A 113,801-nucleotide genomic window follows, 5' to 3' on the forward strand; every position below is an offset into this window, starting at 1 on the left:
AGATTGTCGATGCCGACGACCTCTTCACCGCGCTCGAGCAGGAATTTCGCTGTTGCCGATCCGATGAACCCCGCGGCGCCGGTTACTAATATCGTCATGGCGCCCGCCTTTAGCGGCGCGCCGGTCGGGAGGCCAGCCCCTAGCGCGGGCGGAACCGCGAGGGGGCGCGGGGCTTTCAAGGGCCATGCTTCTTACCGCCTCCGCAACGATCGCGCGCGTCGACGCCGACATTTCCGAAAGCATGGACACCATCAATTCGCTGGCAGACGGCTTCTTCGCCTCGCTGCCCAAGATGGCCATCGCTTTCGTGGTCTTCCTCATATTCTGGGTGATCGCCAGCATCGTCCGCAAGGTCATCCAGCGCGCCCGCTTCGGCGACAGCGGCTCGACGCTGTCGACGGTGTTCGGACGGATCGCCTATTGGATCCTGATGATCGTCGGGCTGTTCGTGGCATTGACCGTGGTGCTGCCCTCGCTCACCCCCGGCCAGCTCGTCTCGGGGCTCGGCATCGGCGGCCTCGCCATCGGTTTCGCCTTCCAGGACATCTTCCAGAATTTGCTGGCGGGCATCCTCATTCTCATCCGCCAGCCGTTCCGCATCGGCGACGAAATCGAGAGCGGCGACTATAAGGGCCGCGTCGAGGCGATCGAGACGCGCGCGACCTTCATCCGCACCTTCGACGGGCGGCGGGTGATCATCCCCAACAAGCAGATCTATTCGGATCCGCTGAAGGTGGTGAGCGCCTATGACCATCGCCGCAGCCAATATGACATCGGCATCGGCTATGGCGACGATATCCGCGAGGCCAAGAAGATCATTCTCGAGACGATGGAGAAGACCGAAGGCGTGCTCGCCGATCCGGGGCCGGATGTCTTGGTCGAGGATCTGGCGGCCAGCTGGATCACGCTGCGTGCACGCTGGTGGCATGACAGCGTGCGCTCGGACGAGGTGAAGACGAAGAGCCGCGTGATCGAGAATGTCGCTTATGCGCTGACCGAGGCGGGGATCGACCTGCCGTTCGAGACCAATGTGCTGCTCTTCCACGACCAGACCGAGGAAAGCGACGGCGACCGTGGCAAGCAGCGCGAAGGCTGGCCGTCGGGCAATGACAATCCGCGCCCGCGCTACAAGCTCGACCGTCCGGGCGATGGCGATGCCAACAAGGGCCGCGCGGGGACCGTCGAGGAAATCTGATACGAAAAAGGGCAGGGCGGTTTCCCGCGCCTGCCCCTTTGACGTGCCGTTGGCGATTAGCCGACGAGTTTGGCCAGCACCTCCTTGAGCGCCGCCTTGCGGGCCTCGTCCGCGCCGCCGTCGAGCACCGGCAGCAGCCGCTTCACGAGGTCCATGTCGCCATCTCGAATGGCAGCGCGGAACTGCGCGATGCGGCCGGCGTCGAGGGACTTGTTGCGCTCGAGCTGGTCGAGATAGGCCAGCGCGACCACGGGGTCGGTCTTCCACATGAGCTCGGTCTGCTGCTGCGGATTGAACGGACCGTCCTGGATGGCGAGGTTCGCCGCGGCGATCTCGTTGGCGCTGAGATAGGCCGAGGGCTCGAGCGCGAAGACGTCGAGGCCGCGGGTGATCTCGGTGCCGTAGAGACGACCATCATAATAGTATGTCGACCAGTAGCCGCCGAAGCTCATGCGCTCGTCGAACACGGGGCCGCGGTCGAAATAGGCAATCTCGACCGGGTTCTCGCTGTCGGTGAAGTCCATGATCGACAGCCCGCCCTGGTACCAGGCCTGCGCGAACAGGTCGCGCCCGGGCACGGGGATGGCCGAGCCGTTGTGCGCGACGCAATTTTCCTCGTCCGACTGGGCGGCGGGGAGCTTGTAATAGCTCTTGAAGACGAGCTTGCCGTCGACAACGTCGTAGATCGCGTTGGCGCCCCAGTTCTTGGGGTCCGAGGCGCGGCAGCGCGGGCGACCGCCGCCACCCCATTCGTCGGTGAAGACGACCTTCGAGCCATCATTACTGAAGGTCGCCGAGTGCCAATAGGCAAAGCCGTTATCGGTCACCGCGTCGATGCGCACCGGCTTCATCGGATCGGAGATGTCGAGGAGGATACCGTTGCCCGAACAGGCACCCGCCGCGATACCCCGCTCGGGGAAGGCGGTGATGTCGTGGCACTGGTTGGTGATGTAGCTGTCCTGCGTGCCTTCACCATGGTCGCCGCCGCGCCACAGGCCGGCGATGTTGCCTTCCTCGTCGGCGAAGATGCGGGGGCTGTCGACGATGCGCGCGGCGGCCGGATTGGCGACGGGGATCTCGACCACGTCGATCGAGAAGAGCGCGGTGTTGGTGTCGCCCGGCACCCAGCCGACACAGCCTTCGAGTTCCTCGCCGTCGCGCACGCCGGCGGTGCCCGAGACATAGACGATCACGCGCTCGTCATCGGCATCGACGATCGAGTGGGTGTGGCTGCCGCGGCAGGTCTGCACGAGACCGACCTGGCGGGGCATGGCGATATCGGAAATGTCGAAGATGCGGATACCGCGGAAGCGTTCCTCGCTGATGTCCTCGCTGACACCCTGCAGGCCGCAGTCGATGCGCCCGCGGGTCTGCTCGACGCTCATGATGAGAAGGTCGCCGACGACCGAGACGTCGCCCTGCCCGCCGGGGCAGACGACCGAGGAGAGGAGGGCGGGGACGCCGTCCTCGCCCAGCTGGTAGATGTTGAAGCCGTGATAGTTGCCGACGAACAGCTTGTCCCCGTCGAAGGCCATGTCGGTCTGCGCGAAGGAGAGAAGCGGCGAGCGCGCGTCCCAGACATAATCGGGCTCCCCGTCACCATCGGCATCCTCGTCGGACAGCGGCGGCATGCCGCTCGGGTTGGCGGGGTCGAAGAAACCGGTCGGCTTCTGGAGGGTCGCCACCTTGCGCAGGTTCCAGATCGCTTCCCCGGCGTCGTAGAGGCCGGGCTTCAGGCCGACGCGCGGGTCGCTCGACAGGCCGGCCAGCAACAGGTTCATCTTGGCGATCTCGGCCTGCTGGTCCGAACGCACGTCATTGGCGAACTCTGCAAGCAGCGGGTCGCGCGCAGTGCCGGGCAGGTTGAACAGGTCGCCTACCATCTCGAGCGCCCCTTCGTGGTGCGCGATCATGAGGGTGAGGAACTGGCGGTCGAAGTCGACGCCCTCGGCGGCGGCGAGCGCGGCCATTTCGGCGGGCGTGGCCATGCCGGCCATGGTCATCATGGCGTCGTGGCTCATGCCGTGATTGCCATGGTCCATCGCGCCTTCGGCCATTGCCGAATGCGAGGCCGGATCGGGCGCATATTCACCGCGCTGTCCGAGCCAGGTGCGCATGAACTCCACTTCATCGGCCTGGCTCGCGGTGATGCGGCCGGCGGCCTCGACGATGTCGCTGTTGCCGGTCCGACCCTCGACGAGGTCGGCCATCAGCGTGGCCTGGTGATGGTGATGGATCATCGCCTGCATGAAGGCGACGTCGGCTTCGATGTAGCTGGTGTCCGAGATCTTGCCGGCTTCCTCGGCGGAAATCACGCGGGAAGCTTCACCGGGGGCGCCGGGCAGCACGATCTGCTGGGCGGCGGCGGGCGCGGCGAGAGCGACAAGGCTGGCGCAGCAGGCCAGGCGAGACAGGCAGTTCACGACATGATGCTCCTCAAAATTCGTTTCGAGGCGCATCATGTCGTGAAACCGCGGAAAAGCAACGAGGCTTTTGACGGCCGGTCGATAGCGACCGACGGACGGCCTGATCGCGTCGCTTACAGGGCTGTTCGAAAGACGTTCGGACTTCGTTTCCGGCTGTTGGCCGCAATTGAAAGCTGTTCCTGTACACTTGTGGCTTGGACGACGCGCTTGGCCGGACAGGCGAAAATCTTCACCCCAAATTAACGATGTTTGTCCAAATTCGAAGAGGTTGGCTCAGCGGTTAACGGGGACGTTCCTTCCCTAGAGGAAAGCCAGTTTTCGGCTAGTCCACACGAAAAAGATCAGAAATGATGGGCGAGGCATTTGACGAGCATGAATGAGCAAGTCGGCAAAAAGCAGCCCTGGCAGGCCCCGAGACTTTCCAAGATAAGCGCGAAGGCGGCGCGCATGCCGGGCACGGGTGTTGGCGGAGAAGGCTGTTCTGGAAAAGTCGGGAAGGCATACCCTCTCTGCTCCAGCTAGGCTCAAAAGCCCTGCGCCTTTTATCTTTGCAAGGCATTAAGGACGTTTGTTATTTGCAAAGAAGGCGGTCGCCTCATATCAGCGGCATAGGATTTGAATTCTTGGTCGCAGTTGCGGGCTTGGCGTAATTGCCCGAGACCTCAGAGCCCGGCCTATTTGATGCAGAGAGGTGTTTGACGAGGGTGAGTGACCAGATCAACAGAAGGCAGCCGTGGCAGGCTCCAAAGCTAACTCAATTGAATGCAAAAGCGGCGCGCATGCCGGGTGCCGGCTCTAGCGGTGAAGGATGCTCTGGCAAGATTGGAAAGGCCAACCCGCTCTGTAGCAGTTAGCGAGACACTAATCCGACATAAGGTTTTCAAAAATTTCGCATGCCGCTGCTGTTCTAGGCTCAACTTTCGTTCCAACTTCCGTCGAGCGCTGCCTCAGCAAGCGATTGAAATGCGATGCATAACCGCGTGCTTTCGACAAGAATCCTTTGGGGACCCCATATTGTGACGTGAGTCTGCTTGGGGATGGCACGACCTGGCCAAGAAGCTCACCCCAACTGTACTGGGTGAATCGCTCTCGATCGCGAAGGGCACGCAACTCCCTATTGCTCGAAAACATCATCGTCCAAGCGGCATTTATCTCTGCATCATTGGCCTTTGACTCAACTCGCGAGAGCAAACCAAACGCGAGCATGGCCTCTTTTTCGAGAGCATAGTGCTCCACCAGCTCTTGATAGCGTTCGAGTTGAAAATCTTCGTGGCCGAACAAAATCGAAAGATCGGTGACGACAAGCGGTCCGTTGTTGAGTTTGTGGTCGCGGAACGAATGGGCCAGAATATGTACGGCCGTCCATTCTAATCCAGGGAAGACGACTTCCTGACCAATTACCTTGTGTTTGAAGGCCGACGCCCAGAAGCGGTCCTCATCGCTCATGTCAGGTCCGTTGCCATGAAAGACGCGATGATGAACTTCGACTAGCACACTCTCGGACGGATCAACCAGAGCGGGCAACTGGTGAGAATTTTCCAGCCACCAGTCATGTTTCTGAAACGGCTTCAACGTCCGATAGCCATTGGACCTCAGGTGATCGAAGACAAGAACGGCATTCTCTTTTCCACGCACCAAGAGGTCGAGGTCTCTCATCGGCCGCAGCCCAGGTTCGGCATAGCCGCATATTGAGAGCCATGCCCCCTTCAGTGCGAGGGCATCAACCCCCAATTTATCGAATGCGGCGTAGCAATCGGCCAGCACTTGTTGCTGCCGTAGATGCTGGAGAGTGTACGTGATGTGAGCGTCTTTCCAGCGCTCGAGAAGTGCAGGCGGCATGGCTGACCGTTGCTCGTCACTCAGCAATGAGAGAGCAATTGGAATGCCTCGATGTTCCTCGAGGCTGCGTGATAGGCGGACCCAGTCGTCAGGCCTGTAATTATCAACGCCACCGGCATGAGGAAGCTGTTTCCTGCCCAGAATGGCTGCCCCCAGTTGCTCCCATCGCTCAAGGTGATGCATCAAGTCGCTCCTGACGCGTGAGGTTCTTGTGTGGGCGGGGCATTTGCAGCCGGACCAATTCCCCCGTCATCGAGTCTCAACATCGCTGGCCAACACGAATTGGGGCGTGAGCAAGCCCTCTCGGTCTAAGCGGCCTTGCGAGGGCTGCCATAATCGTAAGAGCTGTATCCATTCCGCTTGCCATATCCATACGTGTCACGTCGTTCGTCAAACTTTGTCAGTAGCGCCCCCACAATTCGAGCGTGGACCGAATCCAGACGGTCCAGGGCGGCGTTTGCCGTGGCAGCAGGCGTCCGATTGGATTCAACCACGAAGAGTGTCCCTTCTGCGTGATGAGCAAAGAGAAGCGCGTCCGCGAGCCCGAGCACTGGAGGTCCATCAATAATGACGTGATCAAAATGAACCAGCGCTTCGTCGATGAATGCCGGAAGACTGCCCCCCGACAAAAGTTGGGCGGGCTGGGAAGGGCAGGTCCCCGCAAAGATTGCAGAGAGGTTTTCGGTGTCGGTCTCGTGGACGATATCAGCGAAACCGACCTTCCCCATCAGGTGATCGCTTAGCCCCCGATCAAGTGGCAGGGAGAGCAAGGCGTGTATCGACGGCGAGCGCAAATCACCATCCACTAACAGGACGCTTGCGCCCGTAGAGGCGAGATCGCGAGCCAAGGAGAGCGTAGTAGTAGACTTTCCTTCTTTCTCACGGCTGGACGTTACGAAGAGCGAGCGCGGAAATCCTTTCTCCGACAAATATTTGATCGTCGTGAGAGCCGAGTAGTAGGATTCTGTCAGTGCCAACTGTTCGACGTGGGACTTTCTCTTGCCTTCCTTGTTCAGCAGCTTGGGCGTCTGGCCCAGAAGGGGCACACCGAGCTTGCTTGCTAGGTCGTCAGGCGTGAGGCGCGCGCGCCTTAGTTGTTCATAGCCGAGAATGGCAGCAAATGATGCGGCTGCACCAAGCAACAGTGAGAGGGCAATGTTTCGCAGCGCGTTCGGGCTGGAAGGCGCGGCAGGCACCACGGCTTCGTCGACGACGCTGATCCGATTGGCGGTTGTTGTACCCGCCACGCCGATTTCCTTGTAGCGTTGAAGCAGGCCCTCATACAGCTGCCGATTGGTATCGATGTCACGCTGAATGATCTTCAGCCCGATCCCGCTCTGCTGTTCATCAAGAACTGCGACCTTTGCCTGTTCAACTTGTGCCCTAAGCGCCCTTTCTGCTGCGAGCGCCTGGAGATACTCACCCTCAAGGCCAGCGCCGATGGAGTTGTCCACGCGTGTCTGCTCGGCTGAGATCTGGCGATCAAGCTCGCCAATCTGTTCTTTAAGCGCGACGACCTTTGGGTATTCGGGGCCGAAATCGCTCTGGAGCTTGCTCAATTCGCCACGTTTTTCAGCGCGTTCATAGCGTAGCCGTGAAATCGTATCATTGCTTAGGGCCTCTGAAGCCGCCTTGCCGCCGTTGTTAGAGCGAAACTGCGATTCAGCGCGAACGCGCTCGGCCGTTGCCTGCGTCAGTTCCGCATTGAGGCGGGCGAGGGTTGCGCCGTCGATGGTCGTCGTGCTGGCATCGCTCGACACGCCCTGCTCGCCGATCAGTCCTGTCCTGCGGGCATAATCTGCCGCCTGCCGCTCGCTGTCTTCGAGGCGGCCGCGGACTTCCTCGAGCCGTCCAGCCAAGAAGTCGCGAGCCATGCGAGTGGCTTCGAAGCGCTGCTCGAGATCCATCTCCATATATTGCTGCGCGACGGCATTGGCGACGCGCGCAGCGCGTTGCGGATCGCGCGCCGTGAAATCGACGGTAACGATATTGGAGTTGCTGACGGGCTTCACATTGATCCCACCCATCACCCGGCCCACGGCAGCCTTGCGCCGTTCGTCGACCGAAAGTTCTTGTAGGAGTTCTTCACCGGCCTCTGGTCCGCCGATAAATTGATAGTCTTCTTCGAGACCCAGATCATCGACAACCATTTCCGCGAGGCGGCGGCTCTTCAACAACTCGTACTGGGTCTCGAAAAATTCCCAATCGGTCGTCCGGTCGACTTCAAGTCCTTCGACTTCCAATGCCTGCGCAGGCGCCCGCTCGATCTGGACCGTCGTGCTGCTGGTGTAATAGCGTTGAGCCGAGGCCGTGATGAGAAGCCCGAGAACAAGGCTAGCGCTCATTAGGGCGAGGATCAGGTATCGGTGCCCCCATGCCAACAGGAAAAGATCGAGGAGCGGTGACCCCGCAGGATGCTGTTCCTGCATTGGATCAAGATGGAACTTGGCGGTCGGCGGGCCACCGGGGCCGGGTTCGATCGTCGTCGGGAGATTGTTCATGATCTGGCTTATCTGGCTCAGAGGATCGGGATGAAGCGCGAGAGGAGGGGGACACCATTGGCTTCGCTCAGGAAACGACGAACGCCACTTTCGCCAACGACGACGATGTCATTGCCAAAGATTTGAGGATCGTCGACGCGGCCAGAACGGATCTCGTTGAGGTCGAACATAGCCGCCATTTTCTGTCCATCCACACGGCGAAAGATGATGACCTTGTCGGTATCAGCGACCTTGCTCAGCCCCTCCGCCGTCGCGATCGCGCGCTGTAGCGTCATCGGTCCCGAGATCGGATAGATGCCGGGCTTTTCGACCGCGCCATCGACCGTCACGGTGTGCGCGCGAGCCTTGAGGACGTTCACGGAGACTTGGGGGTCGCGAATATAACGGCCTCGCAGCTGGTCAGCGATTTGGTCAGCCAGTTCGATAGGGGTCATGCCGCCCGCAGCGACCGAACCAATCAAGGGCAGAAGGATGTTGCCTGCCGCGTCGATCTGGCCTTTGCGCTCGAGCTCTGGGGCGTTGAAGACAGCGATCTCGATTTCGTCGCTTGGACCGAGGCGATATTCGCTCAACCCTGCCGTGACCTCGTTGGCATCCGGCGCAGGCAACGTTTCTGCTACGGCAACAACCTGCGAGTTCCGATCAAGCCCGGGCGTCGAACTGCAGGCCGCGAGGCCGCTTATCGCCACCAGGCTCATGACCAAGCGAACAAACATTCAAACCCCTCCCCGAAGATCCATCCGCCTGCCAAAAAGCTTTGGCCGGTTCTTTTCAAGCCCTTCTGAATCATTAACCCTAAAAAAGGCTTAAATTATAGGGGGTAAAAGTCAAACCGCGGCTCGAGTAACCGAATGTCGAAACGACCGCCCGGGTTCATCACCCGCCAGGAGAAAATCGGGGCGGCGCAGCCCTTTGGAACGTCCACTGAGATCGAAATTCGGCCGTCGTTTGAGAGGGCCGTCTCGACGTCGAGCTCTCGGCTGTCATCACAGACGAGCCGCGGCGTGACTGATGCCGTCCCTCGGCGGCCATCAACCTTGTAGCTCATCTGCAGTTGACCGCTTCCGATGGGTAGATGCCGCGCGGCAACGTCTCGCCTTGTCGCAAGCCTGCCGCTGATTCTTAAGCCATCCTTCATGTCCGCACGGCTCACCCGGACGCCCTGTCTTTCAGAGAGAGCCGGATCAAATGGCGTGCGCTCGGCGACCGAAAGCCCCTGCCAATAGGGGTGAACCGACAGTGCGAAACGGCCTGGATATAAAGTGCGGAATAGCGCCACTGCTTCTTCGTCACGATCTGCTGCGAGCAGCGCTGTGAAGGTCGCACTGGCAAATGCCGGACGGACCGGCCCCCGTTCACCAAGCAACGTGAGGAGATGCACCTGTCCCTCGAGTTCATTCTCGAACGGGGCCGTGATGACACTGGCGAGGAGACTAGCGTCATCGAGCGTCCCGTGCTCGTCCAGCGCCGCGACAAAGGCCGGGCGTTTGAGAACGGGGCGCACGACATTGGCGAGCACGGGGGGCAATTTTCGTCGTTTGGCGAGCGCCGTAAGTTGCTTCGCGGCTTCCTCATCTTCTCCAGCCTCCACAGCGGCGAGAAAGAGAAATGTCTGCATGGGACTGCTTCGCCAACCCAGTTGATTTAGCAGTTGTCGATCTGCCGTACTGTACTGTTCTGGGTCCAGGAGAAGCAGGGCGGCCGCGTCGGGACTGAGGGGCGCGCGGTCAAATGCAGCGCGAGCGTCGCGGACTGCAGCCGTGGGATCGCGGCTCGCATCACTCAGCGCCTGCAACGTCAGCGCCTGTGCATTGTCAGGGTCAAAGCGCAATGCGCTAATCGGTCGATCCGCCTCGAGATGAAGCTGGGCAATCAAGGGCGGCGCGACGAAATATGTCGCGATAAAGCCGCCGACAGTAACGCCTGCGGCCATCCCCCAGCCTCGCCTTCGAGGAAGAACGGCTAGCGTCATCAAACGCGGATTGAACGGAATGAGCAGGAAGGTCAACGCGATGACCGCGATCGCTTCGGTGCGCAGCGCATAATCAATGAGGCTGTGGGCGCCAATGAGAGCAAGACCGATCAGTGAAAGTAATCGTACTTGTCCTGACTGCCCCGACGTTCGCTTGTAAGTCCGAATGTATGCGCCCGTCGCGACCACGATGAAAAGGAGGCCCGGAACTCCGGCCTCTACCATGAACTCGATCGGTTCGTTGTGGGCGTGATTGACGTAAGCGGGAAAGAGCTGAGAAAGCGGCTCGACAGTGCGATACATAGACGCATAGGTGCCAAGCCCGCTGCCCCATGGGGCAACGTCGACCATGAGCGGCGCACTGTTTTTCCAAAATTGTAATCGGGTCGTAGCGCTAACAACACTATCGCTTTCGAACCAATTGCTGGTCCCCGGGACCAGCGCGCCAAGCGCGAAGCCGAGCATCAAGGCAGAGCCGGTCCCAGCTGTAAGTATACCTAGACGCGCGGCGAAGACTTTGCGTACCAACACCAATGCTGCGATCCCGACGAACAGGACGCCTGCCTGCGAGCCACCGACAAAGGCTGCGAGCAGCGCGCTGACGATCAGCGCGGCCACAAGGAGTTTGATTCTCGACTGGTTGCGGGCCGTCGCTTTCGGCAGAACGATGGCCGCGGCGACGAGCGACAGTGCCTGGAAAAGCCCCTGGTGATTGACATTGGCAAAGAACCCACCGGCGCTTCGACTTTCCAGACCGAGGAACACCGGCCAATTGAACGCTGCACCGACGGCGAGTTGTAGGAGGGCGATTAAGCTACTGGCGACCGCTAGCGAGACGAGGGCGCAGAGCGTTATTCGGCGTTCGGTTTCGTCGGCGCCAAGCAATGCTAGCGCTGCACAGAGAGGGAAGAGCGACGCGTAGATGAAGCGTAGTGTAGCTCCGGGGTCGAGGCTCAAGGTCCTTTGCGGTTCCAGACCCGCCCATTCGCGTATTGTATCGACCAGCGGGCGTTCGGCTAGGCCCCCCAAAGGCAAGAGCTGGAGAATCCCTAGACCGGCAAAACCCAGGAACAGGACGAGCACAAAGACCAGACCGTCGCCAAAGCGCCGGGTACGGGTGAAATGGAGCGCGATCAGCAGCGGCAGGATGAAGCAGGCAGCGATCGCGAGGATTGCCGTTCCTAGAGCCCCGTACATGCTTCCACCGCCCGCCAGCACGGCTAGAACAAGCAGGGCAGGAGAGAGAAAGCGTAGGCGACCCATAATTATGGCGTAGGGAAAACTATCTAGGGTGTGAAGCGCGCTCTGCGCGCGAACGGCGCGGCCTCATGAGACTGCAAAAAAGGCGACCCTCTTTCGAGGATCGCCCATTCTGTTGTAGTTTCTAACGAGGCCTACGGACTGACAGGCGAAGGATCGCTGTCGCCACCCGAGCTGGCAACTGCAATTGCCGCGCCCGTAGCGCCCGCTACCGCGACACCAACGAGCGGCGAGATCTTGCCGGCACCAGCACCAAAGGCCTGCGGACAAACCTCGCGCGAACCAGGCAGCGGGTTAACACCCATGACGGTGCCACCGCCGCGGGGCTTGCCCGAGCAGGGCGGGAGATTTTCGAGCGACACGGTGCGGATGGGTGATTTCCCGGCCGACGCGCGCTTCTCGCACTCAAGGTAGAACGGGTCGTTAGGCTTGTAGTTGATCACGGTGACAGCCGTCGGCTGGCCGACGGCGAACACACTATATTCGCAGATTGTGACCCCGCCGCCGACCCCGTGGAGTAGGCGGAACTGGTCCTGGACCTGAACAGCGCGCCGTGACGCGTCTGCCGTTTGGCTGCTGATTGCGAGGCTCGGGGAGGCAGTGGTCGTGAAAACCGAGGCAGCTGCCACGAGGAAAAACGTCTTTTTCACTTGATACCCTTTTTACATGACGAGGTTCGGATAAGTGCCACTATTGGCCTTGGCAACCCGTTGTATATTTTTGAACCAACAACAAATGATCAATGCGTTATTTTCACTCCCCTGAGAGTCGCTTTGAAGGGAACCGAGCTATCCCATGCCGCTCCTTGAAGCCTCAGCCAAGCGTACCCACACTTTGGGTTATCGATCACCCAAATGGCCTTTTCCGCAAAGGGTTGTGATGCTCGTTCTCCGCCATCGGGCCCGGCACATTGCAGCTCCATCCTTAACTCCCCCTGCCCGCTAATCGATCTGAGCTCGCCTTCTACACGGAGTTGGCCGGATCTTAGCGGGACAAGCCGTTCGGCTAGCAAGCCTGCGGTGCCATCGTTGATATAGAGCGTCCAATGATCCGGCACGGTCATCCTTGCGTTAGCATCACGACCCTTCATCAATTGCCAATCTAAAGGAGGGTAGGTGTAGGCGAGAGATGTCTCGTCGCCGCGAGACTGCTCCTTGATCAGTTCATGGAGATCAAAGGCATCATCGTAGCGTCCTGCACTAACTAGCTTTTGCACAAGGCGGAGGTCACTATTTTGGTCATCGACCTTCGTCTGTCGTAGGCGCAGCATCAGAAAATTGTCTAGCGCAGGCCCGTTCTTTGGAGGGCTCCGCCAGAACGACATGGCCCAGCCCGGTTCATTTGCGAGTTCGCCCGCGAGCCATTCGAACGTTGACGGGTCATTAAGTCCAAGAAGAAGCGCCTTGGCGTATTGCTCGCTCGCTTCTGGTCGCAATCGGCTTATCTGATCGAGAAGCGGCCCCATCGCTTCGAGATCAAACCGCTGTGTATGTTTTTCGAGCAGCGCTAGCGCGATGCGGATATTTCGCTTTTCGAGATTTTGCGATTGGATTTGGATTGCATGGCCGTCAAACTTCCCGCTTTCGGCGATGACAAAGAGGGCGTCGGTTGCAAAAGGTTCTCTAGCGTAGGCTGTCCGCGCATCCTCAATCAGAGCAGGAGCTAAATCTGGGTCACCGATAGGCTCAAGCAACGTCGGTGCCGCACGTTCAAGGACTTTTTCTCCAATTCGGAATCCGTTGAGGCTCTCCACCCAATCCGGTGCAGCCCCTTGAATATTACTCGTGGCCACGAGCGCCATGGGAGCCGCGAGGGCGATGGCGAGCAAGGCGCAGAAGTAGCGCATCGCGATCAGGCTAGCGCATGAACGTCGTCATGCTTGGGCGAGGCGTGTTCAACGCCATAGCCATAGCCATAGCCATAGCCATAACCATATCCATATCCATAAGCCTCATTGCGCGCGTCGAGCTTGGTCACGACTGCACCAAAGACCTCGCCGCCGCCCCTCTCGAGACGATCAAGCGACTGCGCGGTCATCCGTACCTTGCCGCGATTGGCTTCAACAACCATCACCACGCCGTCGACCACAGAGGCGATGAGCGGGGCGTCGGCAAGACCAAGAACAGGCGGCGCATCGACGATGATATGGTCGTAGCTCGCCCTCAAGGTCTTGAGGAGCGTTCCGAAACGGTCGCCAGTAAGGAGGCCTGCAGGGTTGGGCGGCTCGCGGCCCGCGGGCATGGCGTCAAAGGCGAAGGGATCGGCGGACTGGATGCAATCGGCAAGACATTCCTCACCTCGCAGGAGATTGCTGAGGCCCTTACCTGGCTTCAGGTCAAGATACTTGGCAAGGCCCGAATTGCGCATGTCGCTATCGACAACCAGGACCTTCTTCCCCTGCTGCGTCAGGATGTTGGCCATAGCGACGCTCGAGAAGCTCTTACCTTCGCCGGGCTGCGTGCTGCAGAACATGAGGCACTTGGGAAAGCCCTCATGGGTCAGGAAGCCAAGATTCGTGAAAAGGCTGAAATAAGGCTCATACAAGCGGAAGAAATAACTTTCGAAGCCGATGTCAGCCGCCTGCTTTTCGGCCCGCGGGATCGAGCCCAGGAGCGGGATGCCGAACAGCTCAGGCACAGCCGAGGGGTCGCGGAGGCTCTGGTTGAGCTTCTCCCGCAGAAGGATGACACTGCCCGACGCCGCGCCGCCGATTAGCATTGCAAGCACGAGATTGCGTAGCATGCTTGGTTCACTCGGCGACGAGGGGGTGTTGGCCGGATCGACGATCGCGATATTATTCTCGCCGACACCGGCGACGCCGATCTCGCGATAACGCTGAAGAAGCGCGTTATAGAGCGAGCGATTGGTATCCACCTCGCGCTGGAGGATATTGTACTGAACGCTGCTGAAGCGCTGACCGACAAACTCTTCGCGAAGATCGTTAACCCGGGCGCGGAGCATTCGCTCGGTTTCAGCGGCCTGCGCGTATCGCGCTTCTGCGCCCTGCGCTGAACGCGCTTCGGCGGTCGCGATCTCCTGATCCAGCTCTGCAATCTGGTCGGTCAGCGCCCTGACGGTGGGATAGGCGTCGCCCGCGGTGGTGCGGAGGCGAGCACGTTCGCTTGAAAGTTCCGCGCGGCGCTGGCGTAGCGGACGAATATTGGCTTCGTCTTCCGCGGACAATGCGGATCCAGATGCCTGCAACGCACTCTGCGCAACAATCCGTTCGGCCGTTGCCTTGGCCAACTCCGCGTTGAGTGCCTGCAAGTCGGTCGCGACCAGCGTCTGCGAGGCCGTCGCATTGCTGTTGCCCTCGACGGGTGTTTCGACGGTGAAGAGGTTTGTTGTCGCAGCATAGTTGATGAGTTCGCGTTCAGCACTCTCGAGCCGCTTGCGGAGCTGCTCCAGCCGGTCTTCGAGAAAGTCCCGCGCCTCGTTCGTTGCGCCAAACCGGCGGTCGAGATTGCTGGCGATATACTCCTCAGCCCAGAGGTTCGCGATCCGTGCCGACAGCGCCGCATTGGGACTCGTAAACCGGATGTCCACGAGGTTCGAGACCCCAACCGGGTCAATGTGGATGTTGTCTAGGAGGATTTTGATGATTGCTTTGTCGCGCGTTGCTGCAGGCTCTTCCACCTCGAACGCTTCGAGAAATTGCGCATCGGCGGCGAGGTCCGCCTCGCGCATCACTTGCTCGGCCAGAGAGCGCGCACGCAACAACTCGTACTGCGTTTCATAATATTGCGCATCGAGCACGCGGTCCTGCGTCTCGACCCCCTCGACGGTCGTGACGTTCTTTTCGGCCCTGCTGATCTCGATCCGCGCGGTTGCTTCATATTTCGGCGTCATCAAGAGCGTGATCAGGATGCCGGCGACCAGCGAGGCGACGACAATGGCACTGATGAGCCACCGGTTATTCCACGCGATCTGCCAGAGCCGCTCGATTGCAGGGACGTCGAAGTCTCCCGGGCGCTCAGCGTGGCCATCACCGCGCAGGCCAGGGCGATGTATGTCGTTGTGAGAACTGATGTTCATGTCAATCTACCGCAGCAGTCGTTCGGCGAGGATGAGCGGGGTCGTGATCAGCGGCGAAATCGTTGCGATCCGCTTGATTCGACGGAGCGCAGGTGAATCCCCGACTTGAATGATGTCGCCCACATAGATCTGTGGATCGTCATAATTGCCCCGTTGGATCGCGCCGAGATTGTACGCACCGACATAGCGCTGCCCGTTGACCGTTCGCAGGATCACGACGTCCTTGAGGTTCGCCGTTTCTGTCGTGCCTCCGCCGATCGCAACGGCGTCAAGCAGGGTCATTCTGCCCACGAGGTCATAACGACCAGGGGATTCGACCTGGCCACCGACGGTGAAGAGGCGGTCGCTATGCTCGATGATATCGACCGTGACGACAGGGTCGACGACATAATCGCCCACCAACTGGGCCTCGAGAAATTGGGCGATTTCAAAGGGGTCTCGGCCATTTGCCTGCACCCGCCCAACGAGCGGGAATTGGAATTCACCAGTTGGTCCGACCCACAATTCGCGGCTGAGGTCATCAAAGCCAAGGACCGAGATGCGGACCTTGTCGCCCGGGCGGACGAGTGCGGCATCATTCACGGCGGGCGTCGGCAGTTCGTTGAGATTGGCGAGCTGAATGTCGGCGGCCGTCCCTACAGGCGGGGGAGAGGAGGCGCAGCCGGAAAGCGCAAAGCTAACGAGACCAAGCAGGAGAAGACGCGGTACATGCATGATAGGATTTGTCGGAAAACCGAGAAATACTTCTCGGCTTTGCGCGGCAACCTCTTGTTTAAGCTGAAGAAGTAATGACCTTAAAGCCGGTGGCGCTTTACGAGAGGCTGGGCAAACAAGGCAAGCGCTAAAATTGCCACAGTCATCATCGCGGGCGTGCGAAGCGGATAATCGACCAGACTCGCGGTGGCCAGGATGAGCATGAGCCCGAACCCGAGCCATGCCTCCGCGTTCTCGGTGGCATTCGAGTGGCCTCCCCGGGTAAGCTTAACGAGACGCTGCAAGGCAAGTGCGCTCCCGAAGAGAAGGAGGGCCAGCGCGACAGCTCCGCCCTCGATGATGAATTGCAGCCAGTCGTTATGCGCTTCGTTGACATATGACGGCATGAGAAGTGCCGTGGGTTCGCGCATCCGATACGCATATTCGAAGGCGCCGAGCCCGGTGCCGAACGGTTGGAAGTCGGCGGCTATGTCTACAAGGATGGGCGTGATTTCATGTCGCAACTCGCGCGAAGGATCGGTGTCGAGAAGGCGCATCCAGGCGGGGCTACGGCCGGTCAACACGAACAGGGCGAAGATCGCGGTACCGATCCCTGTGACAAGGGCAGCCATCGTAAGCCTGCGGAGATGGGCTGAAGTTGCTCCCGCATTTGGCTTGTTCGCGTAAACGAAATGCAGCGCCCATATCAGGCAGGCAAGAAAGAGGCTGACAAGGCCGGCTCGTGATCCACTCGCTAGGATCGCGAAACTCAAGATTGCGGCGCCCGAGAGCAGAAATGGCCGTGAGCGTTTTTGGTCAGATCGGGATACCCGAAAAGTGAGAAAGAGGCTGATCAACAGGCAGCAGGCGAGAAAAACGGCGTGGTGATTTCGGTTGGCGAAAAAACCGACCGCACTGCCGCGGTTCGAAACCTCGTAGAAAAAGAGCCAGCTGTCGCTTGGCAGGCGTTGCTGGACGATCCCGAGAATTGATGCACCAACTCCAAGGGCGACGAGCGAGAACAGCGCAAGAGTAGGTCGGCCGATTGTCGCGAAACCAAGCAGCGCGGCTAGCGGGATAACCGTACTGAAAAGGCTATTTAATGTTGCCATCGGTGAAAGCGTGACCGGGCGCCAGACTTCGAGGGCCATCAGCCGGTCGAGCGCCGCGATAGGCGCGCGTTCGGGCAGCGACTGCCACCATTCCGGGGGGAGGGGGATCAGCTGGACAATCGCGATACTGCCAATGCAGGCAAGCGCGCTGAGCGGCACACGAACGGCCCGCAGCGCCTCGCGATCTACGGAAAGGATGAAAACCGCGCACGCGATTGCCGCCAGTGCGAGCAACACCGGGAAGCTGCCCGCGTCATTGTGCGAACTGCCACCGAGTCCAATGATCGAGACGAGAAGAAAAAGGTAGCTAGAGCTCTGCCAGTCAACCCATTGGGCACTCATTGTCCTGCCAGCGTGGTTGATCGGCTTGTTTATGCTCATGATGAGGGTTTCTTGGTTGTCTCGTCGGGCTTCGAAGTGTGGGCCGGATAGAGCCTTCTGGAGCAGGAGGTAAGGGCTTTTCGGAAAGGTAAGGTATTTGTTCGAGATCGTTGCTACAGCCACGCAGGCTGAACCCTCGCGATCACCAACTATTGTCCTATTCGGGTTGAGCTAGCGTCGCTCTGGCGCATAAATCGGTGGCCATATCTTTATCAGGTTAGTGCCCACAAACAGACAGGAACTGATGTGATTTTTGGTGCCCAGGCTAGAGCAGGAAAAGGCTTACTAGGATGGCCCTCTCAGCGACTGGCTGAGTGTGCCGGTGTTGAATGGTCTATTATCAAGCAGGGCGAAAAGGCCGCAGGTGTTACACTCAGCCAAAGAGGGACCAACGAGCGCGTGAAGCGGCCTTTGGAAAAAGCTGGGGCAGGACTCCGTGGCGACCCCAAATCCTTGCAGAGCGCTAGTCCTCACTCACCTAATGACGTCGCATTGGCGCGCAAGGACTGAACCGCATGCATCGATTTCTCGCCACCCTCTTTTGGTGTGCACTGATTGCGGCGTTGCTGATCGCAAGCCTGCCTGACCCCACAACACTGACCGGTAATACCAATGACAAGCTCCTGCACGTCATTGCCTTTGCGCTCCTTTCGGTTCTTGCTCGTCTCGCTTTTCCTTCAGTCAGTCTCTGGAAGCTGCTCACGCTGCTTAGTGCCTTCGGCGCGCTCATCGAACTCGTCCAGGCAATTCCCGTGCTCGGGCGCGATTCTGAACTCGCCGATTGGATCGCCGATACGCTCGCTGCCGCGCTCGTTTTCGGGATTATCTCCCTCGTCGAACGTAACCGAAATGTGGGGAGAAAAAGAACCGAGGAGGGAGACAGTGGCTCCTCCTAATTGAGCTCGCGCGGCAGCTTACAGAATGCCTTGCGTCCGCCATCACCTCGCATCTGCGCGTGTGGTTGTCGGTCCTCTTGAGCACACCCCCGTGACTGCTCACAATAACGCCAACGCTTCGGCGATTTCGAGATGCAGGCGGGCCTCGCCAACAGTCTCGTCACGGGCTTCCTCATCAGCACCGTGTCACAGCGCGACCGTTCGCTGCCGACCTATGGCGGCGGGCTGATCTTCAATCTGTCGGGCCGTGTGAAAGCGCGCGTAAATCACGACCTCGAGATTGGCGACTTCGACCGGATCGAGGCGTTCAAGGTGAAGACCGCCGTCAAGTTTTGAGGGCCGTCCTCAGCAAATGCGAAGACCCGGTCGACAACGGCGGGGCATACCAAAGACGCCGTAAGCGAGGTGGTAATCCCCTAGCGAGGCTGCTTCACCGGCACATCGCCGCCGCCAGTCCCGCCGCCCGAACCACCGCTGCCGCCGTCGCCGCCGCCGTAACCGCCGCCCGCGCCGCCGCTGGAGCCGCTATTATCGCCGCCGCCATAGCCGCCGCCGGCACCGCCGCTACTGGTGCTTCCATCGCCGCCGCCATAGCCGCCGCCCGCGCCGCCGCTGCTGGTACCGTCGCCACCGCCATAGCCGCTACCGGCACCGCCGTTGCTGGTGCCTTCACCGCCACCATTGCTGCTGCCGTCGCTCCCGTCCGTCGTCTCGCCGCCACCGGAGGTGGTGGCGCCGCTGTCCGAACCATCGGGTTCGCCGACGAGCGAGGTCTCGACGTCATTGGCCGGTGCGAGGTCGTCGGCGGTGTCGCTTTCCGATGCGCAGGCGGCGATCGCGAGCGCCGTCATCGGCGTGAGGAATTTGAGGCTCTTCCACATGGGCATTCTCCCGTGTCCGTCCCCCGGGCGAAGGCGTTGTAGCATGGAACGGGCGAAACCATGCCGCGCGGAGCGACGTGCCGCCCCTTATCGGGGACAGGTCGGGCTCAGCGGCGCTTGCGCGGCGCGCCCGTCCGCAGGTGCCAGAATTTTTCCATGTAAAGATAGGTCATCGAGGCGGTCCAGCCGACCATGACGAGGCCGTTCAGCGCTTCGACCCCGCTGATGATCCGCATCGAGCCCATCGGGTAGAGGTCGCCGATGCCGAGCGTCGTGTAGCTGGTGATCGAGAAATAGAAGAAGTCGCCGAACGTGTGCTGGTCGACGCCTCCGTCGATCGAGCCGAAGCCGCCGATCTCCTCGAGCAGCATGAAGGCGACGGCATAGATGAAGGTCTGCACGAGGTGGCTGATGAGCGCGACGCTGAGCATCACGGTGATCCGCAGGCGCGGCTGCAGGCGCAGGTGCGTCAGACGCGCCGAGGTGAAGCGCAGCGCCTCATAATGGATCCCGATGGTGGAAGCGAGGAGCAGGAGCGTGACGAGGGCGGTCCACAAAGGTCTAGAAATCCACTTCCAGTGACAGCTTGGCCTCGCGGCCGCGGGCGTAGGCGCCCTCGAACACCTGAAAGGCATCGGACAGGACACCCGAGACGAGATAGTGGGTATCGAAGACATTGTGAACCGAGCCGATCAGCGCGAGCCCGCGCTTGTCGTCGCGCCACGCGACATTGGCGTCGAGCAGGGCGTAATCGTCCTGCGCGATCGCCTCGGTGTTGAAGGCGTCGGTGTAATAGCCGCTGCGATAGGATAGATCGACGCGCGGGGTCAGCGACTGGTCCGGTGACAGGTCGAAGCGGTGCTGCGCGCCCGCCGCCACGGTCCAGCGCGAGATGAGCGCGAGGTCGTTGTCGGGATCGACGAAGGTGACCGCCTCGTCGATCTCCTCATAGCCCGCGTCGGTATAACCGAGGCTGGCCTCGGCGAAGAAGCCGCCACCGGGATCGAGCTGCATCTCGGCCTCGAAGCCCTTGATGCTGGCGCTGGCGGCATTCTGGAAGACGGGGGCGACGCTGGTGAAGACCTGGATCTGGAGGTCCTTGTAGTCGCTCGAGAAGGCCGCGACATTGAGGCGGAGGAGGCCGCCCGGACTATTGTACTTGGCGCCTACCTCGTAGGTGCTGACCGTCTCGGGCGCGATCGAGGGGATGGCCTCGGCGGGGTCGAGGATCGGCGTGGTGATGCCCGGGATGATCGGCGGGAAGACGCGCTGGGTGAAGCCGCCCGACTTGAAGCCCTCCGACCAGCTTGCATAGAGCAGGAGCGGCTCGCTCGGGCGGAAAGCGATGTTGAGGTGGGGGGTGAAGGCGTCGTAGCGGCGGGTCGCCTCGACATTGGGCAGGATGCGCGTGCCGGGCGCGAAGATGGGCGCGTCGAAGGGCGGCAGGAAGGGCAGCTTGTTCTCGAGGATGACCTGGTCGGGCGTGAAGCTCTTGGTCTCCTCGGTGTAGCGGATGCCCGCGGTAAGGCTGAGGCTGTCGGTGACATCGAAGGTGCCCTGCGCGAAGCCGGCGATGCTGCTGCCCTCGAAGGCGCCCCCCGAGCGGAAGCGCGAGACGACGAAGTCGAGGATGTTGGGGTTGGTGCCCGTCTCACGGAAGAAATAGCCGCCGATGATCCAGTCGAGCCGCCGGTCGAAGGAGCGACCGAGCAGCTGCAGCTCCTGGCTGTACTGATACTGGCTGAGCTCGTCGGCGAAATGGTTGACGGTGAAGGGCGAGACGTCGCCATCGCGCGCGAAGGCGCTGTCGATGGTGCGATAGGCGCTGATGGACTTCAGCGTGAGATCATCGGCCACGTCCCATTCGCCGATCAGCGAGAAGCCGAAGATGTCGCTGTCCGAAAAGGTCGGGCCGGTGCCGAGGTTGGTAAATCGCCCCGCGACATAGCGATCATCGAGGCAGCCATCGACGTCGGGATTATAGGGCATGGCGGCCGTTGCGCAGGGCATCGGCCCGCCGCCCGCCATCAGGTTGGCAAGGACATTGTGGATGTCGACGAAGGGCGGGGCGGCAAGGGTCGTGCCATAGTTGATGCCGACGAGGCTGTAGGGCGCGCCATTCTCGCGCAGGTGCGTATAGTCGAGGGCGAGGTCGAGCGTGACCGTGTCGCTGGGGTAAGCGCGCAGCGCGGCGCGGCCGACGAAGCGGTTCGAATTGCCCAGCCAGCGGTCGTCGAAGGGGCGGTAGACATAGCCGTCCTGCCCGAAATAGCCGCCCGCGAGGCGCATCGCGACATCCTCGCCCAGCGGGATGTTGTAGCTCGCCTTGGCCTCGACGAGATCGTCGGTGCCATAAGCGAAGCTGGCATGGCCTTCCTCGCGCGAGGGATTGGGTGCGCTGGTGGTGATCGAGATCGCCCCGCCGATGGTGTTGCGGCCGAACAAGGTCCCCTGCGGGCCGCGCAGCACCTCGACGCGCTCGATGTCGACGAGGTCGAGCACCGAGCCGACCGAGCGGGCGAGATAGACGCCGTCGACATAAACGCCGACGCCGGGGTCGATGGTCGGGACGAAGTCCGACTGGCCGATTCCGCGAATGAAAATGGCGGCATTGTTGGTGAGCCCGCCAAAGGCCGGATTGTTGCGGAAGGTAAGGTTGGGGGTGATGTTGGCGAGCGCATCGGAGGTGTCGACCCCGCGCGCGGCGAGTGCCTCGGCAGTAAAGGCGGAGACGGCAATGGGCGTGTCCTGCAGCAGTTCCTCGCGGCGGCGCGCGGTGATGATGATGGGGCCGCCCAGCGCGGCATCCAGTTCCTCGGCGCTCAGCGGGCGGCTGGGCGACCGACCGTCATCGGCGGCTGCGTCCTGTGTAGTCGCAGGGGTGGCGAGCAGCGCGCTCGCCACTGCCAAGGTCGTCATCATGTCAGCTCACCCCTTTTTGCAGCTCCGGAAACTCCTGCTTCACCCGGTCTGCCCAGAGGCAGGCCCCCTCATGCCGACAGGCGCCAACGGCGCGGCGGGCGATATTGAGCGACAATGCCTCGTCGCCGCGTTTGGCGGCGAGCATGGCGCGGGCAAGGAGAAGCGGCGCGCGTGCCTGCTCCTCGCCCGATAGAAGGATGGCGCTGTCCGCCTCGGCGATCACCGCCTCGGCCTCGTCGAGCCGGTCGGTGTCGACCAGCGCGCGGGCAAGGATCGCCGAGAAAATCGGCTGCCATGTCTTGAAGCCGGTCTTGTCCCAGTGCGCGAGCCCCCCCTGCATCATCTCGATGCCCCTGTCGCTGTCGCCTTGCCGGCTGTAGCTCCAGCCCTTGGCGAAGGTCGCCATGGCGACGAATTCGGGGAACCCTTGCGCGGTGGAGAAGTCGTGCGCGACCGCCGCCTGCTCTGCGCAGGCCTCCACGTCGTCGCGCAGCATCGAGCCGACGAACCTGGCCAGCTGGGAGAAGCCCGTGGCATGGGGGAATTTCAATTCGCGCGCGAAGGTGGCGGCATCTTCGGCGAGCGCCTTGGCCTCGGCTTCCTTGCCCAGCACGCTCTTGGCGAGCGAGAGGTAGAAGCGCCCGAAAATGCCGAATTCCATGAGATATCGGGCGTAGAGCGGCTTGTGGACCGCGGGGTCGTAGCGCCGCGCAGTCTCGTCCAGCAGGGTTTCGGTCTCGCGCGTGCGCCCGGCGTGCCAGCCGATGAGGCCGCGCATGGTGAGGCGCGCGAAATCGAGCCCCTGGTCGGCCTCGGCGCGTTGCTCGGCCATCTCGTCGAGAAGGTCGACGCGTTCGAGCGCCTCGTCGAAGTCGCCGCGCGCCCAATTGTGCAGCGCGGTGTGAAAGATGACTTGCTCGCGCATGTCGTCGATGCCGAGCTTCTCGAGCAGGGCGCGGGCGCGTTCCTGCGCCTCGCCGAAGGCGGGATTGCCCGGGCCGCGCATGACCATGAGCACCGGCCCCTGGACGGCGCGGATCGACAGTTCGAGCCGGTCGCGCTCCTCGCCCTCGGGGAGACGCTCGACCTGTTCGAGCGCATTGTCGAGATTGGTCGCCGCCTCGGGGACCGCACCGAGGCTGGCGTTCTGCCGGGCAGCGCGCAGGTACCAGTCGGCCGCGGCGCGCGCGTCGCCGCCGCTGGCATAATGGCCCGCGACGACCGAGGCGGGAATTTCGCGCCCGCCCTGTTCGCTGAGGAGGTGGGCCGCGCGCAGGTGCAACGCGCGGCGGCGGTCGGCATCGAGCGTGTCGTAGATGCCGTCGCGGATGAGCGCATGGCTGAAGGAGCATTGGTCGGCGGCGTCGATCTCGAGGATCTGCTGGTGCGACAATTCGTCCTGCACCTGTTCGGCATGGGCAGGGGCGACGTTGCACATCATCGCCGCGGTCATGGCGAGGAAGGTGCGGCCTAGGACCGAGCCCGCCTTGGCGAAATTGCGCTGTTCCTCGTCGAGCCGGTCGAGCTTGGACAGCACGATACCCGACAGGCTCAGCGGGACGCGATGCTGGAGGCCGCTGTCGCGATGCTTGGAAGTGAGCTTGGCATATTCCTCGAGGAAGAGGGGCACACCCTCGGCCATCTCGACGACCTCGTCGATGCGCTCGGGGCTGAGCCCGTGGGCGGCGGCAACGGCGCGGGCCAGTTCCCCGGCATGCTCGGCACTCAGGGGCTCGAGCCGGAGTTCCTGCTTGAAGCCGCACTGCTCGATCGCCGGCTCACCTTCGGGGCGGGTGGTGGCGACGAGGAGGATGGGGAATTCGTCGACGCGGGCCGCGACGCGGGCCATGAATTCCAGCGTCGTCGGGTCGATCCAGTGCACGTCCTCGAAGACGAGGGTAAAGGCCTTGTCGCTGCCGACCGAGCCGAACATGCGGTCGATGAGGATATCGAAGCTGCGCTGGCGCTTCAGCGTGGCGCTGTCGTCGCCCTCGGGCGGCCCTTCGGGCGCGGTGGGGGCAACAAGGTCGAGGAGCGCGGTGGTCTCCTTCTCGTCGGCATTCCACACCGCCTGGAACAGGCGGGTGAGCTTGCGGCGGCGCACCTCGTCGCTGTCGCTCGGGCGCACGCCGGTGACCCAGTCGAGATAGGCGGTGACGGGATGCAGCGCGACCGAACTATATTCGGGGGCGCATTGCAGGACGAAGCTGGGCACGCCCGCCACATCCTCATGGTCGCCCAACGCCTGGAAGATGCGCGACTTGCCGATGCCGGGCGGGCCGCACAGGCTGATCGAGCTGCCATGGCCGGCACGCGCGTCGCGAATGCCTTCGAGCAGGGTCTCGAGCGTTTGCTGCCGCCCGATCAACGGCCCGTCGAAGCGGTCGCGGCGGGCATGGAAGCGGGTGACGTCGGCACTGGCCGCACGGTTGACCTCGTAGACCGGCTTGGGCTCGGCAAAGCCCTTCACCTTGCGCGCGCCGAGGGCCCGCGTCTTGAAGCTGCCGCCGACGAGGTCGAGCGTGTCCTCGCAGATCACGACACTCCCGGTCTCGGCGAGGTCCTGCAGGCGCGAGGCGAGGTTGACGCAGGCGCCGACGGTCTCGCCGCCGAACTGGTCGCTGCCGCGCGCGATGATGGCGGTGCCGCTGGCGATGCCGATGCGTGTGGCGAGCGGGTGGTCGCCGCCCTCGTTGGACGCATCGAGCGAGGCGAGGATCTCGAGCGCGGCGGACACCGCGCGGCTGGCATCATCCTCCTCGGCGGTGGGATAGCCGAAGAAGCACATCACCCCGTCGCCCTGATATTGCGCCACCGTGCCGCCGCGCGAGCGCACGGCGGTGGTGCAGAGCGAATGGAAGCCTCGCAGCGTGGCGGCATAGTCGTCCGCGCCGAGCGCTTCCATGAGGTCGGTCGAGCCGACGAGGTCGGCGAACAGCACGCTGATCCGGCGCCGCTCGAAGTCGGCGCCGGACCCGGGGAGAGAGGGCATGCTGCTGGCCATCATCTACCTCAGTGCGCGTCGAAGTCGTCGAAGGAATAGGCCTCGTTGCCGACCGCCGCGGCCTGCGCGCCGAGCGCAAACATGATCGCATAGTCATAGTCCAGACCGCGCGGGAAGTTCTTGTAGGACACCCCGTATTTGCCCGGATAATTCTGGAACCAGCGGTTCCACTCCGGCGACCCCTGGTCATAGAGCACGAAGGGCGCACCGTCGGGCGGGAAGGACCGGTTGGGCGCGGGATAGATGTTCTCGGTCCAGGGATATTCGGCGGCAAGGTGGCAACTCATGCACGAGGAGGCGCCGACATCCATCGGGTCGATCGCCGTGTTGTTGCCGCCCATGAAGAGGACATTCTGCCGCCCGGCGACATCATTGGGACCGGCCAGCCGACCGCCCCAGCCGCGCGTCCCGTGGACGTAGAGCGGGGCGTTGGTGTTGAACCAGGTTTCGGTGAGGTTGGCGGGGTCGCCGTTGTTGCCGCCCGGCGTCGTGGCCAGCTGGGGATCGTTGCCCCACATGGCGCCGAGCGGGACGAAGCGGTCCCACGGCGTGTCGCCCGCGGCATTGGCGTCATAGACGAGGGCCGCGAACACCCAGCCCGTAGTGGGCGAGGCGCCCTTGTCCTTGACCGCGATGCTGATCTGGATGGGATAGGCGTTGATTACCTGTGCCGCGCCGCTGGCGGGCGGGTTGGTGGGGTCGTAGCCCGCGGGGATCGGCGGGCGATAGACCTGCCAGACCGAGGCATTGGTGGTCACCGCCCATTCCTCGGGCGGGGTGGTGACCGCCTCGATCTTCAGCGCCACCGAGCCGTCGGGAAAGTCGATGGCGTCGATATTGGGCGCATAGGGGTTGGCCCACACCTCGCCGAGCATGACGGCGGCCGTCTCGTTGTAATAGATGGAAGCATGGTTCTGAACCGGTCCCGACGGCACCGGCCCGACATGGCCGGGGTCGAACCGGTTGGTGGCGTAGACGGCCGCCGGCTCGATCTGCCCCGTGTAGGTGTTCATGATCGGCTCGCGCCCGGAGCTGGGATCGATCGAGCCGTCGGCGAGGCGGTCGCCCTGGCCGATCCACACCATGTCGTACCAGCCGTTTTCGGCCGGGTCCCAGTGCGACTGGGCATTGACCAGTTCGCCGATGGTCGGCGCGAGATATGCCTTGAGGAGGCCGAGATAGATCGGCGCGTAGGTCAAGCTGATCGCCTGGTCGGCGACGAAGCCCTCGCGCGTCGCGCTATCGGCGGTCGGATAGTCGTGGTTGGCGACCGTGAAGGGGCCGGTATATTCGGCGCGGGTCGGATAGTTGCCGTTGTTGACGGCATAGGGATCGTTGGGCGCGCCCTGCGCCTGCGCGGCATGATAGATGCTGCCCGACAGCGTGATGATCCCGGCGCCGAGCACGAGCGCGCCCTTCTTTCCCATGCGTTTGCGTTCCGTCATACCGCTCCCCCTTGATCAGATCCGAAAGCATGCCGGTCGCGCTGGCGGCCTGACATGTTACGCACAGGGGTGAACGGAAAGCCGCGACCCCCGGGGTCGCCGCCGATCTTCCATAACGGTTACGACACGATAGCCGATACCACCCGAATTTCCCTATTCTCCACGGTTTGACGTTTAATCTGCTTTAACATCATTGCCAAGCGATATTATTTCATCACGATGACACGGCACCGTCAGATGGGGCGCTCGAAACGGTAGAGCGCCGCGCCTTCGCGCGTGTCGCAGAACATGGTCGCCAGCTTGCCGTCGACCAGATGGTGGAGGGCAAAGCCGGGGCGTCCCTCGACGATCAGCGGCCGCCCGTCGGGGCGTTCCTTGTCGAGCGGGGACAGGTCGGGCCAGGCGCGCGCCGCGGTCGAGGGGCAGATGGCGACGGGCCGCCCCTCGAAACGCGTGGTCGCAGCGACATGGACATGGCCGCAGGCGATGCCGAGGAGATGGTCGTGGGGCGCGATCGCGGCCCGCAAGTGCCTGATCCAGTCGGCGCCGGGATCGGGGTCGAGCCAGTCGAGGCCGATGCGGACCGGCGGATGGTGCAGCGCGAGCAGCGTGGGTTGCGGTGCGCAGGAGGCGAGGGCGGCATCGAGCCTTGCCGCGCGCTCCTCGTCGAACCAGCCGCCATGCTGCGGCGCGGCGCTGGTGTCGGCGAGGACGACGGCCAGCGCGTCGAACCGGGCGACGGGGCCGCCGATGCGGTTGCGGTCGGGGAGGCCCTCGATCGCTTCGGCATAGGCCTCGGGCCGGTCATGGTTGCCCAGCGTCGCCAGCCAGGGGGTGTCGAGCGCGGCCATCCGTTCGAGAAAGCGCGCATAGGAGCCGACATCGCCATGCTCGCAAATGTCGCCGGTGACGAGATAGAGGTCGGGACGGCGCCCGAGACTGTCGATCGCGGCGAGCGCCTCGTCGAAGCGGGCAAGGTTGGTGCCGGCGACCGGATCATGGTCCGGCGCGAGGTGGAGGTCCGAGAGCTGCGCGATCAGCATGGCGCGCTCCTAGTGGTGGACCCGCCGCCGCAGCACGCCGCCCATCGCCTCGCGCGCGCTCGTGGTGACGATGAAGGCCTTGGGGTCGATGGCGTGCACGGCATTGCGCAGCGCGGGCACCTCGAGGCGCGTCACCACGGTGGAGATGATGTCGACCGGCTGGCTCTGGTCGAAGGCGCCGGGGAGAAAGCCGCGCTCGCCCTTGTAAACGGTGATGCCGCGCTTCAATTCGAGCGCGATGACCTGCTTGATTTCCTCGCTCTTGCCCGAGACGATCGTCATGCTCGTATATTCCTCGACCCCGTCGACGACGAAGTCGGCCATGCGCGAGGCCGAATAATATGTGAGGGTAGAATAGAGCGCGGTCTCGAAGCCGAGCCCGAGGGCGGCGACCGCGAAGATGAGGATGTTGAGCCCGAGGATGATCTCGCTCGTCGTGAAGGCGAGATGGCGGCCCGTGTAGAGCGCGAGCACCTCGATGCCGTCGAGCGCCGCCCCGCCGCGCATCGCCAGGCCGAAGCCGACGCCGAGGAAGACACCCCCGAACACCGCCACCAGCAAGCGGTCGGAGGTGATGGTGGGAAAGGGGATGACGAGGAGGACGATCCCGAAGGCGATGCAGGTGACCAGCATGCGGATCGCGAAGGCCTTGCTCACCAGCTTCCACGCCGCGAATACGAAGGGCAGGTTGAAGGCCACGATCAGGTAGGCGATGTTGATGTGGTAGAATTCGTGCACCAGCAGGCTGATGCCGGTCACCCCGCCGTCGAAGAAATGGTTGGGGATGAGGAAGCCGCGCAGCGCGAAGCCCGAAATGAGGATACCCAGCCAGATATAGGCGACGTCGCGCCAGTCGAGCTTGGTTTCCGACGTCGCTGCCATGACTGATCCCCCTCGCGGCCCGATAATCCGGCACCGGCACAATAGGGCAGCTTAACCTGGCTTGTGCAAGTCGATTATTGACGCGAGCCTGAGCGCAGCCGCCCGGTCAAGCGGCCGACGACAGAGGTGCGCGCGAGAAGTCACTGGTATCAGGCGTAAAATGGCGGGCGGACGGGGGCTCGAACGGACAGACGTCCTTTTATCGGGCGATGGTCGCCGGCAACGGCCCCGACGCGCTTGCTCGCGGCGGCGTGCCTGCCCTAGCAGCGCACGCCCATGACATTGGATTGGCGCGGCGAGCCGTTGCAATCGCTGTCGATGGTCACGGCTTCGCGTATCTCGGCCTTGATCGTTTCCATCAGGCTGTCGTCGCGGCGAGGCGTGTCGCGAACGGCCTTGTTCCCGAAGGCATAGAGGACGCCCGTATCGCGCGTGATCTCGCGGCCGATACCGGCACCGCGATTGTCGGCCATGGCCAAAGCGGCAGTGCTCGCCGCCCCCTCGCTCTCGAGACCCGCCGAAAAGAAAAAATGCGCTTTCCGGCGCCAACTCCATCCGTATTGAACCGAATCTTAACGGCTGCCGCCTTAGTCGGTCTATCCCACCTATCTCTTTCCAAGGTATTACTGTGCGTAAATTTGCGGGTTGCTCGGCCCTCACGCTCTCCTTCATGCTGGTCGAACCGGCAGCGGCTCAGACCGTCACGCTCAACGCCGAATTCCAAGGCGGCGCGATCGCCGAATATACGAATGGCGCGAACGGGGCGCAGAACGGCGCGCTGTTCAGCGCCTTGTCGATATCGTCGATTGCGATCAGTCAGGATTCCGCAACCGGTGAATGGGGCGGCACGCAAGGTAATGACGTCGATGTCACCGTTACCATTACCTACAATGATGGCACGCCGACCTTGGTGTTTCCCGGCGCGATCAACTGGGTGAAGAATGCGGGGCAGGGTAATTTCGACTGGATCGGCATTACCACCCTGACCAACCAGAATGACGGCTACACGCCGCCGACCGCGGGCGCGTCGAAGACCTACATTCTCCAGTTCCCGCAAAGCTCGGCCGATCTCGCCGCGCTGGTAGCGGCCAACAATATCGGCGGCAGCGCGAATTCGGGCGGCGCGCTCAACGCACTCAACAAATATTTTCCCGGCCCCGGATCGAGCGACTTCACCTTCAGTTCGGGCAGCAGCTTCACCTATCTCGAAAATCGTGGCGACGCCGACACCATCGCTTCCGTTAGGGCCACCAATGCCGGCGGGACGGTGACCTATGCCATCACTGGCGGCAACGCCGATGGCTGGTATGAAATCGATCCGTCGACGGGCGATATCAGCCTGACGCCCGCAGGCGTGGCTGCTGCTGAACCCAATGATTTCGAAATCGCGCCCAACAGCCGTGTAATTCAGGTCGAGGCGACAGACACGCGCCAGTCGGGCAGCGATGTCATCGTGCAGACGGTTACGCTCACGGAGAGCGATGTGAACGAGGTGGCGGCGATCGCCTTCTCGAGCGGCAACGCCTTTACCTATGCCGAGAACAGCGCGGCCGATACGGTGATCACGACCGTGGCGGCGAGCGGCGGCTCGGGCGCGCTGACCTACAGCATCAGCGCGGGCAATGACGATGGCTGGTTCGCGATCGACGGTACCTCTGGCGAAGTGACGCTGACCGCGGCAGGTGCGGCGGCGGCGGCCAACGACTTCGAGACACTGGCCAATGCGCATGTCCTGACCATTGCGGCGAGCGATGGCAGCAGCACCACCAGCATGGACGTCACGCTTTCCGAAACCGACGTCGACGAGGGACCGGCCTTTACCGGCACCAATGCCACTGACGGCGGGGGTAGTCCGTCCTATGCGTTCACCTATGCCGAGAACCAGGCCGCCGATGCGGTGCTCGGCCAAGTCTTTGCGAGCGACCCCGATGCGGGTGCCTCGCTGACCTACAGCATCAGCGCGGGCAATGACGATGGCTGGTTCGCGATCGATGGTTCGAGCGGCGAGATCAGCCTGACCGCAGCGGGTGCGGCGGCAGCGGCAAACGACTTCGAGACCACGCCCAATGCGCATGTGCTCACGGTTGCTGTCAGCGACGGCACCAACAGCAGCACCATCGAAGCTGCGCTCACGGAGAGCGATGTGAACGAGGTGGCGGCGATCGCCTTCTCGAGCGGCAACGCCTTTACCTATGCCGAGAACAGCGCGGCCGATACGGTGATCACGACCGTGGCGGCGAGCGGCGGCTCGGGCGCGCTGACCTACAGCATCAGCGCGGGCAATGACGATGGCTGGTTCGCGATCGACGGTACCTCTGGCGAAGTGACGCTGACCGCGGCAGGTGCGGCGGCGGCGGCCAACGACTTCGAGACACTGGCCAATGCGCATGTCCTGACCATTGCGGCGAGCGATGGCAGCAGCACCACCAGCATGGACGTCACGCTTTCCGAAACCGACCTCGACGACAGCGCGCCGGTCATCGGCGGCGCGGGCGGCAACCCCGGCGATGCGACCGCGAGCGTGAGCGTGCCCGAGGGCAGCACCGCGGTGGCGAGCCTCACCGCCGATGAAGGCGTGACCTGGTCGATCACCGGGGGCGACGACAATGGCGCCTTCGCGATCGATGCGGGCGGCAACATCACCTTCAACGCCGCGCCCGATTTCGAGGCACCGACCGACAATGACGGCGGCAACGACTATGTGCTCGAGGTCACCGCGACCGACGGCAACGGCAATGCCTCGGTGCAGACCATCACGGTCAATGTCACCGACCTCGACGACAGCGCGCCGGTCATCAGCACGCCGGGCGGCAACCCGGGCGATGCGACCGCGAGCGTGAGCGTGCCCGAGGGCAGCACCGCGGTGGCGAGCCTCACCGCCGATGAAGGCGTGACCTGGTCGATCACCGGGGGCGACGACAATGGCGCCTTCGCGATCGATGCGGGCGGCAACATCACCTTCAACGCCGCGCCCGATTTCGAGGCACCGACCGACAATGACGGCGGCAACGACTATGTGCTCGAGGTCACCGCGACCGACGGCAACGGCAATGCCTCGGTGCAGACCATCACGGTCAATGTCACCGACCTCGACGACAGCGCGCCGGTCATCGCTGTTGACGGCGTCGTGCAACATGGCGGTGTCGCATCGCTCGACATTGTCGAGGATACCGTCTTCGTCACGGCGCTAACGGCAAACGAGGATGTCAGCTGGAACATTGTTTCGGGTGACGACCAGGGGCACTTCACGATCGATGGCACGCAGGGACTGGTTCTCAACGCCGCGCCCGACTTCGAGGCACCTACCGATAGCAATGGCGACAACGTCTACCTCTTGGTGGTCGAGGCAACCGACCAAGCGGGCAATGTCACGCGTCTCGCAATCGATGTCACCGTGCTCGACCATGTCGAATTGCAGCAGAGGGTCGATGAGATCGCGGGCGCCCTTCAAAACGGGCTTACCAGCCACGCCCTGCTCGGGCTAGGCGACTTGCTCGGCTATCATGAGGAACTGATGCTCGATGATCGCAATTGCGATCAGGCGCGGCAGAAGGGCGACTTGTCAGGTTCGATCCAAGCAAATGAGAAGCGGCAGAATGCCGACATCCGCTTCCAGGAAGCCCTGTCATCCTGTGGTCGTAGTCTTCAAATGATGCTCGATGCAGGCGCGACCTTCAGCAACTATGCAGGCGACAGCCGTGTTCGTGGCTTCGCTGCACTGCGGATCGAAAAGACATTCGATGAGGATATCGCTCTTGGCGTGTCGGCGATCGGAACGACGTCGTCGAGCAGCCTTATCGGCTTCGATGACGGCCGGATCTCCGATACGGGCGGAAATTTGCAGGCCTATGGCCGTGTCCGCCTCGATGACAATCTGGTTGGCGGTGCCTTCGTGGGCCTCGGCCGCAGCTGGTACGAATTTGATCTTCAAGACGATGGCTTGCTGCTCGACGGTCAATTTGATGGCGACCGCGTGCTCGCGGGTGCGATGCTGCGCGGAGATTTCGAACTGGGCGGACGGCCCGGCCATGTCGATTTTGTTATCTCGCATGGCAGCGAGCAACTCGGCGATGTGCGCTTCGATGCCGCATTCGAAGACGAAACGGCCAGCGATCTAGTGCTGCGGCTCGGCCGAGTGGATCTGACGCGGATCAGCCTACCCCTGACCTATTCGCCCTTAGCCCCCAATGCGGGCGAGGCAGGCACGGGTCTTGACCTTGCCAGTGGTCTGCTTTGCCAGACCGGCATACTCGATCGCACTCTCGATTGTGGGTTCCAGGGGGGCGGTCGTCTGTGGCACCGCGCGGACAACGGAGACGTGCTGTTCCTTGATGCCGACTACGAACGCGTCGGTGCGGTCGAGCGGTTGCGGCTGCACGGCGGCTACAGCTTCGACATCGGGTTGGGTGAGAAGGTCAGACTGGAGGCCGACGCCGGCTCGACCATCGATGAAGCCAAGCGCCCCGATCTCGGCGGCGAGGTTCGACTGAATATCAGATATTGAGGTGATCGTGGCGGGGAAACCCGCCACTTCGCCGCCAAGCGGGACGCTCGGCCGGCCATGAATGCTTCTCGCATTCTGGCCGCGCCGAGTTTTCCTGCGTGAACAGAGATCGAGCCCCCCTCTTGAGGGTGCGGGGCCAGTCCGCATACAGCTGAGCGCGAGGGCTGCCATGCCACCGTTCGTGGAGCGACCCATGCTTCGAAATGTAAGGAAAAAATGGTGGACGCACTAGGGCTCGAACCTAGGACCCGCTGATTAAGAGTCAGCTGCTCTACCAACTGAGCTATGCGTCCACACTTTTTCGAAAAGCATCGAGAAGCCGAGGCTTCGTCGTGCGGTGAAGGGGCCTCTAATGGGGGTATGCGCGCTTTGCAACCGAAAAAATGCACCGCCCCCAAAATTCCCCCCGCAGGGGGCGTCGAGGCCTAGCCGCCGAAGGCGCTCTGGCGCCGCCGGTCGGCCTGTTTCGACTGCCGGTCGAAGGCGATGAGGATGCCGATCATCAGCATGGTCGTCATCACCACCGAGCCGCCGTTCGACACGAGCGGGAGCGGGATACCGACGACGGGCGCCATACCCATCACCATCATGAGGTTGATGGCGCAGTAGAAGAAGAGGGTGACCGTCAGCCCCGCCGCGCCGAGTTGGGAGAAGCGGGTGCGGCCGCGGCGCGCCACGCGCATGCCCCAAAGGATGACGCCCGCGAAGGCGAGGATCAGGACCACGCCGCCGGCAAGGCCCCATTCCTCGACGATGGCCGAGAAAGCGAAGTCGGTATGGCCTTCGGGGAGATATTCGAGGTGGCTCTGCGAGCCCTGCATATAGCCCTTGCCCCACAAGCCGCCCGACCCGATCGCGATCTTCGACTGGGTGAGGTTGTAGCCCGCGCCCAGCGGATCGGCATCGGGGTTGAGGAAGATGAGGATGCGGCGCTGCTGATATTCCTCGAGGAAGCCAATGGCCACGGGCAGCGCAGCGGCGATGGCGGCTAGCCCTCCCGCGAACAGCCACCAGGGCAGACCGGCGAGGAACATGACGACGATGCCGCCGAAACCGAGCGCGAGCGCGGTGCCGAGGTCGGGCTGGATGAGGGTGAGGGCGGCGGGCATGCCGATGAGGATCGCCGCCGGCCAGATCGCCCGCCAGCGCCGCACGTCGCCCGCGGGCAGGAGTTCGTAGAAACGCGCGAGCATGAGTACCAGCACGGGCTTCATGAATTCCGACGGCTGCAGCTTCATGAAGCCGAGGTCGATCCAGCGCTGTGCGCCCATGCCGACGAAGCCGAAGAATTCCACCGCCAGCAGCATGGCGAGGATGACGATATAGGCGACCGGCGTCAGCCCCTTGATCCAGCTTTCGGGGACGTAGCTGACGCCCAGCGCGACACCGAACATGAAGATGAAGATGATGCCCTGCCGCAGCGCCCACGGCTGGAGCGAGCCGCCGGCCGAGGAATAGAGGTGGGCGATGCCGAAGCCGCCGATCAGGAACACGAGGGTGATGAGGCCCCACGGTAGCCGCGCGAGCGGCTGGGGGATGATCGAGGAGAGCATCATGCGGTGTCGTCCCCGATGCTGCGACCGGCGGCATTGCCCTCGGCGATGGCGAGGACGCGGCGCTGGAAGGCGGCCTCGCGCTCGGCGAGCGAGCCGCCCCATTGTTCTTCATAGGAGGCGAGCTGTTCCATCGCCTTGGCCTTGTCGAAGAGGAAGGTCATGACATCGCGTGCGATCGGAGTCGCGGTGCCGGAGGTGCCGCCATGCTCGACCGTGACGCACATGGCATAGCGCGGATTGTCGTACGGCGCGTAGCAGACGAAGTGGCCGTGATCCTTATACTTCCACGGCACGTTCTTGCCGTCGCCATATTGCAAGCCGCGCACCTGGCTGGTGCCGGTCTTGCCCGCGACTTCGACACCTTCGATAGGGACGCGCGCGGTGCCCGCCGTGCCGGCGCTGTTGACCACCTGCCACATGCCCTCGCGGGTGACGGCGAGATGCTCTTCGGGAATGTCGAGCGGGGCGGCGGCATCATGATGCGCGCCGAGGAGGCGCGGCAGCACCTGGCGGCCGCTGGCGATGCGCGCGGTGTGGACCGCCAGTTGCAGCGGGTTGAGGATGACATAGCCCTGGCCGATGGCGGCGTTCAACGAGTCCGCGGAGGTCCACTGCTGGTCGTATTTGCGCAGCTTCCATGCGCTGTCGGGAATGGTGCCGTAGCTCTGGCTGACCAGCGGCAGGTCGTATTTCATGCCAAGCGTGAGCTTGCGCGCCATTTCCGCGACCGCATCATAGCCGACGCGGTGGCTCATGGCGTAGAAATAGGTGTTGCAGCTCTTCATGATCGCGTCGCGCATGTTCATCGCGCCATGACGCTTGAGGCAGCGGAAGAAACGGCTGCCGAGCTGGTAGCCGCCGCCGCAGAATACGCGCTCCTCCGGGTCGACGCCTTCGGCCTGGAAGGCGAGCGCGTTCATGGGCTTGAGGCACGAGCCCGGCGGGTAGAGCGAATTGACGGTCTTGTTGACGAGCGGGCGGCGCTCGTTTTCCGAGAGCAGCTTCCATTCGGTCTGGCCGATCCCGTCGGAGAAGCTGTTGGGGTCGTAGGCGGGCATCGAGGCCATGCACAGGATGTCGCCCGACATCACGTCGACGACGACCACCGCGCCGCTCTCAAGGCCGAGGCGGCGGGCGGCATATTCCTGCAGGTCGACGTCGATCGACAGCTTGACCGTATTGCCCGAGCGGTCGGGCTTGGGTTCGAGTTCGCGAACGAGCTTGCCGCGTGCGGTGAGTTCGACGCGCTGGCCGCCGGGCTGGCCGCGCAGGCGCTGTTCAAGCACTTCCTCGAGGCCTTCCTTGCCGATCTTGAAGCCCGGCGTGACGAGCAGCGGGTTCTTGTCCTCGGCGACATATTCCTCGCGGTTGGCGATGCCGACATAGCCGATGAGGTGGCCGACCGCGCTGCCCGCCGGATAGTAGCGCGAGAAGCCGCGCTGGGGCAGCACGCCCTCGAGGTCGGGCAGGCGCACCGAGACGGCGGCATAATTGTCGTAGGGCACGTTCTCGGCGAGCTGGACCGGCTGGTAGCCCGACTTGGTCTCGACCTCGCGGCCGATGCGGTCGACCTGTTCGGGGTCGAGGTCGAGCAGCGCGGCGGCCTCGCGGATGGTGACGTCGAGACGGCCTTCGGGAACCTGGTCCGCGATGAGGTCGACGCGGAAGTCCGAGCGGTTGATGGCGATCGGCTTGCCGTTGCGGTCGACGATCCAGCCGCGGCGCGGGGGGACGATGATGAGCTGGACGCGATTGTCCTCCGCCATCGTCTGATATTTCTGGTTCTGGCTGACCGACAGATAGCCGAGGCGCGCGATCAGCGCGCCGGCGAACAGCGTCTGGATCCCGCCCACGACCAGCGTGCGGCGGTCGAACGCCTCCTTGCGCTGCGCTTCGGTGAAGCGGTGGACCTTCTTCTTCGCCGGCTTGGCCATGGCGCCCTTATACCCCGTTCTTGCGCAACCGGTAACGGTCGAGCCACGCCACCAGGCTCGCCACGATCGGGAAGGCGAAGATGGTGATCACGATCGGGGGCCATATTGCCGACAGGGGCATTGCCGCGCCCTGAATGGCGGCGATCCACCACTGGATGAATTCGGCGGCGAGAATGAGGAAGGCGGCGAGGACCCATTCGCTCAGCCAGTTGCGCCCCAGTTTGCGCGCGTCGACCACGTCGATGAGGAGCAGCGCGAAACAATAGGTCACGACCGACAGACCGATAGGGTGCATGGTGAGGAGGTCGTTTACGAGCCCCAGCGGGATCGCCCACCAGTTGGGGAAGGGGTCCGAGCGGTGCATTCGCCAGGCGAGCAGCATGATGAAGCCGGCATCGGGCCACCAGCCCTTGAGGCTGACGATCGGCAGGATGGCGACGAACAGGCTGGCGAGGGCGATGCTGGCGGCGGGAAGATATTCGGCGAACGGGCGCGGCCCCTGTGCGAAGCCCGGCGGGCGCGGACGCGGGCGGGCGCGGCGCATTATTGCGCCACGTCCGGCGCCATGGCGCCCTCGGCCTCGTCGAGCGGGGCCTCGTAATCGGCCAGCGCGGCAGGCTCGAACGGTGCCTCGACGAGCGCGATACCCGACTGGGCGGGGCTGGCCAGCGGCACGGCAAGCGCACCGTCGTCGTCGAGCCGGACGACGCGGGCGACGGGCACACGCGGCGGGTAGAGCCCGCCCGTGCCCGAGGTCACGATGACATCGCCGACCTTGAAGGGATTGCGGCCGACCTCGAGGGGCCTGAGGTCGACATTGCCCTCGCCGGTCCCGCGCGAGATGATCGGCTCGCCGGAGCGCAAGATCCGCGCCGGCACGATCGCCGAACGGTCGGAGATGAGGAGGACGCGGCTGGAATAGGCGCCGGTCGCGGTGACGCGCCCGAGAAGGCCGTCGGGACTGCGCACGGGCATGCCGTTGCGCACGCCATTGGCGCGTCCCGCCGAGAGCACCGCGAAACGACGCACGCTGTCGTGGCTCGAGCCGATGATGCGACCCGCGGCCACGGTGTTTACACTCCGCTCGCGCAGTTGGAGCGCGGCTTTCAATTGCTCGTTCTCGCGTTCGAGCGCGGCGGCGCCCAGTGCCTGCCGGCGCAGCGCGTCGCGCTGCTTCTTCAGCGCTGCATTCTGGTTCGCCGCGTCCCAATAGTCGCCCGCGCCGGTGAAGACACCGTTCACGGTCGAACCGACCGAGGCGAGCGCCTGCGCGGCAGGGCGGGTGGCATCGGTGGCGGCGCCGCGCATCCCGTCGAAGGTGCGCGGCGCGATCACCGAGATGGCGAGTAGGACGAGGCCGAGCGCCAGCCCCGCCGCCAGGGCGACGAAGCTGAAGAACAGGCTATATTGCGCACGCCGCGACCATCCGGGGCGACGGAACTTGCTCGCCGCCATCTAGATACGCCCCCTGATCAGACCGTCAGCAGCACGCCGCGGAACTGGTCTTCCTCCAGCGCGCGGCCAGTGCCCATGGCAACGCAGGTGAGGGGGTCGTCGGCGACGATGACGGGCAGGCCCGTTTCGTCGCGCAGCACCTCGTCGAGGCCCTCGAGCAGCGCGCCGCCGCCGGTAAGGACGATGCCCTGGTCGCAGATGTCGGCGGCCAGTTCGGGCGCGGTGTTCTCGAGCGCGATGCGCACGCCCTCGACGATCGTGCCAACCGGTTCCGACAGCGCTTCGGCGATCTGGCCCTGGTTGATGGCGATTTCCTTGGGCACGCCGTTAACGAGGTCGCGGCCCTTGATGTAGACCGTCTCGCCGATGCCGTCGGCGGGCGGCTTGGCGATGCCGACTTCCTTCTTGATCCGCTCGGCCGTGGCTTCGCCGATCAGGAGGTTGTGGTTGCGGCGGACGTAGGAGGAGATGGCTTCGTCCATCTTGTCGCCGCCGACGCGCACCGAGGTGGTGTAGGCAAGGCCGCGCAAGCTGAGGACGGCGACTTCGGTGGTGCCGCCGCCGATGTCGACGACCATCGAGCCGACGGGCTCGGTCACCGGCATGTCGGCGCCGATCGCGGCCGCCATCGGCTCCTCGATCAGGTAGACGGCGCTCGCGCCCGCGTTCGAGGCGGCGTCACGGATGGCACGGCGCTCGACATTGGTCGCGCCCGAGGGGATGCAGATGACGATCTCGGGGAAGCGCCAGGCGCGCATCTTGCCGCCATGCACCTTCTGGATGAAGTGCTTGATCATTTCCTCGGCCACGTCGATGTCGGCAATGACGCCGTCGCGCAGCGGGCGGATCGCGTCGATCGCCTCGGGGGTCTTGCCCATCATGAGCTTGGCGTCGTCACCGACCGCCTTCACTTTCTTGATGCCGTTCACCGTCTCGATCGCGACGACCGACGGTTCGTTCAACACGATGCCGCGCCCGCGAACATAGACGAGCGTGTTGGCGGTGCCGAGGTCGATGGCCATGTCATGGCTCATCCATTTGAACCATTTCGTCCAGAACATATGGGCGCTTTCCATTTTGCTGTTATGGTGGCCGCAACGCACTAGGAGGCGCGCAGTCTCCAACGGTTAAACAAGATTTGTTGAAAGCTAATTGAATTTCGGCGGAAATCCGCGCTTTCGGTTGCTGTGAACAAGTGAGCGAATATAGTTGATATGTCAATAAGAAGGCTGCCGAATTCCCTGATCGACAGGATCGCTGCGGGCGAGGTTGTCGAACGTCCCGCGAGCGCCCTGAAAGAACTCGTGGAAAACGGTTTGGATGCAGGCGCGCGGCGCATTCGTGTCCAGCTAGAGGGCGGCGGCACGACCCGTATCCTCGTCGAAGACGACGGCCATGGCATGGACGCCGCCGACATGCGCCTCGCGCTCGAGCGGCACGCCACCTCCAAGCTGCCCGACGAGGCGATCGAGGACGTCGAGAGCTTCGGCTTTCGCGGCGAGGCGCTGCCTTCCATCGCCAGCGTGTCGCGCTTCACGATCGAGAGCCGCGCGGCGGGTGGGGAGGGCTGGCGGCTCGTCACCGACCATGGGCAGCGGGTCGAGGATGCGCCGGCCAGCGTGCCGCCCGGCACCCGCGTCACCGTCGAGGAGCTGTTCGGCAAGGTGCCCGCACGGCGCAAGTTCATGCGTAGCCCCCGCGCCGAATATCAGGCCGCGCTGGACGTGATGCGCCGCCTCGCGATGGCGCGCCCCGACGTCGCCTTCCGCTTCGAGCATGACGGGCGCACGATCATCGCGGTGCAGCCGCAGTCGGCGCCCGAACGTGTCGCCGCGCTGCTCACCCCCGAGCTGGCGAAGAATGCCGTCGGGGTCGACCACCAGCGTGGCGAGCTCCGGCTCGAGGGGGTAGTGTCGCTGCCCACCTTCAACCGCGGCATGGGCGACCAGCAATATCTGTTCGTCAACGGCCGCCCCGTGAAAGACAAGCTGCTGACCGGCGCGCTGCGCGGCGCCTATCGCGACCTGATCGCGCGCGATCGCCACCCGATCGCCGCGCTGTTCGTCAGCTGCCCGACGCAGGAGGTCGACATCAACGTCCACCCCGCCAAGACCGAAGTGCGTTTTCGCGACGCGCAGGGCGTGCGCGGGCTGATCGTCGGCGGTGTGCGGCGCGCGCTCGAGGAAGCGGGGCATCTATCGGCGGCGCGCGACCAGCATGCGCAGCCCGCCAACTGGCAGGTCGAAGGGCAGCCGATGGCCCCGGGGGCGGGCGATCTCGCCCCGCCGCCGCTCGCGCCGTCTCCCATGCCGCAGCCGCTGCCGCAGGGCACCGGCGTGCCGTCCCACGTCCGCGATTTTCGCGCCGACTATGCCGCGCCGACGGGGCGCAACGACGGGCTCGCCGCGATCATGGCTGCCGCCCCGCTCGCCCGCGCAGAGGCCGCCGAGGCGCCCGTGCCCGAGGCGAGACGCCACCCGCTCGGCGCCGCGCGCGGCCAGATCGCTGCCACCTATGTCGTCGCCGAGGCCGAGGACGGGCTCGTCATCGTCGACCAGCATGCCGCGCACGAGCGCCTCGTCCTCGAGGCGATGCGGAAAGCGCGCGAAGGGCAGGGGGTGGCCAGCCAGCCATTGCTCATCGCCGAACCGGTCGAACTGGACGAAGCCGATTGCGAACGGCTCGAGGAAGCCGCCCCAGACCTTGCCAAGGTCGGGCTCGAGATCGAGCGCTTCGGCCCCTCGACCATGCTGGTGCGCGCCACTCCCGCGCCGCTCGGCGACAAGGTGAAGGCGCCGCAGCTCCTTGCCGACATCGCCGCCGAACTGGCCGAACTAGGCGCCGCGCCGACGCTCCAGGACCGGCTCGACCTCGTCGCGGGTACCATGGCCTGCCACGGCTCGGTCCGCGCGGGGCGCATCCTCTCGGTCCCCGAGATGAACGCGCTCCTCCGCCAGATCGAGACCACCCCCCATTCGGGCCAGTGCAACCATGGCCGGCCGACCTGGGTAAAGCTCGCCCTCGGCGATGTCGAAAAACTGTTCGGGCGGCATTAGCGAAACCTTCCCGAAACTTTTCACTGTCACTTAAGTCCTGACATTCCAGCACCTTGTGCCAGCCTGTCGCGCAGATGAACCGGACCATCACCGGTGGTTCAGTCTCGTCTCGCGATGGCTTGGCCGAGGCAAAATTCCATCAGCATCACAAGGGAGTATTACATGCTGAAATCCGTTCTGGCCGCGAGCGCTGCTTTCACTGCGCTTGTCGCCGCCACCCCCGCCGCCGCGCAGATGGGCATGGTCCCCGGCGTGCCGACCGCGCCCTCGGGTCCGCGTATCGAACTGCAGGCCGGTTTCGAAGGCGACCGCGCCGACCTCGCTGGTCTCACCTATGAAGCCGACGGCAGCTTCTTCGCCGTGGCGGTGGGCTATGACATTCCCGTCGGCCCCGTCGCGCTCGGCATCGACTTCGAAGCCGGCCAGAGCGGTATCGAGAATGCCGTCGCCTACGAGGACTTCGACGGCTTCGTGACCGGCACGCTCGAAAATGACAGCGACCTCTATCTCGGCGGCCGCGTGACGCTGCCGGTCGGCCCGCTGTTCGATATCTATGCCAAGGCCGGTTACAGCCAGGTCGGCACCATCGCCGACCTTACCATCGATGACGGCGTCGACCTGTTCAACGAGTTCATCGAGGACAAGGAAGACGGCCTGCGCGTCGGCTTCGGTGCCCGCTATTACATCATCGGCGGTGCCTATCTCGGCGGCGAATATCGCTACTCCAACTATGACGAGAGCGAGATCACCAAGCACCAGGCGGTCGCCACCCTCGGCTACCACTTCTAGGCTTCGGTCCGACCGGAAAAGCGCCTCTCCCGCCGCTCGTCGACGGGGGAGGCGACTTTTTATGCGCGATCTGTTATGACGCACCCGAAATTACGGGAGGCGAGCATGCCCGACAGTGACCGTATCTATTATGCGCAGCGTGCTGCGGAGGAAATGGAGCTTGCCCAGAGCGCGGGTGATCCTGCCGTGATGGACGTCCATCGCCGCATGACCCGCCGCTATCTCGAGCGCGCGCTGGTGGGCGACCGCCCCGGCGACGAACTCGACGACGAGGGCCTCGTCGGCGAGGCCGCACCGGTCGGCTAGGACAGCCGCTCGATTTCTTCGCGAACGGCTTCGGCGGGATGCTCCCGGGAGCGCTCCCGCGCGCTCGACAGCAGCGGATAACCCTCGGCGGCTTCCTCCGCGAGCTGTGCGGCGAATTCGCCTTCGCGCACGCTTTTCATGATGTCGCGCATGCGAGTGCGCACATGGTGGTCGACGATTGCCGGCCCGCCCAGTACCGCGCCCAACTCGGCGGTATTGGAGATGACCTCGCGCATGCCCGCGATGCCGCGCGCCTCGATGAGGTCGGCGAGGAGCTTCAACTCCTTGACGCATTCGAAATAGGCGACCTCTTCCGAATAGCCCGTCTCGACCAGCGTCTCGTAGCCCGCGAGCAGCAGGGCGGGCACGCCGCCCCACACCACAGCCTGCTCGTTGAACAGGTCGGCGACGCATTCCTCCTCGAAGGAGGAGGCGATGAGGCCCGCGCGCGCGCAGCCGATCGCCTGCCCGTAGGCGAGCGCCATGGCCTTTGCATGTCCCGTACGATCTTCGGCCACCGCCCAGAGCCCGGGCATGCCCTTGCCCTCGGTATAAAGCTGCCGGAGCGCGGTCCCGGGGCCCTTGGGCGCGAGGAGGATGACATCGAGATCCCCGCGCGGCCGGATATGGTTGAAGTGCACGGCGAGCCCGTGACTGAAGCCCAAGGCGCTGCCTTCTTCGAGTGCGGGTTCGATGGTGCCGTAGATGCCGGTCATCAGCTCGTCGGGCACCAGCATCATGGTGAGCGCCGCGCCCTTCGGGGCCTCCTCGAGCGGCAGGGCGGTAAGCCCGTCGGCGCGAACCTTGTCGAAACTATTGCTGCCCTCGCGCAGGCCGACCACCACGTCGACCCCGCTGTCGGCGAGGTTGAGCGCCTGCGCACGGCCCTGGTTGCCATAGCCGATGATGGCGATCCGTTTGCCGGTAAGCGGGGCGGGATCGATGGCGTCGTCGCTGATGATATCCATGACTCTCGTCCTTAAGCTGCGGGGGCAAGCAGGGCTAGGGCGCGGGCCAGCGCGTCCTCGCAATCGAGCGGATCGGTGAAGCGCGGCCAGTCGCCGGGCGGCTGGCGGCGAAACCACGTATATTGCCGCTTCATATATTGGCGCGTGGCGAGCTGGCCCGCGGCGATTGCCTCGTCGAGGCCAATGTCGCCAGACAGGTATGCCGACAGTTCGGGCACGCCGATCGCGCGCATGACGGGAAGCGCGGGATCGAGCCCGCGGGCAAGCAGCGTCTCGACCTCTTCCACCGCGCCCTGTTCCACCATCGCCGCGAAGCGCCGGTCGCAGCGGGCGGCAAGCCAGTCGCGGGGCGGCAGGAGGAGGAGCGGGCGCAAGGCCACTTCGTCGCCGATGCCGCCCTCCTTGCGCGCCTGCCAGTAGGAGAGGGGGTGACCGGTCGAACGGACCACTTCGAGCGCGCGGGCGATGCGGAGGCTGTCGCCAGGGTTGAGCCGCGCCGCTGCCACCGGATCTTCCTGTTCGAGCGCTGCGTGATTGTCCGCCGTTTCCGCTTCGCGGATGGCGGCGCGGATCGCGGGGTCGATGTCGGGAACGGGCGCGATGCCGTCGAGCAGGGTGCGCAGGTAGAGCCCCGTCCCGCCGACGAGGATGGGCAGCTTGTCGGCCGCATGCGCCGCCGCGATCTCGTTTTTCGCCAGCGTCGCCCAGTCGGCCGCCGAGCAGGGCTGCGCGCCGTCGCGAACGCCATAGAGGCGGTGCGGCGCGCGCGCCTGTTCCGCCGCGTCGGGGCTGGCGGCAAGCACCGACAGGTCGGCATAGATTTGCGCGCTGTCGGCGTTGATGACCACACCGTCGTCGGCCTCGGCAAGGCGCAGCGCCAGTTCGGACTTGCCGCTGGCGGTCGGACCCGCGATGAGGGCGAGAGGAGAAAGAACCTTGGCCATTGCCACGCTGATAGCAGCCGGACCGCTCGATGCCAGCCGCGTCGACATGCTGGCGACCGAACTGGCCGCCGCCACCCAGTGGCAGGGCAGTCGGACCGCCGTGCGGATGACGACCGGTCATGACGTTGCCGCGCTGCGCGAGGCACTGGACGGGCTCGAGGCGATCGACGCCATCGTCCACGACCATGAGGGGCCACCCGCCCTCTTCCTTGCCGACATGGACAGCACCATGATCGGGCAGGAATGTATCGACGAACTGGCTGCCGAGGCTGGGGTGGGCGACCGTGTCGCCGAGATCACCGAGCGGGCGATGCAGGGCGAACTCGACTTCGAAGGCGCGCTGCGCGAACGGCTGGCCCTTCTCGAAGGGCTCGACACGGCCGTGATCGAGCATCTCCTCGCCACGCGGATCGTCCCCAATGCGGGCGCGCGCGATCTCGTTCAGGGGCTCAAGGCGGCGGGAACGCGGACCGTGCTGGTCTCGGGGGGCTTCACCGCCTTCGCCGATCCCGTTGGACGCGCGCTTGGCTTCGACCGCGTCGTCGCCAACCGGCTCGAGGTCGTTAACGGCAGGCTGACCGGCGGGGTCGACGGGCCGATCGTCGACGGCGCGGTCAAGCGCGCCGTGCTCGTCGAGGAACGCGCCGCGCGGTCAGGGCCGGTGGTCGCGATCGGCGATGGCGCCAACGACCTGCCGATGCTCGGCGAAGCCGATCTCGGCATTGCCTATCGCGCCAAGCCCAAGGTGGCCGCCGCCGCCGATGCGCGGCTCGACCATGGCGATCTCGAAAGCCTGTTGTGGAGCCTCGCCCCTCAGGGCTTGAGCGCGTAGCAGGCCTGCCCGCGCGCCTCGAGCGCCGCGCAGGCGCGCTCGGCGCTCGCCATGCTGGCAAAGCCGGTGATGCGAAGCCGGGTCACGCCGCCGCCTTCGACATAGGCGGGGGATTTTCCGGCCAGCGCGGGCATGTCCTTCACCCGGTCGTAAAGCGACTGCGCCGCACCGCCGCGCGAGAAGGCACCGAGCTGCACCGCATAGGCGCCGCTCGTCGTGGCTGCGGGCTTGGACGCCGGTTTCGCCGTGGTGGCGGGGCGAGGCGCTTCGACTGTCTTGCGCGAGGGGGCTGGTGTCGCGGCGGGGGCCGCCGGTTTCGGTGCCGGACGGGGCTCGGCGGACGGGGCAACCGCGACCTCGGCGGGCGGGCTCAGGACTTCGGCCAGCTCGCGCTCGCCGCTCGCCAGCGCCTGCGCCAGCGCAACGCCCTCGCGCCGCGCATCGACCGAAAGCAGCTTGTCCATCTCGGCGAGCGTGGTGCGCGCCGGCGCGAGATCCTTGGCGGCCGCCCGGCTGACGAGCGCGTAACCCGTCACCATGTCGCGGGTCAGCGGCTCGCCGTTGAACAGCGCGGTGCCGTAGACGAGCATCGCGCGCGGCTCGCCCGCATCGGCGGCGCCGCGCAGCCAGCGCAGCCCCTCGGCACGGCGCCCCTCGCCATAGAGCATGAGCCCCAGATTGGTGCGCGCGCCGGTATGGCCCTGCCTTGCGGCGCGCTCGAACAGCGTGGCCGCCCGTGCCGCATCGCGCTGCACGCCGCGGCCGAGGCGATAGGCCTGGCCGAGATTGAACAGCGCGTCGCGGTCGCCCGCCTCGGCCAGCGGCGCCCATAGGGCGATGGCGCGACCATGCTCGCCCGCCTGCCAGGCGGCGATGCCTTTGGCGACGTCGCCCGCTGGGGCGGGAGGCGCGGCGGGCGCTGCAAGGGCGATGAGGAAGGCGGAAAAAATCGGAACCGTCATGCTTACCATTTCGCTACCATATCCGTTTGATATGACGTCACTAAGTGCTCGGCCGCACAGTGCCACAATGTCGGCCCGATGCAAGCGGGCGCACAACACCCACAAAGCGTTAACCAGATTTTAGTGCCCTTCAGGCCAATTGGCAGGAACACGAAACATTCGTCCAATTCCGGCGAGGGGAAAATAATGCGCGTTCTGGCTATGGCATCGCAGAAGGGTGGCTCGGGGAAGACCACCGTTTCGGGCCACCTGGCTGTTCAGGCCCAGCGGGCCGGACACGGTCCGGTCTGTCTTATCGACATCGATCCGCAGGGCTCGCTTGCCGACTGGTGGAACGAACGTGAAGACGAGATGCCTGCCTTCGCGCAGACCACCGTCGCCCGTCTCGCCTCGGACCTCGAAGTGCTGCGCCAGCAGGGCTTCAAGCTGGCGGTGATTGACACCCCGCCCGCGATCACCATGGCGATCCAGTCGGTCATCGCGGTGGCCGAGCTGGTCATCATCCCGACCCGCCCGAGCCCGCACGATCTTCGCGCCGTCGGCGCCACCGTCGACCTGTGCGACCGCGCCGGCAAACCCGCCATCTTCGTGGTGAACGCCGCGACCCCGAAGGCCAAGATCACCTATGAAGCGGCGGTCGCGCTGTCGCAGCATGGCACGGTCGCGCCGGTCACGGTCCATCACCGCACCGACTTCGCCGCCTCGATGATCGACGGCCGTACCGTCATGGAAATCGACCCCGAGGGCCGCTCGGCACAGGAGATCACCGAGCTGTGGTCCTATGTCGCGGACCGTCTCGAAAAGAACTTCCGCCGTACCGTCTTCGCCGCCCCCAACGTGGGTGGCGCCGCTCCGGCGCAGGGCGGCCAGCCCGCCGCGCCGCGTCCGGTCGGTGGCTTCGGTCGCCGGGTCGTCGGCTAGAGCGCAAGGAGAGGAGCGATCACGATGAATGCACCAAAGGCATTCGCGTCGCTCTCCGGAGGCCTGCTTGCCCGCAAGGGTTCGGCCCGTCCGGCGATGCGCCGCCAGAATTTCGGCCAGGTCGGCCCCGGCGGTCTCGATGACCTCGGCTGGAACGACATGGGCTTCGAAGCCCCCGCCGCCCCCTCGAGCGAGGAAGGCGCGTCGGTCGAACATATCAACCGCAACCCGCTGTCGGGCCTGACCCCGTCGCAGCCGGTGGTCCACGACCACCAGGCCAAGCTCGCCGCCGAATATGGCGAGGGTGACGAGGACATGGGCGATTACGCCGACGACGGTGCTGATCTTGACGATTCGACCGCGGAACTGTGGGATCCCGAAGCCGAGGGCGATTCGCCCAACGTCTTCGCGGGCCACCGCAGCGAAGCCAAGAAGGCCGACGCCTTCAGCGCGCCGATCCCGGCCGCCGAGGTCGAAGAGGAAGACGCCGTCGCCGAGACTCCGGCCTCGCGCCCGACCGTCTTCGACACGCCGCCCGTTTCGCAGAGCACCTTCGCTGCCCGTTCGGCCCCCGCCGCGGAACCAACCGCGTTCGATGCACCGGCCGAAGAGGTTGCTGCCGAGGAAGAAGGCGAGGCGCCCAAGCTGATGCGCACCGTCGCCGATCTCGCGCCGCTCACGGCCCAGCAGAAGAGCGAAGGCGGGGCATGGGGCGACGAGGAAGAGGGTGAAGAAGCCTACACCCCCGACATCGCGCAGGGCCTGTCGGGTGCCGACAGCTACGATGCCGGTGACGAGGGCGAGGACGAAGAAGATATCTTCGGTCTCGAGGAAGAAGCGACCGCCGAGGAAACGGCGGGCGACGACTTCGATCCCACCGTCAACAACCGTTTCGCCGCCTTCCTGTCGCGTCCGGCTCCGCAGCCGGTCTATGAAGAGGAAGCCGCCGAAGAAGAGGAACTCGTCCTTGGTGCGGACATGCAGGTCGTCGACCCGCAGCCCGCCGCCGAAGCCGAAGCCTTTGCCGACAGTGACGACAGCGACTGCAATGCGCTGTCCGACATGGATGTCGCCGAGGCCAAGGCCGGTGCCAAGGACAAGGCCGCCTTCACGCTGCGTCTCGATCGGGAGCGCCATCTCAAACTGCGTCTCGCCTGTGCCCTTACCGGCCAGTCGGCGCAGAAGATGGTGACCGAGGCGCTCGACCGCCTGCTGGGAGAGATGACCGAGCTCGACGAGCTGGTCGCGCAGGCTGGCGTGGAGACCGAATAAGGACCGATCAACCAGGGAAGGGTAGGTCATGAGCAAGAAGAACATCGGACGCACCATCGCGCTCGCTGCCATGGCAGCCGCGCTCGGCGCCTGCAGCATGTCGGATGGCGGCATGGGCGGCTTCGCCGGCAAGGTGGACAAGGACAATATCGGGCTCGCCAGCCGCGCGCAGGCTGCCCTCATCGAAGGCAATGAGGTCGAGGCAATCGCGCTGGCCGAACGTGCCGTCGAGAATACGCCGACCGATGCCGGTTTCCGTGCGCTGCTCGGGAACATCTACTTCGCCAACGGGCGCTTCGCCTCGGCCGAAGCGGCCTATCGCGACTCGCTCATGCTCATGCCTGCCCAGCCCAAGATCATCATGAAGAAGGCGCTGGTCGAGATCGCGCAGGGCAAGAACCGCCAGGCGCTTGCCGGGCTCGAGCAGGCGCGCGGCTATGTCGATCCCGCCGACCTCGGCCTCGCCGTCGCGATGGCCGGCCGCAAGTCGGTCGCCATCGAGATCCTCGAGAATGCGGCGCGCAGCCCCGCGGCCGACGCCCGCACCCGCCAGAACCTCGCGCTCGTCCATGCGATGAACGGCAATTGGGAAGCGGCCCGCACCATCGCGGCGCAGGACATTCCCGCCGACCAGCTCGAGGCGCGCCTCGCCAGCTGGATGCAGATGGCCAGCCCCGAGCATCCCTCGCAGCAGGTCGCAGCGCTCATCGGCGTGACGCCCAGCTACAGCGACCCGGGCCAGCCGGTCCGCCTCGCGCTCAACAGCGATGCCGACCAGCCGCGCTACGCCAATCTCGCGCCGCAGCCGCAGGCCCCCGCCGCCGCGCCGGTCGAAGCGCCGGTCGAGGTCGCGGTTGCCGAAGCGGCGCCGCAGCCGGTCGTCGCCATCGAGCCGTCGATCGCGCCGGAAGCCGCACCGATGGTGCTGGCGGCCAATATCGACATCCCCGTGCGTGACATCGAACTCGTCGACGTGACCGCCGAAGCGGCCGCCGCGGACGAGGCCGAGGCACGTCCCGCGCTCGACGTCGACCCGGTCGCCCCCGTGGCGCTGGTCGCCGAAGTGTCGCGCAACATCCGTAATGCCCGCGCCAGCGCCCCGCAGCCGGCGCTCAGCCTCGAGACCACCCGCCTCACCGAATCGGTGCGCAGCATCCGTTCGGAAGCCGTCGCGTCGGAAAAGGCGAGCCGTTCGGTCGTCCAGCTCGGCAGCTACTCGCAGCGCGCGAGCCTGCAGCGCGGCTGGGCCGTGGCCACCGCCAAGTTCGACCCGCTGACCGCCTACCAGCCGATGGCGGCCCGCTTCGAGCATGACGGCAAGACCTATTACCGTCTCGCCGCGCACGGCTTTGCCAGCGACGCGGCGGCGCGCGAGTTCTGCGCCAACGTCAAGGCCTCGCAGGGCGAATGCTTCGTCCGCAAGATGGCCGGCGACGCGCCGACCCGTTTCGCCTCGCGCTAGGCGAACCCAGACACGACAGTGTCCGCATGAGCGGCCCTCGTTCCTCGGAACGGGGGCCGTTCTCCTTTCAGGCGGTGTCGTCGCTGCCGTTGATGCACAGGTCGAGGACGGCCATGCGCATGGCTACCCCCATCTCGACCTGCGCGGTGATCAGCGAATGTTCGCTGTCGGCAAGTTCGCCGGTGATCTCGACGCCGCGGTTCATCGGGCCGGGATGCATGATCACGGCGCCGGGCGCGGCAGTCTTAAACCGATCTTCGGTCAGGCCGTAGCGCTCGAGATATTCGCCCGGCTTGTCGCCAAGGTCGGCGGACAGGCGCTCGCGCTGGATGCGCAGCATCATCACGACGTCGGCGCCCGCGACGGCCTCGTCGATCCCGTCGGGACCGTCATGCCCCTCGGGCATCAGTGCGGTCGGCCCCGCAAGGGCCACCTTGGCACCGAGGCGTTCGAGCAGCGCGTGGGTCGAGGAGGCGACGCGGCTGTGGCGGATATCACCGCAGATGGCGACCTTGAGACCTTCGACACGGCCGAAATGGTGGTGGATGGTCGCGGTGTCGAGCAGCCCCTGCGTGGGATGCTCGCCGGTCCCGTCGCCCGCATTGACGACGGCTGCACGGATCACCTCGGCGACGCTGTCGGGGGCGCCGGGTTCGGGATGGCGCATGACAAGCGCATCGGCCTGCATCGCATCCACCGTGAGCGCGGTGTCGATCAGCGTCTCGCCCTTGGCGACGCTCGACTTCTCGGCGGGCAGGGTCGTGACCATCGCGCCGAGGCGCTGCGCGGCCATGTCGAAGCTCAATAGCGTGCGGGTCGAATTCTCGAAGAAGGCGAGGACGACGCTGCGCCCGGCCAGCCGGTCGGCGCGCTTGTCGGCAACGCGATTATGTTCGAGCCAATGCTCGGCCTCGCGCAGGAGGTGGTCGAGCTGGTCGTCGGAAAGGTCGCTGGGGCGGATGAGGTCCATGGCCGCCTCCTAGTCGCGATGGGCGATGTTGACCAGCGCGTCGATGGCGCCCTGGAGGATGTGCGCGGCGGCCATCGCATCGACCTTGTCGGCGCGCTTGGCGCGGCTCACGTCGGCGTGGATCATCGCCCGCTCGACCGCCTGCGTCGACCAGCGTTCGTCCCACAGGAGGATGGGCAGGCCGAGGCTGTCGATGTTCCTCGCAAAGGCGCGGGTCGACTGGGTGCGCGGACTGTCGCTACCGTCCATGTTGAGCGGCAGGCCGACGACGAGGCCGGCAATCGCATTCTTTTCGACGAAGGCGGTGAGGACAGCGAAATCCTTCTGGAACTTGGTGCGGCGGATCGTCTCGGCGGGCCCCGCAAAGCTCCATGCCGCATCGCAGGTGGCAAGCCCGATGGTCTTGGTGCCGACGTCGAGGCCGGCAAGCTTTCCGCCCGGGCAGGATTCAAGGAATTCGGCGGTGTCGCTGGTGATCACGCGGCCCCGTCCTCCGGCATGTCCGAGCCGTTCCAGCTGTCGTAACGCCGCGCCAGATCCTCTCGAATGGCGCCCCAGAAGAGCGCATAGTCGAAGACGTGATAGTTGTTGCCGGGAAGGACGTAGGGCCCGAGCTCGGGCACCGTGCCGTTGAGGAGCAGCAGGCCGCGCTCGCAGCGCGCGCCGACCGACCCGGGCAAGAGCTGCGCGGTCGACAGCGTGGCATCCGGCACGAGCAGGCCGGGGTTGTCGGAGGGCACCGCTTCGCGGTCCTCAGCCCCGGTCAGCGGGTTGGTGCATACCAGCTGGTCGCGGTCGCGTTCGATCCCCGCATAGCCGTCGGCCTTGAGCCAGTCGCGCAGCACGAGGCTGGCGTTGGGCGGATCGCCGAAGGTGAGCCAGCTCATCAGGCAGGCGGCCTCCTCGGGGCCGGTACAGGCGGCAAGGCCGGTGGCCGGAAGGTCGGCCTCGGCATCGACCGGCCAACCGACGACATAGGTGGCGACGAGCCGATCCGCGAGCGCGGCCCTGTGCCCGGCAAGGAGGCGGAGCGCATGCAGGCCGCCCTGGCTGTGTCCCGCGACGACGATGGGGCCTTCCGGATTTTCCTCGAGGAAGACGGCAAAGGCATCCTCCACATCGCCATAGGCGACGTCGAGCGCGGCTTTCGCATTGTCCGATTGCGACAGGAAGGTGCCGAAGGTCGCCTGCCGGTAGCGCGGTGCCCAAACCTCGCCGATATTGTTGAAGGCGCTGGCCTGGCTCTTCACGAACAGTTCGGCACGGGTCTTCGCCATGCCGGTCAGCTCCATGTCGGCGTTCCAGCGGTCGGTCAGGAGATAGGTCGTCGGGTGGATGAAGAAGACGGCGACGGGGCGGTCGGCGGGCTCTTCTGTCATCGCCCCGGCAGGCGCGGGCAGGGCGGCTGCGTCCGCAGCGACCTCGACCTGCGCGGCGCCCTGATAGGGCTCGGGCTGCCAGTCGGCAAGGCTGTCCTCCATGTCGGGGCGCGCCCACCAGGCATTCAGGCTGGCATAGACCGACTCTTCCTGTTCGGGCGGCGCGACGAACTCGACCTTGGGCATGGCCTGGTCGGCAAGGATGCGGTCGCCATATTGGAAGAAGATGAAGGATCCCGCCACGACGAGCAGGGTGAGGAGGGCGACGATCCACAGGAAGATACGGGCAAGCATGCCCCTCAGGTAGCGATGGCGATGGCGCGCTGCAACATCGCTTGAAGGCGGTGCCCTGTCCGGCTAGGGAAGCGCCCATGTCTGTCACCATCGAACAGGTGCGCCATATCGCCAATCTGGCGCGCATAGAACTTTCCGACGAGCAGGCGGAAACGCTGCTCCCCGAACTCAACAACATCCTCGGCTGGGTCGAACAGCTGGGCGAGGTCGACACCAGCGGCGTCGAACCGCTCGCCACCGTGGTCGACCAGCAGATGCGGCTGCGCGAGGACGGCGTCACCGATGGCAACATCCGTGACAAGGTGCTGTCCAATGCGCCCGAGGCCCAGCACGGCTTCTTCGCCGTCCCGAAGGTGATCGAATAGTGAGCGACATTCTCGACCTCACCATCGCCCAGCTGCGCGATGGTTTCCGCAAGGGCGACTTTTCCGCGACCGACATTGCGACCCGCTATAATGAAGCGGTCGACGCGGCGGATGCGCTCAACGCCTATCTCGTCAAGACGCCCGAACTGGCACTCGGCGCCGCCAAGGCCGCCGACGAGGCGAAGGCCTCGGACAGCCTCAAGCCGCTGTCGGGCATCCCGCTCGGCATGAAGGACCTGTTCGCGACCGAAGGCGTGCTGACGAGTGCGGGCTCGAAGATGCTCGGCAACTTCAAGCCGCCTTACGAGAGCACGGTCTCGGCCAACCTCAAGGCGGCGGGCGCCGGCATGCTGGGCAAGCTCAACATGGACGAATTCGCCATGGGCTCGTCGAACGAGACCTGCGCGCATGGCAATGTCATCTCGCCGTGGCGCCGCGAGAATTCGAACGCCGCGATCACTCCGGGCGGTTCGTCGGGCGGCTCGGCTGCCGCGGTCGCCGCGCGCATCGCGCCGGGCGCCACCGGCACCGACACCGGCGGCTCCATTCGCCAGCCTGCCGCCTTCACCGGCATCGCAGGGATCAAGCCGACCTACGGCCGCTGCTCGCGCTGGGGCATCGTCAGCTTTGCCTCCTCGCTGGACCAGGCGGGGCCGATGGCGCGCGACGTGCGCGACTGCGCGATCATGCTCGAGGCGATGGCAGGTTTCGACCCCAAGGATTCGACCTCGATCGACGCGCCGGTGCCGCAGTGGGAAGCCAGCCTGTCGAGCGACCTCAAGGGCAAGCGCGTCGGTATTCCCAAGGAATATCGCATCGACGGCACCCCAGAGGAGATCAACAAGCTCTGGGAGCAGGGCGTCGAATGGCTGCGCGAGGCGGGTGCCGAGCCGGTCGAGATCTCGCTGCCGCACAGCAAGTATGCGCTGCCGACCTATTACATCATCGCGCCGGCCGAAGCCTCGTCCAACCTCGCCCGCTATGACGGGGTCCGCTACGGCCTTCGCGAGACGGTCGAGGGCGGTGGCCTTCACGACATGTACAAGGCCACCCGCTCGGCAGGCTTCGGCGACGAGGTGAAGCGCCGCATCATGATCGGCACCTATGTGCTGAGCGCGGGCTTTTACGACGCCTATTTCACGCAGGCGCAGCGCGTGCGTGCGCTGATCAAGGAAGATTTCCGCAAGGCCTTCGAGCAGTGCGACATGATCCTCACCCCGACGGCGCCGAGCGCGGCCTTCGGGCTGGGCGAGAAGTCGGACGATCCGATCGCCATGTATCTCAATGACGTCTTCGCGGTGCCCGCCTCGCTGGCCGGCCTGCCCGCGATGAGCGTGCCCGGCGGGGTGGACAAGGACGGGCTCCCGCTCGGCCTGCACCTCATCGGCAATGAAATGGACGAACAGACGGTGCTCAACGCCGGCCTCGCCATCGAGGAACGCGCGCCGAGCATCAAGCTTCCGGGGAAGTGGTGGTGAGCGACTATCGAGTAAAGGGCCAGAAGGGCAGCTATGAGGTCGTGATCGGCCTCGAGGTCCATGCCCAGGTCACCAGCGAAGCCAAGCTGTTTTCGGGTGCGGCCACCGCCTTCGGCGCCGAGCCCAACACGCAGGTCAGCCTCGTCGATGCGGCGATGCCCGGCATGCTGCCCGTGCCCAACAGGGAATGCATCCGCCAGGCGGTGCGTACCGGCATGGCGATCGACGCGCAGATCAACAAATGGTCGCGCTTTGATCGCAAGAACTACTTCTACGCCGATCTTCCGCAAGGCTACCAGATCTCGCAGCTCTACCACCCGCTGGTGGGCGAGGGCGAAATCGAGGTCAGCCCTGACGAGAAGAACCCCGATGCGACCAAGACCATCGGTGTCGAGCGCATTCATGTCGAACAGGATGCGGGCAAGCTGATGCACGACCAGCATCCGACCATGTCTTACGTGGATCTCAACCGCTGCGGCGTCGCGCTGATGGAGATCGTGTCCAAGCCCGACATGCGCTCGCCCGCCGAGGCCGGCGCATACTTGCGCAAGCTGCGCTCGATCCTGCGCTATGTCGGCAGTTGCGACGGCAATATGGAAGAAGGCTCGATGCGCGCCGACGTCAACGTGTCGGTGCGCCTGCCGGGCGAAGAGCTTGGCACCCGTACCGAGACCAAGAACGTCAACTCGGTCCGCTTCGTCATGCAGGTCATCGAGCATGAGGCAAAGCGTCAGGTGAAGGCGCTGGAGAGCGGGGAGGGGGTCAGCCAAGAAACCCGCCTGTTCGACGTCGCCAAGGGGATCACCCGGCCGCTCCGCTCGAAGGAAGATGCGCATGACTATCGCTACTTCCCCGATCCCGACCTGCTTCCGCTCGAACTCGACGATGAATTCCTCGCCGAGTGCCGGGCGAGCCTGCCCGAACTCCCCGACGCCAAGCTGAAACGCTACGAGGAGCTCGGCATCACGCCCTACAATGCCGCGGTGCTGACCGCCGAAGTCGAGACCGCCAACTGGTTCGACCGCCTGCTCGATGCGGGCGCCGAGGCCAAGGCTGCGTCCAACTGGGCCAACAGCGTGCTGCCGGGCATCCTCAACGCCAAGGAGGTGGACTTCTCCGACGAGCGCAACACCCCCGAGGCCTCCGCCGCCATCCTCAAGATGGTCGACGATGGCGACATCTCGAAGGGGCAGGCCAAGGAAGTCATGGAGCTCTATCTCGACGAAGGCGGCACCCCCGCCGAGGTGGTCGAGAAGCATGGCATGAAGCAGACCAGCGACACCGGCGCCATCGAGGCGGAGGTGGACAAGGTCCTCGCCGCCAATGCCGACAAGGTCGCGGAATATAAGGGTGGCAAGCAGGCGCTGTTCGGCTTCTTCGTCGGCCAGACGATGAAGGCGATGAAGGGCCAGGCGAACCCGCAGGTCGTCAACCAGATCCTGCGCGCCAAGCTTGACGGTTAAGGAGAAACATATGCGTCTGACGGCCCCGCTCTTGGCAGCAACCATGATGGCGGGGCTGTCGGCCTGTGCCGCGACCCCCGAGCCAGTGGCGAGCGCGCCCGCGTCGGATATCGAGGTGCCCGAGGGGTCGCCCAAGCTGCTGGTCGTCATCTCGGTCGATCAGCTGTCGAGCCAGCTGATGACCGAATATCTGCCGCGCATGTCAGGCGGACTGAAGCGCGTCGCGACGATGGGCACGACCTTCGTCAACGGCTATCAGGCCCAGTCGGCGACCGAGACCTGTCCCGGCCACTCGACCATCCTGACCGGCAGTTTCCCTGCGCGCAGCGGCATCGTCGCCAACGACTGGTACGACTTCTCCACGGGCGGCGACTATGAAGTCTATTGCTCCGAGGACGTCGCGCGCCGCGGCGAATGGGGCGATCGCGATGTCATCAGCCCCGAGCACCTCCTCGTCCCGACGCTGGGCACCTATCTGAAGCGCGTCGATCCGCGCAGCCGCAACATCGCCATCGCGGGCAAGGACCGTTCGGCGGTCATGCTCGGCGGCCATGACGCCGACCAGCGCTGGTGGCTGAGCGAAGATGGCTGGTCGACCGACCTCGACGCGCCCGCGCCCGATGTCGTGACCAGCGCCACGCTGACGCTGCGCGGCATGATCGAGCAGGGCTCGGCGGGGCTGGAGGTTCCCGAATATTGCGCCTCCAAGCCCGATGTCGTGCTCGAGGGACGCGGCCCCATCGGCGACGACACGCTCGGCTGGGCGCCGGGCGATCGTATGGACTTCATGATGTCGCCGGCACAGGACGGCGCCGTCCTCGCGCTCGGCGCGGCGCTCATCGACGACATGGAGCTGGGACGCGACGACACGCCCGACGTGGTGTCGCTCGGCCTCGCCGCGACCGACTATATCGGCCACAAATACGGGCCGCAGTCGGGAGAGATGTGCCTCCAGATGTTCGCGCTCGACCGCAATCTCGACGGCTTCTTCAAGCTGCTCGACCAGCGCGGGCTCGACTATGCGGTCGTCCTCACCGCCGACCATGGCGGGCAGCCGATCCCCGAGCGCCTGGCGCTACAGGGCATCGAGGCCGAGCGCGTCGACGGCACCATCAACCGCCGCGCCCGTGCCAAGGTCACCGAGGTGCTCGACCTTCCGGAAAATTGGGTGGCGGGCGGCTATCCGGGCGACATTTACATCAATCCCGAGATCGAGGCATCGCGCCGCGGTGACGCCATCGCGCGTCTCGCCGCGGCCTATCGCGAGGATCGGCAGGTCGGCGCCGTCTTCACGCGCGACGAGATCATGGCGCAGCCGATCCCGACGGGTAATCCGACTGACTGGACGCTCCTTCAGCGCGTGCGCGCGACCTATCATCCGGCCCGCTCGGGCGATCTTTATGTCGTTGCGACGGAATATCTGACGCCGATCCCCAATCCCGTCGGCACCTATATCGCGACCCACGGCAGTCCTTATGAATATGACCGCCGCGTGCCGATCATCTTCTATCGCCCGGGCACGTCCGCCTTCTTGCGGCAGGATCCGGCACGCACGGTCGATATCCTGCCGACGGTGGCAGCGCATCTCGGCCTGTCGCTGGGCGATGCCGAACTGGACGGTGTGTGCCTTGACGGCGTGCACGGTGTGCGCTGCGCCGACTAGGCGAGCGGCGCGCCTACCGGATCGGGGGGCGGGGGCTTCTTGGGCTCGCCCGGCTGCGGCGGCGGCAGGTCGAGGCGCGGCACGGGCGCGATCCCGCAATCGGGTTCGGGGTCGGGATCGACCGGCGGATGCGGGCGGGGGGGTCGCGAGGCCATGGTGCAGCATCAACGCCACGCTTTGCTCGCCGGTTGCCCCGCCTGACCGATTTTTCACCGAGCATGGCTTGCCCCATGCGCTCATCTTGCTATAGCGCGGCGCACCTTCGGGCATGTGCCTCGCGGGCGTGGCGGAATTGGTAGACGCGCCAGATTTAGGTTCTGGTATCGCAAGATGTGGGGGTTCGAGTCCCTTCGCCCGCACCATCCCCGCCATCCAAGCGGCGGATCATGTCCATCATACGAATGAATTGGGACCAGTTGTTGAAATGAAGACCGTTGAAACCGAAAATGACGGCCTGAAGCGGGCCTACGATCTGACCATTCCGGCCAAGGACATCGAGGCCAAGGTCGAGGCCGAAATCAAGCGCGTCGCGCCGCAGGTCAAGATGCCCGGCTTCCGCCCCGGCAAGGTCCCGCCCAACCTCATTCGCAAGATGCACGGCGAAGCGCTCCAGGCGCAGGCGCTCGAGGAAGCGGTGCGCAGCGGCGTCGACAAGCTGATCGCCGACGAGAAGCTCAAGCCCGCCATCCAGCCCGACGTGAAGCTCGGTGACGGCTACGAACATGGCAAGGATGCCACGGTCGCGGTCAAGCTCGAAGTGCTGCCCGACGTGCCGACCCCCGCGATCGACGACATCAAGCTCGAGCGCCTGACCGTCGATGCCGGCGACAAGGTGATCGACGAGCGTCTCGGCGAACTGGCCAAGAACCAGAAAAGCTGGAAGGACGCGGCCAAGACCAAGAAGGCGGCCAAGGGCGACCTCGTCGTCATGGACTTCGTCGGTTCGGTCGATGGCGAGAAGTTCGAAGGCGGCAGCGCCGAGGACATGGAAATCGAACTGGGTTCGGGTCGCCTGATCCCGGGCTTCGAGGACCAGCTCGAAGGCGCCAAGGCGGGTGACGAGCGCACCGTCGAGGTGACCTTCCCCGAGGATTATCCGGCCGAGAACCTCAAGGGTAAGCCCGCCCAGTTCGCGGTCACTGTCAAGAAGGTCCGCGTCGAGGACGAGACCAAGGTCGACGACGAGTTCGCCAAGGCGCTCGGCCTCAAGGACCTCGAGCAGCTCAAGGGCCTCATCAAGGACCAGGCGCAGCAGGAACTCAACGGCCTGACGCGTACCCACATGAAGCGCCGCCTGCTCGACCAGCTCGCCGCGGGCCACGACTTCCCCGTGCCGCCGACCATGGTCGAGGCCGAGTATGACAACATCATGCACCAGCTTCGCCACGAAGCGAGCCATGAGGAAGATGCCGAGAAGGCGCTCAAGGAAATCGAGGCCGATGCCGACGACTACAAGGCGATCGCCGAGCGTCGCGTCCGTCTCGGCCTGCTGCTGTCGGAAATCGGCCAGCAGAACGGTGTCGAGATCACCCAGCCCGAGATGAACCGTCTCATCGCCCAGGCCGCGCAGCGTTACCCGGCCGAGCAGCAGACCCAGTTCCTCGAATATATCCGCAACAACCCGATGGCCGCCGCCCAGCTGCGCGCGCCGCTCTATGAAGAGAAGGTCGTCGACTTCCTCTTCGACAAGGCGGACATCACCGACCGCGAAGTGACCCGCGAGGAACTCGAGGAAAATCTCGAGCGCGAGGAAGACCTCGAGGCCGAAAAGTCCAAGGCGAAGGCCCCCAAGAAGAAGGCTCCGGCCAAGAAGGCCGACGACAAGAAGCCGGCTGCCAAGAAGGCGCCGGCCAAGAAGGCCGCGGCCAAGAAGGACGATGCCAAGCCGGCTGCCAAGAAGGCGCCGGCCAAGAAGGCACCGGCCAAGAAGGCACCGGCCAAGAAGAAGGCCGACTAACATCATGGCGGGGGCAGCAGCACCGCGGGTAGCCGTGCTGCTGCCCTGCTATAATGAGGAAGCCGCGATCGGCGCCACGATCGAGGGTTTCCGCAAGGTCCTTCCGGACGCGACCGTCTACGTCTTCGACAATAATTCGAAGGACCGCACGGTCGAGATCGCGCGCGAACATCGCGCGGTCGTCCGCAGCGTGACCCAGCAGGGCAAGGGCAATGTCGTGCGGCGCATGTTCGCCGACATCGAGGCCGACATCTACCTGATGGCCGATGGCGACCTCACCTACGATCCCGATGCCGCGCCCGAGATGGTGCGCATGCTGTGGGACGAGCAACTCGACATGGTCGTCGGCACCCGTCACCACGAGGATGCCGAGGCCTATCGCGGCGGCCACGTGCTCGGCAACAAGGCCTTCACCGCGCTGCTCGCCAGCCTGTTCGGGCGCAGCTTCACCGACATTTTCTCGGGCTATCGCGCCTTCTCGCGCCGTTACGCCAAGAGCTTCCCCGCTTCCTCAGAGGGTTTCGAGACCGAGACCGAGATGAGCGTCCATGCGCTCGAGCTGCGCATGCCGACGGGCGAGGTGGCAACCAAATATCTCGCGCGCCCCGAGGGTTCGGAGAGCAAGCTCAACACCTATTCGGACGGCTACCGCATCCTCAAGATGATCGGCACGCTGTTCCGCGTCGAGAAGCCGCGCGCCTTCTATGGCGGTATCGCGGCGGCGATCCAGCTGCTCGCCATCATCCTCGCCGTGCCGCTGTTCGTCACCTTCTTCCAGACGGGGCAGGTGCCGCGCCTGCCGACCGCCGTCCTTGTCACCGGCATGACCATCCTTGCCGCGATGATCTTTTTTGCCGGCCTCAACATCAGCGCCATCACCCGCGGGCGGCGCGAGATGCGCCGGCTCGCCTATCTCGCGCAGCCGGCACCCAATACGACCGACCGCCGGATCGCTTTTCACGACAATCAGGGTTGATCGCCGCGTCCGAATGACGATGTTGGGTCGAGACTGAAACTGAAGGATTGCCCATGAGCATCGATCACGAAGACATTGCCTCCGCCCTCGTTCCCGTCGTCGTGGAACAGTCCAACCGGGGCGAGCGCAGCTTCGACATCTATTCGCGCCTCCTGCGCGAGAATATCATCTTCGTGACCGGCCCGATCGAGGACAATATGGCCTCGCTCATCACCGCGCAGCTCCTGTTCCTTGAATCGGAAAATCCGAAGAAGGACATCTACATGTACATCAACTCGCCGGGCGGGGTGGTAACCGCGGGTCTCGCGATCCACGACACCATGCAGTACATCCGCCCGCGCGTCTCGACCGTGTGCATCGGCCAGGCCGCTTCGATGGGCAGCTTCCTGCTCGCCGCCGGCGAACCGGGCATGCGTGTGGCGCTGTCGAACAGCCGCATCATGGTGCACCAGCCCTCGGGCGGCGCGCGCGGCATGGCGGCCGACATCGAGATCCAGGCGCGCGAGATCCTTCGCATGCGCACGCGCCTCAATTCCCTTTATGCCAAATATACCGGTCAGCCGCTCGACAAGATCGAGAAGGCGATGGACCGCGACAGCTTCCTCGAAGCCGACGAGGCCAAGGAATTCGGCATCATCGACCAGGTCTTCGACAAGCGTCCCGAACCGGGCAAGGACAAGGACACCGGCGCGGGCGACGTGACCCCGAGCTAAGCTGAAGGGTGGGGCTGGCGCCCTGTTTAATTTCGGTTAATTGTTGCCCCGGTGCCTCTGTGCGCCGGGGCAATCTTTTGATAGAAGTTACGGTGATGAAACAGAGCCACTATGCGCTGCTCGGGGTGGCCGAGGATGCTGATCACGCCGAGATCCGCAGTGCCTATCATGTGAAGATGCGTAGCAGTCATCCCGATGTGAGCGGCGGGGGATCCGATCGCGCCTACCAGCTCAACGCGGCCTATTCGATTCTGTCCAATCCGGCGAAGCGCAAGGCGTATGACCGCGAACTCGAGGTCGAGCGCAGCGCGACCCGCGTGATCATCCCCAACACGCAGGGCAAGCGGCACCATCGCCATGACGGCCCCGTCAACACGGCCGAGCGCATCTATGACGGTCCACCGCGGATCATCTGGCTACTGCTGCTGGCGATTTTCCTCAACGTCGTCCTGCTGACCGGCATCTACCTGCAGGGTGGGTTCGAATAAGTAGGCGGATTTGCAAAGCTGCTGATTTCGGGCGGCTTTTTTGGAGGCTGGCCAAGGGTCGCCCTTGCGGCGGCCCGCGGATCGCTCCATATCGGAACAGAAGGAGCCATGCGCGCGGCGCGGGCGTTAATGATTTTCTGCGCTTGTCTGTGGCATGATATGCCCTAGCATGAGAGCTTCGCAACAGGCGCGAATGAAGGACGAGATACCAAGATGACCAAGCTTTCCGGCGGCAGCACTGACGGCAAGTCGACGCTCTACTGCAGCTTCTGCGGTAAGTCGCAGCACGAGGTGCGCAAGCTCATCGCCGGGCCGACCGTCTTCATCTGCGACGAATGCGTCGAGCTGTGCAACGACATCATCCGCGAGGAAACCAAGTCGAGCCTCGTCAAGACGCGCGACGGCGTGCCGACGCCGACCGAGATCAACGATGTGCTCGACGATTATGTCATTGGCCAGAAGCAGGCCAAGCGCGTGCTCTCGGTCGCGGTGCACAACCATTACAAGCGCCTCAACCACGGCGCGAAGGCGAGTGGCGAGGTCGAACTCGCCAAGTCGAACATCCTGCTCGTCGGCCCGACCGGCTGCGGCAAGACGCTGCTCGCCCAGACGCTGGCGCGCATCCTCGACGTGCCCTTCACCATGGCCGACGCCACGACGCTTACCGAAGCGGGCTATGTCGGCGAAGACGTCGAGAACATCATCCTGAAGCTGCTCCAGGCTTCCGACTACAATGTCGAGAAGGCGCAGCGCGGCATCGTCTATATCGACGAGATCGACAAGATCAGCCGCAAGGCGGACAATCCCTCGATCACCCGCGACGTGTCGGGCGAGGGCGTGCAGCAGGCGCTCCTCAAGCTCATGGAAGGTACCACCGCCTCCGTGCCGCCGCAGGGCGGGCGCAAGCATCCGCAGCAGGAATTCCTGCAGGTCGACACGACCAACATCCTGTTCATCTGCGGCGGTGCGTTCGCGGGCCTCGAGAAGGTCATTGGCGACCGTCTCCAGAAGAAGTCGATCGGTTTCGGCGCGCATGTCGCCGCGCCCGAGGAAAAGCGTGTCGGCGAGACGCTCAAGCATACCGAGCCCGAGGATCTCATGAAGTTCGGCCTCATCCCCGAATTCATCGGCCGCATGCCCGTCATCGCGACGCTCGAGGACCTGGACGAGGATGCGCTCGTCAAGATCCTCAAGGAGCCCAAGAACGCGCTCGTCAAGCAATATGCCAAGCTGTTCGAGATGGAGAATGTCGAACTCGTCTTCACCGATGATGCGCTGCTCGCCGTCGCCAAGAAGGCGATCGAGCGCAAGACCGGTGCGCGCGGCCTGCGTTCGATCCTCGAGGGCATGCTGCTCGATACCATGTTCGACCTGCCCTCGATGGAAGGCGTCGACGAGGTGCATATCGATGCCGAAGTGGTCGAAGGCCGCAAGGAGCCGGTGCGCGTCTATGCCAAGAAGGGCAAGGACAGCGCCGCCGGCGACAGCGCAGCGTAAGGGAGCGTAAGGGTTGAACGAGGTCGTGCCCGCCGTTCGTGACGGCGTCCGTCTGCCGGCCCTCGTGCCGCCCTTCCTCGCGCGCCCGACGCGGCCCGGGCTGACCCTCGTCCTTGCCTGGCTGACGACGATCCTCGGTTCGCTCATGCTGGCCGCGATCGTCCAGAGCATCGCGCCCCAGTCGGAGAGTCCCGATTTCACCGGCCTGTCGGGCGGGCTGGCGCTGTTCGCGCTCATCATCTTCGCGCCCTTCGTGGAAACGCTGATCATGGGGTTCTTCCTCTCGATCCTCCTGCGTTTCCTGTCGCCGGCATGGGCGATCATCGTCTCCGCCATCGGGTGGGGCATCGCGCATAGCGTGCAGGCGGCTGCCTGGGGGCTCGTCATCTGGTGGCCCTTCCTGATCTTCTCCACCCTCTATGTCGTGTGGAAGCAGCGCTCGCTCGCCTGGGGGCTTTTCATGCCCTTCATGGTGCATGCGATGCAGAACAGCCTGCCGGCACTGGCTGTCGCCTATCCGGAGCGTTTTGCCGGGCTGATGTAAGTCGCCCGCACCGCTTGTGAAGCGCGTCCCCCGCGCCCATATGGGGGACATGACCATTCGTACCCTTCCCATGCTCCCGCTGCGCGACATCGTCGTCTTCCCGCAGCGCATCGTTCCCCTGTTCGTCGGCCGCGAGAAATCGGTCGCGGCCCTCGAGGCCGCCATGGCCGAGGACAAGCAGCTTTTCCTCGTCGCCCAGCTCGATCCCGCCGAGGACGATCCCGCGCGCGACCAGATGTATGATCTCGGCGTCATCGCCACTGCCATGCAGCTCCTCAAGTTGCCCGACGGTACCGTTCGCGTGCTCGTCGAGGGCGCCCAGCGCGCGCGCCTCGTGAAGATCCACGAGGAAGAGGGCGGCCATGCCCGCGCCGAAGTGGAGATCATCGAGGAAGAAACGGTCGACGGGCCCGAGGCCGGCGCGTTGATGCGCTCGGTGCTCGACCAGTTCGAGAATTACGCCAAGCTCAACAAGAAGCTGCCCGCCGAAATGGGGGTCCAGCTCGCCGAGATCGACGATGCCAACGTGCTTGCCGACGCGGTCGCCTCCGCGCTGTCGGTCAAGGTGTCGGACAAGCAGGCGCTGCTCTCCGAACTCGACCCGGTCAAGCGGCTCGAGATGGTGTTCGCCTTCATGGAGGGCGAACTCGGCGTCCTGCAGGTCGAGAAGAAGATCCGCAGCCGCGTGAAGCGGCAGATGGAGAAGACCCAGCGCGAATATTATCTCAACGAGCAGTTGAAGGCGATCCAGCGCGAGCTCGGCGATGACGACGAGGGCGGTGACGAGCTGCAGGAACTGCAGGCCAAGATCCGCAAGACCCGCCTGTCGAAGGAAGCCAAGCAGCGCGCCGAAGCCGAACTCAAGAAGCTGAAAGCCATGGCGCCGATGAGCGCCGAGGCCACCGTCGCGCGCAACTATCTCGATGTGCTGCTCGCCCTGCCGTGGGGCAAGAAGAGCCGCCTCAAGCGCGACATCGAGGAAGCGCAGGGCGTCCTCGACGAGGACCATTACGGCCTCGAGAAGGTCAAGGACCGCATCATCGAATATCTCGCCGTCCAGGCGCGCACCAACAAGCTGAAGGGCCCGATCCTCTGCCTCGTCGGCCCGCCCGGCGTGGGCAAGACCTCGCTCGGCCGCTCGATCGCCAAGGCGACGGGCCGCGAGTTCGTGCGCCAGTCGCTGGGCGGCGTGCGTGACGAGGCCGAGATTCGCGGCCACCGCCGCACCTATATCGGCTCGCTCCCGGGCAAGATCGTCTCGAACCTCAAGAAGGCGGGTACCAACAACCCGCTGTTCCTCCTCGACGAGATCGACAAGCTCGGGCAGGACTTCCGCGGCGATCCGGCTAGCGCGCTGCTCGAGGTGCTCGACCCCGAACAGAACGCCAAGTTCAACGATCACTATCTCGAGATCGACTACGACCTGTCGGATGTCATGTTCGTGACCACCGCGAACAGCCTCGACATGCCGCAGCCGCTGCTCGACCGCATGGAGATCATCCGCCTCGAGGGCTATACCGAGGACGAAAAAGTCGAGATTGCGAAGCGCCACCTCATCCCCAAGCAGCTCGAGCAGCACGGGGTGAAGGAGGGGGAGCTGACCTTTACCGACGAGGGCCTGCGCGCGATGATCCGCCATTACACGCGCGAGGCGGGCGTCCGCACGCTCGAGCGCGAACTGGCCAAGGTCGCCCGCAAGGCGCTGCGCCGCATCCTCGAGAAGAAGGACGAAAGCGTCACGCTCACTCCCGACAATGTCGCCGACTATCTCGGCGTGCGCAAATATCGCTACGGCGTTGGCGAGGAAGAGGACCAGATCGGTGCCGTCACCGGCCTGGCCTGGACCGAAGTGGGGGGCGAACTGCTCACCATCGAGGCGGTCACGGTGCCCGGCAAGGGCCAGATCAAGACCACCGGCAAGCTTGGCGAAGTGATGCAGGAGTCGATCCAGGCGGCGATGAGCTTCGTCAAGGCGCGCTCGCCCAGCTACGGCGTGAAGCCCTCGATCTTCGCCAGGAAGGACATCCACGTCCACCTTCCCGAAGGCGCGGTCCCCAAGGACGGTCCCTCGGCGGGGGTCGGCATGGTCACGGCGATGATCTCGACGCTGACCGGCATCCCCGTGCGCCGCGACGTTGCCATGACCGGCGAGGTCACCCTGCGTGGCCGCGTGCTGCCGATCGGTGGCCTCAAGGAAAAGCTGCTCGCGGCGCTACGCGGTGGCATCAAGACCGTGCTCATCCCCGCGGAGAACGAGAAGGATCTCGTCGATATTCCGCAGAGCATCCGCGACGCGCTCGAAATCCTGCCCGTCGGCCATGTCGACGAGGTGCTCGCCCATGCGCTGACGCAGGAGATGACCGCGATCGAATGGTCCGATGCCGATGAACTGTCGACCGAGCCGCTCGTTCCGCCCACGGGCGGCGAGGAAGCTGCCGTCCGGCATTGATCTAAATTGGGGTGATCCGCCCTTTTTTGTCGAAAAAGCGCGGGTCACCCTTTGACAGTCGCTGTCGGAGGGGGTCTAACGGTTGCTTCTGTTCACCGGCGCCGGCGATTCCCTTACGCCAGGCGCGACGTTGGGAGGCGATACGCATGAACAAGCAGGAGCTGATCGGGGAGGTCGCCGAGCGGGCGGGTCTGAATCGCAGTGACGCGAGCCGCGCGGTGGAGACCATGCTCGAAGTGATCACCTCGACCTTGAAGCGCGGCGATGAAGTACGCCTCGTCGGTTTCGGCAATTTCTCGGTCACCGAGCGCAAGGCCTCGACGGGCCGCAACCCGCGCACCGGCGAGCCGATGCAGATCAAGGCGAGCCAGCAGCCCAAATTCCGTCCGGGCAAGGTCCTCAAGGACGCCGTCCAGAAGTAATTGGCAGAAATATCGGGCCAGCCTCAAGAAGGGGCTGGACAGGTCGGGCGGGCTTTCCTAAACGCCCGCCACCGACCGGCGATGGGCGCGTAGCTCAGTGGTAGAGCACACCCTTCACACGGGTGGGGTCGCAAGTTCAATCCTTGCCGCGCCCACCATCATCGGATCGACAAGCGACGGGCGCCCTTCCTCACCGGAAGCGGCGCCCGTCCTGTTTTCGGGGGTTGTGTCCGAAGGCGCCATGCGTGCCGTGCAGGCAAAGAAAAGGCCCGGGGTCCTTCTGGACCGCCGGGCCTTTTCTTTCGGTGCTGTCGCGCCGTCCTACTGGAGGTAGTCGGCGTGGAAGCTGGCGACGCGGCGCAGTTCGCCCGGCTCTTCGAAGAAGATGCGGCGGCCTTCGCGGCGGATGAGGCCCTGGCGCTCCAGATCGGCGAAGACGCGGTTGACGTTGACCGAGGTCTGGCCGGTGATGTCGGCGATCTGCTGCTGGGTGAAGGGGTTGGGCATGCCGTCCACTTCGGGGTTCGCCTTGGCGCGGGCAGCGGTCTCGAGCAGCAGGTGCGCGACGCGCGCGGTGCTGTCGCGGCGGCCGCAATTGACCAGCCATTCATAGTTGATGGCGGTTTCGCGCTGGACGAGGCGGAAGAAGAATTCGGTGATCTCGGGATGCGCCTTCAGCACCGGCTCGAGATCGCTTTCCTTGCCGATCATCACCTTCGAACGGACGATCGCCTGGATGCCATAGTCAAGGCTGCCGGGGCCAGGGAGGATGCCTTCGCCGGGGAATCGGAGGCCGACGATCTGGCGGCGGCCGGCTCCGTCCGACTTGAATTTGCAGAGCAGGCCCTGCGTGACGAACATCACCTCGTCGCGCGGGCTACCCGATTCGCGGAACGGGCGACGCGGTTCGACGTCCATCATGCGATGCGGGATCCCCGCGAGCGCCTTGGCCGCTTTCTGCGACAAACCCGCCTTCGTCAGCGTTTCGAGCAGGTCGATTCCGTCGCCATTACGCATTGCCATTACCGGCCATCCTTCCAATCTTCACTTCGTTTCGACAGTGCCTATAATATAGGTGTATAACCGACCGCAACAACTTGCGGATCCAATACATACGTATTCTGTGAGTGTTCGGCACTACGGGATTGGGGCCTTATGACGATCTCGCGACAGATTTCAATCCCGTATCAAAAGGGGACGTGAAACAGGCGCTTGCATCCGCGGGCAAGCCTGCCTAAAGGGTCGGCGCGTCCGGAGGGGCGCACCCTTGTGGCGATCGTAGCTCAGTTGGTTAGAGCACCGGTTTGTGGTACCGGATGTCGCGGGTTCAAGTCCCGTCGATCGCCCCATTTTCTTCCCTTGCACTGATGAGAGGCAGAGCCGGGCGATGACCACCCCCTGGGGCAACCCCCATTTCGACGATCATGAAGCGGTGCACTTCGTCACCGACCGCCAGAGCGGTCTCAAGGCGATCATCGCGCTTCATTCGACCGCGCTCGGTCCCGCCGCGGGCGGCACCCGTTTCTGGCATTATGCCGACGAGGAAAAGGCGCTCTCCGACGTGCTCCGCCTGTCGCGCGGTATGAGCTACAAGAATGCGATGGCGGGTCTTCCGCTCGGTGGCGGCAAGGCCGTGATCCTCGCCGACAGCGCGCGCAACAAGTCGCAGGCGCAGATTGCCGCCTTTGGCCGTGCGGTGAACCGTCTCGGTGGCCATTATGTCACCGCCGAGGATGTCGGCATCACCGTCGAGGACATGATCACCGTCAGCCACGAGACCGACCATGTCGCGGGCCTTCCCGTCGAGGAAGGTGCCGAGGTCGGCGGGGACCCGGGGCCGCACACCGCGCGCGGTGTCTATCTCGGCCTCAAGGCCGCGGTGAAGCGCAAGCTCGGCCGCGACGACCTGTCGGGCGTGCATGTCGCCATTCAGGGCGCCGGTAGCGTCGCGAGCCATCTCGCGCGCCGCCTCGCCGACGATGGTGCGAAGCTCTCCATCGCCGACGTCAATGTCGAGCGCGTCGAGGCGCTTGCCGCCGACACCGGCGCGACCATCGTCGATCCCGCCGACATCCTGTTCGTCGAGGCTGATGTGGTCAGCCCCTGCGCATTGGGCGCGATCCTCACCGAGGAAAGCATCGGCAAGCTCAACACGCAGATCATCGCGGGCGCGGCCAACAACCAGCTCGCCACCCCGGGCGACGGCCAGCGCCTCGCGGCGCGCGACATCCTCTATGCCCCCGACTATGTCATCAACGCGGGCGGCATCATCAACGTGTCGACCGAATATCTCGCCGACGGCGGGGCCGAACTGGTGCGCCAGCGCATCGACGCCATCCCCGGTCGCCTCGAGCAGATCTGGGACGAGGCCGCCAACAGCGGTCGCGATCCGGCCGCCGTCGCCGACGCGATGGCGCAGGCGCTGATCGGGCGCGCCTGAAGGCTGGAACACGGGGACGGGGAAGGCTAGACAGGGCGCAATGCATCGTTTCGCCAACCCCGCCCGCTTCCTGAAACTCGCCAAGCCAGCCACGGGCTGGACGCTTTGGCCGGGTCTCGTGCTGACGCTTGCCGGCTTCATCGCCGGGCTCTTCTACGTGCCTGCCGACTATCTGCAGGGCGACAGCTTCCGCATCCTCTATCTCCACGCCCCCTCGGCCTGGCTCGGCATGGCGGGCTGGAGCGGCATTGCCATCAGCGCCATTGCCACGCTGGTCTGGCGCCATCCGCTGGCCAGCCTCGCGGGCCGCGCCGTCGCGCCCGTCGGTGCGGTATTCGCCGCCATCTGCCTTGCCACCGGCTCGATCTGGGGGCGCCCGACCTGGGGGACCTGGTGGGAATGGGACGGGCGGCTGACCAGCATGCTGGTACTCTTCTTCCTCTACCTCGCCTATATCGCGCTGGCCGACGCCGAGCGCGCTCGCGGACCCGACAGTGAAGGGCGCATCGCCGCCATCTTCGGGCTGCTCGGCGCGATCAACCTGCCGATCATCCATTACAGCGTGCTGTGGTGGAACTCGCTCCACCAGGGCCAGTCGATCAATGTCCTCAAGGGCGAGAGCAGCATCGACGGTTCGATGCTGTGGCCGCTCGGTCTGACCTTCCTCGGCATGACGCTCATGTTCGTCGCCATCACGCTGATGCGGATGCGCGCCGACATCGCGCGGGTGAAGCTCGAAATGCGGCTCCAGCGCCGCGCGGAGGAGACACGATGAACCCCTGGCCCTTCGTGATCGGCGCCTATGGCTTCGGCATCCTCGCCATGCTCGGCCTGCTCATCCAGTCGTGGCGCGCCATGCGCAGCGCCGAAGCTGCCGCCGCCAAGGAGCGCCGCAGGTGAGCGCCGCGCCCAAGACCCAGCGCCTGACCCTCGTCATCCTCGCGCTCGTCGCCATCGGCGGCGCCGCGCTGCTGGCGCTCTGGGGGCTACAGGATCGCGCCGCCTATTTCGTCACCCCTAGCGACATCGCCGAGGGCACGGTCGAGACGGGCGTGCCGCTGCGCCTCGGCGGGATGGTAAAGGACGGCTCGATCGAGACCTATGGCGACGGCACCAGCTACCGCTTCGTCCTCGAGGACGAGCAGGCGGAAGCCGCCGTCACCTATCGCGGCATCGTTCCAGACCTCTTCGTCGAGGGCTCTGGCGCGGTCGCCGAAGGGCAGCTCATGCCCGGCGGCGAATTCGCCGCCAACCGTATCCTCGCCAAGCATGACGAGAATTACATGCCGCCCGAGCTGGCCGAGAGCGCCGAGCGCGCGACGGCAGAGACGGTCGCCGCCGAATGATTGCCGAACTCGGCCATGCCGCGCTGTGGCTAGCGGTGGCGCTGGCAGGGCTCCAGGTCGCGCTGGCGCTGACGGGCGGGGAGGGGACCGAGACGCGCCTTCGCGCCATTGCCGTGGTGCAGGCCATCCTCGCTGCGGTCGCCTTTGCCGCCCTGCTGCGCGTCTTCTGGATCACCGACCTGTCGGTCGAGCTGGTCGCGGCCAACAGCCATGCCGACAAGCCGCCCTTCTACAAGCTCGCCGCCGCATGGGGGAACCATGAGGGCTCGATGCTCCTCTGGGTGCTGCTCCTGTCCTTCTTCGGTGCGCTGATGGCGACTTTCTCCAAGGGGCTGGAGCCCAAGGTGCTGCGCGGTGCGCTCGGGATGCAGGGCGCGCTCGCGCTCGGCTTCTATGCCTTCCTCCTCCTGTCCTCCAATCCTTTCGCGCGGCTCGACCCGCCGGCGATCGAGGGCAGGGGATTGAACCCGCTGTTGCAGGACCCCGGCCTCGTCTTCCACCCGCCGATGCTCTACGTCGGCTATGTCGGCCTCTCGGCAGCCTTCAGCCTTGCCATTGGCGCGATGCTCGGCGGCCGCGTCGATGCCGCGCTCGCCCGTGCCATGCGGCCGTGGGTGTTGCTGTCCTGGACCTTCCTGACCGCAGGCATCCTCGCCGGATCCTATTGGGCTTATTACGAGTTGGGCTGGGGCGGTTACTGGTTCTGGGATCCGGTCGAGAATGCCTCGCTGCTGCCGTGGCTCGCGGCCACCGCGCTCCTCCATTCGGTCTCGGTGCTTGCCGCGCGCGAGGCATTGCGCGCATGGACGATGGTACTCGCGCTCATTGCCTTTGCCATGTCGATGCTCGGTACCTTCCTCGTGCGCTCGGGGCTCGTCACCTCTGTCCATGCCTTCGCGGTCGATCCCGAGCGCGGCACCTTCATCCTCATCCTGATGGCGCTCTATGTCGGCGGCGCGCTGGCGCTGTTCGGCGCGCGCATCGCCCATGTCCGCGAGGGCGCGCCCTTCGAACCGGCAAGCCGCGAAGGCGCGCTGGTCGCCAACAACCTCCTCCTGTCGGTCATCTTGGCATTGGTCCTGTTCGGCACCTTCTACCCGCTGATCGCCGAGGCCTTCGGCGCCTCCATCTCGGTCGGCCCGCCCTATTTCAACCTCGTCACCGGCCCGCTCGCGCTGATCCTCGTCGCGCTGCTGTTTGTCGGGCCGCTGCTCAGCTGGAAACGTCAGTCCAAGCCGCTGCCGAAAGGGATCGCCATCGCGGGCGTCGCCAGCCTCGCCATGCTGGTCGCCACCATCGCGCTCGGTTGGTCGATGAGCCTGCTTGAACGGCTCGGTCTCAGCCTCGGCACCGGCCTCGTCATCGCCAGCCTCGTGCCGCTCCTCATCCGCAAGCCGTGGCGCGCGCCGGTCCCCGTCTGGGGCATGGTCATCGCCCATCTGGGTGTCGGCGTCCTCACGGTCGGCATCGCCGCCGAAAGCGCTTTCACCACCGAGCGGCTCGCCGTCGTCCGCCCCGGCGAACGGGTCAGCGCAGGTCCGTGGCTGGTCGAGCTGCGCGGCGTGTCGCCGGTCGCAGGCCCCAACTGGACCGCCATCGAGGCGCGTCTCATTGCCTCGCGCGGTGACGGCGCCGACCTGCTCGTTCCCCAGCAGCGCCTGTTCAACGAGCCGCCCACCGCGACCAGCGAAAGCGCCATCATCACCCGTTGGGACGGACAGCTTTACGCCACGATCGGCAGGGGCAGCATCGACGAGGGCTGGCAGCTCAGGATCCTGTGGAAGCCGCTCGTCACGCTGATCTGGCTCGGTGGCCTGCTTATCGCGCTGGGCGGGCTCGTCTCGCTCGTCGGCCGCGCAGTGCGCGACTGGCGTGGCAGTCGCCAACCGCGCGAACCGCGCTACAGGGAGAAACGCTCGTGGTAAGACGCTTCCTGCCGCTCCTCATCGTTCTTGCGATTTTCGCCTTCATCGGTTGGCGGCTCGCCGATCCCTCGGACGCGCCCGACATCACCAGCCAGCTCGTCGGCAAGCCCGCGCCCGACCTCGCGCTCGAGCCCATCGTGCCCGGCAAGCCCGGTATCGACACGCTGGCCACCGGCGAGCCGCATCTCGTCAACCTGTTCGGCAGCTGGTGCAACCCGTGCATCGCCGAGGCGCCGCTGCTCGACGCCATCGCCGAAGCGGGCGTGCCTGTCACCGGCATCGCCGTGCGCGACACGCCCGAGGCCGTCGCCCGCTTCCTCGAGGATCATGGCGACCCGTTCACCGCCATCGGCAGCGATCCGCGCAGCGAGGCGGTCTTTGCGCTCGGGGCGACGGGCGTGCCCGAGACCTATCTCGTCGACGCGCAAGGCGTGGTGCGCGACCATGTGCAGGGGCCGCTGGTCCCCGCCGATGTCGAGCGTATCGTGAGCGCATGGGAGGCCCTGCGATGATCACCGTGCTCGCCCCGCTGCTACTCGCCGCCGCCAGCCCCGACTATGCCTTCGCCCAGCTCGAGGATCCGGCCCGCGAAGCCGAGGCGCAGGCGCTGATGGACGAATTGCGCTGCCTCACCTGCGAGGGCCAGTCGATCGCCGAGAGCAATGCCGACATGGCCGCCGACATGCGCCGCCTCGTGCGCAGCCGCATCGCCGAAGGGCAGCGCCCCGAGGAAGTGCGCGGTTGGCTGGTCGACCGCTATGGCGGCGCGGTCAGCTATCGCCCCGTCGGCAGCGATCCCGTCTCCTGGCCGCTGTTCGCGGCGCCGCTGCTGCTGCTCCTGCTTGGCTTCTGGATGGTGCGCCGCCGCTTCAAGCGGGGAGGGGACGAATGACCGGTTACCTGATCCTTTTGGGTCTCGCGGCCCTGTGCCTTCTCTTCCTGTTCTGGCGCGGCGTGCGGGGGGCTACCCTGACCCTGTCGGCCGCCGCGCTTCTGTTCGGCGGCGCCGGCTATGCGCTGTCGGGCAGCCCGTCGCTCGAGGGCAAGCCGGTGGCCGAGCGCCCCGCCCTGCCGAGCCCCTTGTCGCTGAAGGGCGCGCGCGAGGCCTTCTACGGCCGCTTCACCTGGCTCGACCAGTGGGCGATCCTGTCCGAGGGCTATGCCGCGCGCGGGCAGACCGCCGATGCCGCCGGTATCTATCGCTCGGCGCTGCGCGAACATCCGCAATCGGGGGCGCTCTGGTCGCTTTACGGCAATGCGCTGGCCGATCATGCGGGCACGCTCTCGCCCGCCGCCGACTTCGCCTATGACCGCGGCATAGCGCTGGCGCCCGAGCATCCGGGGCCGCGTTTCTTCAAGGCGTTGGCGCTGCTTCGGAGTGGCGATGCGGAGGCGGCGCTGCCGCTGCTCGACGCGCTCGCCGAGGAAGCGCCCGCCGGGGCAGACTGGCGCCCCCTCGTCGAGGGAGCGCGCAGCCTGGCCCGTGCGAGCGTCGAGCCTCAGGCCGCGACCGGCTCGTAAGGCAGGTCGGGGAAGGCTTCGGCCACCGCCGCGTGGCGGATCTTGCCGTCCGAGACGTTGAGACCGTTGGCGAGGTGCGCGTCGGTCGCCATCGCCAGTTCGGCGCCCTTGTCGGCAAGCGCCACCGCATGGGGCAGCGTCGCATTGTTGAGCGCGAAGGTCGACGTACGCGCCACCGCGCCGGGCATGTTGGCCACGCAATAATGGATGACGCCGTCGACTTCGTAGACGGGGTCGTCGTGGGTGGTCGGCTTCGAGGTTTCGAAGCAACCGCCCTGGTCGATCGCGATATCGACGATGACCGTTCCGCGCTTCATGAGCTTGAGCATTTCGCGGTCGACGAGCTTGGGCGCCGCCGCACCCGGCACCAGCACGGCGCCGATGACGAGATGGCTTTCCTCGAGCGCGCGTTCGATCATCGGCTTGGAGGCATATTGCGTCTTGATCGTCGAACCGAAATGCAGGTCGAGTTCGGCGAGGCGGTCGGGGTTGATGTCATAGATGGTGACATCGGCACGCATGCCGGTCGCCATCATCGCCGCGTTGATGCCGGCCACGCCGCCACCGATGATCGCGACCTTGCCCGGGTTCACGCCCGGCACGCCGCCGAGCAGCACGCCGCGGCCGCCCTTTTCCTTTTCGAGGTAATGCGCGCCGGCCTGGATCGACAGGCGGCCCGCGACCTCGCTCATCGGCTTGAGGAGCGGCAGCGTGCCGGCATCGCTCGTCACCGTCTCGTAGGCGATGCAGGTCGCGCCCGACTTGATCAGGCCTTCAGTCTGCGGCCGGTCGGCGGCGAGGTGGAGGTAGGTGTACAGGATGTGCCGCGGCTCGAGCATGGCGACTTCCTGCGGCTGCGGCTCCTTGACCTTGACGATCATGTCGGCGGCCTCGAAGACCGACTTGGCGTCGGGCATGATCTTCGCACCCGCCGCCACATAGTCCTCGTCGCTGAAGTCGATACCGCTGCCCGCCTTCGTCTCGACGAACATCTCGTGACCGCGCGCGGCGAGATGGGCGACCGACGACGGCGTGAGGCCGACGCGATATTCGTGGTTCTTGATTTCCTTGGGCACGCCGATGCGCATGCTCATGTCTCCTCTACTGACAATGGCCGCGCCTATAGACATCCAGCGCCGATTTGTCCCCCGCTAAAAGCCGGTTCGCTCGCCCGAGGTGAACGGCAGGGGCGCCTCATGCATTGAGCCGTGATGGAAGATGTCGCCCGCCTCGTCGCGCCGATCGCGATCACCGTCGCCGCGCTGGTCACCGCCTCCAACCTCGGGGCAAGGATCACCGGCATCGGCTTTGTCATCTTCACCATCGGCTCGGTCGCCTGGTTCATCGTCGGCCTGACGACGGGGCAGGGCGGGCTAATGTGGCAGAATGTCGTCCTCTTCTTCATCAACATCTTCGGTGTGTGGCGCTGGCTCGGCCGGCGCGCGGCGATGGAGAAGGGCGGCGAGGACGCGCAGCGCCAGAGCGAGGAGGGCGCTGGGCAGGGGCTGGTGCCGCTGTCGAAATTCGTGGGGATGGAGCTTTGCAATACCGACGGGACGAAAGTGGGCGGCATCGTCGATGCCATGCTCGGCGAGCGTGACGGGCGCCTCGTCTACGCACTCGCCTCGACCGGCGGCGTCGCGGGCGCCGGCGAATCTCTCCACCGCGTCGACTGGCGCGAATTGCGCCTCGCTGACGGCAGCTTGCGCCTCGGCGAGTCGGCAGCGGCGCTCGGCACACGCCCCGCGGTCGAGCGCGACCATTGGCCGAGCGCATGAGCGGGGCGCTCATCGTCACCGCTGCCCTGGGCAAGGCCGATCATGGCCGGCTGACCGCCGAGCGCACCGCGCATTTCCCGCCCGAGCGTAACTATCTCGATGCGCACCTGACCATGTTTCACGCCCTGCCGCCAAGTGCGGAGGCCGAGGCGAGCGGCGTGCTGTCGCGCCTCGCCCGAGAGCATCGCGCGCCCGATGCCAGGCTCGCCAGCCTGATGTCGCTGGGGCGGGGGGTGGCCTATAGGGTGGAGAGCGAGGAGCTGGTGCGGCTGCGCGCGCTCGTCGCCGACCATTTTTGCGGGCTCCTGACCGCACAGGACAGCGGCGGGTGGCGTCCCCATGTCACGATCCAGAACAAGGTGACCCCCGCCGAGGCCAAGGCGCTGCTGGCGGCGAAACAGGCCGAGTTCACCCCGCGCCCGCTGAAAATCGCGGGGCTGGCGCTCTATCGCTACATGGACGGGCCGTGGGACGCGCTGGGGCGTTGGGCCTTTTCGGGCAAGGCGCGGCCTTAGGTGACCGAACCCACATTGTCGCAATCGAGGTCGAACACGGCCATGCCCTGTTCGAGCATCGAGGCAAGCATCGGGGTCTCGAGCAGCGTCTCGACGATATTGCTGTCCTCGCCAGCGGTCTCGAGCGCTTCCTTCCACTCGTTTTTCTCATAGTCGCCGCGACCGAGCAGCACGAAGGCAAGCACTTCGGCCTGCTGGTCGTCGGCAAGGTCGTCGATCACCCCCGCCAACTCCTCCTCGACACTGGTGTTGATGTCGTCGTCGAGTACCGAAAAGGCCTCGTCGTCATCATCGCCGTCGACATTGTCGGGGCTCTCGTCACTGTCGTAATTGGTCGGGATCTGCGCTTCATATTCGCGGGCGCGGAGGATGATGCGGCAGAGCGTGTCGATCGGTGTTGCGGGTTCCATATGTGCCCATCTTTCGAATGTTCGAATTGCCCATCCAACGAGGGGTGAAGATCGCGGTTCCAAAGCGATTGACGAACATGGAAGTCGTCCTTATAGGCTCGCATCCGCAGCGACGGATTGCCGTCGCCAAGGCCCATGGGGCGGAGTAGCTCAGCTGGTTAGAGCAGCGGAATCATAATCCGCGTGTCGGGGGTTCAAGTCCCTCCTCCGCTACCATTTCCCCATCACATCGCTGTTGCGCTAGCGAAAGGCGCATTTTGCCGCGGAGGTCGAGATGACCAGCGCCGCCTCGGGGTCGTTCCACGCCGCGACATGGTCGATGAGGAGCGCCACGGTCATGCGTTCGCGGTCGGCCTTCAGCCGCTTGGCGAAGCGCGAGACGTCGCGGATCTGGTCGGTCGACAGGCGGTCGACCCACTCGCCCGCCATGCAGGATGCCATTTGCGGCGGCACGCCCGCATCGGCGAGGCTGCTCTCGACCCGTTGCTCGGTCACGCTCGCGCAGCCGGCTAGCAGGAAAAAGGCGGCGAGGACGCCCGTTGACCGGGGCACCCGTCGCCGCCTGTGCGGTCGCTCCCCGACTGGATGGGGTTGGCAGGCCATGTCGCTTCCTTTCCGTCGGATACGACGAGGAAACGAACCATGCGGTGCTTAGTTCGAAAGCGCGGAGCCTAGCCAACTGCGGCCAGTTCGCGTTCCTCGGGGCGGTCCCACGACAGGTTGTGGTCGCCGAGCAGCGCGAAATCGCGCGCCGCGATGATGTCCGAGTGGCTGTTGTAGCCGAGCACATCGCCCACTTCCTCGTCCGAACAGCGCACGAGAAGTTCGGTTTCGTTGGACGAGAAGTTGGTCAGTCCACGACCGATCTCGATCCCCGCTTCGTCGAAGACGTGTAGCACGTCGCCCTTCTGATATTCGCCGCTGGTCGCCAGCAGGTCGGCGGTGCCGATCCCGTCCTTGCCGCCGCGCAGGCCCTCTGCGGCCCTGGCGGTCACGGTGACGCTGCCCGCCATCTGGAGACGGTCGGTGAGCCAGACGCGCCATGCCGATTGCGGATCGCCCTGCGCGAGGCAATGGGTATGGCGGCGTTCGCCCTCGAGGACGCTCGAGATGGGGCGCTCGATGATCCCCCTCGCGATGCGCGCGCTGGTGCCCGCATTCTGCGCCATGTTGGCGGCCTGCATCTTGGTCAGCATCCCGCCCGAGCCGAGCAGCCCCTTGCCCTTGGTGGCATCGAGAAAGTCGGCGACGTCGGTCACTTCGGGGACGAACTGCGCGCCCTCCTCGCCCGGCGGACGGTCGTAGAGCCCGTCGACATCGGTCAGCATGACGAATTCGTCGGCATGGATCATCTGCGCCACCTTCGCGGCAAGCCGGTCATTGTCGCCGACGCGGATTTCCTTGGTCGTGACCGTGTCATTCTCGTTGACGATCGGCAGGATGCCGTTCTTGAGGAGGCGCTCCACCGTATTCTTGGTATTGAGATAGCGGCGGCGGTTTTCCATTTCCTCCGACGTCAGCAGCACTTGCGCGATGCCGATCCCGAACTCGAGCGCGACCTGCTTCCATGCGTTGATGATCAGCGGCTGTCCGCAGGCCGCGGCGGCCTGCTTGTCCTGCAGACCCGCATCGCCCGGTGCGACCCCGATCATGTCGAGGCCGATGGCCGCGGCGCCCGAGGACGTCAGCACGACCTCGTAACCCTTGGCCCGCAGCGCAGCGATGTCGGCCATCAGCCCGTGCATGAAGGCAAAGCGCGGTGCGCGTTCTTCTTCACTGACCACGAGGCCGCTGCCGACCTTGATGACGATCCGCTTGTTATCACTCACAAAAATTCTCCGATCTCGATTTCGCAATGAAACTAAAGGGTTCGAGCCGAAAAATCAAACCATCTGGATACGGCGATCAAGTCATTATCAAGTAAAGATGGCGATCCGTACTATAGTGCAAGTGCCAATGTGAAGATTTTACACCTGTTCTTGCGGCAACTTGAATTTGGCACGACTTGGCTGGCTGGCGGTTGAAACCATCGGACCGCTCCTTTATTACTGAAGCAGATTTAAACGAGAGAAAACGCACGCAAGATGATGTTTGCGGGGGAGAAAAAATACTGATGAAAATTCTGATGGCCGGATGCGGAAACATGGGCGGCGCGATGCTGTCGCGCTGGACGGGGGGCGAGCTTCCCGCGATCACGGTGGTCGACCCCGCCGGCATCGACACGCCCAACCGCGTTCGCCACGTCCGTTCGATCGATGCACTGAAAGGCGAGCGTTACGATGCGCTCATCGTCGCGGTGAAGCCGCAGATGATGGAAGACGTGTTGCCGCCCTATGCCAACCTCCTGCGGCCCGGCGCCTTCGCGCTGTCGATTGCCGCCGGTGTGCCCACCAGCCGCATCTCCCGCCTTCTTGGCGACCTGCCGGTGGCCCGCGTCATGCCAAACCTTCCTGCCGCCTGCGGGCAAGGGATGAGCGCGGTGTTCGCTCAGGAGGGCATTACGGCCAGCCAGAAGATCCTGGTCGGCAAGCTGGTTTCGGCAACCGGCGAGATCGCCTGGCTCGAGGAGGAGGGGCGGATCGACATGTTCACCGCGCTTGCCGGTTCGGGCCCCGGCTATGTCTTCGAGATCATGCGCGCCTTGCAGGAAATCGCGCAAGCGCGCGGCTTTACACCTGCCGAGGCTCGCCAGATCGCGGTCGAGACGGTGGCCGGCGCGGGCGAACTGGCCCGCCGCGACCCGCGCAGCCTCGAACAGTTGCGCAATGACGTGACCAGCCCTGGCGGCACGACCGATGCTGGCCTCACCGTCCTGCGCCGTGACGGCGGGGTGGGGGACCTTCTCGAAAAGACCGTCGATGCCGCCTTCGACCGTGCGGTCGAGCTGCGCTGACCGGCGCGCTCCCGCACATGACCAACAATATTCCAGACCGGAGAAACGACACAATGGCCGATATCGAGCCAACCAATCCTACCACCTATGTCGGTGAACTCGCCCGCCGCGCCAAGCGCGCCGCCGCGCGCCTCGCCACCGCCACGACCGATGAAAAGAACCTCGCCATCCGCAAGGGCGCCGACGCGCTGATCGAGCGTAGCGATGCCATTCTTCGCGCCAATGCGCGTGACATCGACAATGCCCGCGCCGCCGGCAAGAACGAGGCCTTCATCGACCGCCTCGCGCTCGATGCGTCGCGGATCGAGGCGATGGCCGAGGGCATGCGTACCGTCGCCGACCTTGATGATCCCGTGGGCCGCACGCTCGCGACCTTCGACCGACCCAATGGCCTGAAGATCGAGCGCGTTGCCGTGCCCATCGGCGTCATCGGCATGATCTACGAATCGCGCCCCAATGTCGGCGCCGATGCCAGCGCGCTCTGTCTCAAGAGCGGTAATGCCGTGATCCTTCGCGGCGGCTCGGACAGCCAGAACAGCGCGCGCGAGATCAACGCCGCCATCGCCGAAGGTCTTGCCGCAGCGGGGCTGCCCAAGGAAGCCGTGCAGGTCATCGGCACGACCGACCGCGCCGCGGTCGGCGCGATGCTCGAGGCCGTCGGCAAGATCGATCTCATCATCCCGCGCGGCGGCAAGTCGCTGGTCGAGCGGGTGCGCGACCAGGCCAAGGTGCCCACGCTCCTCCACCTCGACGGCAATTGCCACAGCTATGTCCATGCCGGTGCCGACCTCGAAAAGGCGGTCCGCGTCGTGCAGAATGCCAAGCAGCGCCGCCTCGGCGTTTGCGGGGCGACCGAGAGCCTCGTCGTCGACCGTGCGATCGCGGCCGACTACCTTCCCAGGCTCAAGGAAGCGCTTGGTGATTGCGAATTGCGCGGGGACGAGGACGCGCTGCGGTTCCTCCCCGGCATCAAGGCCGCGACCGAGGCTGACTGGGGCGAGGAATATCTCGACAACATCCTGTCGGTGAAAGTCGTCGACGGCCTCGATGAAGCGGTCGAATTCGTCTCGGAGCATCATTCGGGCCACACCGACGCCATCCTCACCGAGGACGATGAGGCTGCGCGCCAGTTCATGACGCGCGTCGACAGCGCGGTGGTCATGCACAATGCCTCCACGCAATTTTCCGATGGCGGCGAATTCGGCATGGGTGCCGAGATCGGCATCGCCACCGGTAAGATGCACGCCCGCGGCCCGGTCGGACTCGAGCAATTGTGCAGCTTCCACTATCGCGTCCATGGAGAAGGGCAGACCCGCCCCGCCTAGGACTTGAAACCGTCCGTAGGATCGGGCTCCGGCAGCGATGCCGGGGCCCGATCCGTTTTCGCCGTCAGCGGCTTTCGAGCTCGACCACCCGATTAAGCAGCAGGTCATCGTCGACCGCGCGCGCCAGTACCGCCGCCACATCGCCGCGATGGGCCTTGCCCTCGGGGTCGACCCCGTCGCCGATCGTCATGTCGCGCTGCCCATCCTCTTCGGTGAGCGCGACCGGGCGGACAATGACATAGTCGAGGCCCGAGGCCTTGAGATGTTCATCGGCGGCGTGCTTGGCCTCGAGATAGTGCGCAAGGTCGCTTTCGGGATCGGGATCGCCCGCGCCGATCGAGCTGAGCATGACGAAACGCGATACGCCCTTGGCCTTTGCGCGATCGATCAGCGCCTTGGCACCGTCGCGGTCGACCTTGTCCGTCATCTCCTCGCTGGTGTCGCCACCCGAGCCAGCCGCGAAGACGACGACGTCGGCTCCCTCGCAGACATCATCGGCAAGGTCGGTAAGGTCCGCTTGGCGCGTTTCGACACCGTGCGGCAGGACCGAGGTGTCCGAGCTCTCGCGCACCATGGCGACCGGATGGTGGCCTGCCTCGTCGAGCTGGCGGGTCAGGCGGGCGCCGGTCTTGCCGGTGGCGCCGGCAATCAGAATGTTCATGGGAAAGTCCTGCTGTTGGGAATGACGTACGATCATCCAACGGGCAGGCGGGGAGGGTGATCCGGAGCGCCGCTCGAGTTGCGGCGGATACAAATGGAAATGGGGCAGCTCTCACCCAGAACTGCCCCACCCCCGTTCTTCACACGCGTATCAGGAAGATGCGAGCGGGTTTCCCCCTAATATTCGCGCGCGAAGAGGATGGCCCGGAAACCGCGGTAGATGCGCTCGTCATAAGCGCGGAACCCCAGTTTGCGGGCGATATGGATCGAGGCCAGGTTTTCGTGATGCACCATCGCGACGGTGCGCGTGGCGATCAGCCGGTCCTCGGTGAACTGCAGTGCGGCGAGCGCGGCTTCCTGCGCATAACCACGGCCCTGGAAGGGCTTGCGGATGGTCCAGCAGGCTTCGGGATTGCCGTCGAAGCCCTGACCGATCTCGCGGTTGAAATTGCCGAAGCCGACCTCGCCGACGAAATGGCCGCTGTGCTTTTCGAAAACGGCGAAGAGGCCGTAATCGAGGAGCGTCCAGTGGCCGACCTGGCGGCACAGGCGGGTAAAGGCTTCGTCCGAACCCATCGGACCACGGTCGGAATAGGTGAAGGCGTCGGGATCGGCGAGCATCGCCGAATAGGCCGGAAGGTCATCGATCGTGACGGGGCGCAATTGCAGCCGCTCGGTCTCGACGAAGCATTCGGCGAAGATGAGGTCCTTGGCGACATCCTTGGTGATGTCGCGCATCGCGGCGTGGGCGAGCATGCTGCTCAGCTTGCCGTCGACGGCCTCGTTGATCTCGTTGGTGTCGAACATGATCCGCTCTCCTTCACTCTGGCACTGGCGGTTACTGGAAGCGGACGAACTTTCGCGGGATGCAGCTCGTCCGCTTCAAACCGGCTCAGGCAACGAGCACTTCCTGCTCGGCCGGGGCATTGGCGCCCATGATGCTGATGGTGCCGCCGAAGGTGCTGGCGGTCAGGACGATGGCCAGAAGGCCGATGAAAGCTTGGTTGAACATTTCGCGTCTCCCTTTTGGTGTCTTGGACCCTGCTCGGTCTCGACATCCTCCTTCTACGGCGTCGGGGACCCGACATCTTGGGAAGCAAGCCAAAAGAATCTGACTCAGAATCTTTTCAGAATTGGCGGAAGGCACTAGAAAGCGGTCTTTGCTCGGGGGAAAACTGCGAATGCCGACGGCTCGTCGTGCCAGGATTGCGATTGGCGAATTTCTGATCGACCGTGGGGACGAGCGCGTCACCGGTCCTCAGGGGCCCGTCAAGCTCGGCAACAAGGCGTTCCAGGTGCTCTGCGCGCTGGCCGAGCGCGAGGGGCGGCTCCTGACCAAGGATGCTCTGTTCGAGAGCGTGTGGGACGGCATGGCCGTATCCGAATCAGCGCTCACCACCACGGTTCGCGAACTGCGCCGTGCGCTCGGCGATGATCCCCGCCACCCGCGCTATATCGAAAGTGTCTACGGCCGAGGCTATCGCCTCGTCGCCGACGTGCGCGAGGAAGACGGAGACAGCGCACCGCAGGAAGCTCCCGCCAGGACCCCGGCAAAGCCTCCGAAAAAGGAAGCTGCGGCCCGCGCCCCGATGAAGGGCCTCGAGGCGGGGCGCCCGCCGCGCATCTCCGTCGGCGATTTCAAGGATGATGCGGTCGCCGAAAAGCACCCCTATCTCGGCGCCTCGATGCGCGAGGAAGTGCTGCTCGGCCTGTCACGTTTTCGCGAGATCCAGGTCGTCGATGCGCCGCTCAACCCCGAAGAGGTCAACGAGCGCGACTATCGTCTCGACGTGAAATTCCTGCCCGCCCCCTCTGGGGCAAAGGCCAATGTGCGGCTCCAGCGCGCACAGGACGGCGGCGTCGTCTGGGCCGAGATGATGCTGATCGAGGACGAGGGCGTTGGCGCGGGCGTCGAGACCATCGTGCGCCAGATCGTCGGTGCCGCCATGCCGGCGCTCGACCAGGACATCTCGATCGGCATCGGCGACAATGCCGGCACGCTGTTCGACCGCTATCTCGTCGCCAAGCGGCAGAGCGTGGAAGCGCTCGACCGTGCCACCGCCGAGGATGCCGCGCGGCAGCTCGAGGCGATCATCGCCGAAAAGAGCGATTTCGCGCTCGCCTATCCGCCGCTCTGCCGCCTCTACAATATCGACTATGGCTATACCGCCCTGGGGGCCTCGGGGGCGGTCGAGCGCAAGCGCGCGCTCGATCTTGCCAAGGAGGGGCTCGCGGCCGACCGCAGCCATGTCCACAGCTATACGCTGCTCGGCTTCTGCCATCTCTATCACGCCGAATTCGACCAGGCCAAAAGCTGCTTCGAGCATGCGCTGAAGCGCAATCCCTTCAACCCCGACCGGCTGAACGAGGTCGCGACCGGCATGACCTATCTCGGCGATTTCGACCGCGCACGGCACCTGTTCGAACAGTCGGACGGCATCCAGCCCTTTGCCGACGACAACAGCCAGGAGGACCTCGGCCGCCTCGCGCTGCTCGAAGGCGACATGGACGCCGCCCGCGAGCATTTCTCGCGCGTCACCGTGGCCTCGCTCTGGTCGCAGCTGTGCAGTGCGATCACCCTGTTCGACAAGGACCGGAAGACGGGCGGCAAGGCGGTCGCCCGCTGGAAGGCGCGTGTCCATGAAGGCTGGCACCGCCCGATCCCGCCGACCGATGACGAGATCATCGCCTGGTTCCGCTTCCACCATCCCTTCCGCGACGATGCCGGCAAGCCCTACATCGACCTCGTCACCGAAGCGCTCACCGACGACAGCTGAGCCCCTCGCGCAGCACCTTCTGGAAATGCGTCTCGGGTAGCAGGGAGGGCGGCTGGCTTTGGCTCCTGTCGGCCTTCGCCGCCGCGATCGCCACATGTGCATCGAGCGCCTTGAGCCGGACATGCCGCTTCTCGAGCATCGGCCCGATGCCGGGGGCAATGTCCTCGGCAAGCTTTCGCATCACCACCCATTCGCGATCCACATAGTGGATTTCGTGGAACGCCGCCCGCAGGCGCCGCGCGGTCCTGCCATCGACCAGCCCCTCACGCCGTGCGGCCACCAGCGTCGCGCGCACCTCGACGATCGGCACGCTGACGGCCTTCCAGCCGATCCGCGCATCGCCATGGACCAGCGCCACCTCGTCGTCACCGACCAGCAGCCCCGTTCGATAGGCGCGCGCGATGACGCCGAGCGGCCGCATGCCGAAGTCCGCCAGCTCGGCGGCGCGCAACGCCCCCATGCTCGAGGCGCCGTAGAGCCGCGTGCCCGCTGCCATCAGCGCGAGCGCTTCCTTGTGCGTGACTGCGGCCACTTCATCGAACAGGCCGTCGAGGAGGAGTACCTTGGCGGGCGCCTCGTTGACAAGCGCGAGCAGGTCTCCGGCCACGGCGGGCGGCCGCCAGTCGATGCCGGTATGGCGCGCGCGATCGGGGGCAGGGACGGAAGGGCCGGCGAAGACGATCATCGGCGGCGCCCCTTCGCCAGCGTGCCGAGCCCGGGAACGAAGGCCCGCACCACGTCGAACCCCTCGACCTGCGCGATGGGCAGGAAGGCCAGTTCGTCGAACCCGTTGGCCGCAAGCCGCTCTGCCAACGCGTCGATGCTTGCAGGCCCGGGCGGGATGGCGGCGAAGTCGAGGCCCGCAAGATCGCTCGTCGGCGCCGGCGGGGCGAAGGCCGCGAAGGAAGAGCCCTCGCGATATTGCCAGGGATAGCAGTCGTCGCGCGCGGCGGCGATATAGGTCAGCCGCCCCTGTGCCGCCTCGGCGACGGTCTGGAACAGCGCCTGTTCGGGGTCGGGATGGGCGGCATGGCCGACGATCGCGCCATAGGGCGTGGCGTTCTTGCCATAATCACGGAGCAGGGCGCCGAAGACGGGGGTGCCGGTGAGGCTGGGCAGGACGAAGACCCGGAGCGAGCAGCCGGTCGAATGCACCCGCTCCCGCAGCGCTGCAAACCAGTCGTAGGGGATGGTGTCCGGGCGGATTTCGAGCTGGAGCTTGTGAACGAAATCGCTCGCTTCGAACGCCCACCGCGCATCGCGTTCGATCAGTTCGTGGAGCGCCGAGTGCCGCGCTTCCTCGGGACCATGTCCGGTCGCAAGGCCAGCGCTGGCCCGTTCGAAAGGACTGTCATGAAAACGGGTGAAGTCGAGCGAGACAGCCTCGAAGGGCACGCACAGCGTGCCGCCGCCGTGGCGTTCGGTCGCGACCCAATCGACCTCGCGGTCGGTTGGGGGCGGGGCGGCGCGGTCTGCCGCGAAATCGGCAAAATCCCTGACCCGACCCGCCTCGGGCAGCGCGTCCCAGCACGCCTTCTCGACCGGTCCGTCATAGCGTTCGGCGGCATCGCTCTCGACCGCCTCGAGCAGGGCGCCGAGCCGCGCGGCATCCGCGCTGGCGCCCTTGCCCTGGTGGACCGAGAGCGCCCGCGAGGCAGGACGGATCGCCTGCCAGACGGGCAAGCCGATACGATCGAGGCGGGTGACGTCCGCAAGCCGCGTGACGCCCGCCTTCGCGGCCGCACGCCGTGCAGCGGAAAGCAGCGCGCCGGGATCGGCGGCGCGCTGCCGGTCGCTCGGAAAGATCATCCGCTAGGCTTGGATCAGCCGCTGGTGCCGGTATTGACCGGATTGTAGGGCGGGGGCGTTTCGAAGCCGACCGCGACATAGGCGGTATGTTCGCTCACCACCTCGTCCTGGAACTTCTTCTTCACGTCCTTGACGCCCTGGATCTTCTCTTCGCGCTGCGGTCCGGGCGGCAGCCCTTCGGCGACCTTCATGTCATAGGTAAGGAGCGCGCCGGTGGTCATGTAATAAACCCCGTCGACGAGGATGATGAACTTGTTCTTGTTCGGCTTTTGCGGTTCCTGGGCCATATGCGTTCCCCTGTTGATGCTCCACTCGCACGCGCGAGATTAACAATATTAATCGGGGGCGCCAGCGAAAAATCGGCAGAAACTAGCGAACTTGCGGATCATCCTCGTGCATCGCGCGGCGCCGCCACGGCACCACGCCCTCGATCTCGGTCTCGAGGCTGAAGGACAGGAAGGTGCGGATGAGGACGATCAGGCCGAGCAGTCCGACCGACTCCCACGTCAGCGGCGCGGTCACCGTGAAGATGATGTCGGCGGCCACCAGCAGTTCGAGGCCGAGCAGGATGCCGCGCCCGAGGTTGGCGCGGAATTTCTCATAGGCTTCGCGATGGGCATTGCTCGTCAGGCAGGCCCTAATGAACAGGATCGTCGCCACCATGATGCCGATGCAGATCGTGGCGATCCCGGCGATTTCGATAGCTGCGGCGATGGCGAGCAGGGTGTCGTGCACGGCACTTCCTTCCAGCCTCGTAACGATCCGGCGCAATGCTGGTTGCACTTGCGCCACGCGCTTCACCGTATTAGGCCGGTAACACGGATGGTATTTTGTATTCAAACAGGGGGATTGAAATGACGTCTTTGATGATGGGCGCGGCGATGATCGCGCTGGCGACGGCGGCACCGGTCGACGGCGACAAGATGCTCGGCGCTGCCTATGACGCCGATGGGCCGGGGGCGGCGGCGCTGGTCGTGGATGATGGCGAGACGCTCTATGCCGGCGCGGTCGGCATGGCGGATATTGCGGGCGGTCGCGCGCTGGGTCCCGACACCGCCTTCCGCTACGCGTCCATCTCCAAGCAATTCGCCGCGGCGATGATCGTCCACCTCGTCGAGGAGGGGCGACTGTCCTACGACGACCAGCTCGTCGATCTCCTGCCGGGCATGCCCGAGGCGTGGCGCGGAGTGACCCTCCACCACCTCCTCAATCACACGTCGGGGATCAAATCCTACACCAGCATCCCGGCCATCATGGCGGGCACCGGGGGCATCGGCAGCGTCACCACCGCCGAGCTCGTCGACATGTTCGACGACTATCCGCTCGACTTCCAGCCGGGCACGCGCTGGGAATATAACAACAGCGGCTACGTCCTCCTCGGCGCGATCATCGAGGAAGTGACGGGCAAGCCGTGGCATGTGGCGATCGACGAAGCGCTGCTGGCACCCAACGGGATCACGGACGTCTACTATCTCGACGACGAGACCAGCCTGCCTGTCATGGCGAGGGGCTATACCGGCGGCACCGACACGCTGGCCCAGTCCATCCACATGAGCCTGCCGCATGCCGCGGGCGGCCTCGCCGGCACGCTCGAAGGCTTGCGCGCCTGGACGATGGCGCTGCACGGCGGAAAGATCGTCTCGCCCGAATCGCTCGCCCGCATGACCGCCCCGACCCGCCTCTATTCGGGCGACACCCAGCCCTATGGCTACGGCCTGATGCTCGAGCAAGTGCGCGGGCGCGACATGATCGGTCACGGGGGCGGCATCTTCGGCTTTTCGACCTTCGTCTATTACGTGCCGGAAGACGGGCTCTTCGCCGCCGTCATGGCCAATAGCGACGGGCTCGAGCTGACCCCGCAGATGGCCGCGCTGAAGCTCGGCGCGATGGCACTCGGAGACCCCTATCCCGAGCTGGTCCCGGTGGCCGCCGCGGACGCCATCGAGGCGGGCTGGGAAGGGCGCTACGAATTTGCCGACGGCACGATCCGCGACTTCTACCGCGATGGCGACACGCTCTACATGCGCCGCGAGGGCAGCCAGCCGCTCGAAGTGGTCGGCGACGGGGAGGGGCGCTTCTTCTACGAGCGCAGCATGACCTATTTCCGCATCGCCGATGCGGGCGACGGTGCAGTGGCGCATTTCCATTCGGACGGCTCGACCAAGGGCGTCGAGGGCCGACGCATCGGCGATGCCGCGCGGACGGCCTATGTTACCCTCGAGCCCGCGCAGGCCGAACGCCTGATGGGGGACTATGCCTTCGAGATTGGCACGATCGCCTTTGCACAGGCCGCGGATGGCACCATGACCGCGCTTCTCGAAGGGCAGCGTCCCGAGCCCGTGCGGGCGACCGGCCCGGCCCAGTTGGTGGCACCGGGGGTCGGCGCGACCTTCGATTTCGAGATGGCGGGCGGGCAGGCCATTGCCGTGACGCTGCGGCAGGGTGGCGCAGAACTGCGCGGCGAACGCATCGACTAGGCATGAAAAAAACGCCCGGGCAGTGGAGTGCCCGGGCGTCCTTGCGTGACGATTGCTCGTCAGCCCCCTTGTCTCGGAAATCGAAGAGCGAGTTCGAACCGGACACCAACGTCGCTAACCGGTCTTTGACGATTCTGTCACCCCTTAATGTCTCTTTCGAGCCACTTGGGCTGGCAATGTTGCAACGCCGCCACGCTCGAGACGCTGATTGAAATGCGTCGCCCGCCTGCCTAGAGCGGTCGCGAAGCATTTTATCGAAAGTTCACGACGTGCGCCTCTCCAAGTCCTTCCTCCCCGTCCTCAAGGAAAGCCCCGCCGGGGCCGAAGTCGCCAGCCACAAGCTGATGCTGCAGGCGGGCCTCATCCGCCAGACCAGCTCGGGCATCTACGCCTGGCTGCCGCTCGGCATCCGCGTCCTCAGGAAGATCGAGCAGATCGTGCGCGAGGAGCAGGACAAGGTCGGGCAGGAAATGCTCATGCCGACGATCCAGCCTGCCGACCTGTGGAAGGAAAGCGGTCGCTATGACGCCTATGGCCCCGAGATGCTCCGCATCGAGGATCGTCATGGTCGCGAGATGCTCTATGGCCCGACCAACGAGGACATGATCACCGCGCTCTTCCGCGACGATGTTAAATCGTACCGCGAGCTGCCGCGCATGCTCTACCACATCCAGTGGAAGTTCCGCGACGAGGTCCGCCCCCGTTTCGGCGTGATGCGCGGGCGCGAATTCCTGATGAAGGACGCCTACAGCTTCGATCTCGACGAGGCGGGCGCCAAGATCAGCTACTATCGCCAGCTGCTGGCGTACCTGCGCACCTTCAAGCGCATGGGCATCAAGGCCGTGCCGATGCAGGCCGACAGCGGCCCCATCGGCGGCAAATTGAGCCACGAATTCGTCGTCCTCGCTCCCTCGGGCGAAAGCGAGGTCTTCTATGACGGAAAGATCGAGGACGTGGACCTCGAGCGCGAGGGCCTGTCCTATGACGATGCCAATGCGCTGGAGACGCTCTTCAACGAGGCCACCGGCGTCTATGCGCGCACCGACGAGACCCATGAGGAGCAATATTGGAACGAGGTGCCGGCGACACGCCAGCGCACCGGCCGCGGCATCGAGGTCGGCCACATCTTCTATTTCGGCGAGAAATATTCGAAGGCGATGGGGCTCAAGGTCTCGGGTCCCGACGGCGAGATCACGCCCATGATGGGCAGCTACGGCATCGGCGTCTCGCGCCTCGTCGGCGCCATCATCGAAGCGAGCCACGACGACAATGGCATCGTCTGGCCCGAGGCGGTCGCCCCCTACAAGGTCGGGATCGTCACCATGCGCGCCGATGACGAGGCGACGGTCGCGGCGGCCGAAAAGCTCTACGAAGGGCTCACCGCAGCCGGCGTCGAGGCGCTCTACGACGACCGCGACGAGCGCGGCGGCGTCAAGCTCGGCGGCATGGACCTGATGGGGCTGCCCTGGCAGGTCGTCATCGGCCCGCGCGGGCTCAAGGACGGCGTGGTCGAAATGAAAAATCGCCGGACGGGCGAACGTGAGGAATTGACCCCCGAGGCAGCGCTGGCCAAGCTCTCCGCATGATCCTTTCCGCCCATGAGCGCATGATCGCTCGCCGCTACCTGCTGCCGCACAAGGGCGAGGGCTTCATCTTCCTCGTCGCCGGCTTTTCGGTGGTGGCGGTCGCCTTGGGCGTCTTCGCGCTGATCAGCGTGATGAGCGTCATGAACGGCTTTCGCGCCGACCTGTTCGACCGCATCGTCGGCCTCAACGGCCACGCCATCGTGCAGGGCTATGACGGGCGCCTCGATGACTGGGAGGCGATCGCCGAGGAGGCGACCAGCCTGCCGGGCGTGGTCGAGGCCACCCCGCTGATCGAGCAGCCGCTGATGGCGTCCTCCAACGGGCGCGTCGAAGGCATCCTCCTGCGCGGCGTCCGGGTCGAGGATATCCGCTCTAACAAGCTCATCACCGAGAATGTCACAGCGGGCAGCATCGCCGACCTCCGGCCCGGCACCAACAATGTCGCCATCGGCGGTCGCCTCGCCAATGCGCTCGGCGCCTATCCGGGCGCGGAGATCTCGCTGATCAGCCCGGAGGGGCGCTCGACCCCCGTCGGCACCGTGCCGCGCATCGTCACCTATCGCGTCGCCGCCATCTTCGAGGTCGGCGTCTACGATTATGACAAGGCGTTCGTGGTCATGCCGATCGAGGATGCGCAGACCATGCTCATGCTCGGCGATGCCGTGGCGATGGTCGAGATCGAGGTCGACGAGCCCGACAAGGTCAACGACATCGTCGCGCCATTGCAGCAGACGATCGCGGGCAAGGGCGTGATGGTCGATTGGCGCCAGATGAACTCGGCCCTGTTCGAGGCCCTCGAGGTCGAACGCGTCGTCATGTTCGTCGTGCTGTGCATCATCATCCTCGTCGCCGCCTTCAACATTGCCTCCTCGCTCATCATGCTGGTGCGCGCCAAGCGGCGCGACATCGCCATCCTGCGCACCATGGGGGCGAGCCGCGCAGGGATGACCCGCATCTTCATGTCGGTCGGCCTCATCATCGGCGCGGTCGGCATCATCCTCGGCGCCATCCTCGCTGCGATCTTCCTCTTCTTCCGCCAGTCGGTGGTCAATTTCATCCAGCTCGTCTCGGGCGCCGAATTGTGGGATCCCAGCGTGCGTTTCCTATCGGAACTGCCATCGAAGACCGATCCCTTCGAGGTCGCCGCGATCATCCTCGTGACGATCCTCCTGGTGTTCCTCGCCACCCTGTTCCCGGCGCGCAAGGCCGCCGCCACCGATCCCGTCGAGGTGCTGCGTTATGAGTGAGCCGGTTCTCCATACCGAAGGACTGCGCCGCAGTTTCACGCAAGGTCATGTCACCATCGAGGTGCTGCGCGGGGTCGACCTCACCATCCAGCCGGGCGAGATCGTCGGGCTTTTGGGGCCCTCGGGCGCGGGCAAGTCGACACTCCTGCAGGCTGTCGGTCTCCTCGAAGGCGGCTTCGAGGGCTCGATCATGATCAACGGCGTCGAGGCCGCGCAGCTGTCGCAGCATGAGCGCACCGAGATGCGCCGCGACACGCTGGGCTTCGTCTACCAGTTCCACCACCTGCTTCCCGACTTCGATGCGAGCGAGAATGTCATCCTGCCGCAGCTCATCCACGGCGCCAGCCGCGAGGAGGCCGAGGATCGCGCCGCCGAACTGCTGACCCGCCTCGGGCTCGGCGAGCGCCTCGACCATCGCCCGTCCAAGCTGTCGGGGGGCGAACAGCAGCGCGTCGCGGTCGCCCGCGCGCTGGCCAACCGCCCCCCGCTGATCCTCGCCGACGAGCCCACCGGCAACCTCGACGAGGCGACCAGCGAACGCGTTTTCGCCGCCTTCCTCGAGCTAACCCGCGCCGAAGGCTCGGCCGCGCTGGTGGCGACCCACAACGAGGCGCTGGCCGCGCGGATGGACCGCGTGGTACGCCTCCATGACGGCAAGTTGGGACCGGGGCTGACGTTCTAGGGGGAGAAACCCGATGGTGATGACGATTGCGCTCATGCTGGCCTTTCAAGAGGCGAGCCCCGCGCCGTCGCCGCCCGCACTGCCCCCGGCCTGCGAGAGCGAAGCCCATGCCGCCTTCGATTATTGGGTCGGCGAATGGGACGTCTATCCGACCTCGCGCCCCGAACAGAAAGTCGCCGAGAGCCGTATCGAGCGTCTCTACAATGGCTGCGCGGTGCGCGAGAACTGGATGCCGACCGGGCGTCCGGGCGGGGGTAGCCTCAACAGCCTGCGCGAAGACGGTCGCTGGCACCAGCGCTGGATCGGCTCGGGTGGCGAGACCGTCGATTTCGTCGGCGGCCCCGACGACGAGGGTAACATCGTCATGACGGGCTGGTGGGCGAACTATAACGGCCCCGGCGACCATCGTTTCGTCCGCATGACCTATTTCAGGCTCGAGGACGGCGCCGTGCGCCAGCTCGGCGAAATCAGCGAGGATCATGGCGCGACCTACGCCACTGGTTACGACCTCACCTACCGCCGCAGAAATTAGCTGTGGATAAGTGGCTTCGCGCCGCTTGGCCTGCGCGCGCCCATTCGTCATAGTATCGCAATGGTTTATGTCCCGCTGCGCAACTTCTCGAGCTTCACGATGCTCGAGGGGGCGATCGAGCCCAAGGATCTGGCTGCCAAGACCAAGGCGCTGGGATTTCCGGCGGCGGGCCTGTGCGACCGCAACGGCCTTTATGCAGCAATGGGCTTTTCCAAGGCCGCGATGGACGAGGGCGTGCAGCCCGTCATCGGCACGCTGCTCGCGGTCATGCGCCCCGAGGGGCTGGGCCCCGCCGGCACCATCGACTGGCTCCCGCTCTTCGCGCAGGACGAGGCGGGCTATGACAATCTCTGCCGTCTCGTCTCGGCCGCGCACCTCGACCGTCCGGTCGAACAGGACGCGCATGTCACCTTCGACCTCCTCGCGGAACGCACCGAGGGGCTGATCGCGCTGTCGGGCGGCGGGGAGGGGGGCATCGCTCGCCTCTTCGCCGAGGGGCAGGACGACAAGGCGAAAGCGCTCGCCGACAAGCTGGCAGGGCTGTTTCCGGGCCGTTTCTACATCGAGCTCTCGCGCCGCGGCAACGCGAGCGAACAGGCCGCCGAGGAAAAGCTTCTCGACCTTGCCTATGCGACCGACCTGCCGCTCGTCGCGACCAACCCCGCGCAATATGACACGCCCGACTTCCACGCGGCGCATGACGCGATGCTGTGCATCGCCAATTCCTCACAGGTCGACAATCCCGACCGCCCGACCTCCTCGTCGGAGGCCTGGCTCAAGCCAGCCGCGACGATGGAGGAACTGTTCGCCGACCTGCCCGAGGCGCTCGCCAATTCGGGCGTGATCGCGCAGCGCTGCGCCGTCGCCGCCCCCAACCGCCGTCCCATCCTTCCCAAGATGAGTGATGACGAGGACGAGGCGCTCAAGAAGGCTGCGCATGACGGCCTCACCGCGCGCCTCGATGCCATCGAAAAGGTGCGCGGCCCCCAGCCGGACGGTTGGCGCGACCCCTATGTCGAGCGGCTCGATTACGAGCTCGACATCATCAACCGCATGGGCTTTCCCGGCTACTTCCTGATCGTTGCCGACTTCATCCAGTGGGCCAAGGATCATGACATCCCCGTGGGGCCGGGGCGTGGTTCGGGCGCGGGCTCGGCGGTGGCCTGGGCGCTGCTCATCACCGACCTCGATCCGCTCGAACTGAAGCTGCTCTTCGAACGCTTCCTCAACCCCGAACGCGTGTCGATGCCCGACTTCGACATCGACTTCTGCGAAACCCATCGCGACAAGGTCATCAGCTACGTCCAGCAGAAATATGGCCGCGACAAGGTGGCGCAGATCATCACCTTCGGGCGCCTCAAGGCACGCGCGGTGCTGAAGGACACCGGCCGCGTCCTCCAGATGAGCTACGGCCATGTCGACCGTCTCGCCAAGCTCGTGCCCAACCTTCCCGCCGACCCGTGGGACCTCAAACGGGCATTGAACGGCGTCAGCGAACTCGCCGCCGAGGTGAAGTCCGACAGCGACGTCAAGCGCCTGTTCGACCTCGCGACCAAGCTCGAAGGCCTGCCGCGCCACTCCTCGACCCACGCCGCGGGCGTTGTCATCGGCGACCGGCCCCTCGATCGCCTCGTCCCGCTCTACCGCGACCCGCGCTCGGACATGCCGGTCACCCAGTTCGACATGAAGCATGTCGAGCAGGCCGGCCTCGTCAAATTCGACTTTCTCGGCCTGAAGACCCTGTCGGTCCTCAAGGAAGGCGCGCGCCTGTGTGCCAAGAAGGGCGTCACCGTCGATTATTCGACGCTGCCGTGGGACGATGAAGAGGTCTACAAGCTGCTCCAGCGCGGCGACACGGTCGGCGTCTTCCAGCTGGAATCGGAGGGCATGCGCCGCACGCTCGCTGCCGTCCGCCCGACCAATTTCGGCGACATCATCGCGCTTGTCTCGCTCTATCGCCCGGGCCCGATGGACAACATCCCGCTCTTTGGTGACCGCAAGAACGGCCGCGCCGAGATCGAATATCCGCATCCGCTGCTGAAGGACGTGCTGGCCGAGACCTACGGCATCTTCGTCTACCAGGAACAGGTGATGCAGGCCGCGCAGGTGCTCGCCGGCTACAGCCTCGGCGACGCCGACTTGCTGCGTCGCGCGATGGGCAAGAAGATCCAGGCCGAGATGGACAAGCAGCGCGCCCGCTTCGTCGAGGGCGCGGCCAAGAATGACATCAGCGCCGCCAAGGCAAACGAGCTGTTCGACATCATCGACAAGTTCGCCGGCTACGGCTTCAACAAGAGCCACGCCGCGGCCTACGCGCTCGTCGCCTATCACACCGCCTGGCTCAAGGTGCATCACCCGGCAGAATTCTACGCCGCTTCGATGACCTACGACATGAACCTCACGGACAAGCTCGCCTTGTTCGTCGACGATTGTCGCCGTTCGGGCATCGATGTCGCCCCGCCCGCGATCAACGAGGCGATGGCCGAGTTCGACGTGCAGGACGGCCAGGTCCGCTACGCCCTCGGCGCCCTCAAGGGCGTGGGCGAAAAGGCGATGGAACAGCTCACCGCCGAGCGCGACGCCAATGGCAGGTTTGCCAGCCTCGAGGAATTTGCCGACCGCATCGACCCGCGCCTCCTCAACCGCCGCCAGCTCGAAGCGCTCGCCAGCGCGGGCAGCTTCGACGAGCTGAATCCGGACCGCGCGTCGGTCCACGCCGGCGCCGAGACCATCCTCAAACATGCCCAGCAGGCCGCGGGTGAGCGCGAGAGCGGGCAGGGCGGCCTGTTCGGCGGCGCCGATGCCGAGCCCGAAGTCGCGGCAATCCGCCTGCCGCAGGCCGAATGGAAGCTCGCCGAACGGATGAATGCCGAGCGCGATGCCTTCGGTTTCTATTTCTCCTCGCACCCCGTGGAGGCACACGCCCACCTCCTCGCCGCGCACAAGGTCAAACGGCACAGCGAATTGCAGGAGCTGAAGGTCGAACCCGGCAGCCGCGCCAATGTGCGCATGGCGGGTCTCGTCGAGGAAGCGCGCTGGCGCACCTCGCAGCGCGGACGACGCTATCTCATGATGACATTGTCCGATCCCTCGGGCCAGTTCACGAGCATGTGCTTTGACGATGATGCCTCCGAGGCCATCGAGGAGGCCGCCAAGTCGGGCGAACCCGGCCTCATCACTGCCGAACTCGACCGTCGCGAGGGCGAAGACGAGGTGCGCGTCACGGTGAAGGCGTTCAAGCCCTTCTCCAAGCTCGACACCAACAATCGCCTCCGACTCGACGTCACGCTGACCGACGCCTCACAGGCGGGGCTGCTCGCCGATGCACTGCCGACGGGTGATCGCGGCGCGGTCTATGTCACGGTGAAGGTCGCCGACGGACGCGAGGCGGTGCTGCTGCTCGGGCGCGACTACAAACTCGATCCCGACCTCGCCGACCGGCTCCAGCGCCAGCTCGGCGAGGATAATGTAAAGCTCTCCGCCGCCATCAACGAGGGCCCGCGGCTCGCTTATTCGGCCGCCGGCTAGAATTCGTCGGGCGTCGTCGACGGCGGCGCTTCGACCGGATCGATACCCGGCGTCTCGTCGGGGCTCGGCTCGATCGGGTCGGGCACGGGCTCGTCGGGCACCGGCGGCACGTCGAGCGGCGCGGGGTCAGGCGTCGACGGACGGCTCGGCTGCGGCACCGGCGCGGGATCGGGTTGCGGCTGTTCGGGCGTTTCCTGGTTCACGGGCGCACTTCCTTCCTCATAGACGCAGGCATCGAGACCATCGCGCTCGATCGTCCCGATGCGCGCGGCGATCGTACTGCCATAACGCGCGGTGAACCCGGTCGGGTTGCGTCCGGGGCGTTCTTTCGGCAGCGGCAGCACCGCCGCGATCGCCGCCGCCTCGCGCCGCGTAAGGTTCGAGGCGTCCTTGTCGAAATAGCGTTTGGAACCCTCGGTCACGCCGTAAGTGCCGATCCCCGTCTCGGCGACATTGAGATAGACCTCCATGATCCGGCGCTTCCCCCACATCTTCTCGATGAGGAAGGTGTAATAGGCCTCCAGCCCCTTTCGGAAATAGCCGCCGCCCTGCCACAGGAAGACGTTTTTCGCGGTCTGCTGCGAGATCGTCGAGCCGCCGCGGATGCGGCCGCCCTTGGCATTCTCCTGCCGCGCTTTTTCGATCGCTTCCCAGTCGAAGCCGTCATGGGCGCAGAACTTGGCATCCTCGGCGGCGATCACCGCACGCACCATGTCGCGGTCGATGCGCTCCAGTGGCTCCCAGTCGCGGGTGATGCCATGCTCGTCGGACAGCATGGTCACGGTCCAGTAGGGCGGGATCCAGCGATAGGATAGGACGAGCGCGATGCTGGCGATGAAGAGCATCAGCCCGATCCACAGCAGCCATTTGCCGATCTTGCGTATCATCCTGCCCCTCTTAATCCTTGCCGCACCGCACCAACATGCATAGATCGGCGCCATGACCTCGACCAACGATATTCGCCGCAGCTTCCTCGACTATTTCGAAGCGCAGGGCCACGAAAAGGTGCCGAGCGCGCCGCTCGTTCCGCACAACGATCCCACGCTGATGTTCGTCAACGCCGGCATGGTGCCCTTCAAGAATGTGTTTACGGGCCTCGAGAGCCGCGACTATTCGACCGCGACAAGCAGCCAGAAGTGCGTGCGCGCCGGCGGCAAGCATAACGACCTCGACAATGTCGGCTATACCGCGCGCCACCATACCTTCTTCGAAATGCTCGGGAATTTCTCGTTCGGCGATTATTTCAAGGAGCAGGCGATCACCCATGCGTGGACGCTGTTGACGAAGGAATGGGGCCTTCCCGCCGACAAGCTCACCGCGACCGTCTATCACACCGATGACGAGGCGTTCGACCTGTGGCGCAAGATTTCGGGCCTTCCCGAAGAGCGCATCATCCGCATCGCCACCAAAGACAATTTCTGGGCGATGGGCTCGGACGGTCCGTGCGGGCCGTGCAGCGAAATCTTCTACGACCATGGCGAGCATATCTTCGGTGGCCCCCCGGGCAGCCCCGACGAGGATGGCGACCGTTTCGTCGAGATCTGGAATCTCGTCTTCATGCAGCACATGCAGGCGAGCGACGAGATCGTCGGCGACCTGCCCAACAAGTCGATCGACACCGGCATGGGCCTCGAGCGCATCGCCGCGGTGATGCAGGGCGTGCATGACAATTACGACATCGACCTGTTCAAGGCGCTGATTGCCGCGTCGGAAGAGCTGACGAAGACCGACAGCGAGGGCGAACGTCAGGCGAGCCACCGCGTGATCGCCGATCACCTGCGCTCGTCCAGCTTCCTCATCGCCGACGGCGTGCTGCCCGCCAACGAGGGCCGCGGCTATGTCCTTCGCCGCATCATGCGCCGCGCCATGCGCCATGCGCATATCCTCGGCGCGCATGACCCGCTGATGCACCGCCTCGTGCCCGAACTCGTCAGCGAGATGGGCGGGGCCTTCCCCGAACTGGTCCGTGCACAGGCACTGATCGAGCAGACGCTCGAGGCCGAGGAAGTGCGCTTCCGCCGGACGCTGGCCAACGGCCTCAAGCTGCTCGACGAAGCCAAGTCGGGCATGGGCGAGGGCGAGAAGCTGTCGGGCGAGACCGCCTTCAAGCTCTACGACACCTATGGCTTCCCCTACGATCTCACCGAGGACGCGCTGCGCCGCGAAGGCCTCGGGGTGGACCGCGAGGGCTTCGATGCCGCCATGGCCAAGCAGAAGGAAGCCGCGCGCGCCGCCTGGAAAGGCTCGGGCGCCCAGGCTTCCGAGGAAGTCTGGTTCGACCTTGCCGACAAGAATGGCGCGACCGAATTCACCGGCTACACCGCCACCAGCGGTGAAGGCGTGGTGCAGGCCATCGTCAAGGATGGCGCGGTCGTCGACAGCGCGTCCGAGGGCGAGGACGTCCAGATCCTTCTCAACCAGACGCCTTTCTATGGCGAGAGCGGCGGGCAGGTCGGCGATGCCGGCCAACTCAGCACCAACGAGGGCTTCCTCGCCATCGTCGAGGACACCGCCAAGCCGCTCGGCAAGCTTCACGCCCTGCGCGCGAAGATCGCCAAGGGGTCGGTCAAGGTCGGCGACACGCTCCACCAGGAAGTCGATGACGGTCGCCGCGACCGCGTCCGGGCCAACCACTCGGCCACCCACCTCGTCCATGCCGCGCTGCGCGGCATCCTCGGCGAACATGTCACGCAGAAGGGTAGCCTCGTGGCGCCCGACCGCCTGCGCTTCGACTTCGCCCATCCCAATGCGCTGACCGCCGACGAGATCGCCGCCATCGAGGCCGAGGTGAACGAGGAAATCCGCGCCAACGAGAGCGTCGGCACCCAGCTCATGGCTCCCGACGAGGCGGTCGAGGCGGGCGCGCTGGCGCTGTTCGGCGAAAAATATGGCGACGAGGTCCGCGTCCTGTCGATGGGCCGCAAGACGGATCGGCACTATTCGGTCGAACTGTGTGGCGGGACCCATGTCCGCGCTACCGGGGATATCCAGCTGTTCAAGATCATCTCGGAAAGCGCGGTCTCGTCGGGCGTTCGCCGCATCGAGGCGCTGACCGGCGAGGCAGCCCGCCAGTGGCTCCTGGACCGCGATGCCAAGCTGCGCTCTGCGGCGGCGAGCCTCAAGGCGGCGCCCGACGAAGTGCCGGCCCGCATTGCCGCGCTGGTCGAGAATGCCCGCAAGCTGGAAAAGGAACTGGCCGAGGCCAAGAAGGCGCTCGCCATGGGCAGCGGCGCTGCTGGCGGCGATGCCGGTCCCGAAGACGTCGGCGGGGTGAAATTCCTCGGCAAGTCGGTCGAGGGATTGGAGCCCAAGGAATTGCGTCCGACCATCGACGAGATGAAGGGCCAACTCGGCTCGGGCGTCGCGGCGCTGGTCGCGGTCAATGACGGCCGCGCCTCGGTCGCGGTCGGGGTGACCGACGACCTCAAGGGTGACATCAGCGCGGTCGACATGGTCCGCGCCGCGGTCGAGAAGCTCGGCGGCAAGGGCGGCGGTGGCCGTCCCGACATGGCGCAGGGCGGCGGTCCCGACGGCGACAAGGCGGACGAAGCGCTCGCCGCGGTCAAGGAAACGCTGGCCAGCGTCTCGGCCTAGGCGACTACAGTCCTGAGAAGGAGCGGGGCCCCGGCAGCGATGCCGGGGCCCTTTCCTATTCGCGTCTCTTGCCGAGGCTCGGTTCGGCGTCGAGCCCGCCGTCCTGCATGATCCGCTCGCGCAGCACGCTGCGCTTCTCGTGGATCGAGGCGATGACGGGGCCCATCGCCAGGCCGATGTCGACGAGCACGGCTTCGGATAGCTGGAGCGAGGCCTCGAGCGCTTCGGGCACGGCGTCGGTGACGCCGGCCTTGTAGAGCTTGGCGGCATGCTCGCTGTCGCGGGCACGGGCGATGATCGGCAGGTCCGGATGGTCCTTGCGGATCGCCTGCGTCAGCCGCGCGGTGAGGACGGGATCGTCCATCGTCAGCACGAGCGCGGCGGCATGGCCGAGTTTGAGCTTCTCGAGGATGTCGGGGCGGGCGACGTCGCCATAGAGGACGGTATAGCCCTGCGTGCGGTGGAGCCGGACGGCGTCGATGTCATTCTCGACCGCGAGATAGGGGCGGTCATGCTCGGTCAGCATCTCGGCGATCATCTGGCCGACGCGGCCGAAGCCGAAAATGACCGTGCGGCCCTTGGCGGGATCCTCCTCGAGCTCGATGGCCGAGGCGTCCTTCTCGACGCGGCGGCCAGCGAAGCGGCCGAGGTCGGCGAGGAAGGGGGTGATGGTGAGGCCCAAGGCGGTGACCGCCGACCAGAAGCTGACCGTGTCCATCGCCAGCACGCCCGCCGTGCCGGCAGCGCCGAGCAGGATGAGGGTCGTCTCGGACGGGCTCGCCATGAGGATACCGGTCTCGGCGGCAACGCCGCGCCGCGCGCCGGCAACGCGGAGGAGAAAGCCGGTCACCAGCGCCTTCACACCGATCACGCTTGCCAGCCCGGTGATGAGGAGCGGCCATTGCTGGAGGATTTCGGGCACGTCGATGAGCATGCCGATCGAGATCAGGAAGACGCCGAGGCCGAGGCCCCGGAGCGGTGCCATCACCACCTCCACTTCCGAATGATATTCGGTCTCGGCGATCAGCATGCCGGCGAGCAGCGCGCCCATGATCGGCGACAGGCCCGCGACCGAGGTGGCGACGGCGGCAAGGATCACGGTGAGCAGCGAAATGGCGAAGAAGCCCTCGGGGCTCTTGGCGCGCGCCGCCTGGGCGAAGAGGGCGGGGAGCGCGAAGCGGCCGACGAGGAGGATGCCGAAAACGGCGATGGCACCGCTGATGAGGACGGCGCGGAGGCCGTCGACATCGGCGCCGCCGACGGTGCCGAAGACGAACAGCATGGGGACGAGCGCCACATCCTCGAACAGGAGCATCGCCAGCGCGGCGCGTCCGACGGGACTTTGCGTACCCGAGATGGGCAGCACCAGCGCGGTCGAGGACATGGCGAGCGCGAGCCCGAGGGCGGCGGCGCTCTTCATTTCCCAGCCGATGAAGAAGAGCAGCACCGCGCCGAAGATCGAGGCAGTGATGATGAGCTCGGCCGCACCGATGCCGAACACCATGCGTCTCAAGGTCCAGAGGCGCTTGAAGCTGAGTTCGAGGCCGATGGCGAAGAGCAGGAGGATGACGCCGAAGTCGGCGAAGGGCCGGATCGCCTCGGGATCGTCGATGGTGAAATGCCGAAGCCAGCGCACCTCGCCCGACAGCGCACCGAGCGCGAAGGGGCCGGTGACGATGCCGACGAGGATGAAACCGATGACGGGGTTGATCTTGAAGCGGGCAAAGGCGGGGATGACGATCCCCGCCGCACCGAGGATCACCAGCGCATCGCCTAGCCCGTCGAGATGGAGTTCGCCTGCCATCAGGCGCTTGTGCCGGAGGCACGGCGTGCTGTCACCAGCCCCGTGCCGTTGGATCGATTTCGAACAGTGTCCACTTTGTCCACTTCGGGAACTTTCCGCCTGTCGAGGGTGCGTTTCGCGCCCAGTGTGGCAGGCGAATTCCTATTGTGCCAGCGCCGGTTCGCGTGGAGCGGAATAGTTGACGGTGATGATCTCCTCGTCGCCGAGATCGCGCAGATGCACGGGCATGCGATAGGCCATCCGGTCCTCGGCGATGGCGAGCGGTTCGTCCGAGCCGCTCAGTGAGACACTCTCGATCGGTTCTCCGGTCGAGCGCATGAAGTTCACGCGGCTCGAGTTGCAGCCGCCGACGGCGCCGAGCACGAGGCGCGTGCCGATTCCCATGTCATTATCGGTAAAGGCCAGCATCACGCGGCACCACAGCCGCGCATCGCCGAGACGGTGACGTTCCTCGCTGCCGCCGGGCGAGAAGAGCATCGGGCGGATGCGGAGCGATTTTTTAAGGCGGTTCGCCGTCAGGTCGTGCTTGCGCTCGAGGATGCGGTCATGCGGGAGGGTGAAGGTGCCATCGGGGGCGATGACCAGCGGCACCCGCTCGCCCGAGCGACGTTCGACGAGTTCCAGCGCCATGTCGCTGGCGGGATCATGATCGACGACCTGCCAGTAGAAACGCGCCTGCGGCGCATATCGCTCATGATGCTTCTCGAAGGTCCGCACCGCGTCGCGCAGCCGGTCGCTGTCGAGGCGGAAGGGCTTGCCGGTCATACCAACGATGACGATGTCGGCCTCGGCATTGGCCTCGGCAGTGGCGCTACCATCCTGCGCGGCCAGCGGAGCGGGTGCCACAAGCATCACGGCAGGCGCCGTCATGAGGAGTAGTGCCAGCCTTGCGTCGCTCGTCTTCATCGCAATTCCCCCGGAAAACTGCCGCCTGTGTCGGCATCGCGAGGTGAACGGTGATTGAACGGGAGGCCGCGCCGTGCGCAGGGTCAGCCGCCGCCGGCCTTGCCGGTGCCGATAGGTTCGGCGCGGGGCTTTTCGGGCGGGTGCGAATGCTGGGTGTCCCATTTGATGTCGTAGAGGTCGAAGCGGCGGTCGGCGAGGTTGCGGACCGTGCCTTCGGCGCGCGCCCATGACAGGTCGGCGAGGTTTACGTCGCTGATCGTCAGCGTCTCGACATTCTCGGTCGCCTCGGCCGCGATCCCGTCACGGGCGAAGGGGAAATCGCAGGGGGTAAGGATGCAGCTCTGCGCGTACTGGATGTCCATGTTGTGGACGTTGGGCAGGTTGCCGACATTGCCCGATAGGACGACGAAACACTGGTTCTCGATGGCGCGGGCCTGCGCGCAATAGCGCACGCGCAGGTACCCCTGGCGGCTGTCGGTGCAGAAGGGCACGAAGATGATGCGCGCGCCTTCGTCGACCAAGCGGCGGGCGAGTTCGGGAAATTCGCTGTCGTAGCAGATGAGCACGCCGATCGGACCGCAGTCGGTCGGGATGGTATCGATGCTGTCGCCGCCCTTGATGTTCCACCAGTAGCGCTCGTTGGGCGTGGGGTGGATCTTCTCCTGTTCGTGGACCGCGCCGTCGCGAAGGCAGACGAAGGCGACATTCTGGATGTCGCCATCGGCGGTGCGGGTGGGGTGCGAGCCGCCGATGATGTTGATGTTGTAGCGCATCGCCATGTCGGTCAGCGCCTCGCGGATGCGCGGCGTATATTCGCTGAGCTTCTCGATGGCTTCCTTCGCGCTCAACTCCTTTTCCTCAGGGCTGAGGAGCATGAGGGTAAAGAGTTCGGGGAAGAGGACGAAATCGGCCTCGTAATCGGAGGCGACCTCGGTGAAGTAGCGGATGTTGTCGATGAACTCGTCGAAATCCTTCACTGCGCGGGCCTGCAGCTGGCAGGTAGCGATGCGCACGCTCTCGACGCCGCGGGGAAGGCGGAATTTCTTGGGCTCGTCGCGGTCGACATAGGGGTTGCGCCAGACCATGTGGACGGCGTGGCCCATCGAGGCGCTGTCTTCGCGGAGGTACGCCTTGAGGATGCCGTGGGGCTCGAAGCCGTTGGCGAGCTGGAAACGGATGACCGGATCCATGATCTCGCCGGCGACGACCTTGTCGAGATAGTCCTGCGGGCCGGTGACCTTCTTGCGGTTGCGGCGATAGCGGGGGATGCGGCCGCCGAAGGCGATGCCCGACAGTTCGAGCTCCTCGGCAAGCTTGCGGCGTTCCTCGTAGAGGCGGCGGCCGATGCGGGTGCCGCGGGCCTTGCTGTCGACCACCATCTCGTAGCCGTAGAGCCAGTCGCCAGTGGGATCGTGGCGGGCGCCATAGCCGCCACCGGTGATCTCGCGCCATGTGTGATGGCCGAGGGCGAGGCGTTCGGACAGGCGCATCGAGGCGCAGTATCCGACGATCTTGTCGTCGAGCACGGCGACGAAGCAGCCGCGTGGGAAATTGTTGATCTGGCCGCGGATCTCGCTCGTCGTATAGGGGACGAAGTCCTTGTAGGCGCGGGCGGCGAGATCGACGATGCCGGGAATGTCCGCGAGGCGGGCCTCGCGGACATTCAACCGGGCTTTGGCTTTCTGGTTAGGCATAAGGACGCTTACGCCTCAGCCGCTGGTTAGCTCCAGCTTTTCATGCGTTCTTCGAAATTCTGGACGATGGCCTCGAAGAACTGCTCGGTGGTCATCCAGCTCTGGTCGGGACCGATGAGGATCGCGAGATCCTTGGTCATCTGGCCGCCCTCGACGGTCTTGATGATGACGTCCTCGAGCGTCTCGGCGAAGCGGACGACATCGGGCGTGTCGTCGAACTTGCCGCGATACATGAGGCCGCGGGTCCAGGCGAAGATCGAGGCAATCGGGTTGGTCGAGGTGGCGCGACCTTCCTGGTGCTGGCGATAGTGGCGGGTGACGGTGCCGTGCGCGGCTTCGGCCTCGACGGTCTTGCCGTCGGGCGTCATCAGGACCGAGGTCATGAGGCCGAGCGAGCCGAAGCCCTGCGCGACCGTGTCCGACTGCACATCGCCGTCATAGTTCTTGCAGGCCCAGATGAACTTGCCATTCCACTTCAGCGCCGAGGCGACCATGTCGTCGATCAGGCGATGCTGATATTCGATGCCGGCCTTGTCGAACTTGTCGGCGAATTCGGCGTCGAACACTTCCTGGAACAGGTCCTTGAAGCGGCCGTCATAGGCCTTGAGGATGGTGTTCTTGGTCGACAGGTACACCGGCCATTTGCGGTCGAGGCCGTAGTTGAAGCAGGCGCGGGCGAAGTCGCGGATGCTGTCGTCATGGTTGTACATGCCCATGGCCACGCCCGAGGACGGGAACTGGTGGACTTCCTTCTCGATGACTTCGCCGTCCTCGCCGACAAACTTCATCGTCAGCGTGCCGGGGCCGGGGACGAGGAAGTCGGTGGCGCGATACTGGTCGCCGAAGGCATGACGGCCGACGACGATGGGGTCGGTCCAGCCCGGCACGAGGCGCGGGACATTGTCGATGACGATGGGCTCGCGGAAGACGACGCCGCCGAGGATGTTGCGGATGGTGCCGTTGGGCGAGCGCCACATCTTCTTGAGGTCGAACTCCTCGACGCGCTGCTCGTCGGGGGTGATGGTCGCGCATTTCACGCCGACGCCATATTTCTTGATGGCATTGGCGGCATCGACGGTGATCTGGTCTTCGGTCTCGTCGCGCTTGGTCACCGACAGGTCGTAATATTTGAGGTCGATGTCGAGATAGGGAAGGATCAGCCGTTCGCGGATCCACTTCCAGATGATTTGGGTCATTTCATCGCCATCGAGCTCGACGACGGGGTTCTTGACCTTGATCTTCTGCATGGGAGCTCCTGTTGGATATGCGTCAATGGATTTGGCGCTGCACTAAGGCGCTATCCGCCAATAGGCAACCGCGCCCGATGTTCAGGCATTGATGACGGGATTGTTTCGGTGAGGAATCGGCCCTAGGGGACCTTCGCATGGCAGAAATCGAAAATCCCGACAGCCAGCTGACCGCGGTCAAGTGGCGTTTTCCCGAAGTGCACCCCGAGGGGCGCAAGTTCGTCTTCATCTCAGGCGCGATCACGCTCCTGTTCTTCCTGCTCGACGGCTGGTTCTGGGACGTCATCGCCTGGCTGTTCGTCGGGCTGACCGTCTGGGTCGCGGCCTTCTTCCGCGATCCGGTGCGCACCGCGCCGACCGATCCGGCGCTTGTCATCTCGCCCGCCGACGGACTCGTTACCATGATCAAGAAGGGGCCGCCGCCGCCCGAACTGACGGGCGAGGGGCTGCTGCCCGCGGGCGACTATACCCGCGTCTCGATCTTCATGAGCGTGTTCGACGTCCACATCAATCGCTCGCCCATCGCGGGGCGGATCGCCAAGATCGCCTATGTGCCGGGCAAGTTCCTCAACGCCGATCTCGACAAAGCGAGCGAGGATAACGAGCGCAACCACATCCTCGTCGCGCGCGAGGACGGGGTCCAGATCGGCTTCACGCAGATCGCGGGCCTCGTGGCGCGCCGCATTCTCACCCATGTCGAGGAGGGCGACATCGTCGACAAGGGCGAGCGCGTCGGCCTCATCCGCTTCGGCAGCCGCGTCGATGTCTACCTGCCCGAGGGCACCGGCTCGAACGTGCTGCTCGGCCAGCGCACCATCGCGGGCGAGACCGTGCTGGCGCGGCTCGGTACCGACATCGCGCTCGAGGGCCGCGCCCAGTGAGCAGGGGCGGGCTGCCGTTTCGCGCGCTCGCGCCCAACGCCATCACCGCGATGGCGCTGTGCTTCGGGCTGACCGGTGTCCGCTATGCGATCAGTGCGGCGGGCGTCGGGCCGATCGCCCATTGGGAAATCGCGATGGCGTGCATCGTCATCGCGGGCGTCCTCGACGGCATGGATGGTCGCATCGCCCGCCTGCTGCGCGCGCAATCCAAATTCGGCGCCGAACTCGACAGCCTGTCGGACAATATCGCCTTCGGGGTGGCGCCCGCGCTCATCCTGTTCCTGTGGAGCCTGCAATATGCGCCGCGCTTCGGCTGGATCGCCGCGCTCGCGCTGGCGGTGTGCTGCGCGCTCCGGCTCGCGCGTTTCAACGCGCGGATCGATGCCGACGAGCAGCCGCACAAGTCGGCGGGCTTCCTGACCGGTGTTCCGGCGCCCGCAGGGGCGGGGCTTGCCTTCACGCCCATCTATCTGTGGCTGGTGACGGGCGAGGAGCTGTTCCGCCACTGGGGCCTTGTCATGGTGTGGACGCTGTTCATCGCGCTGTTGATGATTTCCAACGTGGCGACCTACAGCTGGTCCTCGCTCCGGTTGAAGCCGGGCCACCGCATCTTCGCGCTGGCGATGGTCGGGCTGCTCGCGGCGGCGCTGATCACCAATCCCTGGTTCACGCTGCTGGTCATCTGCGCGGGCTATCTGATGTTGGTCCCGTTCAGCATGGCTGCCTACGGGCGGGTCAAGCGGCGGCGGCGAGCGTCCGCCGATGCTGGCGACGCGGTGTCTGGCTCGTCCAGCTGACCGTCACGACGCGGGCGGGCGGCGCGGCCACCGGGCGGCTGCGGCCCGCCAGCGCTTCCATGATCTTGCCACCCTCGGCCTCGGCGACCTGGCGGGCGATGAAGCCCAGCGCGGTGATGAGAAGGACGAAGAAGAGTCCGGTGATCATGGCGTTTCCCCTGTAGCCTCGATGGAGCCTGGAGTATCGTTCCCGCTCCGTTCTCATCACTAGATCACCTTTTGTTCCGCGCCTGTCAATCCCATTCGGTCACTTTTTGTTCTCATTCCGGCGGGGTCGCAGCACAGGCCGTGGGATAGGGGCTTGATCGGGTGGGACTTTTCGACTAGTTCGCGCCCCATCTCGCAGGCGGGACCACCATACCGGTGCTCTTCGAGAGTGACAGGACCCGCCGTGGCACAACCGGATAGGAGAAGAGATATGACGGCACCTGTCGTCACGATGCAGCAGCTGCTTGAAGCCGGATCGCATTTCGGCCACCAGACCCACCGTTGGAACCCGCGCATGAAGCCGTATATCTTCGGCGCGCGCAACGGCGTCCACATCATCGACCTGTCGCAGAGCGTTCCGCTGTTCGCTCGCGCGCTGGACTTCGTCAAGGCGACCACCGAGCGCGGTGGCAAGGTGCTGTTCGTCGGCACCAAGCGCCAGGCGTCGGATCCGGTGGCGGAAGCGGCGGCCTCGTGCGGCCAGCACTATGTCAACCACCGCTGGCTCGGCGGCATGCTGACCAACTGGAAGACCATCTCGAACTCGATCAAGCGCTTCAAGAGCCTTGAAGAGAAGCTGTCGGGCGACACCGCCGGCCTCACCAAGAAGGAAGTCCTCCAGCTCACCCGCGAACGCGACAAGCTCGAAAAGAGCCTCGGCGGCATCCGCGACATGGGTGGCCTTCCCGACGTGATGTTCGTTGTCGACACCAACAAGGAAGACCTCGCCATCAAGGAAGCCAACGTGCTTGGCATCCCCGTGATCGCGATCCTCGACTCGAACTCGGACCCGAACGGCATCGCCTTCCCGGTTCCGGGCAACGATGACGCCAGCCGCGCCATCCGCCTCTACTGCGACGCCGTCGCTGCCGCCGCCAATGCCGGCCGCGGTGAAGAGGTCGCCAACAGCGGCGTCGACGTCGGTGCGATGGAAAATCCGCCGGTCGAGAACGCGACCGCGTAACAAATTCGTCGCTGGCGGGCGCTAGTCCCGCCGGCGACCGACATTCTCGGGGGAGGGGCCGGCATCGCCGATCCTTCCCCCTTGCTACACATACTGAAAGGACCACTCCCATGGCCGTTACCGCCGCCCAGGTGAAAGAACTTCGCGACCGCACCAATGCGGGCATGATGGACTGCAAGAAGGCGCTCGCCGAGACCAATGGCGACATGGAAGCCGCGGTCGACTGGCTGCGCACCAAGGGTCTTGCCGCCGCCGCCAAGAAGTCGGGCCGCACCGCCGCCGAAGGCCTCGTCGGCGTCGCCGTCGACGGCACCAAGGGTGCGGTCATCGAAGTCAACTCGGAAACCGACTTCGTCGCCAAGAACGAAACCTTCCAGGCGTTCGTCAAGGACGTCGCCGAGCTGGCGCTGGGCGCCGAGGGCGACATCGAAGCCGTCAAGGGCATGACCTATCCGGGCGGTGGCACCGTCGAGGAAAAGCTGACGGGCAACATCGCCACCATCGGCGAGAACCAGTCGCTGCGCCGCACCGCCACCGTGTCGGTCCCGCAGGGCGCCGTCGTCAGCTACGTCCACAACGCCGCGGCCCCCGGCCTCGGCAAGATCGGCGTGCTGGTCGCGCTCGAGAGCGCTGCCGACACCGCGACCCTCGAAGGTCTCGGCAAGCAGATCGCCATGCACATCGCCGCGGCCAACCCGCTGGCGCTGACGGCCGACGATCTCGACCCCGAGATGATCGCGCGCGAGCGTGAGATCGCCAAGGCCAAGGCGATGGAATCGGGCAAGCCCGAAAACATCGCCGAGAAGATGGTCGAAGGCTCGATCAAGAAGTTCGCCAAGGAAAATGCGCTGCTGAGCCAGGTCTTCGTGATGGACAACAAGACCCCGATCGCCGACGTCGTCGCCGCTGCCGGCAAGGAAGCGGGCAACGAGATCAAGCTCGTCGCTTTCGAGCGCTTCCAGCTCGGCGAAGGCATCGAGAAGGAAGAATCGGACTTCGCGGCGGAAGTCGCTGCGGCTGCCGGCCAGTAAGCGCCAGCATCCGAACCTCATGAGAAGGGCGGGGGGCTTCAAGGCTTCCCGCCCTTTTTCATGCCCGTAAACACTTGGCTTGGGGGGATACGCCCCTTAAGAGCCTACCCCGACACGCCCTCAAGGAGTTCCCATGGCCCGCCCCAAATTCAACCGCATCCTCCTCAAGCTTTCCGGCGAGGTGCTGATGGGGAAAGGGCAGTTCGGCATCGATCCCGAGACCACCAGCCGCGTGGCGGGCGAGATCAGGCGCGCCAAGGAAAAGGGCTATGAGCTGTGCATCGTGGTCGGCGGCGGCAACATCTTCCGTGGCATCGCGGGCGCCGCGCAGGGCATCGACCGTGCCAGCGCCGATTACATGGGCATGCTCGCCACCGTGATGAACGCGCTCGCCATGCAGAATGCTCTGGAGCAGATCGGCGTCGATACCCGCGTCCAGTCGGCGATCCCGATGGCCAGCGTGTGCGAGCCCTATATCCGCCGCCGCGCCGTGCGCCACATGGAAAAGGGCCGCGTGGTGATCTTTGCAGCCGGCACCGGCAGCCCCTTCTTCACCACCGACACCACCGCCGCGCTGCGGGCGGCCGAGATGAACTGCGATGCGCTGTTCAAGGGCACCAGTGTCGACGGCGTCTATGATGCCGACCCCAAGAAGGTCGAAGGCGCGACGCGCTATGACAGCCTTTCTTTCAACCGCGTCCTTGCCGACAATTTGCGCGTCATGGACGCTTCGGCGGTGGCGCTGTGCCGCGACAACAATATTCCGATCGTCGTCTTCAACATCCGTGACGAGGGCAACCTGACGCAGGTGCTCGACGGTGGCGGGACCGCGACGATCGTCCAGAACGAGGAGTAGAAGATGGCAGAATATGACAAGGGCGACATCGCCCGCCGCATGGACGGGGCGGTCGAAAGCCTCAAGAGTGATCTCGTCGGCCTGCGCACCGGCCGCGCCTCGACGGCGCTGCTCGATCCGGTGCAGGTCGAGGTCTATGGCGCCAAGATGCCGATCAACCAGGTCGCGACCGTGTCGGTCCCCGAACCGCGCCTCGTCTCGGTGCAGGTGTGGGACAAGTCGAACATCGGCAATGTCGAGAAGGCGATCCGCGCCGCCGGCCTGGGCGTGAACCCGATCGTCGACGGCCAGCTCATCCGCCTGCCGCTTCCCGACCTTACCGAGGAGCGCCGCAAGGAACTCGCCAAGCTGGTCGGCCAATATGCCGAGAAGGCCAAGATCGCGGTCCGCAACGTGCGCCGCGACGGCAATGACGCCATCAAGGCCGACGAGAAGTCGGGCGAATTCGGCGAGGACGAGCGCAAGCGTCACGAGACCGAGGTCCAGAAGCTGACCGACGACAAGATCGCCGAGATCGACAAGGTTGCCGCCGACAAGGAAGCGGAAATCCTCAAGCAGTGAGCGCTGGCGCACCCGGAACCGGCGAGACGGTGGCGGGTGAAGCCGCCGTCCCGCGTCACGTCGCCATCATCATGGATGGCAACGGGCGCTGGGCCAAGCGCAAGGGGCTGCCGCGCGTGGCCGGCCACCGCGAGGGCGCGGAGGCCGTGCGCCGCACGCTCAAGGCGGCGGTGGAGGCGGGAGTCGAATGCCTCACCCTCTATGCCTTTTCCTCCGAGAACTGGCGGCGCAGCGAGGAGGAGGTCACCGACCTCAAGGGCCTCATGCGCTTCTATCTCGAGCGTGAACTCGAGGAGCTGGCGCGCGAGGGCGTGAAGCTGCGCTTCATCGGCGAGCCCTCGGCCTTCGGGCCCGACCTGTGGGAGCGGCTCCAGCTGGCCGCGGCGAAGACCGCGGACAATGACAAGCTCATCCTCAATGTCGCGCTCAACTATGGCAGCCAGCAGGAGCTGGCGCGGGCAGCGCAGATCCTCGCGCAGGAAGTAGCCGACGGGGTGATCACGCCCGAGGATATCAGCGTCGAGAAGATGGGCGAGGTCCTGCAGACCGCCGAATTGCCCCCGCTCGACCTTCTCATCCGCACCTCGGGCGAGGTGCGGCTTTCCAACTTCCTCCTGTGGCAATCGGCCTATGCCGAGCTGATCTTCCTTGACCTGCTCTGGCCCGATTTCGACAAGGAGGCATTCAACGAGGCGTTGTCGCAGTTCGCGGGGCGCCAGCGCAGGTTCGGGGGCCGATGAACGAACTTACCGTCAGGAGCATCGCGGGGGTGGCGATGATCGCCATCACGCTCGCCACCGCCTGGGTCGGCGGCATGGTCTTCGCCGTCTTCGTCGCCGCGCTGGCGACGGCGGTCTATTGGGAATGGTCGCGCATCGTCACCGGCTGGAACATCGGCTGGAAGATCGCGGGCTTTTTCTACTGCCTCGTGCCGGCACTCGCGCTCCTTTGGATCCGCGACCGCTACGAATTCGGCTTCGACCTCCTCGTCTGGGTCTTCATCGTGACCTGGGCGACCGATATCGGCGGCTATGCCTTCGGCAAGACGTGGGGCCGGAACAAGCTGGCGCCCACCATCAGCCCCAACAAGACGTGGGAAGGCCTGATCGGCGGGATGGTCGCGGCGGGCATCCTCGGCGGGCTGTGGGCGCTGTCGCGCGGGCTCGACCCGATGCTCTACTGGCTCGGCGCGCCGATGGCGGTGGCCGCGCAGATGGGCGACCTGTTCGAGAGCGGCATGAAGCGGCGTGCCGGCGTCAAGGACAGCGGCAACCTCCTGCCGGGGCATGGCGGGGTGTTCGACCGCGTCGATGGGCTTCTGGTGGTGGCGACAGCGGTAGGCCTTGCCGTGTATATGGGATGGTTGTGAGCAAACGGATTGCGATTCTCGGTGCCACCGGTTCGGTCGGCTCCTCCACCCTCGATCTTGTCGAAGCCGACAGGGACGCCTTCCACGTCGTGGCGGTCACCGCGGCTTCCAATGTCGACAAGCTGGCGCAGATCGCACGGCGCACGGGCGCCAAGCGCGCGGTCATTGCCGACCCCGCGCTGAAAGCCGCGCTCGAGACGGCGCTCGAGGGTAGCGATTGTTCGGCGGAGGCGGGCGAGGCGGCGCTGTGCGACGTGGCGCGCGATGCCGATCTCGTGATGGGCGCGATCGTCGGGACGGCGGGATTGCGGCCCGTGATGGCGGCGCTGGAGGCCGGAGTGACGGTCGGGCTCGCCAACAAGGAAAGCCTCGTCTCGGCGGGCGAACTGATGATGGGCGCGGCCAAGCGGGCCGGCGCCACAATCCTGCCGGTCGACAGCGAACATAATGCGATTTTCCAGTGCCTTGGCGATGGTCATTGCGACCATGTCGAGCGGCTGATCCTGACCGCGAGCGGCGGGCCCTTCCGAACCCTTTCGGCCGCCGAGATGGCGGTGAAGACGCCCGCGCAGGCTGTCGCCCATCCCAATTGGTCGATGGGCGCCAAGATCTCGGTCGACAGCGCGACCATGATGAACAAGGGCCTCGAGCTGATCGAGGCGCATCACCTGTTCGGGCTGCCGTCGCAGCAGATCGACATCGTCGTCCACCCGCAATCGGTGGTGCATAGCTGCGTGGAATATAAGGACGGCTCGATCCTCGCGCAGATGGGGCCGAGCGATATGCGCGTGCCCATCGCCCATTGCCTCGCCTGGCCCGGGCGGATGGAGACGCGCATCGAACGGCTCGACCTGCCGACCATCGCGCGGCTCGATTTCGAGGCGCCCGATCCGGTGCGCTTCCCCGCGCTGCGGCTGGCCCGCGAGGCGCTCGAGGCGGGCGGAAGCGCGGCGGCACGGATGAACGCGGCCAACGAGGTGGCGGTGGCCGCCTTCCTCGACCATCGCATCGGTTTTGCCGACATCGCGGCGACCGTCGAGGCGGTGATGGCGGACGGCGACAATGCGCTGCCCGGCTCGATCGAGGAATTGCTCGAGGTCGATGCGCGCGCCCGTGCGCTGGCGGCCGAGCGCGTCGGACGGGTGGCGGCCTGATGCTCGAACAGCCCTCGCTCCTCTTCATCATCCTAGCGTTCATCGCGGTCCTCGGGCCGCTCGTCTTCTTTCACGAGCTCGGCCATTATGGCGTGGCGCGCCTGTTCGGCATCAAGTCGGAGGCCTTTTCGATCGGCTTCGGGCGCGAGATCCTCGGCTGGAACGACAAGCGCGGGACACGCTGGAAGATCGGCTGGATGCCCTTGGGTGGCTATGTCCGCTTCGCGGGCGATGCCGATGCCGCGAGCCGGCCCGAGAAGGGCGACAGCGACCCCGACCATTTCCAGAACCGGCCGGTATGGCAGCGCTTCCTCGTGGTGCTCGCGGGGCCGATGGCCAACTTCCTTCTCGCCATCCTGATCTTCGCCGCCTTCTTCATGACGATCGGCACGCTGCGCGCGCCCGAAGCCGTGGTCGGCGGGGTGCAGCCGGGTAGCCCGGCGGCCGAGATCGGGCTCGAGGAAGGCGATCGCATCCTGTCGGTCGACGGGCGCGAAACCGAGGATTTCAACGCCATCACGCGGATCGTCCTCCTGCGCCCCGGCGCCGAGGTGCCGATCCGGATCGAGCGCGACGGCGCGGTGCAGGAACTCGAGGTCGCGCTCGCGGAATCGGTCGAGACCGACGCCTACGGACAGGAACATCGCATCGGCCGCCTCGGTATCAGCCAGGAGCTGGGCGAGCGCGAGACGATGGGGCCACTGACCGCGCTGGCCGCGGCGGTGGGCCGCGTCTGGATGATCCTCGACTGGATGGTCGACGGCCTCGCGCAGATCATTTTCGGCACGCTGTCGGTCGACCAGCTGGGCGGGCCGGTGAAGATGGCGCAGGTGTCGGGACAGCAGGCCGCATTGGGCTGGGAGGCGGCCGTCGGGCTGGCGGCACTCATTTCGATTAATCTCGGCTTCATCAACCTCTTGCCAATCCCGATGCTCGATGGCGGGCACTTGCTGTTCTACACCATCGAAGCCATCCGGCGGCGCCCCGTGAGCGAGGCGGCGCAGGAATGGGCGTTCCGGGGAGGGCTGGCGCTACTGGCCATGTTCTTCCTGTTCGTCACGCTGAACGACCTCGCCTCGATCGGGCTGGTCGAACGGATTGGGCGCTTGATTGGATAGGCCGACTAGGGCAGTCAGGCGCAAATGGTTCACCACGGCGACCTCTCGGGGGCGCTAAATC

At 65.2% G+C, this 113,801-nt stretch carries 100 protein-coding genes, 5 tRNA genes and 1 pseudogene (1 of these 106 running past the window's edge); 57 read left to right on the forward strand and 49 right to left on the reverse strand.

Going from position 1 to position 113,801, the window contains the following annotated elements; all coding sequences use genetic code 11:
• A protein-coding gene (locus tag NUW81_RS00265; protein ID WP_245113913.1) for an NAD-dependent epimerase/dehydratase family protein crosses the window boundary here: on the reverse strand, positions 1–98 show its beginning. It extends 898 nt beyond the left edge of the window; the window shows 98 of its 996 coding nt (coding positions 1–98); the start codon lies at positions 96–98; its stop codon lies beyond the left edge, outside the window.
• Between the two features lie 86 nt (positions 99–184).
• Here NUW81_RS00265 and NUW81_RS00270 point away from each other — a divergent pair, with 86 nt between their 5' ends.
• Positions 185–1,195 (forward strand): mechanosensitive ion channel family protein, encoded by a 1,011-nt coding sequence (locus NUW81_RS00270; protein ID WP_245113914.1) that lies wholly within the window; start codon positions 185–187, stop codon positions 1,193–1,195.
• A gap of 56 nt (positions 1,196–1,251) precedes the next feature.
• Here NUW81_RS00270 and NUW81_RS00275 read toward each other — a convergent pair whose 3' ends face one another.
• From NUW81_RS00275 to NUW81_RS00320, 10 genes are all read right to left on the reverse strand, one after another.
• Positions 1,252–3,618, reverse strand: a complete 2,367-nt coding sequence (locus tag NUW81_RS00275) for a DUF305 domain-containing protein (protein ID WP_245113915.1) — start codon at positions 3,616–3,618, stop codon at positions 1,252–1,254.
• An 864-nt stretch (positions 3,619–4,482) separates the two neighbouring features.
• The gene (locus NUW81_RS00280) at positions 4,483–5,643 is read right to left on the reverse strand and encodes a nucleotidyltransferase family protein (RefSeq protein ID WP_245113916.1); all 1,161 of its coding nucleotides are present in this window, start codon (positions 5,641–5,643) and stop codon (positions 4,483–4,485) included.
• A 125-nt stretch (positions 5,644–5,768) separates the two neighbouring features.
• Complete coding sequence (locus NUW81_RS00285; protein WP_245113917.1) at positions 5,769–7,961, reverse strand: GumC family protein; 2,193 nt, start codon at positions 7,959–7,961, stop codon at positions 5,769–5,771.
• 17 nt (positions 7,962–7,978) lie between these two features.
• Positions 7,979–8,677, reverse strand: coding sequence for a polysaccharide biosynthesis/export family protein (locus tag NUW81_RS00290; RefSeq protein ID WP_245113918.1), 699 nt, complete (start codon positions 8,675–8,677; stop codon positions 7,979–7,981).
• Positions 8,678–8,772: 95 nt separating this feature from the next.
• Positions 8,773–11,196, reverse strand: a complete 2,424-nt coding sequence (locus NUW81_RS00295; RefSeq protein ID WP_260508512.1) for an O-antigen ligase family protein — start codon at positions 11,194–11,196, stop codon at positions 8,773–8,775.
• Between the two features lie 131 nt (positions 11,197–11,327).
• Positions 11,328–11,843 (reverse strand): hypothetical protein, encoded by a 516-nt coding sequence (locus NUW81_RS00300; RefSeq protein WP_245113920.1) that lies wholly within the window; start codon positions 11,841–11,843, stop codon positions 11,328–11,330.
• Between the two features lie 89 nt (positions 11,844–11,932).
• A complete protein-coding gene (locus tag NUW81_RS00305; RefSeq protein WP_245113921.1) occupies positions 11,933–13,039 on the reverse strand; it encodes a hypothetical protein in 1,107 nt (368 codons plus the stop codon).
• Between the two features lie 5 nt (positions 13,040–13,044).
• Positions 13,045–15,228, reverse strand: coding sequence for a GumC family protein (locus tag NUW81_RS00310; RefSeq protein ID WP_245113922.1), 2,184 nt, complete (start codon positions 15,226–15,228; stop codon positions 13,045–13,047).
• 6 nt (positions 15,229–15,234) lie between these two features.
• Entirely contained in the window at positions 15,235–15,942 is a 708-nt protein-coding gene (locus tag NUW81_RS00315) for a polysaccharide biosynthesis/export family protein (protein WP_245113923.1), read from the reverse strand.
• Between the two features lie 80 nt (positions 15,943–16,022).
• Positions 16,023–17,414 (reverse strand): O-antigen ligase family protein, encoded by a 1,392-nt coding sequence (locus tag NUW81_RS00320; protein ID WP_245113924.1) that lies wholly within the window; start codon positions 17,412–17,414, stop codon positions 16,023–16,025.
• Between the two features lie 515 nt (positions 17,415–17,929).
• Between NUW81_RS00320 and NUW81_RS00325 the strand changes: the two genes are divergently transcribed.
• A complete protein-coding gene (locus NUW81_RS00325; RefSeq protein ID WP_245113925.1) occupies positions 17,930–18,310 on the forward strand; it encodes a VanZ family protein in 381 nt (126 codons plus the stop codon).
• A gap of 132 nt (positions 18,311–18,442) precedes the next feature.
• Entirely contained in the window at positions 18,443–18,646 is a 204-nt protein-coding gene (locus tag NUW81_RS00330; protein ID WP_245113926.1) for a hypothetical protein, read from the forward strand.
• A gap of 80 nt (positions 18,647–18,726) precedes the next feature.
• On the opposite strand, the gene NUW81_RS00335 is transcribed toward NUW81_RS00330, so the two are convergent.
• The 8 genes from NUW81_RS00335 to NUW81_RS00370 all read right to left on the reverse strand — a co-directional run bounded on the left by NUW81_RS00335 (position 18,727) and on the right by NUW81_RS00370 (position 28,960).
• Positions 18,727–19,197: a hypothetical protein gene (locus tag NUW81_RS00335; protein WP_245113927.1), complete on the reverse strand. Its 471-nt coding sequence runs from the start codon at positions 19,195–19,197 to the stop codon at positions 18,727–18,729.
• A gap of 101 nt (positions 19,198–19,298) precedes the next feature.
• Positions 19,299–19,748 (reverse strand): potassium channel family protein, encoded by a 450-nt coding sequence (locus NUW81_RS00340; RefSeq protein WP_245113928.1) that lies wholly within the window; start codon positions 19,746–19,748, stop codon positions 19,299–19,301.
• Positions 19,749–19,752: 4 nt separating this feature from the next.
• Positions 19,753–22,113 (reverse strand): TonB-dependent receptor, encoded by a 2,361-nt coding sequence (locus tag NUW81_RS00345; protein ID WP_245113929.1) that lies wholly within the window; start codon positions 22,111–22,113, stop codon positions 19,753–19,755.
• 1 nt (position 22,114) lies between these two features.
• Positions 22,115–25,105 (reverse strand): AAA family ATPase, encoded by a 2,991-nt coding sequence (locus NUW81_RS00350; RefSeq protein WP_245113930.1) that lies wholly within the window; start codon positions 25,103–25,105, stop codon positions 22,115–22,117.
• Positions 25,106–25,125: 20 nt separating this feature from the next.
• On the reverse strand, positions 25,126–26,562 hold the full coding sequence (locus tag NUW81_RS00355) for a hypothetical protein (RefSeq protein WP_245113931.1): 1,437 nt from the start codon (positions 26,560–26,562) through the stop codon (positions 25,126–25,128).
• 233 nt (positions 26,563–26,795) lie between these two features.
• Positions 26,796–27,605 (reverse strand): metallophosphoesterase, encoded by an 810-nt coding sequence (locus NUW81_RS00360; protein ID WP_245113933.1) that lies wholly within the window; start codon positions 27,603–27,605, stop codon positions 26,796–26,798.
• Between the two features lie 9 nt (positions 27,606–27,614).
• Positions 27,615–28,487: a YitT family protein gene (locus NUW81_RS00365; RefSeq protein ID WP_245113935.1), complete on the reverse strand. Its 873-nt coding sequence runs from the start codon at positions 28,485–28,487 to the stop codon at positions 27,615–27,617.
• A 260-nt stretch (positions 28,488–28,747) separates the two neighbouring features.
• Positions 28,748–28,960 (reverse strand): hypothetical protein, encoded by a 213-nt coding sequence (locus NUW81_RS00370; RefSeq protein ID WP_245113937.1) that lies wholly within the window; start codon positions 28,958–28,960, stop codon positions 28,748–28,750.
• Positions 28,961–29,115: 155 nt separating this feature from the next.
• Here NUW81_RS00370 and NUW81_RS00375 point away from each other — a divergent pair, with 155 nt between their 5' ends.
• Positions 29,116–32,991 carry a beta strand repeat-containing protein gene (locus NUW81_RS00375; RefSeq protein WP_260508513.1) on the forward strand — a complete coding sequence of 1,292 codons (3,876 nt, stop codon included), beginning with the start codon at positions 29,116–29,118 and terminating at the stop codon, positions 32,989–32,991.
• A 217-nt stretch (positions 32,992–33,208) separates the two neighbouring features.
• Here NUW81_RS00375 and NUW81_RS00380 read toward each other — a convergent pair.
• From NUW81_RS00380 to NUW81_RS00405, 6 genes are all read right to left on the reverse strand, one after another.
• A tRNA-Lys gene (locus tag NUW81_RS00380) sits at positions 33,209–33,284 on the reverse strand.
• Between the two features lie 132 nt (positions 33,285–33,416).
• A complete protein-coding gene (rodA, locus tag NUW81_RS00385; RefSeq protein WP_245109158.1) occupies positions 33,417–34,547 on the reverse strand; it encodes a rod shape-determining protein RodA in 1,131 nt (376 codons plus the stop codon).
• On the reverse strand, positions 34,544–36,481 hold the full coding sequence (mrdA, locus tag NUW81_RS00390) for a penicillin-binding protein 2 (protein WP_245109160.1): 1,938 nt from the start codon (positions 36,479–36,481) through the stop codon (positions 34,544–34,546). Before mrdA ends, rodA begins: the two co-directional genes overlap by 4 nt.
• A 7-nt stretch (positions 36,482–36,488) precedes the next feature.
• Positions 36,489–37,025, reverse strand: coding sequence for a rod shape-determining protein MreD (gene mreD / locus NUW81_RS00395; protein WP_245109162.1), 537 nt, complete (start codon positions 37,023–37,025; stop codon positions 36,489–36,491).
• Positions 37,025–37,936, reverse strand: coding sequence for a rod shape-determining protein MreC (locus NUW81_RS00400; RefSeq protein ID WP_245109165.1), 912 nt, complete (start codon positions 37,934–37,936; stop codon positions 37,025–37,027). The genes mreD and NUW81_RS00400 overlap by 1 nt, the downstream gene beginning before the upstream one ends.
• A gap of 17 nt (positions 37,937–37,953) precedes the next feature.
• Positions 37,954–38,997 (reverse strand): rod shape-determining protein, encoded by a 1,044-nt coding sequence (locus NUW81_RS00405; protein ID WP_245109167.1) that lies wholly within the window; start codon positions 38,995–38,997, stop codon positions 37,954–37,956.
• 153 nt (positions 38,998–39,150) lie between these two features.
• On the opposite strand from NUW81_RS00405, the gene mutL reads away from it, so the two are divergent.
• The 3 genes from mutL to NUW81_RS00420 all read left to right on the forward strand — a co-directional run bounded on the left by mutL (position 39,151) and on the right by NUW81_RS00420 (position 42,087).
• Positions 39,151–40,992, forward strand: coding sequence for a DNA mismatch repair endonuclease MutL (mutL, locus tag NUW81_RS00410; RefSeq protein WP_245109169.1), 1,842 nt, complete (start codon positions 39,151–39,153; stop codon positions 40,990–40,992).
• A gap of 162 nt (positions 40,993–41,154) precedes the next feature.
• Positions 41,155–41,781 carry an outer membrane beta-barrel protein gene (locus NUW81_RS00415; protein ID WP_245109172.1) on the forward strand — a complete coding sequence of 209 codons (627 nt, stop codon included), beginning with the start codon at positions 41,155–41,157 and terminating at the stop codon, positions 41,779–41,781.
• Between the two features lie 105 nt (positions 41,782–41,886).
• Positions 41,887–42,087 carry a hypothetical protein gene (locus NUW81_RS00420; protein ID WP_245109174.1) on the forward strand — a complete coding sequence of 67 codons (201 nt, stop codon included), beginning with the start codon at positions 41,887–41,889 and terminating at the stop codon, positions 42,085–42,087.
• Here NUW81_RS00420 and ilvC read toward each other — a convergent pair.
• Positions 42,084–43,055: a ketol-acid reductoisomerase gene (ilvC, locus tag NUW81_RS00425; protein ID WP_245109176.1), complete on the reverse strand. Its 972-nt coding sequence runs from the start codon at positions 43,053–43,055 to the stop codon at positions 42,084–42,086. The genes NUW81_RS00420 and ilvC overlap by 4 nt on opposite strands.
• Positions 43,056–43,066: 11 nt before the next feature.
• Positions 43,067–43,999, reverse strand: a complete 933-nt coding sequence (miaA, locus tag NUW81_RS00430) for a tRNA (adenosine(37)-N6)-dimethylallyltransferase MiaA (protein ID WP_245109179.1) — start codon at positions 43,997–43,999, stop codon at positions 43,067–43,069.
• Between miaA and serB the strand changes: the two genes are divergently transcribed.
• Positions 43,992–44,831 carry a phosphoserine phosphatase SerB gene (serB, locus tag NUW81_RS00435; RefSeq protein WP_245109182.1) on the forward strand — a complete coding sequence of 280 codons (840 nt, stop codon included), beginning with the start codon at positions 43,992–43,994 and terminating at the stop codon, positions 44,829–44,831. The genes miaA and serB overlap by 8 nt on opposite strands.
• On the opposite strand, the gene NUW81_RS12010 is transcribed toward serB, so the two are convergent.
• On the reverse strand, positions 44,813–45,793 hold the full coding sequence (locus NUW81_RS12010; protein WP_280638864.1) for an SPOR domain-containing protein: 981 nt from the start codon (positions 45,791–45,793) through the stop codon (positions 44,813–44,815). The genes serB and NUW81_RS12010 overlap by 19 nt on opposite strands.
• Before the next feature lie 186 nt (positions 45,794–45,979).
• Here NUW81_RS12010 and NUW81_RS00450 point away from each other — a divergent pair, with 186 nt between their 5' ends.
• Genes NUW81_RS00450 through NUW81_RS00460 form a run of 3 tightly spaced genes read left to right on the forward strand, consistent with a single transcriptional unit; the run spans position 45,980 to position 49,448 of the window.
• Positions 45,980–46,714, forward strand: coding sequence for an AAA family ATPase (locus NUW81_RS00450; protein WP_245109184.1), 735 nt, complete (start codon positions 45,980–45,982; stop codon positions 46,712–46,714).
• Between the two features lie 24 nt (positions 46,715–46,738).
• Complete coding sequence (locus NUW81_RS00455; protein WP_245113804.1) at positions 46,739–47,986, forward strand: hypothetical protein; 1,248 nt, start codon at positions 46,739–46,741, stop codon at positions 47,984–47,986.
• Positions 47,987–48,014: 28 nt separating this feature from the next.
• Positions 48,015–49,448: an SPOR domain-containing protein gene (locus tag NUW81_RS00460; RefSeq protein ID WP_245109186.1), complete on the forward strand. Its 1,434-nt coding sequence runs from the start codon at positions 48,015–48,017 to the stop codon at positions 49,446–49,448.
• A gap of 67 nt (positions 49,449–49,515) precedes the next feature.
• On the opposite strand, the gene NUW81_RS00465 is transcribed toward NUW81_RS00460, so the two are convergent.
• The 3 genes from NUW81_RS00465 to NUW81_RS00475 are packed head-to-tail and all read right to left on the reverse strand — an operon-like array spanning position 49,516 to position 52,091.
• Entirely contained in the window at positions 49,516–50,418 is a 903-nt protein-coding gene (locus NUW81_RS00465; protein WP_245109188.1) for an aspartate carbamoyltransferase catalytic subunit, read from the reverse strand.
• A gap of 9 nt (positions 50,419–50,427) precedes the next feature.
• Positions 50,428–50,898 (reverse strand): Holliday junction resolvase RuvX, encoded by a 471-nt coding sequence (gene ruvX, locus NUW81_RS00470; RefSeq protein ID WP_245109190.1) that lies wholly within the window; start codon positions 50,896–50,898, stop codon positions 50,428–50,430.
• Positions 50,895–52,091: a DUF3089 domain-containing protein gene (locus NUW81_RS00475; RefSeq protein ID WP_245109192.1), complete on the reverse strand. Its 1,197-nt coding sequence runs from the start codon at positions 52,089–52,091 to the stop codon at positions 50,895–50,897. The genes ruvX and NUW81_RS00475 overlap by 4 nt, the downstream gene beginning before the upstream one ends.
• 77 nt (positions 52,092–52,168) lie before the next feature.
• Here NUW81_RS00475 and gatC point away from each other — a divergent pair, with 77 nt between their 5' ends.
• Genes gatC through NUW81_RS00495 form a run of 4 tightly spaced genes read left to right on the forward strand, consistent with a single transcriptional unit; the run spans position 52,169 to position 57,060 of the window.
• Positions 52,169–52,456, forward strand: a complete 288-nt coding sequence (gene gatC / locus NUW81_RS00480; protein WP_245109194.1) for an Asp-tRNA(Asn)/Glu-tRNA(Gln) amidotransferase subunit GatC — start codon at positions 52,169–52,171, stop codon at positions 52,454–52,456.
• Positions 52,456–53,934 (forward strand): Asp-tRNA(Asn)/Glu-tRNA(Gln) amidotransferase subunit GatA, encoded by a 1,479-nt coding sequence (gene gatA / locus NUW81_RS00485; protein ID WP_245109198.1) that lies wholly within the window; start codon positions 52,456–52,458, stop codon positions 53,932–53,934. The genes gatC and gatA overlap by 1 nt, the downstream gene beginning before the upstream one ends.
• Entirely contained in the window at positions 53,931–55,397 is a 1,467-nt protein-coding gene (gene gatB / locus NUW81_RS00490) for an Asp-tRNA(Asn)/Glu-tRNA(Gln) amidotransferase subunit GatB (RefSeq protein WP_245109200.1), read from the forward strand. The genes gatA and gatB overlap by 4 nt, the downstream gene beginning before the upstream one ends.
• Positions 55,398–55,407: 10 nt before the next feature.
• Positions 55,408–57,060 carry an alkaline phosphatase family protein gene (locus tag NUW81_RS00495; protein WP_245109203.1) on the forward strand — a complete coding sequence of 551 codons (1,653 nt, stop codon included), beginning with the start codon at positions 55,408–55,410 and terminating at the stop codon, positions 57,058–57,060.
• Here NUW81_RS00495 and NUW81_RS00500 read toward each other — a convergent pair.
• Complete coding sequence (locus NUW81_RS00500; protein ID WP_245109205.1) at positions 57,057–57,215, reverse strand: hypothetical protein; 159 nt, start codon at positions 57,213–57,215, stop codon at positions 57,057–57,059. The genes NUW81_RS00495 and NUW81_RS00500 overlap by 4 nt on opposite strands.
• A gap of 122 nt (positions 57,216–57,337) precedes the next feature.
• Between NUW81_RS00500 and NUW81_RS00505 the strand changes: the two genes are divergently transcribed.
• The 10 genes from NUW81_RS00505 to NUW81_RS00550 all read left to right on the forward strand — a co-directional run bounded on the left by NUW81_RS00505 (position 57,338) and on the right by NUW81_RS00550 (position 66,264).
• A tRNA-Leu gene (locus tag NUW81_RS00505) sits at positions 57,338–57,422 on the forward strand.
• Between the two features lie 62 nt (positions 57,423–57,484).
• Positions 57,485–59,017, forward strand: a complete 1,533-nt coding sequence (gene tig, locus NUW81_RS00510; RefSeq protein ID WP_245109207.1) for a trigger factor — start codon at positions 57,485–57,487, stop codon at positions 59,015–59,017.
• A gap of 4 nt (positions 59,018–59,021) precedes the next feature.
• Positions 59,022–59,993: a glycosyltransferase gene (locus NUW81_RS00515; protein WP_245109210.1), complete on the forward strand. Its 972-nt coding sequence runs from the start codon at positions 59,022–59,024 to the stop codon at positions 59,991–59,993.
• A gap of 53 nt (positions 59,994–60,046) precedes the next feature.
• Positions 60,047–60,706: an ATP-dependent Clp protease proteolytic subunit gene (locus tag NUW81_RS00520; RefSeq protein ID WP_245109213.1), complete on the forward strand. Its 660-nt coding sequence runs from the start codon at positions 60,047–60,049 to the stop codon at positions 60,704–60,706.
• A 95-nt stretch (positions 60,707–60,801) separates the two neighbouring features.
• On the forward strand, positions 60,802–61,194 hold the full coding sequence (locus NUW81_RS00525; RefSeq protein ID WP_245109215.1) for a J domain-containing protein: 393 nt from the start codon (positions 60,802–60,804) through the stop codon (positions 61,192–61,194).
• 213 nt (positions 61,195–61,407) lie between these two features.
• The gene (clpX, locus tag NUW81_RS00530; RefSeq protein ID WP_245109217.1) at positions 61,408–62,691 is read left to right on the forward strand and encodes an ATP-dependent Clp protease ATP-binding subunit ClpX; all 1,284 of its coding nucleotides are present in this window, start codon (positions 61,408–61,410) and stop codon (positions 62,689–62,691) included.
• Positions 62,692–62,704: 13 nt separating this feature from the next.
• Positions 62,705–63,235 (forward strand): CPBP family intramembrane glutamic endopeptidase, encoded by a 531-nt coding sequence (locus NUW81_RS00535; protein WP_245109219.1) that lies wholly within the window; start codon positions 62,705–62,707, stop codon positions 63,233–63,235.
• A 49-nt stretch (positions 63,236–63,284) separates the two neighbouring features.
• A complete protein-coding gene (lon, locus tag NUW81_RS00540) occupies positions 63,285–65,684 on the forward strand; it encodes an endopeptidase La (RefSeq protein WP_245109221.1) in 2,400 nt (799 codons plus the stop codon).
• A gap of 146 nt (positions 65,685–65,830) precedes the next feature.
• Positions 65,831–66,106 (forward strand): HU family DNA-binding protein, encoded by a 276-nt coding sequence (locus tag NUW81_RS00545; protein WP_245109222.1) that lies wholly within the window; start codon positions 65,831–65,833, stop codon positions 66,104–66,106.
• Between the two features lie 83 nt (positions 66,107–66,189).
• Positions 66,190–66,264, forward strand: a tRNA-Val gene (locus tag NUW81_RS00550).
• Between the two features lie 163 nt (positions 66,265–66,427).
• Here the strand turns inward: NUW81_RS00550 and NUW81_RS00555 are convergent.
• Positions 66,428–67,129, reverse strand: coding sequence for a Crp/Fnr family transcriptional regulator (locus tag NUW81_RS00555; protein WP_245109224.1), 702 nt, complete (start codon positions 67,127–67,129; stop codon positions 66,428–66,430).
• Positions 67,130–67,378: 249 nt separating this feature from the next.
• On the opposite strand from NUW81_RS00555, the gene NUW81_RS00560 reads away from it, so the two are divergent.
• The 9 genes from NUW81_RS00560 to NUW81_RS00600 all read left to right on the forward strand — a co-directional run bounded on the left by NUW81_RS00560 (position 67,379) and on the right by NUW81_RS00600 (position 73,338).
• A tRNA-His gene (locus NUW81_RS00560) sits at positions 67,379–67,455 on the forward strand.
• Between the two features lie 38 nt (positions 67,456–67,493).
• The gene (locus NUW81_RS00565; protein ID WP_245109226.1) at positions 67,494–68,546 is read left to right on the forward strand and encodes a Glu/Leu/Phe/Val family dehydrogenase; all 1,053 of its coding nucleotides are present in this window, start codon (positions 67,494–67,496) and stop codon (positions 68,544–68,546) included.
• 40 nt (positions 68,547–68,586) lie between these two features.
• Complete coding sequence (gene ccmC / locus NUW81_RS00570; protein ID WP_245109228.1) at positions 68,587–69,321, forward strand: heme ABC transporter permease CcmC; 735 nt, start codon at positions 68,587–68,589, stop codon at positions 69,319–69,321.
• Positions 69,318–69,446, forward strand: a complete 129-nt coding sequence (gene ccmD / locus NUW81_RS00575) for a heme exporter protein CcmD (protein ID WP_245109230.1) — start codon at positions 69,318–69,320, stop codon at positions 69,444–69,446. Before ccmC ends, ccmD begins: the two co-directional genes overlap by 4 nt.
• Positions 69,443–69,892: a cytochrome c maturation protein CcmE gene (gene ccmE / locus NUW81_RS00580; RefSeq protein WP_245109232.1), complete on the forward strand. Its 450-nt coding sequence runs from the start codon at positions 69,443–69,445 to the stop codon at positions 69,890–69,892. The genes ccmD and ccmE overlap by 4 nt, the downstream gene beginning before the upstream one ends.
• Positions 69,889–71,817 (forward strand): heme lyase CcmF/NrfE family subunit, encoded by a 1,929-nt coding sequence (locus tag NUW81_RS00585; RefSeq protein ID WP_245109235.1) that lies wholly within the window; start codon positions 69,889–69,891, stop codon positions 71,815–71,817. The genes ccmE and NUW81_RS00585 overlap by 4 nt, the downstream gene beginning before the upstream one ends.
• Positions 71,811–72,329, forward strand: a complete 519-nt coding sequence (locus tag NUW81_RS00590; RefSeq protein WP_245109236.1) for a redoxin domain-containing protein — start codon at positions 71,811–71,813, stop codon at positions 72,327–72,329. The genes NUW81_RS00585 and NUW81_RS00590 overlap by 7 nt, the downstream gene beginning before the upstream one ends.
• Positions 72,326–72,709, forward strand: coding sequence for a cytochrome c-type biogenesis protein (locus NUW81_RS00595; protein WP_245109238.1), 384 nt, complete (start codon positions 72,326–72,328; stop codon positions 72,707–72,709). The genes NUW81_RS00590 and NUW81_RS00595 overlap by 4 nt, the downstream gene beginning before the upstream one ends.
• On the forward strand, positions 72,706–73,338 hold the full coding sequence (locus tag NUW81_RS00600; protein WP_245109241.1) for a tetratricopeptide repeat protein: 633 nt from the start codon (positions 72,706–72,708) through the stop codon (positions 73,336–73,338). The genes NUW81_RS00595 and NUW81_RS00600 overlap by 4 nt, the downstream gene beginning before the upstream one ends.
• Here the strand turns inward: NUW81_RS00600 and ald are convergent.
• On the reverse strand, positions 73,317–74,426 hold the full coding sequence (ald, locus tag NUW81_RS00605; protein ID WP_245113604.1) for an alanine dehydrogenase: 1,110 nt from the start codon (positions 74,424–74,426) through the stop codon (positions 73,317–73,319). The genes NUW81_RS00600 and ald overlap by 22 nt on opposite strands.
• Before the next feature lie 123 nt (positions 74,427–74,549).
• Between ald and NUW81_RS00610 the strand changes: the two genes are divergently transcribed.
• Complete coding sequence (locus NUW81_RS00610; RefSeq protein WP_245109244.1) at positions 74,550–75,116, forward strand: PRC-barrel domain-containing protein; 567 nt, start codon at positions 74,550–74,552, stop codon at positions 75,114–75,116.
• A complete protein-coding gene (locus tag NUW81_RS00615; protein ID WP_245109246.1) occupies positions 75,113–75,631 on the forward strand; it encodes a 2'-5' RNA ligase family protein in 519 nt (172 codons plus the stop codon). Before NUW81_RS00610 ends, NUW81_RS00615 begins: the two co-directional genes overlap by 4 nt.
• On the opposite strand, the gene NUW81_RS00620 is transcribed toward NUW81_RS00615, so the two are convergent.
• Entirely contained in the window at positions 75,628–76,041 is a 414-nt protein-coding gene (locus NUW81_RS00620; protein ID WP_245109248.1) for a DUF3775 domain-containing protein, read from the reverse strand. The two genes, NUW81_RS00615 and NUW81_RS00620, sit on opposite strands and share 4 nt — an antisense overlap.
• Positions 76,042–76,180: 139 nt before the next feature.
• Between NUW81_RS00620 and NUW81_RS00625 the strand changes: the two genes are divergently transcribed.
• Positions 76,181–76,257: transfer RNA gene (locus tag NUW81_RS00625), tRNA-Met, on the forward strand.
• 24 nt (positions 76,258–76,281) lie between these two features.
• Here NUW81_RS00625 and NUW81_RS00630 read toward each other — a convergent pair.
• Positions 76,282–76,593 carry a hypothetical protein gene (locus tag NUW81_RS00630; protein ID WP_245109250.1) on the reverse strand — a complete coding sequence of 104 codons (312 nt, stop codon included), beginning with the start codon at positions 76,591–76,593 and terminating at the stop codon, positions 76,282–76,284.
• A 119-nt stretch (positions 76,594–76,712) separates the two neighbouring features.
• Positions 76,713–77,870, reverse strand: a complete 1,158-nt coding sequence (gene proB / locus NUW81_RS00635) for a glutamate 5-kinase (RefSeq protein WP_245109252.1) — start codon at positions 77,868–77,870, stop codon at positions 76,713–76,715.
• A gap of 296 nt (positions 77,871–78,166) precedes the next feature.
• Here proB and NUW81_RS00640 point away from each other — a divergent pair, with 296 nt between their 5' ends.
• Both NUW81_RS00640 and NUW81_RS00645 read left to right on the forward strand, forming a co-directional pair.
• Positions 78,167–78,934, forward strand: coding sequence for a pyrroline-5-carboxylate reductase family protein (locus tag NUW81_RS00640; RefSeq protein WP_245109254.1), 768 nt, complete (start codon positions 78,167–78,169; stop codon positions 78,932–78,934).
• Positions 78,935–78,987: 53 nt separating this feature from the next.
• Positions 78,988–80,259, forward strand: coding sequence for a glutamate-5-semialdehyde dehydrogenase (locus NUW81_RS00645; RefSeq protein ID WP_245109258.1), 1,272 nt, complete (start codon positions 78,988–78,990; stop codon positions 80,257–80,259).
• Between the two features lie 64 nt (positions 80,260–80,323).
• Here NUW81_RS00645 and NUW81_RS00650 read toward each other — a convergent pair whose 3' ends face one another.
• Entirely contained in the window at positions 80,324–80,920 is a 597-nt protein-coding gene (locus NUW81_RS00650) for an SDR family oxidoreductase (protein ID WP_245109261.1), read from the reverse strand.
• A gap of 176 nt (positions 80,921–81,096) precedes the next feature.
• The gene (locus tag NUW81_RS00655; RefSeq protein ID WP_245109263.1) at positions 81,097–81,726 is read right to left on the reverse strand and encodes a GNAT family N-acetyltransferase; all 630 of its coding nucleotides are present in this window, start codon (positions 81,724–81,726) and stop codon (positions 81,097–81,099) included.
• A 374-nt stretch (positions 81,727–82,100) separates the two neighbouring features.
• Between NUW81_RS00655 and NUW81_RS00660 the strand changes: the two genes are divergently transcribed.
• The gene (locus NUW81_RS00660) at positions 82,101–83,696 is read left to right on the forward strand and encodes a winged helix-turn-helix domain-containing protein (RefSeq protein WP_245109265.1); all 1,596 of its coding nucleotides are present in this window, start codon (positions 82,101–82,103) and stop codon (positions 83,694–83,696) included.
• Here NUW81_RS00660 and NUW81_RS00665 read toward each other — a convergent pair.
• The 4 genes from NUW81_RS00665 to NUW81_RS00680 all read right to left on the reverse strand — a co-directional run bounded on the left by NUW81_RS00665 (position 83,680) and on the right by NUW81_RS00680 (position 86,240).
• Positions 83,680–84,381, reverse strand: coding sequence for a TfuA domain-containing protein (locus tag NUW81_RS00665; RefSeq protein ID WP_245109267.1), 702 nt, complete (start codon positions 84,379–84,381; stop codon positions 83,680–83,682). The genes NUW81_RS00660 and NUW81_RS00665 overlap by 17 nt on opposite strands.
• The gene (locus NUW81_RS00670) at positions 84,378–85,505 is read right to left on the reverse strand and encodes a YcaO-like family protein (RefSeq protein WP_245109269.1); all 1,128 of its coding nucleotides are present in this window, start codon (positions 85,503–85,505) and stop codon (positions 84,378–84,380) included. Before NUW81_RS00670 ends, NUW81_RS00665 begins: the two co-directional genes overlap by 4 nt.
• Before the next feature lie 14 nt (positions 85,506–85,519).
• The gene (locus tag NUW81_RS00675; protein ID WP_245109271.1) at positions 85,520–85,792 is read right to left on the reverse strand and encodes a hypothetical protein; all 273 of its coding nucleotides are present in this window, start codon (positions 85,790–85,792) and stop codon (positions 85,520–85,522) included.
• An 82-nt stretch (positions 85,793–85,874) separates the two neighbouring features.
• Positions 85,875–86,240, reverse strand: a complete 366-nt coding sequence (locus NUW81_RS00680) for a DUF1622 domain-containing protein (protein ID WP_245109273.1) — start codon at positions 86,238–86,240, stop codon at positions 85,875–85,877.
• Positions 86,241–86,359: 119 nt separating this feature from the next.
• Here NUW81_RS00680 and NUW81_RS00685 point away from each other — a divergent pair, with 119 nt between their 5' ends.
• The 6 genes from NUW81_RS00685 to dnaE all read left to right on the forward strand — a co-directional run bounded on the left by NUW81_RS00685 (position 86,360) and on the right by dnaE (position 95,557).
• Positions 86,360–87,982, forward strand: a complete 1,623-nt coding sequence (locus NUW81_RS00685) for a serine hydrolase domain-containing protein (RefSeq protein ID WP_245109276.1) — start codon at positions 86,360–86,362, stop codon at positions 87,980–87,982.
• A gap of 269 nt (positions 87,983–88,251) precedes the next feature.
• The gene (proS, locus tag NUW81_RS00690) at positions 88,252–89,568 is read left to right on the forward strand and encodes a proline--tRNA ligase (protein ID WP_245109278.1); all 1,317 of its coding nucleotides are present in this window, start codon (positions 88,252–88,254) and stop codon (positions 89,566–89,568) included.
• Complete coding sequence (locus NUW81_RS00695) at positions 89,565–90,815, forward strand: lipoprotein-releasing ABC transporter permease subunit (RefSeq protein ID WP_245109280.1); 1,251 nt, start codon at positions 89,565–89,567, stop codon at positions 90,813–90,815. Before proS ends, NUW81_RS00695 begins: the two co-directional genes overlap by 4 nt.
• On the forward strand, positions 90,808–91,497 hold the full coding sequence (locus NUW81_RS00700) for an ABC transporter ATP-binding protein (RefSeq protein ID WP_245109282.1): 690 nt from the start codon (positions 90,808–90,810) through the stop codon (positions 91,495–91,497). Before NUW81_RS00695 ends, NUW81_RS00700 begins: the two co-directional genes overlap by 8 nt.
• 13 nt (positions 91,498–91,510) lie before the next feature.
• On the forward strand, positions 91,511–92,029 hold the full coding sequence (locus tag NUW81_RS00705; RefSeq protein ID WP_245109284.1) for a hypothetical protein: 519 nt from the start codon (positions 91,511–91,513) through the stop codon (positions 92,027–92,029).
• Between the two features lie 60 nt (positions 92,030–92,089).
• A complete protein-coding gene (gene dnaE, locus NUW81_RS00710) occupies positions 92,090–95,557 on the forward strand; it encodes a DNA polymerase III subunit alpha (RefSeq protein ID WP_245109286.1) in 3,468 nt (1,155 codons plus the stop codon).
• Positions 95,558–95,775: 218 nt separating this feature from the next.
• On the opposite strand, the pseudogene mtgA reads toward dnaE, so the two are convergent.
• Positions 95,776–96,444: pseudogene (gene mtgA / locus NUW81_RS00715) on the reverse strand (monofunctional biosynthetic peptidoglycan transglycosylase); the annotation flags it as partial.
• 52 nt (positions 96,445–96,496) lie between these two features.
• Here mtgA and alaS point away from each other — a divergent pair.
• Positions 96,497–99,151, forward strand: coding sequence for an alanine--tRNA ligase (gene alaS / locus NUW81_RS00720; RefSeq protein WP_245109288.1), 2,655 nt, complete (start codon positions 96,497–96,499; stop codon positions 99,149–99,151).
• A gap of 55 nt (positions 99,152–99,206) precedes the next feature.
• On the opposite strand, the gene NUW81_RS00725 is transcribed toward alaS, so the two are convergent.
• The 4 genes from NUW81_RS00725 to NUW81_RS00740 all read right to left on the reverse strand — a co-directional run bounded on the left by NUW81_RS00725 (position 99,207) and on the right by NUW81_RS00740 (position 104,802).
• Positions 99,207–100,955 (reverse strand): cation:proton antiporter domain-containing protein, encoded by a 1,749-nt coding sequence (locus NUW81_RS00725; RefSeq protein ID WP_245109291.1) that lies wholly within the window; start codon positions 100,953–100,955, stop codon positions 99,207–99,209.
• Positions 100,956–101,096: 141 nt separating this feature from the next.
• The gene (locus NUW81_RS00730; protein WP_245109293.1) at positions 101,097–101,861 is read right to left on the reverse strand and encodes a hypothetical protein; all 765 of its coding nucleotides are present in this window, start codon (positions 101,859–101,861) and stop codon (positions 101,097–101,099) included.
• An 83-nt stretch (positions 101,862–101,944) separates the two neighbouring features.
• Positions 101,945–103,555, reverse strand: a complete 1,611-nt coding sequence (locus NUW81_RS00735) for a bifunctional GNAT family N-acetyltransferase/carbon-nitrogen hydrolase family protein (protein ID WP_245109296.1) — start codon at positions 103,553–103,555, stop codon at positions 101,945–101,947.
• 26 nt (positions 103,556–103,581) lie between these two features.
• Complete coding sequence (locus NUW81_RS00740) at positions 103,582–104,802, reverse strand: NADP-dependent isocitrate dehydrogenase (RefSeq protein ID WP_245109298.1); 1,221 nt, start codon at positions 104,800–104,802, stop codon at positions 103,582–103,584.
• Positions 104,803–104,939: 137 nt separating this feature from the next.
• Here NUW81_RS00740 and NUW81_RS00745 point away from each other — a divergent pair, with 137 nt between their 5' ends.
• The gene (locus NUW81_RS00745) at positions 104,940–105,683 is read left to right on the forward strand and encodes a phosphatidylserine decarboxylase (RefSeq protein ID WP_245109300.1); all 744 of its coding nucleotides are present in this window, start codon (positions 104,940–104,942) and stop codon (positions 105,681–105,683) included.
• Positions 105,680–106,480 carry a CDP-alcohol phosphatidyltransferase family protein gene (locus NUW81_RS00750; protein WP_260508514.1) on the forward strand — a complete coding sequence of 267 codons (801 nt, stop codon included), beginning with the start codon at positions 105,680–105,682 and terminating at the stop codon, positions 106,478–106,480. The genes NUW81_RS00745 and NUW81_RS00750 overlap by 4 nt, the downstream gene beginning before the upstream one ends.
• On the opposite strand, the gene NUW81_RS00755 is transcribed toward NUW81_RS00750, so the two are convergent.
• Positions 106,419–106,628: a hypothetical protein gene (locus NUW81_RS00755; RefSeq protein WP_245109303.1), complete on the reverse strand. Its 210-nt coding sequence runs from the start codon at positions 106,626–106,628 to the stop codon at positions 106,419–106,421. The genes NUW81_RS00750 and NUW81_RS00755 overlap by 62 nt on opposite strands.
• A gap of 270 nt (positions 106,629–106,898) precedes the next feature.
• On the opposite strand from NUW81_RS00755, the gene rpsB reads away from it, so the two are divergent.
• The 8 genes from rpsB (at position 106,899) to rseP (ending at position 113,740) form a co-directional block, all read left to right on the forward strand.
• Positions 106,899–107,651, forward strand: coding sequence for a 30S ribosomal protein S2 (rpsB, locus tag NUW81_RS00760; protein WP_245109306.1), 753 nt, complete (start codon positions 106,899–106,901; stop codon positions 107,649–107,651).
• Positions 107,652–107,761: 110 nt separating this feature from the next.
• On the forward strand, positions 107,762–108,682 hold the full coding sequence (tsf, locus tag NUW81_RS00765) for a translation elongation factor Ts (RefSeq protein WP_245109308.1): 921 nt from the start codon (positions 107,762–107,764) through the stop codon (positions 108,680–108,682).
• 133 nt (positions 108,683–108,815) lie between these two features.
• Positions 108,816–109,538 (forward strand): UMP kinase, encoded by a 723-nt coding sequence (gene pyrH, locus NUW81_RS00770; RefSeq protein WP_245109310.1) that lies wholly within the window; start codon positions 108,816–108,818, stop codon positions 109,536–109,538.
• A 3-nt stretch (positions 109,539–109,541) separates the two neighbouring features.
• The gene (gene frr, locus NUW81_RS00775; RefSeq protein WP_245109313.1) at positions 109,542–110,099 is read left to right on the forward strand and encodes a ribosome recycling factor; all 558 of its coding nucleotides are present in this window, start codon (positions 109,542–109,544) and stop codon (positions 110,097–110,099) included.
• On the forward strand, positions 110,096–110,839 hold the full coding sequence (gene uppS / locus NUW81_RS00780; RefSeq protein ID WP_260508515.1) for a polyprenyl diphosphate synthase: 744 nt from the start codon (positions 110,096–110,098) through the stop codon (positions 110,837–110,839). The genes frr and uppS overlap by 4 nt, the downstream gene beginning before the upstream one ends.
• Positions 110,836–111,468 carry a phosphatidate cytidylyltransferase gene (locus NUW81_RS00785; protein ID WP_245109316.1) on the forward strand — a complete coding sequence of 211 codons (633 nt, stop codon included), beginning with the start codon at positions 110,836–110,838 and terminating at the stop codon, positions 111,466–111,468. Before uppS ends, NUW81_RS00785 begins: the two co-directional genes overlap by 4 nt.
• Entirely contained in the window at positions 111,459–112,622 is a 1,164-nt protein-coding gene (locus tag NUW81_RS00790) for a 1-deoxy-D-xylulose-5-phosphate reductoisomerase (RefSeq protein WP_245109318.1), read from the forward strand. The genes NUW81_RS00785 and NUW81_RS00790 overlap by 10 nt, the downstream gene beginning before the upstream one ends.
• A complete protein-coding gene (gene rseP, locus NUW81_RS00795; protein ID WP_245109322.1) occupies positions 112,622–113,740 on the forward strand; it encodes an RIP metalloprotease RseP in 1,119 nt (372 codons plus the stop codon). The genes NUW81_RS00790 and rseP overlap by 1 nt, the downstream gene beginning before the upstream one ends.
• The last annotated feature ends 61 nt before the right edge of the window (positions 113,741–113,801 follow it).

The sequence above is a fragment of the Sphingomicrobium aestuariivivum genome (assembly GCF_024721585.1).
Classification (GTDB): domain Bacteria; phylum Pseudomonadota; class Alphaproteobacteria; order Sphingomonadales; family Sphingomonadaceae; genus Sphingomicrobium; species Sphingomicrobium aestuariivivum.

Excerpts from the sequence above, each read along its gene's own strand:
- NUW81_RS00270 (WP_245113914.1), top strand. The coding sequence starts at position 185 with ATGCTTCTTACCGCCTCCGCAACGATCGCGCGCGTCGACGCCGACATT.
- NUW81_RS00280 (WP_245113916.1), bottom strand. The coding sequence starts at position 5,643 with ATGCATCACCTTGAGCGATGGGAGCAACTGGGGGCAGCCATTCTGGGC.
- NUW81_RS00285 (WP_245113917.1), bottom strand. The coding sequence starts at position 7,961 with ATGAACAATCTCCCGACGACGATCGAACCCGGCCCCGGTGGCCCGCCG.
- NUW81_RS00290 (WP_245113918.1), bottom strand. The coding sequence starts at position 8,677 with ATGTTTGTTCGCTTGGTCATGAGCCTGGTGGCGATAAGCGGCCTCGCG.
- NUW81_RS00295 (WP_260508512.1), bottom strand. The coding sequence starts at position 11,196 with ATGGGTCGCCTACGCTTTCTCTCTCCTGCCCTGCTTGTTCTAGCCGTG.
- NUW81_RS00305 (WP_245113921.1), bottom strand. The coding sequence starts at position 13,039 with ATGCGCTACTTCTGCGCCTTGCTCGCCATCGCCCTCGCGGCTCCCATG.
- NUW81_RS00310 (WP_245113922.1), bottom strand. The coding sequence starts at position 15,228 with ATGAACATCAGTTCTCACAACGACATACATCGCCCTGGCCTGCGCGGT.
- NUW81_RS00315 (WP_245113923.1), bottom strand. The coding sequence starts at position 15,942 with ATGCATGTACCGCGTCTTCTCCTGCTTGGTCTCGTTAGCTTTGCGCTT.
- NUW81_RS00320 (WP_245113924.1), bottom strand. The coding sequence starts at position 17,414 with ATGAGCATAAACAAGCCGATCAACCACGCTGGCAGGACAATGAGTGCC.
- NUW81_RS00325 (WP_245113925.1), top strand. The coding sequence starts at position 17,930 with ATGCATCGATTTCTCGCCACCCTCTTTTGGTGTGCACTGATTGCGGCG.
- NUW81_RS00330 (WP_245113926.1), top strand. The coding sequence starts at position 18,443 with ATGCAGGCGGGCCTCGCCAACAGTCTCGTCACGGGCTTCCTCATCAGC.
- NUW81_RS00335 (WP_245113927.1), bottom strand. The coding sequence starts at position 19,197 with ATGCCCATGTGGAAGAGCCTCAAATTCCTCACGCCGATGACGGCGCTC.
- NUW81_RS00345 (WP_245113929.1), bottom strand. The coding sequence starts at position 22,113 with ATGATGACGACCTTGGCAGTGGCGAGCGCGCTGCTCGCCACCCCTGCG.
- NUW81_RS00350 (WP_245113930.1), bottom strand. The coding sequence starts at position 25,105 with ATGCCCTCTCTCCCCGGGTCCGGCGCCGACTTCGAGCGGCGCCGGATC.
- NUW81_RS00355 (WP_245113931.1), bottom strand. The coding sequence starts at position 26,562 with ATGACGGAACGCAAACGCATGGGAAAGAAGGGCGCGCTCGTGCTCGGC.
- NUW81_RS00360 (WP_245113933.1), bottom strand. The coding sequence starts at position 27,605 with ATGCTGATCGCGCAGCTCTCGGACCTCCACCTCGCGCCGGACCATGAT.
- NUW81_RS00365 (WP_245113935.1), bottom strand. The coding sequence starts at position 28,487 with ATGGCAGCGACGTCGGAAACCAAGCTCGACTGGCGCGACGTCGCCTAT.
- NUW81_RS00370 (WP_245113937.1), bottom strand. The coding sequence starts at position 28,960 with ATGGCCGACAATCGCGGTGCCGGTATCGGCCGCGAGATCACGCGCGAT.
- rodA (WP_245109158.1), bottom strand. The coding sequence starts at position 34,547 with ATGATGCTCTCCTCGATCATCCCCCAGCCGCTCGCGCGGCTACCGTGG.
- mrdA (WP_245109160.1), bottom strand. The coding sequence starts at position 36,481 with ATGGCCAAGCCGGCGAAGAAGAAGGTCCACCGCTTCACCGAAGCGCAG.
- mreD (WP_245109162.1), bottom strand. The coding sequence starts at position 37,025 with ATGCGCCGCGCCCGCCCGCGTCCGCGCCCGCCGGGCTTCGCACAGGGG.
- NUW81_RS00400 (WP_245109165.1), bottom strand. The coding sequence starts at position 37,936 with ATGGCGGCGAGCAAGTTCCGTCGCCCCGGATGGTCGCGGCGTGCGCAA.
- NUW81_RS00405 (WP_245109167.1), bottom strand. The coding sequence starts at position 38,997 with ATGTTCTGGACGAAATGGTTCAAATGGATGAGCCATGACATGGCCATC.
- mutL (WP_245109169.1), top strand. The coding sequence starts at position 39,151 with ATGTCAATAAGAAGGCTGCCGAATTCCCTGATCGACAGGATCGCTGCG.
- NUW81_RS00415 (WP_245109172.1), top strand. The coding sequence starts at position 41,155 with ATGCTGAAATCCGTTCTGGCCGCGAGCGCTGCTTTCACTGCGCTTGTC.
- NUW81_RS00420 (WP_245109174.1), top strand. The coding sequence starts at position 41,887 with ATGCCCGACAGTGACCGTATCTATTATGCGCAGCGTGCTGCGGAGGAA.
- ilvC (WP_245109176.1), bottom strand. The coding sequence starts at position 43,055 with ATGGATATCATCAGCGACGACGCCATCGATCCCGCCCCGCTTACCGGC.
- miaA (WP_245109179.1), bottom strand. The coding sequence starts at position 43,999 with ATGGCCAAGGTTCTTTCTCCTCTCGCCCTCATCGCGGGTCCGACCGCC.
- NUW81_RS12010 (WP_280638864.1), bottom strand. The coding sequence starts at position 45,793 with ATGACGGTTCCGATTTTTTCCGCCTTCCTCATCGCCCTTGCAGCGCCC.
- NUW81_RS00450 (WP_245109184.1), top strand. The coding sequence starts at position 45,980 with ATGCGCGTTCTGGCTATGGCATCGCAGAAGGGTGGCTCGGGGAAGACC.
- NUW81_RS00455 (WP_245113804.1), top strand. The coding sequence starts at position 46,739 with ATGAATGCACCAAAGGCATTCGCGTCGCTCTCCGGAGGCCTGCTTGCC.
- NUW81_RS00460 (WP_245109186.1), top strand. The coding sequence starts at position 48,015 with ATGAGCAAGAAGAACATCGGACGCACCATCGCGCTCGCTGCCATGGCA.
- NUW81_RS00465 (WP_245109188.1), bottom strand. The coding sequence starts at position 50,418 with ATGGACCTCATCCGCCCCAGCGACCTTTCCGACGACCAGCTCGACCAC.
- NUW81_RS00475 (WP_245109192.1), bottom strand. The coding sequence starts at position 52,091 with ATGCTTGCCCGTATCTTCCTGTGGATCGTCGCCCTCCTCACCCTGCTC.
- gatC (WP_245109194.1), top strand. The coding sequence starts at position 52,169 with ATGTCTGTCACCATCGAACAGGTGCGCCATATCGCCAATCTGGCGCGC.
- NUW81_RS00495 (WP_245109203.1), top strand. The coding sequence starts at position 55,408 with ATGCGTCTGACGGCCCCGCTCTTGGCAGCAACCATGATGGCGGGGCTG.
- NUW81_RS00500 (WP_245109205.1), bottom strand. The coding sequence starts at position 57,215 with ATGGCCTCGCGACCCCCCCGCCCGCATCCGCCGGTCGATCCCGACCCC.
- tig (WP_245109207.1), top strand. The coding sequence starts at position 57,485 with ATGAAGACCGTTGAAACCGAAAATGACGGCCTGAAGCGGGCCTACGAT.
- NUW81_RS00515 (WP_245109210.1), top strand. The coding sequence starts at position 59,022 with ATGGCGGGGGCAGCAGCACCGCGGGTAGCCGTGCTGCTGCCCTGCTAT.
- NUW81_RS00520 (WP_245109213.1), top strand. The coding sequence starts at position 60,047 with ATGAGCATCGATCACGAAGACATTGCCTCCGCCCTCGTTCCCGTCGTC.
- NUW81_RS00525 (WP_245109215.1), top strand. The coding sequence starts at position 60,802 with ATGAAACAGAGCCACTATGCGCTGCTCGGGGTGGCCGAGGATGCTGAT.
- clpX (WP_245109217.1), top strand. The coding sequence starts at position 61,408 with ATGACCAAGCTTTCCGGCGGCAGCACTGACGGCAAGTCGACGCTCTAC.
- lon (WP_245109221.1), top strand. The coding sequence starts at position 63,285 with ATGACCATTCGTACCCTTCCCATGCTCCCGCTGCGCGACATCGTCGTC.
- NUW81_RS00545 (WP_245109222.1), top strand. The coding sequence starts at position 65,831 with ATGAACAAGCAGGAGCTGATCGGGGAGGTCGCCGAGCGGGCGGGTCTG.
- NUW81_RS00555 (WP_245109224.1), bottom strand. The coding sequence starts at position 67,129 with ATGGCAATGCGTAATGGCGACGGAATCGACCTGCTCGAAACGCTGACG.
- NUW81_RS00565 (WP_245109226.1), top strand. The coding sequence starts at position 67,494 with ATGACCACCCCCTGGGGCAACCCCCATTTCGACGATCATGAAGCGGTG.
- ccmC (WP_245109228.1), top strand. The coding sequence starts at position 68,587 with ATGCATCGTTTCGCCAACCCCGCCCGCTTCCTGAAACTCGCCAAGCCA.
- ccmD (WP_245109230.1), top strand. The coding sequence starts at position 69,318 with ATGAACCCCTGGCCCTTCGTGATCGGCGCCTATGGCTTCGGCATCCTC.
- NUW81_RS00585 (WP_245109235.1), top strand. The coding sequence starts at position 69,889 with ATGATTGCCGAACTCGGCCATGCCGCGCTGTGGCTAGCGGTGGCGCTG.
- NUW81_RS00595 (WP_245109238.1), top strand. The coding sequence starts at position 72,326 with ATGATCACCGTGCTCGCCCCGCTGCTACTCGCCGCCGCCAGCCCCGAC.
- NUW81_RS00600 (WP_245109241.1), top strand. The coding sequence starts at position 72,706 with ATGACCGGTTACCTGATCCTTTTGGGTCTCGCGGCCCTGTGCCTTCTC.
- ald (WP_245113604.1), bottom strand. The coding sequence starts at position 74,426 with ATGCGCATCGGCGTGCCCAAGGAAATCAAGAACCACGAATATCGCGTC.
- NUW81_RS00610 (WP_245109244.1), top strand. The coding sequence starts at position 74,550 with ATGGAAGATGTCGCCCGCCTCGTCGCGCCGATCGCGATCACCGTCGCC.
- NUW81_RS00615 (WP_245109246.1), top strand. The coding sequence starts at position 75,113 with ATGAGCGGGGCGCTCATCGTCACCGCTGCCCTGGGCAAGGCCGATCAT.
- NUW81_RS00620 (WP_245109248.1), bottom strand. The coding sequence starts at position 76,041 with ATGGAACCCGCAACACCGATCGACACGCTCTGCCGCATCATCCTCCGC.
- NUW81_RS00640 (WP_245109254.1), top strand. The coding sequence starts at position 78,167 with ATGGCCGGATGCGGAAACATGGGCGGCGCGATGCTGTCGCGCTGGACG.
- NUW81_RS00645 (WP_245109258.1), top strand. The coding sequence starts at position 78,988 with ATGGCCGATATCGAGCCAACCAATCCTACCACCTATGTCGGTGAACTC.
- NUW81_RS00650 (WP_245109261.1), bottom strand. The coding sequence starts at position 80,920 with ATGAACATTCTGATTGCCGGCGCCACCGGCAAGACCGGCGCCCGCCTG.
- NUW81_RS00655 (WP_245109263.1), bottom strand. The coding sequence starts at position 81,726 with ATGTTCGACACCAACGAGATCAACGAGGCCGTCGACGGCAAGCTGAGC.
- NUW81_RS00660 (WP_245109265.1), top strand. The coding sequence starts at position 82,101 with ATGCCGACGGCTCGTCGTGCCAGGATTGCGATTGGCGAATTTCTGATC.
- NUW81_RS00665 (WP_245109267.1), bottom strand. The coding sequence starts at position 84,381 with ATGATCGTCTTCGCCGGCCCTTCCGTCCCTGCCCCCGATCGCGCGCGC.
- NUW81_RS00670 (WP_245109269.1), bottom strand. The coding sequence starts at position 85,505 with ATGATCTTTCCGAGCGACCGGCAGCGCGCCGCCGATCCCGGCGCGCTG.
- NUW81_RS00675 (WP_245109271.1), bottom strand. The coding sequence starts at position 85,792 with ATGGCCCAGGAACCGCAAAAGCCGAACAAGAACAAGTTCATCATCCTC.
- NUW81_RS00685 (WP_245109276.1), top strand. The coding sequence starts at position 86,360 with ATGACGTCTTTGATGATGGGCGCGGCGATGATCGCGCTGGCGACGGCG.
- NUW81_RS00695 (WP_245109280.1), top strand. The coding sequence starts at position 89,565 with ATGATCCTTTCCGCCCATGAGCGCATGATCGCTCGCCGCTACCTGCTG.
- NUW81_RS00700 (WP_245109282.1), top strand. The coding sequence starts at position 90,808 with ATGAGTGAGCCGGTTCTCCATACCGAAGGACTGCGCCGCAGTTTCACG.
- NUW81_RS00705 (WP_245109284.1), top strand. The coding sequence starts at position 91,511 with ATGGTGATGACGATTGCGCTCATGCTGGCCTTTCAAGAGGCGAGCCCC.
- dnaE (WP_245109286.1), top strand. The coding sequence starts at position 92,090 with ATGGTTTATGTCCCGCTGCGCAACTTCTCGAGCTTCACGATGCTCGAG.
- alaS (WP_245109288.1), top strand. The coding sequence starts at position 96,497 with ATGACCTCGACCAACGATATTCGCCGCAGCTTCCTCGACTATTTCGAA.
- NUW81_RS00725 (WP_245109291.1), bottom strand. The coding sequence starts at position 100,955 with ATGGCAGGCGAACTCCATCTCGACGGGCTAGGCGATGCGCTGGTGATC.
- NUW81_RS00730 (WP_245109293.1), bottom strand. The coding sequence starts at position 101,861 with ATGAAGACGAGCGACGCAAGGCTGGCACTACTCCTCATGACGGCGCCT.
- NUW81_RS00735 (WP_245109296.1), bottom strand. The coding sequence starts at position 103,555 with ATGCCTAACCAGAAAGCCAAAGCCCGGTTGAATGTCCGCGAGGCCCGC.
- NUW81_RS00740 (WP_245109298.1), bottom strand. The coding sequence starts at position 104,802 with ATGCAGAAGATCAAGGTCAAGAACCCCGTCGTCGAGCTCGATGGCGAT.
- NUW81_RS00745 (WP_245109300.1), top strand. The coding sequence starts at position 104,940 with ATGGCAGAAATCGAAAATCCCGACAGCCAGCTGACCGCGGTCAAGTGG.
- NUW81_RS00755 (WP_245109303.1), bottom strand. The coding sequence starts at position 106,628 with ATGATCACCGGACTCTTCTTCGTCCTTCTCATCACCGCGCTGGGCTTC.
- rpsB (WP_245109306.1), top strand. The coding sequence starts at position 106,899 with ATGACGGCACCTGTCGTCACGATGCAGCAGCTGCTTGAAGCCGGATCG.
- tsf (WP_245109308.1), top strand. The coding sequence starts at position 107,762 with ATGGCCGTTACCGCCGCCCAGGTGAAAGAACTTCGCGACCGCACCAAT.
- pyrH (WP_245109310.1), top strand. The coding sequence starts at position 108,816 with ATGGCCCGCCCCAAATTCAACCGCATCCTCCTCAAGCTTTCCGGCGAG.
- frr (WP_245109313.1), top strand. The coding sequence starts at position 109,542 with ATGGCAGAATATGACAAGGGCGACATCGCCCGCCGCATGGACGGGGCG.
- NUW81_RS00785 (WP_245109316.1), top strand. The coding sequence starts at position 110,836 with ATGAACGAACTTACCGTCAGGAGCATCGCGGGGGTGGCGATGATCGCC.
- NUW81_RS00790 (WP_245109318.1), top strand. The coding sequence starts at position 111,459 with ATGGTTGTGAGCAAACGGATTGCGATTCTCGGTGCCACCGGTTCGGTC.
- rseP (WP_245109322.1), top strand. The coding sequence starts at position 112,622 with ATGCTCGAACAGCCCTCGCTCCTCTTCATCATCCTAGCGTTCATCGCG.